Origin of the sequence: Methylopila sp. Yamaguchi (genome assembly GCF_002897035.1) — a bacterium.
Lineage (GTDB): Bacteria > Pseudomonadota > Alphaproteobacteria > Rhizobiales > Methylopilaceae > Methylopila.
This window is the reverse complement of sequence record NZ_BAUX01000008.1, coordinates 1-113,353: the sequence shown is the minus strand read 5'-3', so window position 1 is coordinate 113,353 and position 113,353 is coordinate 1. Positions and strand designations below refer to the sequence as shown.

Below are 113,353 nucleotides of genomic sequence, written 5' to 3'. Positions count from 1 at the left end.
GCCAGGACGACGGCGAGCACGTCCTCGTTGTCCTTCACGTAGTCGCGCGAGCTCAGGAAAAACTGGTGATTCTCGACGATGCCCTCGCCGGTGGTCAGCACGCGCGCCCCGGCGACCTCGGCCGCGGCGAAGAAGGGATCCCACACCGACCAGGCGTCGACCTTGCCGCTCTCGAACGCCGATCGGGCGTCGGCCGGGGTGAGGAAGGAGAGCTTGACGTCGCTGTAGGACACGCCGGCCTTCTCCAGCGCCTTGACCAGCAGGTAGTGGCTGTTCGAACCCTTGGCGACGGCGATGTTCTTGCCCTTCAGATCCGCGAGCGTCTGCAGCGTGCTGCCCTTCGGCACGAGGACCGCCTCGGCCCTCGGAGACGGCGGGTCGTAGGCGACGTAGGTCAGCTTGGCGCTGGCCGCCTGGGCGAAGATCGGCGGCGCTTCGCCGGTGGTGCCGAAATCGATCGCGCCGGCGTTGACGGCCTCCAGCAGCGGCGGGCCGAACTGGAACTCCGACCACTTCACGGTGACGCCGAGCGGCTTGAGCTTCTCTTCGAGCGATCCCTTGCCCTTGAGCAGGATCAGGGTGCCGTACTTCTGGAACCCGATGCGCAGCGTGCGCTCGGCGGCGTCGGCGGCGGTGGCCGCGCCGAGCGAGGCGAGGAGCAGGGCGGCGGCGAGCGTTCTGCCTGCGCGAAGACCGATGGAGGACATTTCGAGGGTTCCTGAGGCTTAAGAGGCCGAGACGTTGGTGCGGGGATCAGGCGGCGATCGCGGCGGGGCGCGCGAGAGCACCCGCGGCTTCGGCGACCAGATTGTCGAGGCGTCGGGCGACGCCCTCGTTGACGACCCGGCCGTCGACGATGTCACGGTCGACGACGAAGACGGCGGTCGGCAGGGTGTGGGCGTCGAACGAGCCGAACAGCGGCCGGAGTTGGTGCTCCACCGCCAGCGCATGGCGGTCCGAGCCGCCGGTCGCGAGCAGGGCCACGGGCACGCCGGCCAGCGCCTTGTAGTCGACGAGGTCGATCAGGTGCTTGAAGAAGCCGGTGTAGGAGCCTTTGTAGACAGGAGAACCGGCGACGATGAGGTCCGCGCTCTCGATGGCGGCGAGGGCGGCTTCAAGCGCCGGCGAAGCCGCCGCGCGGCTGAAGGCCTGGCCGAGGTCGGGGCCGATTTCGGCGACGTCGATCAGCGTGACGGCGCCGCCGGAGCGGGACTGGATGCGGCCCGCGACGTCTTCCACGAGGCGGCGCGTGCGGGACGGCTGCGACAGGCTGCCGGTGATCGCGACGATGGACTTGCGGGTCGTCATGCGTAGGCCTCCTGGAGAGCGTCTGCAGGCGCTTCCGCGGCGACGCGGTCGCCGGTCCTGAACAACTGATCGAGGATGATCCCCTCGAGCCGCGCGAGTTCGGGCGAGCCGCGGCGGCGGGGGCGGGGAAGGTCGACGGCGAGGTCGAGCGCGATGGCGCCGTCCTCGACGAGCACGACGCGGTCGGCGAGCGCGAGCGCTTCGGAGACGTCATGGGTCACGAGCACGGCGGTGAAACCCTGTTCGCGCCAGATGCGCTCGACGAGGCCCTGCATCTCGATCCGGGTCAGCGCGTCGAGCGCGCCCAGCGGCTCGTCGAGCGCGAGCAGGCGCGGATGACTGACGAGGGCGCGGGCCAGCGCCACGCGCTGCTTCTGGCCGCCGGACAGCGCGGACGGCCAGTCGCCGCCCCGGTCGCCAAGACCGACCTCATCCAGTGCGTTCTGGGCGGCATCCAGTGCGTTCTGGGCGGCGGCGCGGGCGGCGGATTTGTCGGACTTGTTGCGGACGCCGACCACGACGTTGTCGATCACGCGCGCCCAGGGCAGCAGCCGGGGTTCCTGGAACATGATGCGCGCCGCCTGCACGTTGGGCGCCGCGTCCGCCACGCGCACGTCGCCCGCGGTCGGGGCTTCCAGGCCCAGGATGGTGCGGAGCAGAGTGCTCTTGCCGCAGCCGCTCTTGCCGACGACGGCGACGAACTGGCCCGCCGGAATGTGCAGGTCGACGTTCTTGAGCACGGGCTTCACGCCGAAGGACTTCGACAGGCCGCGCAGGGTAACGGTGGCCCCCTTGCCGCCGGCGCCGAGACGCGTGGTTCCGCTGGTCTGCCGTTGGGCGATTGGCGAAAAGGCCGCGGGGCCGCGGGCCGTAAGCGAGCGTGCGGTCATCGACGACGTCCTTCAGTGCGCGAGGTAGGCCGGGTGCCAGGAGAGCGTCGCGCGCTCGAGCCAGCGGGCGATGGTGTCGGCGAGTTTGCCGAGCAGCGCGTAGATCAGGATCGACAGCACCACGACGTCGACCAGCATGAACTCGCGGGCGTTCATGGCCATGTAGCCGAGGCCCGAGGAGGCCGAGATCGTCTCGGCGACGATCAGCGTCAGCCACATGATGCCGAGGGCGTAGCGCAGGCCGACGAAGATCGACGGCAGGGCGCCCGGCAGCACCACCCGGAAGAACAGCTCGCGGTTCGTCATGCCGTAGGCCCGGCCCATCTCCACGAGCTGGGCGTCGACGGTGCGCACGCCGTGCAGCGTGTTGAGGTAGATCGGGAACGACACCCCGAGCGCGACCAGGAAGACCTTGGCGGTCTCGTCGATGCCGAACCACAGGATGACCAGCGGGATCATGGCGAGGTGCGGGATGGTGCGCACCATCTGGATGGTGGGATCGGTGAGGCGCTCCGAAAGCTTCGACAGGCCGTTCGCGAGACCGAGCGCGAAGCCGATGCCGCCGCCGATCACGAAGCCGACGCCGGCCCGCCACGCGCTGATGCCGATGTTGGTCCAGAGTTCGCCCGAGAGCGCGAGGCGCCAGCCGGCGGCCACCACCGCTGTCGGCGCCGGCAGCACCTCCGGCGCCAGCTGGCCAAGGGACGAAAGGGCCTGCCACACGAGGATCAACCCGACGGGGATGACGAAGGCGAGGAGGTTCTTGGAGTCGAAACGCATGGGTCAGGCTCCCGCGGTCCAGACCGCGTCCGCGACCACCACCGGCGTCGGGATCAGTCCCAGGCGGTGGAAGCGGTCGGCGTTGGCCTGCTGGGTCGCGACCACGTCCGGCGTCACGGCCCGCACCGCGTAGCCGGTGCGCGTCTGCGCGCGGCGCTGCGCCTCGATCGGGGTCTTGGTGGCTCCGGCGAAGAGATCGGCCACCTCGTCCTTGTGGGCGTCGGCCCAAACGCCGACGCGGGCGAACTCGTCGATCACGGCCTTCAGCAGCGCGGGGTTCTCGGTCGCGAAGCCGCGGTTGGCGAGGGTGAAGCCGTTCTGCGGGCCGGCCTCGGCGCTCGAGGCGAGCACCCGGGCGCCGAGCGTCTGCTCCGCGATGGCGAAGAACGGGTCCCACACCGCCCAGGCGTCGACGGCGCCGCGGGAGAAGGCGGCCTGTCCGTCCGCGGGCGGCAGGTAGGCGGCCGTCACGTCGTCGAACGAAATGCCGGACTTTTCAATCAGCTGGACGGCGACGTTGTGGGCGCTGGAGCCCTTCGGGATCGCGATCCGCTTGCCCTTGAGTTCGGCGACCGACTGAAGCGGCGAGTCCTTCGGGACGAGGATCGCGGCGCCGGAGGCGGGGTAGGTCGCGGCGTAAACGAAGCGGGCGCGGGCGGCCTGGGCGAAGATCGGGGGCGCGTCGCCGGCGGTGCCGATGTCGATCGAGCCGACGTTCAGCGCCTCGAGCAGAGGCGGGCCGAAGGTGAACTCCAGCCACTCGATCGTCACGCCGTCGGCGGCGAACCGCTCTTCCAAAGCGTGGCGGGTCTTGGCGATCAGGAAGACGCCGTTCTTCTGCAGGCCGATCCGGATCTTCTTCGCGTCGGCGCGGACGGTGCCGGCGAAGGGCAGGGCGGAAGCGGCGGCGAGCGCTCCAAGCGCGGTGCGGCGGGTGAACATGAGGTTAATCTCGGGTTTCGTGTCCGGAGCGGCGGCGCGCTCGATACGGACGGGAGCGGGTCAGGCGGAACGTCGGTCAGCGCGAAGGTCGACAGCGCATCGGATCGGGCCCTCGGCGGGGTTCGGTCGGCCGCGATCGTCGCTGCCACGTGGCTATAACCATCTAATTCCATAGAACGTGTCAACATTAAAAGCGACAACGCCCCTCAGCGGGGTGTGAACCGCGCGCGACGGAAGGCGGGCGCGCGGCGCCGCTCGGATGGGCTAGGAAGGAGCCGATGCGCCCGCGGACGCGAATCGCCGCCCCCGGCGCGCCAACGCCATCGCTCGGCCAGGGAGGTCGTCCGTGCCCAATCCGCCGTCCGCCGTCCCGGCGCCGTCCCGGTCCGCCGGCTTCGGCCTGAAGCGCGTTTCCTCGGGCGTGCTCGGTTACGCCTCGGGCCTGCCCTTGCTGCTGGTTGGAAGCACCTTCGCGTTCTGGCTCCGAGAGTCGGGCGTCAGCGTGCAGGTCATCGGCCTCCTGTCCTGGGCGAGCATCGCGTACAGCCTGAAGTTCCTGATCGCGCCGGCGATGGACGCCTACAGCCTCGGGCCGCTCGGGCGAGCGCTCGGGCGTCGGCGGGCGTGGATCTTCGCCGCTCAGGTCTGCGTCGCGGTCGGCCTCGCGGCCATGGCCTTTGGCGATCCGGCGGCCAATCTCACGCTGGCCGCCATCGGCTGCTTCGCGACCGCCGCCGCCTCCGCCACCCAGGACGCGGCGGTCGACGGCTGGCGCGTCGAGGCGGCCGGGCCGGACGAGCAGGGCCTGCTGGTCGCGGCCTACCAGCTCGGCTACCGGCTGGCGATGCTGACCGCCGGCGCCGGCGCGCTCTACCTCGCCACCGGGTTCGGCTGGATCGGCGCCTATGGCGGCATGGCGGCGATCATGGCGCTGGTCGCGGTGCTCACGCTCACCGTCATCCCCTCGACCGACCGCGACGCCGACCGCGCCGAGCCCACAAGCGCCGCGTCCGCGCTCGCGGCGCCGCTGCGCGACCTGGTCGCGCTGGTGGCCGCCACGCCGATCGCCACGCTCGCCCTGATCGGGCTCTACCGGGTGCCGGACCAACTCGCGAACGTGATGTCGTCGCCGCTCTACAAGGACCTCGGCTTCACCAACGTCGAGATCGCCAACGTCACCAAGATCTTCGGCGTCGCGCTCGGGATCGCCGGAGCGTTCCTCGGCGGCTTCCTGCTGAAGAGCTTCAGCGTCCGGACCGTGCTGATCATCGGCATCGTGGCCTCGTCCGCGACCAATCTGTTCTACACGGCGCTCGCGGCGTCCGGCCACAGCGTGGCGATGCTCACCGCCACCATCAGCTTCGACAACGTCGCCTCGGCGGTCGCCGGCACGGCGCTGATCGCCTTCATGTCGAAGCTTGCGGCGTCGGAGTTTTCCGCCACCCGCTACGCCGTGCTGAGCTCGATCTACGCGCTGCCCGGCCATCTGCTCGCAGGCGGCTCCGGCTTCGGCGTGGCCGCGGTCGGCTACGGCCCCTATTTCGTCATCACCTTCCTCACCGGCCTGCCGGCGCTCTTGCTTTGCCTGTGGCTTCCGCGCGAGAGCAGGGCGTCGACGAAGGCCGCGGCCGACGCCGCGTCCTGACGCCGTTCGAAACGCCTACGAGGAGATCTCCATGTCCAACCGCATCGTCCTGCGCGCCGGCGAGGCGCTCGTCGCCGGCGGCCCTCCCGGCACCGCGGCCGAGCCTGAAGTCGTCATCGGCGAACTCGACGGTCCGGTGGGCACGGCGCTCGCGACGTTGACGGGCGACCAGGTCGCCGGCCACACCCGCGTCTTCGCCCTGCTGAACACCGACATCATGGTGCGGCCCGTGACGCTCTGCGTCTCCAAGGTCACCGTCGACAACCCGCGCTACACCAACATCCTGATGGGCACGGTGCAGTTCGCGATCGCCAACGGCGTGCTCGACGCGGTCCGCGAAGGGCTGATCCCGAAGGAGAAGGCCAACGACCTCGGCATCATCTGCTCGGTCTGGCTCGCGCCCACCATCGTCGACGTCGAGAATCTCGACCACAAGGTCCTGTTCGACATCCACCGCAAGGGCATGACCCAGGCGATCCGCAAGGCCATGTCGAACGAGCCGACGATCGACTGGCTGCTGGAGAACCAGGAGCGGATCACCCACAAGTACTACCAGATGGGCCTCGACGGTAAGGTCTGAGCCCGGGGGCGGGGGCGGCCGCCGCGCGCCGCCTCCGCCACCCGCGCCGTCATCCCCAACCCGGGCCGTCATGGTCCGGCTTGACCGGACCATCCATCTCGGGCGTGGCGTTCGACGTCTGGGGTGGGTCCTCCGGTCAAGCCGGAGGACGACGGGGAGGGTGGCCCCGGCGGGGCGTGGACGTCGCTGCTTGCGGGCGACCGCCGTCTTGCGCCGCCGCGGCGGACGCCGTTCGGATCAGGCGAACGCGCCGTTGATGCCGGAGGGGAAGAAGCCGCCCTTCGCGCCGGTGGGCGACAGGTAGACGATGTTCTTCACCTGAGGGACCGAGCGGCTGTAGGCCACCGAGAAGGCGTCGGTCGGGACGAGGTTCGCCTTGTCAGCGGTGCCGATGCCCTGGTCGAGGTCGGTCGTCCCGTCGAGCGAGTCGCGGGCGTTCGAGATCGCCTGGGCGGCGTCGAACAGGCCGAGGCCGAACAGGATCGTGCGGATGACGCCGGCGTGGTAGGCCTCGACCGCGAGGATGCCGGCGGCGGTTTCAAGCAGCGCCTTGTTGGCGAGCAGTGGCGCCGCGCCCTTGTAGGCGGTCACGCCCACGTCCTCGAAGATGTAGGCCGCGAGCAGGAAGTTGGTCTCGTTCGCGAAGGCGTCGAAGGTCTGGCCCTCGCCGATCAGGCCCGCGGCCTGGGCGGCGGCGGTGAAGCTGTCGCGCAGGTTGATCGCCGGCCGCGCCACGCGCTGGGAGCCGAGGGCGCCGCGCAGCAGCTTGACGTGCTTCTCCTCGTCGTCCGCGATCTCTTCGGCGTAGAGGCGGATGTTCTTGGTGGCGAAGGTCACCTTGCGGCCGCCGATCACGCCGCCGAGGCGCCCCGTACCGGAGACGTCGCCGCTCGCCAGTCCGCGGCCGAAAGCGGCGCGGACATAGAACTCGGCTTCGAGGTACTCGAGGTTCAGCGCGAAATTGAGCACGTCGAGGTCGGTTGTCGCGGCGGCGGCGGGCGCGGCGCCGGTCGCGGCGAACACGGCGGCGCCGGCTGCGCCGAGACCGCAGGCGCGGATGAAGGCGCGGCGTCCGGCCTCGAGGTCGAGGACGGCGGGGCGGGTCGTCTTGTCGGTCGTGTGCGTCATGGTCGGTCGGGCTCCCTTGAGAGTTTTGATCTGGCCGCGGATCGGCGTGCGGCGTCCCGCACGGGACGCGGCGCTTTACGCAAACGAAGGCTCACGCCGCCGCGCGGGATCGCGCGGAGGCCGATGGGCGAAGCCGTTCGGCTCGCCTGAGAAAAGGTCAGAACTTGTAGGCGACGCCGGCGCGGACGAAGTGCGCGTCCTGTTCGATCTCGACCGGCTGGGTTCCGCCGACCGCGCTCCGGGACGTGAACTTCTCCTTGCCGAAATCGACGTACTGGTACTCGGCGCGGACGATCACGTTGTCGGTGACCGCATAGTCGACGCCGCCGCCCACGGCGTAGCCGTAGCGGGTCCCGGAGGACTTCTTGCGGAAGTCGAACGGGGCGCCGAACGGGCTGTCGCGCTTGAAGTCGACGTCGCCGCCGATCGCAAGGCCGCCCGTGCCGAACACCAGGATGCGATCGAAGGCGTAGCCGATCCGGCCGCGGACCGTTCCGAACAGATCGTCGGCGTTTGCCTTGCAGGTGAAGTTGAACGGCGCGCCGTTGCCGCAGCTCTTCGACTTGCCGCCGAAGTCGCCGATCGTGACGTCGGCCTCGGCGCCGACCACGATCGCGTCGAACTGGTAGTTCACGCCGACGAACGCCGTGCCGGTCAGACCGTCGACCGAATTCTTGTAGCTGAACCGGTCGCCGAGCCCGCGGTTCTTCACGTCGAGGTCGCTGAAGGCGTAGCCGATCGCGCCGCCGACGTAGACGCCGCTCCAGGTGAAGCCGGACACGGCGATCGCCTCGGCGGGGGCTTCAAAGGGCAGGTCGGCCGCGCGCGCCGGGACGGTCGAAGCCGCCAGGGCCGTCGCCAGAGCGAGGCATGAGGTCGTGAACAGGCGCATGCGAAGACCCTCCAGTCAGGGCCGGTAGAATGGGCCCGTCTTCGCTGCTGACAATCGCTACTTCAGTATCCTTGGAGTTGCGAACTCGAGTCCGTGTCTAAATTTCAACACGACTTTGTAGCGTGGAATTTATGCACTGTGAAATTCGAAGAACTACGTGGAGTCGGCCTAAGTAAAACTTCGCTCGCGCGGCGCGACCCCGGCCTCGCGACAGCGAAATCCGGCGCTCATTGCAGACGCGCGCCAGTGAATGCAGCTTCAAGTTGCGGCAGGAGGCGTCTTGTTACCTCGCGTGATCGGCGCGGCGCGCGGAAGGTTGCATCGCGCATGGCGCGGCCTCGGGCGGTCTGCTCGATCTCGTGTGGGTTGTGCTGGCGAAGGCGCTCGCGTCCAAAAACGCTTGAAAACGCCCTGAAAAAAATCGTTCGAGCGACACAACCAGCGGGGCGCGCCCCGCGTACGCGGCGGTCGCGAACGCAACGGGGCGGGTTATGAGCCCGCCCCGTTGTGGCGCTTCAGCAGCAGCGCATCACGCCGGTCCGCCCGCCGCCGCCGTAGCGGCGGTCGGTGGCGTCCCGGAAGAAGGCGGAGCGGGTCATCGGCTCCGTCTCCGGATGGGTCGCCCGGACGTGGGCGACGTAGCGATCGTAGTCCGGCACCCCGACCATCAGATGCGCGGTCTCCCGCGCCGCCCGACAGGCGCAGACCAGCGGGTCGAGCTTGAGGCGGACGGACTGGAGCGCCTGTCGCATCGGGTCACTCCGCCGGCGCGACGTGCGCGTCGTTGGCGGTGACGTCGTCGGACTTCAGGGCGATGAAGATCCACTTCAGCCCGAAGAACACCATGGCGATCACCACCGACATGAAGGCGATGGTGAGGCCGGCGTTGACGTAGTCGTTGAACACGATGCGGCCCATCTGCTCCACGGTCTTCGCCGGGGCCAGAACCTGGCCTGCGGCCGCCGCGTCGCCGAACTTCCGGGCGTGCGCCAGGAAGCCGATGGCGGGCGAGGGGTGGAACAGCTTCTCGGCGCCGGCGGTCAGCGTGCAGATCAGCAGCCACACCGTCGGGACGATCGTGACCCAGGCGTAGCGCTGCCGCTTCATCTTGAACAGCGCGACCGTGCACAGCATCAGGGCGATCGCCGCCAGCATCTGGTTGGAGATGCCGAACAGCGGCCACAGCGTGTTGATGCCGCCCAGCGGATCGATGACGCCCTGGTAGAGGAAGTAGCCCCAGGCGGTCACCGCGATCGCCGTGGCGATCACGTTCGCCGTCCACGACTTGGTGTCGCGGAACGACGGCACGGCGTTGCCGACGAGGTCCTGGATCATGAAGCGGCAGACGCGCGTGCCGGCGTCGACCGTCGTCAGGATGAACAGGGCCTCGAACAGGATGGCGAAGTGGTACCAGAACGCCATCAGCGCCTCGCCGCCGATGAGCTGCGAGAGGATGTGCGACATGCCGACGGCGAGCGTCGGCGCGCCGCCGGCGCGGGACAGGATGGTGCTCTCGCCCACCTGCTGGGCGATCAGCGTCAGATCGGCGGGCGTCACGACGAAGCCCCAGGCCGAAACGGCGGCCGCGGCGGTCTCCGGCGTCGTGCCGATCAGCGCGGCCGGGCTGTTCATGGCGAAGTAGATGCCTGGGTCGAGCACCGAGGCCGCGATCAGCGCCATGATGGCGACGAAGCTCTCGGTGAGCATCGCGCCGTAGCCGATGAAGCGGGCCTGGGTCTCGTTCTCGATCAGCTTCGGCGTGGTGCCGGAGGCGATCAGCGAGTGGAAGCCCGAGACCGCGCCGCAGGCGATGGTGATGAAGAGGAAGGGGAACAGCGAGCCGGCGAACACCGGGCCGGTGCCGTCGACGAACTTGGTGACCGCCGGCATCTTCACGTCCGGCATCACCACGAGGATGCCGACGGCGAGGCCGACGACGGCGCCGATCTTCAGGAAGGTCGAGAGGTAGTCGCGCGGCGCGAGCAGCAGCCACACCGGGATCACCGAGGCCACGAAGCCGTAGCCGATGATCATCAGCGCGATGGCCTCGCCCTTGAAGGTGAACAGCGGCGCGAGCGTCGGGCTCTCCGCCACGTGCTGGCCGTAGACGATCGAGGCCATCAGCAGCACGACGCCGATAACGGAGATCTCGCCGACATGGCCGGGGCGCAGGTAGCGGCCGTAGAGCCCCATGAAGAGCGCGATCGGGATCGTCGCCGCGACGGTGAACATGCCCCAGGGCGAGCCCACCAGCGCCTTGACGACGACGAGGGCGAGCACCGCCAGCAGGATCACCATGATCAGCAGGATGCCGATCTGGGCGATCATGCCCGCGGTCTGGCCCATCTCCTGACGGATGATGTCGCCGAGCGAGCGGCCGTCACGGCGGGTCGAAAGGAACAGGACGATGAAGTCCTGCACCGCACCGGCGAACACGACGCCGACGATGATCCAGAGCGTGCCGGGCAGGTAGCCCATCTGCGCCGCGAGCACGGGGCCGACCAGCGGGCCGGCGCCGGCGATGGCCGCGAAGTGGTGGCCGAACAGCACGTATTTGTTGGTCGGAACGTAATCGAGGCCGTCGTTCAGGCGGGTCGCCGGCGTCGCGTAGCGGGGATCGAGCCGGAGCACCTTGTTCGCGATGAACAGGCCATAATAGCGGTAGGCGACGAGGTAGCTGCAGACCGCCGCGACGACGATCCAGAGCGCGCCGATCGATTCGCCGCGGTGGAGCGCGACGGTGCCGAGCGCGAAGGCGCCGATCAGCGCGAGCGCAATCCAGGGTGCATGGGAACGTATGGCTGTCATCGGGCCCTCCCGGCCAAGCCGCGGGCGCCGTCTTTTCAATTGTTCCGCCCGCTAACGTTCTTTCCTTAATCCTATCCGCAGCGGTACGTAAACGCCGCGCGGCGCACGTCCCCCGAAATAACCTGACACGTTGAAGACGGATGCGCGCCTGTGCTCGTAAGGCTATGTTCGCGCTCGCGGACACCGCACGTCCGCGCACCTGGACAGACGATGCTCGACAAGCTGGACTTCCTTCTCGCCCTCGCACAGGAGCGGCATTTCGGGCGCGCCGCCGAGACCTGCGGGGTCACGCAGCCCACGCTGTCCGCCGGGGTGAAACAGCTCGAGGACGCGCTCGGCGTGCGGCTCGTCGAGCGCGGCTCGCGGTTTCACGGCTTCACGCCCGAAGGCCAGAGGGCGCTGGAATGGGCGCGCCGGATCGTCGGCGACGCCCGCGCCATGCGCCAGGACATCGACGCGCTGAAGCGCGGCGTGGTGGGGCATCTGCGGATCGCGGTGATCCCGACGGCGCTGCCGATGGTGGCGCAGCTCACCACGCCCTACCGCGCGCAGCATCCCGACGTCCGCTTCACGATCCTGAGCAGCACGTCCCTCGACATCGGCGCCGCGCTCGACAATCTCGAGATCGACGCCGGCATCACCTATCTCGACAACGAGCCGCTGGGACGGGTGTCCGTGACGCCGATCTGGCGGGAGGGCTACCGCCTGATCACCGCCGCCGACGGCGAGTTCGGCGCGCGGGAGACGGTCACCTGGCGCGACGTCGGCCGATTGCCGCTCTGCCTGCTGACGCCGGACATGCAGAACCGCCGGATCGTCGAGACGCTGCTGCGCGAGGCCGGAGCGTCCCCCTCGCCGACGCTCGAATCGAACGACACCGTCGTGCTGCTGAGCCACGTCCGCACCGGCGCATGGTCGAGCATCCTTCAGCAGAGCTTCACCGACGTCATGGGCCTGCCGCCCAACATCCGGTCGATACCAATCGTCGACCCGGAGGTGGTGCACACGGTGGGGCTGGTGGTGCCGCATCGTGATCCGACGACGCCCGCTACGACTGCTCTGGTCGCAACGGCCAAGACGCTCGCCTCCCGGCTTGCGTCAGTGTAGCTGGATACCGCCTGTCGGACGTGCGGCGGCGTGCCCGCGATAGGAATGTTCTATCGCGTAACGGAACACGCCCATTGATGCGCGGGGGAGAACGACACACTCTTTAGAACAACAAGAATTCAATATGGAGGATGCGCGGACCATGACGACGGGTCATATCGTCTCAGGATCGCGCCATGCGCACGAAGCGTGGTCGCCGACCCGAGGACGCGAGATCATCGCGGACCACCTGCCGCTCGAGGGAGCGACGCTGCCGATCCTGCACGCCCTGCAGGAGACCTTCGGCTATGTGCCGCAGGACGCGATCCCCCTGATCGCCGACGCGATGAACCTGTCGCGCGCCGAGGTGCACGGCACCTTCACCTTCTACCATGATTTCCGGCACGAGCCGGCCGGCAAGCACGTCGTCAAGATCTGCGTCGCCGAAGCCTGCCAGGCCGCCGGCGGCCACGTCACGTCCGCGAAGGTCGGCGAGGCGCTCGATTGCGCCTACGGCGAGACCCGCGCCGACGGCCAGGTCACGCTCGAGCCCATCTACTGCCTTGGCCTGTGCGCCTGCGCGCCGGCGGCCATGGTGAACGGCCGCTTGATCGGCCGGCTGGACGACGAGGCGATCGACGAGATCGCCGCGGAGGTGCGTTCATGACCGCCCGCATCTACGTTCCCGGCGACGCCGCAGCCGTCGCGCTCGGCGCCGACAAGGTCGCCAAGGCGTTCGCCGACGCCTTCGCGGCGCGCGGCCTCGACGTCCAGATCGTCCGCAACGGCTCGCGCGGCATGTTCTGGCTCGAGCCGCTGGTCGAGGTCGTCACCCCCTTCGGCCGCCGCGTCGGCTACGGCCCCGTCAAGCCGCGCGACGTGGACGCGCTGATCGACGGCGGGCTGCTCGAAGGCCGGAGCGGTCCCCTCTATCTCGACAACGTCGAGAAGATCCCGTTCTTCGCCAAGCAGGAGCGCTTCACCTTCAAGCGCGTCGGGATCACCGACCCGGTCTCGCTCGACGACTACCTCGCCCACGGCGGCTACAAGGGCCTCGAGCGCGCCATCGCGATCGGCCCGTCCGAGACCGTGGAGCAGGTGTTCGAGAGCGGCCTGCGGGGCCGCGGCGGCGCGGGCTTCCCGACCGGCATCAAGTGGCGCACCGTCGCCGCCTGCGCGCCGGGCAAAAAATACATCGTCTGCAACGCCGACGAGGGCGACAGCGGCACCTTCGCCGACCGCATGATCATGGAGGGCGACCCCTTCCAGCTGATCGAGGGCATGACGATCGCCGGCGTCGCGGTGGGCGCGGACAAGGGCTACGTCTACTGCCGCTCGGAGTATCCGCACGCCGTCGCCGCCATGAACAAGGCGGTCGCGGCCGCGCGCAAGGCCGGATACCTCGGCTCCCGCATCGCGGGCTCCGAGTACGACTTCGACATGGAGATCCGCGTCGGGGCCGGGGCCTACGTCTGCGGCGAGGAGACCTCGCTGCTCGAGAGCCTTGAGGGCCGTCGCGGCCTCGTCCGCGCCAAGCCGCCGCTGCCGGCTCACAAGGGCCTGTTCGGCAAGCCGACGGTGATCAACAACGTCATCTCGCTCGCCTCGGTGCCCTTCATCATGGCCGAGGGCGCCAAGGCCTACGCCGACGTCGGCTTCGGCCGCTCGCGCGGCACCATGCCGATCCAGCTCGCCGGCAACGTCAAGTATGGCGGCCTCTACGAGATCGCCTTCGGCGTCACGCTCGGCGAACTGGTCGAGGAGATCGGCGGCGGCACGTTCACCGGGCGTCCGGTGCGCGCGGTGCAGGTCGGCGGCCCGCTCGGCGCCTACTTCCCTCGCGAGCTGTTCGACACCCCGTTCGACTACGAGGCCTTCGCCAAGAAGGATGGCCTGATCGGCCACGGCGGCATCGTGGTCTTCGACGACAGCGTCGACATGGCCAAGCAGGCCCGCTTCGCGATGGAGTTCTGCTCTGTCGAGAGCTGCGGCAAGTGCACGCCCTGCCGCATCGGCTCCACCCGCGGCGTCGAGGTGATGGACAAGATCATCGCCGGCGTCGAGCGCGAGAAGAACCTCGCGATCCTGGAAGACCTGTCCCACACGATGAAACTGGGCTCGCTGTGCGCTCTCGGCGGCTTCACTCCGTATCCCGTGATGAGCGCGCTCACCCACTTCCCCGAAGATTTCGGCCGCGGCTCGGTGCCGCTGGCCGCCGAGTGAGGAGGAACTGATGTCCCTCGTCCATGAGACCGACTACGGCACCCCGCTCTCCAAGTCCGAGAAGATGGTGACGCTCACCATCGACGGCGAAAAGATCACGGTGCCCGAAGGCACGTCGATCATGCGCGCCGCGATGGAGGCCGGAAACGCCATTCCGAAGCTCTGCGCCACCGACAGCGTCGAGGCCTACGGCTCCTGCCGTCTTTGCCTCATCGAGATCGAGGGCCGCGCCGGCACGCCGGCCTCCTGCACCACCCCGGCCATGGACGGCCTCGTGGTGAAGACTCAGACCCCGCGGCTGAAGCAGCTCCGCAAGGGCGTGATGGAGCTCTACATCTCCGATCACCCGCTCGATTGCCTTACCTGCGCCGCGAACGGCGACTGCGAGCTGCAGGAGCAGGCGGGCGTCGTCGGCCTGCGCGAAGTCCGTTACGGCTATGAGGGCGAGAACCACCTCGTCTCCAAGAAGGACGAGTCGAACCCGTACTTCACCTACGACCCGTCAAAGTGCATCGTCTGCTCGCGCTGCGTCCGCGCCTGCGAGGAGGTGCAGGGCACCTTCGCGCTGACGATCTCGGGCCGCGGCTTCGAGAGCCGCGTGTCCGCCGGCATGAACGAGCCGTTCCTGCAGTCTGAATGCGTGTCCTGCGGCGCCTGCGTGCAGGCCTGTCCGACCGCGACCCTGCAGGAGAAGTCGGTCATCGCGATCGGCACGCCGGAGCACTCCGTCGTCACGACCTGCGCCTATTGCGGCGTCGGCTGCACCTTCAAGGCCGAAATGCGCGGCGACGAGCTCGTCCGCATGGTGCCGTGGAAGGACGGCAAGGCGAACCACGGCCATTCCTGCGTCAAGGGCCGCTTCGCCTATGGTTACGCCAGCCACAAGGAGCGCATCCTCAAGCCGATGATCCGCGCCAAGATCACCGATCCGTGGCGTGAGGTGTCGTGGGAGGAGGCGATCGAATACACCGCCTCCGAGTTCAAGCGCATCCAGGGCAAATACGGCCGTTCGTCGATCGGCGGCATCACCTCCTCGCGCTGCACCAACGAGGAGACCTACCTCGTCCAGAAGCTGGTGCGCGCCGGCTTCGGCAACAACAACGTCGACACCTGCGCCCGCGTCTGCCACTCGCCGACCGGCTACGGCCTGAAGACCACCTACGGCACCTCGGCCGGCACCCAGGACTTCGACTCGGTCGAAGAGTCGGACGTGATCTTCGTCATCGGCGCCAACCCGACCGACGGCCATCCGGTGTTCGCGAGCCGCATGAAGAAGCGGCTGCGCGAGGGCGCCCGGTTGATCGTGGCGGACCCCCGCCGCATCGACCTCGTGAAGAGCCCGCACATCCGCGCGGACTACCACCTGCCGCTGAAGCCCGGCACCAACGTCGCGCTGGTCACGGCGATGGCCCACGTCATCGTCACCGAAGGCCTGATCGACGAGGCCTTCGTGCGCGAGCGCGGCGATCTGGAGACCTTCCAGGACTGGGCGGCTTTCGTGTCCGAGGAGCGGCATTCGCCCGAGGCCACCGAGAGCATCACCGGCGTGCCGGCGAACCTGGTGCGCGGCGCGGCCCGGCTTTACGCCACCGGCGGCGACGCGGCGATCTACTACGGCCTCGGCGTCACCGAGCACAGCCAGGGCTCGACCACCGTCATGGCGATCGCGAACCTCGCGATGGCCACCGGCAACATCGGTCGGCGCGGCGTCGGCGTGAACCCGCTGCGTGGCCAGAACAACGTGCAGGGCTCCTGCGACATGGGCTCGTTCCCGCACGAGTACCCGGGCTATCGCCACGTCTCCGAGGACGGCGTGCGCGAGATGTTCGAGACCCTGTGGGGCGTGCCGCTGGACCCGGAACCCGGCCTGCGCATCCCGAACATGCTGGACGCGGCCGTCGACGGGACGTTCAAGGGCCTCTACGTGCAGGGCGAGGACATCGCCCAGTCCGACCCGGACACCTATCACGTCACCTCCGGCCTCGCGGCCATGGAGTGCGTGGTGGTGCAGGACCTGTTCCTGAACGAGACCGCGAACTACGCCCACATCTTCCTGCCGGGCTCGTCGTTCCTCGAGAAGGACGGCACCTTCACCAACGCCGAACGCCGCATCCAGCGCGTGCGCAAAGTGATGGCGCCGAAGGCGGTCTACGCCGACTGGGAGGTGACGCTGCTCATCGCCAAGGCGATGGGCTACGAGATGGACTACAGCCACCCGTCCGAGATCATGGACGAGATCGCGGCCTCCACCCCGAGCTTCGCGGGCGTCTCCTTCGCGGCGCTCGAGGACAAGGGCTCGATCCAGTGGCCGTGCAACGAAGAGGCGCCGGACGGCACGCCGATCATGCACATCGGCGGCTTCGTGCGCGGCAAGGGCAACTTCGTCATCACCGAATACGTCGGCACCGACGAGAAGGTGGGGCCGCGGTTCCCGCTGCTGCTCACCACCGGCCGCATCCTCAGCCAGTACAACGTCGGCGCGCAGACCCGCCGCACGGAGAACTCGCGCTGGCACGAGGAGGACCGGCTGGAGATCCACCCGGTGGACGCCGAGGACCGCGGCGTGCGCGACGGCGACTGGGTGTCTCTCCGCAGCCGCGCCGGCGAGACGAGCCTCCGGGCTCTGATCACCGACCGTGTGGCGCCGGGCGTGGTCTACACCACGTTCCACCACCCGAACACGCAGGCCAACGTCATCACCACCGACTTCTCGGACTGGGCGACCAACTGTCCCGAGTACAAGGTGACGGCGGTGCAGGTGTCGCCCTCCAACGGCCCGAGCGCCTGGCAGGAGGGCTACGAAGAGCACTCCGACCTCAGCCGCCGAATTCTGCCGGTCGCGGCGGAGTAGGCTGTTCGTCATCCCGGACGACGCCGGAAGGCGTCGATCCGGGATCGTCTTCCGGACGAAGCGCGCTTATCTGCGGACGATCCCGGCTCTGCGCTTCGCTCCGGCCGGGATGACGCGAGACCACATGACCACCCCTCCGCCCCCCATCGTTCGCATCTCCCGCGCCGTCTGGCGCGACGGGACCCTGCGCGAGACCTCGGAGCGAGCGACGCCGGCGGAGACGCCGATCGCGCTGGTCTACGACGGCGGCACGCAGGCGGTCATGATGGCGTCGCCGGCCGACGTCGAGGACTTCGCCGTCGGCTTCAGCCTGACCGAGGGCATCGTCGGCGACGCCTCCGAGATCGAGAGCCTCGAGATCGTGGACCAGGGCGTCGGGCTGGAAGCCCGGATGTGGCTCGCGAAGGACCTTGGCCGCTCGCTCAGCGCCCGCCGTCGCAGCCTCGCCGGCCCGACGGGCTGCGGCCTTTGCGGCATCGACAGCCTGGAGCAGGCGGTGAAGCCCGCCCGCCGGGTGACCGCCGACGCGGTCTTCACGGCGACGGACGTGCATGAAGCGCTCGAGGCGCTGTCGCGGGCGCAGGCGCTGAACTTCGCCACGCGCGCCGTGCATGGCGCCGGCTTCTACCGTCCGGGGCAGGGGCTCGTCGCCGCGCGCGAGGACGTCGGCCGCCACAACGCGCTGGACAAGCTCGCCGGCCATCTCGCCCGCTCCGGCGAAAACGCCGCGACCGGTTTCGTCGCGCTGACCAGCCGCGTCTCGGTCGAGATGATCCAAAAGGCTTCCGTAATCGGCGTCGGTCTCGTGGTGGCGGTCTCCGCCCCGACGGCGCTCGGCGTCGCCATGGCGGAGGAGGCCGGGATCACGCTGGCCGCCATCGCCCGCGGCGACGGTTTCGAAGTCTTTACCCACCCCCATCGCATCGTCGCGGACAGGGCGCCGGAGAGCGCCGTCCGCCTGAGCTGAGGAAACCGCCATGGCCCACGCCCACCAAGCCCGCCCGGGCGTCCCCGAGATCGAGGGCCGCGAGCACAAGACCACGCTCGACCGCCTGATCTACATGGCGAACCAGATCGGCTGGTTCTTCAACAGCCAGCCCGAAGCCAAGCGCGTGCCGGGCCTGGTCGACCACATCCAGCATTTCTGGGACCCGCGGATGAAGGCGGAGATCTTCGAGCACGTGGCCAAGGGCGGGGCGGGGCTCGAGCCGGCGCCGCTCGAGGCGCTCAAGGTGCTGAAGGCGGCCCATGACGGGAAGCAGGCCACCCGCGGCGAGGCCGAACGCGTCCCGACGCCCGAACCTCGCACGGGCGAGGCGCCGCTCGAGGTGACCGAGAACGGCCGCGGCTGATCCTGAAAGTCCCGAAGCCCCGCCCCGTGTCCCGCACGTAATGCGGGCTCCGGGCGCGCGGCGCGTCTGAAGTAAAAGCGCAATGCCTTCGCGCTTTACTTCAGAGAGCCCTAGCGCGGGGTTCCAAGCCAAGCTCTCCATGACGCGTCTGGTTATCTTACGCGCCATAAAAAAGTGACCATTTGGCCACAATCTTTACCTCACGTTGGGGTCTAAGCAGTTCCACGTAGTCCTTTCGGGGCCAGAGTCCGCAATAAGCGGGGACTTGGTCCCGGAGACTCACGATGCGATTCATGCCGCCTCTCGCCGCCGTCGTCCTCGCGAGCGGTCTCGCCGCGTGCGTGAACCATCCGCCGCTCGTCGAGCGCGCATCCTATGTCGACAAGGTCGACGTCACGGTTCGTCCGACGGTCAACTCGACGACGCTCGCGGAGGTGGTGCGCCAGCGCATGCGCGGGCAAGCGGGTCGCTTCGGCCGCACGGGCGCGCCGAAGGACATCCAGGTCGCCGTGACCAGTCTGCACTACAAGGATCCGGCGCTGTCGCTGTTGATCGGCGACGCCAATCATATCGCCGCGCACGTCAACGTTCGTGATGCGCAGAGCGGCAAGTCGCACGGCGAGTTCGACGTCACGGCGATGGACAACGCGGCCATCAACGGCGTGATCGGCGCGGCGATGGCGGCCACCCAGAACAAGGCCGAGGTTGATCGCGCCCTCGCCAACGGCCTCGCGCGCAACGTGCTCGAGCGGGTCTACGGCACCGACGTCTCGAAGCAGGTGTTCGCGCAGCCCTACGCCGAGCCGCTCGAGACCTCTCCGGCCGTCGCTCCCGCGGCGGCTCCCGATGCTCCGAAGGCTGCGCCGAAGGCGGCTCCCGCCAAGCCCAAGGAGCCCAAGACGGCGATGGCGGAGCCCGTCGCCGCCCGCTGAAGGCCCGCGACGCCTCGATCCATTGTCGACGTTGCGGCGCAACAGGCCGCGGGGTACGCCGTCCTGACGATCCTCAAGACGGCGGAGCCTCGGGCGGACATGAAGGACATCGTAGCGGAGCTCGAGCAGCGCCGGGCGACCGCCCGGCTCGGCGGCGGCCAGAAGCGGATCGACGCCCAGCACGCCCGCGGCAAGCTCACGGCGCGCGAACGGCTCGAGATCCTGCTCGATCCGGGCTCGTTCGAAGAATACGACATGTTCGTCCAGCATCGCTCCCATGACTTCGGCATGGAGAAGCAGACCATCCCGGGCGACGGCGTCGTCACCGGCTGGGGCACGGTCAACGGCCGCAAGGTCTTCGTGTTCGCGAAGGACTTCACGGTGTTCGGCGGCTCGCTCAGCGAGACCCACGCCCAGAAGATCATCAAGATCCAGGACATGGCGATCCGCAACCGGGCGCCGATCATCGGCCTGTTCGACGCCGGCGGCGCGCGCATCCAGGAGGGCGTCGCGGCGCTCGGCGGCTACGGCGAGGTGTTCCAGCGCAACGTCCTGGCCTCCGGCGTCATCCCGCAGATCTCGCTGATCATGGGTCCCTGCGCCGGCGGCGACGTCTACTCCCCCGCGATGACCGACTTCATCTTCATGGTGCGCGATCGCTCCTACATGTTCGTCACCGGACCGGACGTGGTGAAGACCGTCACCAACGAGACGGTGACCTCGGAGGAGTTGGGCGGCGCCAAGGTCCACACCACCAAGTCCTCGATCGCCGACGGCGCCTACGACAACGACGTCGACGCGCTGATCGAGATGCGTCGGCTGATGGACTTCCTGCCGGGCAACAACCGCGACGGCGCGCCGGAGTGGCCGTCCTTCGACGATCCCGAGCGCTACGACCCCTCGCTCGACACGCTGATCCCGGACAACCCGAACAAGCCCTACGACATAAAGGAGCTGATCCTGAAGACGGTCGACGAGGGCGACTTCTTCGAGATCCAGGCTGAGTTCGCGAAGAACATCGTCACCGGCTTCGGCCGGATGGACGGCCGCACCGTGGGCTTCGTGGCGAACCAGCCGATGGTTCTGGCGGGCGTGCTGGACAGCGACGCCTCCCGCAAGGCCGCGCGGTTCGTGCGCTTCTGCGATTGCTTTGAGATCCCGATCGTGACCTTCGTCGACGTTCCGGGCTTCCTGCCGGGCACTGCGCAGGAGTACGGCGGCCTGATCAAGCACGGCGCCAAGCTGCTGTTCGCCTACGCCGAGGCCACCGTGCCGAAGGTCACCGTCATCACCCGCAAAGCCTTCGGCGGCGCCTACGACGTCATGGCGTCCAAGCATCTGCGCGGCGACGTGAACTACGCCTGGCCCTCGGCCCAGATCGCGGTGATGGGCGCCAAGGGCGCGGTCGAGATCATCTTCCGCGGGGCCGACGCCGAAGGGATCGCCGCCAAGACGAAGGAATATGAGGACCATTTCCTCACACCCTTCATCGCGGCCGAGCGCGGCTACATCGACGAGGTCATCAAGCCGCGCTCGACCCGGCGGCGCGTCGCCCGGGCGCTCGCCATGCTGCGCGGCAAGCGGCTCGAGAACCCCTGGAAGAAGCACGACAACATCCCGCTCTGAGCGCAGTTCAAGCGGCTCGATGACGTCAAAAGCCCGCGGCCGGGTTCGGTTGCGGGCTTTTTCGCGTTTCCCCGATCCCGCGACAGGCTTCCTTGTCCCGCTTTGACACGGGGGAGGGGGGACGTCGTTAACGCAATCTCGCCAATTTTAACGTTTCGTTAACTTTCGACTCGATTCGCGCGCGCGTTAACGGCTCATTAGTCATGAGCGAGCGGGTGGACCTGTCACGTCCGAGCCTTGCGCCCCTACGAAGGGCGCGCGGGCCCGTCTCTCGCTCGTGTGGCGGTGGAGACGAGGTACGGTCATGGTCGCATTGGACGCAGCGTCCGGCGGTGGCGCACGCGAAAGCGCGCTGTCCCATCCGAAGGCGGGGATCAAGGTCGGGGGTCCCGACGCGCTCTGGAAGCGCTTGGAGTACGGCACGCTGATCGGCGGCATGGGCGTCGGCGCCATGCTCGGCGTGTGGTGGATGTTCACGCACCCGATGACCTGGATCGAGTGGACCTCGCTCGGCGTCGGCTACGTGATCATCAATGTCGGCGTCGGGATGGGCTACCATCGCTACTTCACCCACCGCAGCTTCGAGACCTCGGTCCCGATGCGCTACGCGATCGGCATTCTGGCTCAGCTCTGCTGCCAGGGCTCGGTGCTGCGCTGGGTCGCCGACCACCGCCGCCATCACGCCCACGCCGACCAGTGCGGGGACGTCCACAGCCCCGTCGTCGACGGCCTCTGCAACAACGAGGGCACGCTGAAGGGCCTGTTCCACAGCCACATCGGCTGGCTGGCGGACTCCACCACGACCGACCTCGACGTGTTCGCCCGCGACCTGCAGCAGGACCCCGTGATCATGTGGTGCCATCGCACCCGCTGGTTCTGGGCCTTCGTCTCCATGGCCGGCGCGCCGTTCCTGTTCGGCTACGCCTTCGGCGGGCTCGAGCACGGGATCGGCTCCATGCTGGTGGGCGGATTCCTGCGCACCTTCCTGTTCCTCAACATCGTGCTCGCGGTGAACTCGATCGGCCACACCTTCGGCTCCGAGCGGTTCGACAACCACAGCCACGCCAAGAACAACTGGATCCTGGCGCTGCTGACCTTCGGCGACGGCTGGCACAACAACCACCACAAGCACCCGCGCAACGCCTACGCCGGCCTCGCTTGGTACGAGATCGACGTCAACGGTTACATCATCTCGGGTCTCGAGAAGCTCGGGCTGGTGTGGAACGTGGTGCGCGTGCCGAACGCCAAGGCGGACTGAGCGCCGCACGTTCCGCGGCGCGCGGGCCGCTTCCCCGCGCGCGCCGCTTTCGCATCCCTTCGCAGTTGCGGTAGTGTGACGCCGTCACGACCGTCGGGTCGGCTGGGGCGTCACGCGTATGCTTGTTCTGATCGTCGCCATCGGCACCTATGGCGACGTGCTGCCCTTCATCGCCGCCGGCGCGGAACTTGTCCGCCGTGGCCACGAGGTCGCGCTGTGCGCGCCGGCGCCGTTTGGCGACGCGGCGGGGCGGGCGGGCCTCGATTTCGCGCCCGCTATGAGCGCCGAAGAGTATGAGAAGCGCTTCGGCCACCCGACGTTCTGGACGCCGTGGCGTGGCGCGCGACGGCTGTTCCGGCAGGCCGCGCGGTCGCTGCCCGAGACATACCGCTTCGTCGCCGAACGCCGCCGGCCTGGCGAGACCGTCGTGGTCGGCTCGACCCTCGCCATCGGAGCCCGGGTGGCCTTCGACGCGTTCGGCGATCCGCTCATTTCCGTGCACCTTTCGCCGTTGACGATCCAGACCCGGCACGACGCGCCCCGCACGCCCGGCCTCCCCATGCCGCGCTGGCTCAACGCCGGGCTGAAGTGGGAGCTGCAGCTCGGCTCCGACGCCTACTTCGTCAATCCCGTAGTGCTGCCGCGCCTCAACGCGTTTCGCGCGGCGCTCGGCCTGCGGCCGGTGCAGCGGCTGCGCTACTGGTGGAACTCGCCGGCGCGGGTCGCGGCCATGTTTCCAGCCTGGTTCCACGCCGCCCAGCCCGACTGGCCGGCGCAGACCGTGCAGATCGGCTTCCCCGAGGCCGGCCGCGAAGGCGGGGCGGCCCAGGGGCTCGATCCCGCGTTGGAGGCCTTTCTGGCCGAAGGCGAGCCGCCGGTGCTCGTGACCTTCGGCTCGACGCGGCGCGACACCGAGCGGCTTTACCGCGTGGCGATCGCCGCCTGCGCGCGCCTCGGCCGCCGTTGCCTCGCGCTCTCGCAGACGCCGATCGAGGACGGCGGGGAGAGGCGCGCGGACGTCCATATCGCCCGCTATGCGCCCCTGCCGGAGGTGCTGCCGCGCTGCGCCGCAATCGTCCACCATGGCGGCGTCGGCACGATGGCGCAGGCTTTCGCGGCGGGCGTGCCCCAGCTTGTCGCCCCGCTCGCCTTCGACCAGGCCGACCACGCGATCCGCGTGGCGAAGCTTGGCTGCGGAGCGGCGTTCCGTACCGGCTGGTTCGATGAGCGCCGGGCGGCGCGGCTTCTCGGCGCGTTGCTGCGTTCCGAGCGGGTGCGCGCCCGCTGCGCGGAGGTCGCCGCCGCCTGCGACGGGCCCGGGGCGCTGGCGCGGCTGTGCGACGAGATCGAGAGCCTGGCCCCCGCGCGCGCCGCTTGAGAGCGGCCGGACCTTCGCCCTTAGTGTGTGTGGACGCTCGATGCTGCGGCGCCTAAGAACGTGACGAGTTCTCGCCCGCCGGTCCTTCGGGAGTCCCCATCTCGATGTTCAAGAAAATCCTCATCGCCAACCGCGGCGAGATCGTCTGCCGCGTGATCAAGACGGCGCGCCGCATGGGGATCGCGACCGTCGCGGTCTATTCCGATGCGGACCGGGACGCGCTCCACGTCGAGATGGCGGATGAGGCGGTGCACATCGGGCCGGCCCCGGCGTCGCAGTCCTACCTCGTGATCGAGAAGATCATCGCGGCCTGCAAAGAGACCGGGGCCGAGGCGGTGCATCCGGGCTACGGCTTCCTGTCCGAGCGCGCCGCCTTCGCCGAGGCGCTCGCGGCGGAGGGCATCGTGTTCATCGGGCCGAATCCGCGCGCGATCGAAGCCATGGGCGACAAGATCGAGTCGAAGAAGGCGGCGGCTGCGGCCAACGTCTCGACCGTGCCCGGCAACCTCGGCGTGATCGAGAGCGCCGAGGAGGCGGTCCGGATCGCCGACGAGATCGGCTACCCCGTGATGATCAAGGCCTCCGCCGGCGGCGGCGGCAAGGGCATGCGCATCGCCTATTCCGCGGACGACGTGGCGGAGGGCTTTCGCGCGTCAAAGTCGGAGGCGAAGTCCTCCTTCGGCGACGACCGCGTCTTCATCGAGAAGTTCATCGTCAATCCGCGTCACATCGAAATCCAGGTGCTGGGCGACAAGCACGGCAACGTCGTCTACCTCGGCGAGCGCGAGTGCTCGATCCAGCGCCGCAACCAGAAGGTTGTCGAGGAGGCGCCGTCGCCGCTGCTCGACGAGGCCACCCGCCGGGCCATGGGCGAGCAGTCGGTCGCGCTGGCGAAGGCCGTCGGCTACGACTCGGCCGGAACGGTGGAGTTCGTCGCAGGGCAGGACAAGTCGTTCTACTTCCTCGAGATGAACACCCGCCTGCAGGTGGAGCACCCCGTGACGGAGCTCGTTACGGGCGTCGATCTCGTCGAGCAGATGATCCGCGTCGCCTATGGCGAGAAGCTTGCGATCACGCAAGGTGACGTGAAGCTCACCGGCTGGGCGGTGGAGAGCCGCATCTACGCCGAGGACCCCTACCGCAACTTTCTGCCGTCGATCGGCCGGCTCAAGACCTACCGGCCGCCGGTCGAGGAGAGCGCGGGCGGGATCACGGTGCGCAACGACACCGGCGTCACCGAGGGCGGCGAGATCTCGATCCACTACGATCCGATGATCGCGAAGCTCATCACCCATGGCCCGGACCGCCTGACCGCCATAAAGGCGCAGGCCGGCGCGCTCGACGCCTTCGCGATCGACGGCATCCAGCACAACATCCCCTTCCTCACCGCGCTCATGGAGCATCCGCGCTGGCAGGAGGGGCGGCTCTCCACCGGCTTCATCGCCGAGGAGTTCCCGGACGGCTTCGCGCCGGCGAAGCCCGACGGCGAAATCGCCGCGACGCTGGTCGCGGTCGCCGCCCAGATCGACTGGCTGACCATGGAGCGCCGGCGCGCGATCTCGCACCAGTTGCGCCGCGGCGCGGCCACCAAGGAGATGCTCCGCACCATCCTGCTCGACGGCGCCCCGACGCGCGTCGAGACGCGGCCCGACGGCGACGCGGTGGCGGTGCGCCTCGTCGACGAGGAGGACGGCGGCGAGGGCCGCGTCTACCGCGTCGCGACGGACTGGAAGCCGGGGGAGCCGGTGTGGCGCGGCGAGGTCGACGGCAAACCGGTTTCGGTGCAGGTGCGCAAGCACCCGCCGGCGGGCTGGGACCTCGCCCACCGTGGCGTCTCGGTCCTCGCCCGCATCCACGGCGCCCGCATCGCCGAGCTGCTGGCGATGATGCCGGAACGCCAGGTCGCCGACACCTCCAAGCTGCTGCTCTGCCCGATGCCGGGCCTCGTGGTCTCGATCGCGGTGCAGGAGGGCCAGGAGGTCAAGGCCGGCGAGATCCTCGCCGTCGTCGAGGCCATGAAGATGGAGAACGTCCTCCGCGCCGAACGCGACGGCAAGATCGCCAAGATCAACGCTCAGCCCGGCGACAGCCTGGCGGTGGACGCGGTGATCCTCGAGCTGGAGTGAGGGCTGCGCGGGGCGGGACGAGGCCGCCTCAGCGCTCGGCCCTCATCTCTTCGGCGGCGCCATCGGGCCGCCGATCTCCAGAGCCCGCACGAGCGCGGGACGCCGCTTGAGGCGGTCGAGGTAGGCGGAGATCGCCGGCCGGTCCGCGAGAAGGCCGGCGTGCCTCGCCATCTCCAGCACATAGACGAACTGGATGTCGGCGAGCCTCAGGTCCTCGCCCATGATGAAGCCCTCGCCTTCCACGGCGCTTGCGATCAGCTCCAGCACGCGGGCGAGGGGCGAGGCGACGAAGGCCGCCATCCCATCGGACATCCCGACGCGCGCCCCGACGGCGGAGATCATGATGGGGAAAGCGGCGGTGCTTTCGACGTACTGCAGCCATTCCTCGTGACGCAGGCGCTCCGCCTCCTCCGAGGGCGTGAAGCGCCCGCCGCCGTAGACCCGGTCGATGTGGCTCAGGATGACCGCCGATTCCCCGATCACGAGGCCGCCGTCCTCGATCACCGGCGACTTGCCGAGCGGGTGGACGGCTTTCAACTCCGGCGGGGCGCGGAATTCCGCGTCTCGTTCGTAGCGCACGAGCCTGTAAGGCGCGCCGATCTCCTCGAGCAACCAGAGCACGCGGGTCGAGCGGGAGTAGGCGAGGTGGTGGACGGTGAGCATCGCGGACCGGCGGTAGGGAAGAACGCTCCGAGCCTATGCCTTTTCGCGACGCCGGTCATCGGCGGCCTAGGGTTCGACATCGCCGGATTTATCCCTAAGCTCTCCCCATGCCTCACTATTTCGCTTACGGCGCGAACATGTGCCGACGGTCGATGGCCCGCCGCTGCCCGATGGCGGAGCCTGTCGGTCCCGCGGTGCTCGACGGCTGGCGGTTCGCGATCTCCCGCGACGGCTACGCCACGGTCCTGCGCGACCCTGCGGCCGCCGCGCATGGCGTGCTGTGGCGCCTGACGGAGAAGGACCTGTGGGCGCTCGACGCCTTCGAGCGGGTCGCCATGGGGCTTTATCGCAAGGAACGGCTGCGGGTGCGGTCGGCGGAGGGCGCGCGCAGCGCCATCGTCTACGTCTCGCGGCACGTCCAGCCCGGGATCGCCGTCTCCGGCTACATGAGCGAGATGGTGATCCCGGCGGCGGTCGAATGGGGGCTGCCCGAGCCCTATCTGGCCGAGCTCAGGCGGTTTTCATCGGGCGCGCGCGGCGGGCCCGCGGCGCAGGGCGGGTACCGATGACGGAGGTCGCGGCGGAGATCGTGGTCACGGGGCGCGTCCAGGGCGTCGGCTACCGCGCCTGGGCGCAAAGCAACGCCAACGGGCTTGGGTTGCGCGGCTTGGTCCGCAACCGGGCGGACGGCTCGGTGCAGGCGCTGGTCGCGGGTCCCGAGGAGCGAATCGCGGCCTTCGTCGAAGCCTGCCGGGCCGGCCCGCCCGAGGCCAAGGTCGCGCGCGTGGAGCGCCGCGCGGCGGAGCTCCACGCCGTTCCCGAGGGCGACCGCGTCGAGATCGCGCGCGACGCCTGAGCCCGAGCGGGTGAGAGTTCGAAGCTCAGGCGCCAGACAGCGCGATCGTCTCCACCCGTCGGGTGGGGCCGAAAACCTTCTCGAAGGTCTCCTGCAGCGCCATGTCGACCTCCGTCATGCTCACCACTCGGCCGAGATCGGCGAGGCTCGTCACGCCGTGATCGCGCACGCCGCAGGGCACGATGCCGGCGTAATGACCGAGGTCGGGCTCCACGTTCAGGCTGATCCCGTGAAAGGTCGTCCAGCGCCGAACCCGCACGCCGATCGCGGCGATCTTGTCTTCCGACTGCGCCCCGCGGTCGGGCCGGCGCACCCAGACGCCGACCCGATCCTCGCGACGCTCGCCGCGCACGCCGAATCGGTCGAGCGCCGCGATCAGCCAAGCCTCGAGCGCGGCGACGTAGCGGCGCACGTCGGGGCCGCGGCGGTGAAGGTCGAGCATCACATAGGCGATGCGCTGGCCGGGCCCGTGGTAAGTGTACTGGCCGCCGCGCCCTGTCGCGAACACCGGCAGGCGGTCGGGCTGCACCAGGTCGGCCGCGTCCGCTCCCGTGCCGGCGGTGTAGAGCGGCGGGTGCTCCAGCAGCCAGACGAGCTCGTTCGCGCTCCCCTCCGCGATCGCGGCTGCGCGCGCCTCCATGGCGGCGACGGCGGCGGGGTAGTCCACCAGCGAGTCGCTCACGAGCCAGTCCACCGGAGGAGCGCCGTCCGGCGCGGGCAGCCGCGCGGCGAGGCCGTCGCGTAGGCCGGAGGGGAGACGCTCAACCATGCGTTAACCACGACTGTGTTGCACTTCAGGGGGCCGGCGTATCGGCCGCAGCCGCCCCCGGAGACGTTTCGTGCCGCGCATCGACGAGGTCAACCTCGAGCTCACCATCGTGCTCGGCGCGGCGAGGATGCCGATCCATCAGCTGCTGCGCATGGGCCGCGGCGCGGTGATCGAGCTGACGACCGAGGACGACGACGCGGTGACGATCCTCGCCAACGACCATCCGATCGCGCGGGGCTCTGTGTTCGTCAACGGCGACCGCATTGGCGTGGAGATCACTTCCATGATCACGCGCGACCAGAAGGGCCGGACCGATCGCCTTACGCCTGCGCCCGAGCCCGTCGCCACGGCGGCGTGACGAGGCTCCGGCGGCGCAGGTTGTCCACAGCCGCTCGTCGGAGGCGAAACCCGGCCGATCGCCCTTGTGGAGCCGACATCGATTTGTTATCAGCACCGCCGTCGCGGTCGTGGCGGAACTGGTAGACGCGCAGCGTTGAGGTCGCTGTGGGGCAACCCGTGGAAGTTCGAGTCTTCTCGACCGCACCAGACATACTGGTCGCACAATCTACCTCATGCGATCGCAAAAGACCCCGGAAGCCCAGCTTCCGGGGTCTTTTGATTCGTGCGGCGGTATTTCGCGCCGGAAGGCGAGATCAGAGGCGCGTCACGGTCAGCCGGACGCTGCCGCTGTTGTTGTCGTAGGTTTGCCAGGTGTCGTTGGCGAAGCAGTAGAGATAGCCGGAGGCGCGCGGCGTGAAGGTCGCCTTGGCGCCGATCAGGAAGGTCTCGTGTTGCAGGATCATCGGCTTCGCCTCCCGCCGCAGGGGCCGCCCGATCTCCACGCCCGCTTCGTCGATCCACGCGCCGCTCGCGACGACGCCGACGAGCGCGAACCAGCCCAAGGCCTCCTCCCGCTTCGTCAGCCAGAAGTCGGCGTGCTGGTTGCCGGTCAGCCTCTTGTAGACCTGCTCGGCCTTGCCCCAGCCGGCGAGCAGGGCGTGCACCGCCTCGCCGAGGTGAAATTCGCCGTCGTCCGAACCCGTAGGGCCTGAAGGGATCGACTTGTCCAGCCACTGGCCGGTCGCGGCGAAGGCGTAAGGCGCGCCGGCCTCCAGGAACAGTCCCGTGGCGTTCCAGGGATCGCGGGCGAAGACGTCCACGGTCGCCGAGGACCGCGCCTTGGCGGCAGGCTTCGGGAGAGTGGCGGTCGGCCAATAAGAGAGCTGGCTTAGCGGCGGATTCCCGTGTCGGTCCCGCGCGGAGTCGTGCAGCGGCGCGGCGGGGTCGGCGAAGCTCGGGACCTCGCGCGGCCGCGACTTCAGCGTCCTGAACACGCCGGTGCGCGAATCGTGCAGCAGGCCGCGCGGGTCCGGCTTGAGCTGCGACTCGGCTCCGGCCCGGAAGGCGAGGCCCTCGGCCTTCGCCTCCTCCATCATCCAGGCAAGGGCGCCGTCCGACAGCCCGGTCTGGCCGTAGCCGCCGCCGACGTCGGCGTGGACGCCCGGAAACCAGCGTTGCTTCAGGTTCTGTTTCGGGGGCGTGTCGGACCACAGCGTCGGCGTGAAGCTCTGGCGGCGCTCGTCGATTGCGATCGCATGGCGGGCGTGAACGACGTTCGGGCTGAGGTCGGTGTCGTGGAACTCGTAGCGCGACGGGTCGTCGATCAGGTTGAGCAGCGCCATGTCGTCGGGAATGCCGAGCGCGCCGACCGTGTCCCACACGCCGATGAAGTGGATGGGCGTCTTTCCCTTGACGGGCTGTCCCAGAGCGACGCCCTTCGCAGGGCGCGTCTTGGTGGAGATCACGTCGTCCTTGCGCGCGCGGTAGTCGAAGGCGCCGTCCACCGCGGCCCAGATCGCGTCGTCCGACAGCCCGCCGAGGTCGGGCAGGCCGCAGCGCGAGATCATCCCGCTGAGCGACCGCACGGTGAAGGCGCCGCGGCTGAAGCCGAACAGCCAGATCCGATCGCCGGGTTCATAGGCGTCGGCGAGCCACCGGTAGGCGCTCTTCACGTTTTTGGTCAGGCCGACGCCCGCGGCTCCGCCGGCGACCCGGGTCCACCAGCCGCCGCCCGTTCCGACGCCCGGATGGTAGTAGCTCTTGCGGGGATCGCGATCGGCCAGGGCGCTGTAGATCTTGTGGACGTTGGTGGCCGCCGGCAGACCGTCGTCGACGTCGTCCGGCGTGTTCCAGGTGCCGTCGCAGCACACCACCCGATCGGTCATTTCGCGTCTCCCCCGAGAGTCGAATGATTGAGTTTCTCAGGATGTGCACGCTTTGCGTGTAAAGCAAGTCGGTCGGATCTTCCGTTTCGTCTTGCGGTTGCCGCGTCGCGGCATAAGACCTAAACCCCGCGAGGATCTTCAAAATCCTGCAACCGGGTTCGAGGGCGCATGACCGCTGACGTCGAAACGCGCGACCCCGAAGAGATCACGGCCGAAACCGCGTTTCGCGACGAGGAGGGGCGGCTCTCCCACGCCTTCGTCGAAACGGTCGCCGCGGCGATCGCGGCCGGGGACGAGGCGCGGCTTAAGGAACTCGTCGGCGATCTCCACGAATCCGACGTCGGCGACCTGATCGAGGCGCTGGAGCACGACGACCGGCCGAAGCTGATCGGGCTGCTCGGCAAGGACTTCGACTTCACCGCGCTGACCGAGATCGACGAGACGGTCCGCGTCCAGCTGCTTGAGGAGCTGCCTCCCGAGACCGTCGCCGAAGGCGTCCGCGACCTGGATTCGGACGACGCGGTCTACATCCTCGAGGACCTGGACGAGGCCGACCGCGCTCTCATCCTCGACCGGCTGCCTGGGCCGGACCGTGTGGCGCTCACCCGCAGCCTCGACTTCCCCGAGGAGAGCGCCGGCCGGCGCATGCAGACGGAGTTCGTCGCGGCGCCGCCCTTCTGGACCGTCGGCCACGTCATCGACTACCTCGCCGACACGCCGGGCCTGCCGGACACCTTCTACGAGATCTTCGTGGTCGACCCGGCGTACAAGCTGCTGGGCGCGGCGCCGCTCGACAAGCTGCTCAGGGCGCGGCGCACCTCGCTGCTCGCCGACATCCTCGACGACGATCCGCGCACGGTGCGCGCCACCGCCGACCAGGAGGAGGCGGCGCGCCTGTTCGAGCGCTACAACCTCGTCTCCGCGGCCGTGCTCGACGACGCCGACCGCCTCGTCGGCGTGCTGATGGTCGACGACATCCTCGACGTGATCGAGGAGGAGGCCGACGAGGACCTGCGCGCGCTCGGCGGCGTGACCGGCGACGAGGAAATTTCGGACACGGTGCTCTACACCGCCCGTAGCCGCATCCCGTGGCTGGTGGTCAATCTCTGCACGGCGTTCCTCTCCGCGAGCGTGATCGGCCTGTTCGAGGCCACCATCGAGCACATGGTGGCGCTCGCGGTGCTGATGCCGATCGTAGCCTCCATGGGCGGCAACGCCGGCACCCAGGCGATGACGGTCGCGGTGCGCGCGCTCGCGACCCGCGAGATCGGCGGCCACAACGCCCGGCGGCTGGTGCGACGCGAGGCGCTGGTGGGCCTCGCCAACGGGTCGGCGCTGGCGGTGCTCCTGGGGCTCGCCGCCGGCGGCTGGTTCCAGAACCACCAGCTCGGCGTCATCATCGCCACCGCCATGGTGGTCAATATGCTGTGCGCCGGCCTGTTCGGCATCCTCATCCCGCTCGCGCTCGATCGCCTGAAGGCCGACCCGGCGGTCGCCTCCGGCGTCTTCCTCACGACCGTCACCGACACCGTGGGCTTCTTCTCGTTTCTTGGTCTCGCGACCTGGTGGTTCGGCCTCGGCTGAGCCTGCCGCGCGACATGGTGAGCGGAGGATTAACCCTTTCGCCACGTTCTTGGCCTTTGCTGGCGAGGAATGATTCACCAAAGCGAGGGAGGACGGGATGAGCGAGAGCCCACGGGGGCGCCTGACGGGCGCGGCGGTGTTCGCGACGCTTGTCCTCGTCCTGATGCTCGAGATCGACCGGGCGCCGGCCGTCTCCCCGGAGGTCGCGGACGTCGTCGCGGCGGCCGCACTGCAGGAGCACGCCGACCGTTTGGCGGCGCTTCGTCCCTGATCGACGGATCACCGTTTTCATCCTAGAGTTTGCAACGCGTTCGGGACGAGGATGAGAGCCGCATGGGCCGCATCGGGGGATCGCTGGCGGGCCGCGCCTTGCGCGCGGGTCTCGCCATCGCCGTGGCGTCGGCGTTGAGCGCCTGCTCGACCGTCGGACCGGAGATCGAGCGCACGGCGCTCCACACCGACGTCGGTCCGACCGTCGGCCTCGGCTCGCCGCTCACCGGCGCCGTCACCACGCCGGACGACCACCCCATTCACGGCATCGACGTCGCGAAGTACCAGGGCTCGATCGACTGGTCGGGGGTCGCTGCCGCGGGCGCGAGCTTCGCCTACATCAAGGCCACCGAAGGCGGCGACCGGGTGGACGACCGCTTCGCCGAAAACTGGGCGGGGGCCAGGGCCGCCGGCGTGCCGCGCGGCGCCTATCACTTCTATTATTTCTGCCGCACCGGCGCCGAGCAGGCGGCGTGGTTCAAGGCCAACGTGCCGGTGGACCCGAATGCGCTCCCCATGGTGCTCGACATGGAGTGGAACCCGGATTCGCCGAGCTGCAAGCGCCGGCCGCCGCGGGAGGAGATCCTCCGCGAGATGTCGGTGTTCCTCCGCACGATCGAGCGGCACTACGGCAAGCGCCCCGCGATCTACACCAGCGTCGACTTCCACCGCGACGTGCTGGTCGGGGCGTTCCCGAACTATCACTTCTGGCTGCGGAGCGTCGCCGGACACCCGAGCATCCGCTACCATCTCTCGCGCAACTTCACGCTCTGGCAGCACACGGCGACCGGCCGCATCGGCGGCGTGACCGGCAACGTCGACCGCAACGTCTTCGTCGGCAACACAGCCGCTTGGCGCCGCTTCGCCGCGACGGGGCTCTGAGCGCCCCTCTGGGCTCAGGAAGCGTCGCCGCTGGCCTTCTGCAACTCCCGGCCCTGATATCGGTCGGGGCCGCCCTAACTGTCGTCCGACACCGATCCTCGGCCGGGCCTCGCGCTGACGTCGCCGCGCGACGGGCTTGAGACGTCCGGCCTGAACGGAAGGACGAGCCCATGGTCGCCACGACCCACAAAACGCCCCTCGTTTCCGCGAACGGCGCCGGGATCCCCGCCCTGGGCTTCGGGACCTGGCAGCTGAAGGACGACGTCGCGCGTCAGATGGTCGCCGAGGCGCTCAAGCTCGGCTACCGCCACGTCGACACCGCGCAGGCCTATGGCAACGAGGCGGAGGTTGGGCAGGGTCTCAAGGCCGGCGGGGTCCCACGCGACGAGTACTTCCTGACGACCAAGGTCTGGACCGATCGCTTCCGGTCGGGCGATCTCGAACGCTCGGCCGAGGAGAGCCTGAAGCGGCTGCATGTCGACCACCTCGACCTGCTGCTGCTGCATTGGCCGAACCCGGCTGTCCCGCTCAGGGAGACGATCGGGGCGCTGAACGCGGTGCGCGCCTCCGGGATGACCAAGCACATCGGACTGTCGAACTTCACGGTGGCTCAGGTGCGCGAGGCTGTCGCGCTCTCGGACGCGCCGCTCGTCACCAACCAGGTCGAGTTCCACCCGTTGATCGATCAGTCGAAGCTCAAGGCCGAGCTCGACGCGCAGGGCATGGCGCTGACCGCCTACAGCCCGATTGCGCAGGGGAGAGTGAACGAGACGCCGGCCATCAAGGCGATCGCCAAGGCGCACGCCAAGTCGCCGACGCAGGTGGCGCTGCGCTGGGCGCTGCAGCTCGACCGCGTCATCGCCATCCCACGCTCCTCGAAGATCGAGCGTGTGAGGGATAATTTTGACGTGTTCGACTTCACCCTCAGCGAGGCGGAGATGGCGACGATCTCGGGCCTCGGCACGCCCGAGGGACGGATCACTTCGCCCTCGTGGGCTCCGGTTTGGGACTGATCTTCGGATTGATCCAGCCGTCGCCGGGCGTCGCCCGAGGCGCGGCGTCCGCCGCCCGCCGGTCCGGCGCGACGCCGGGGATCAGCCGGCGGAGGACGGCGGTGATCGGCGCGGTCCATCCCAGCGTGGGCCGTTCGATGAACCGCCAGGACAGCCAGCCGGCGGCGAGCGCGAGGGGGAGGGTGGTCAGGAACACGGGCCAGCCCCCGAGCTGGGGCGCCGCGTAGGCCAGCGTCTGCTCGATCAGATAGCCCCAGACATAGAAGCCGTAGGACCATGCGCCGAGGGCAGCGAGCGGCCGGGCGAGCGGGAACGACGTGAACCCGACGCAGAGGATCGCGTAAGCGATCAGGATCATGCCCGCGAGGGCCGCGAGCGGCGTGAAGGCGAGAGGGACGCAGACGGCCGCGATCCCGGCGAGGATGCGGTTCGAAACCGGGATCCGGTCAGCGAAGACCGCCATGGCGACCCCCAGGCCGAAGGTCGAGCCGAAGCGGACGAGGTGATGCGGCGAGCCGAGCGCGAGATGTGCGGCCTCGCCGTTCCAGAACCAGACGACGTTGATCGCGAGGATCAGGCCGAGGCCAGCCAGCACCAGCGGCTTCCGCTTCAGCAGGCCGAGAGCGCCGGCGACGCCCAGCGCGACGGCGAACACGAACTCGTAGTGCACGGTCCAGAGCGGGATGTAGAGCAGGCTCGGCTTGACGTTGCCGTCGAACACGCCGGGCAGCGTCGCGTTGACGTTCAGCAGTGTTGCGACCTTCAGCACGAACAGGACCGGGGCGGCCGAACCGAAATAGTCGGCGAGGCTCAGCCGCGTCACGAGCGGGCCGAGCACGAACGCCGCGACGAGCGCGGAAACCAGGATCGCCGGCACGTAGCGCACGATGCGCGCGACGACGAAGCGCAGGAGATCGGGCCGCGTGAGATAGCTGCGGGCGAGCAGCAGGCCGGAGAGCGCGAAGAAGGCGTGCACCCCATGGAAATCCAGCGAGAACGCGAACACGTGGGCGTAGTCGCGCGTCGCGATCCCCGGCGTCGTCACGACCCAGGCGTGCGCCCACAGCACCGCCGAAGCGCCCAACATGCGGACCGCCGCCAGCGTGTTGTCGCGGCGTGCGAGACAATCGGCGAGGGTGGGCATCGGGGCGAGCGGATCCTTGGCCGTCAGTCACGATCTCGGCGGGCGCAATGGCGCGCGCCTCCGCGCACTCTAGACTTCCGCTCGTGAAGAAAGAGTCGCCCGCGGTCCGTCGATCGCGCGGCAGTCCCGCGAGGCCCTGAATGTTCTTCGTTGCGTCCAAGATCCTGGGCTTCGTCGCCGCGCCGTCGAACGCGCTCGCTCTGCTCGGCTTGCTCGGCGCCGCGCTCGCGGCCTTCGGCTTTCGGGGGGTGGGAGCGGCGTTCATGGCCGTCTCGGTGATAGGCGTCGCGATCGCGGGCCTGTCGCCGCTTGGCAATCTTCTGCTGCTGCCGCTCGAGGAGCGGTTCCCCCGGGTCGAAGAGGGGCCGGCGCCGGCGGGGATCGTCGTGCTCGGCGGATCGTTCGACACCATCGTCGCGGGCTCGCGTCAGGACGTCGCGCTGACCGAGGCCGCCGAGCGCATGACGGTTGTCGCGGAGCTCGCGCGGCGGTGGCCTGACGCGCGCATCGCCTTCACCGGCGGCTCCGGCTCGATGCTGTTCGACGGCGCGACGGAGGCCGACCTCGCCGAGCGCATGTTCGTGAGCTTCGGGATCGCGCGTGAGCGCATTACGCTCGAGGGCGCGTCGCGCAACACGGTGGAGAACGCGCGCTTCACCCTCGACCTGGTGACGCCGAAGCCGGGCGAGCGTTGGCTGCTCGTCACCTCCGCCTACCATATGCCGCGGGCGATCGGCTGTTTCCGCGCGGCCGACTTTCCCGTGGAGGCTTGGCCGGTGGACTACCGCACCCGCGGCCCGGAGGACGCGTGGCGTCCGTTCTCCTCGGTCGGCGCCGGCCTGCGTCGGGTCGACATCGCGGTGCGGGAGTGGGTCGGACTTGTGAGCTACTGGCTGCTGGGATATGTGAGCGCCCCGTTGCCCCGCCCTTAAAAGACCACACATACTGCGACGCAGCGTTTCGCCGTCCATAGGTCGCCCGCACCCCCGCAACGCGGCTCAAGGTTCTCCATGACTGACAGTTCCAGCGCTGGCGCGGCCGGCCCGTCCGGGTCGCCCGAGGGGCAGGCCGGCTCTCTGACGCCCGGGGCGACGGGCACGCATGGCGCGAGCGTGGCGGAGGGGCTGGTCGTCCACGACAAGCGCCACGGCTTTTGGTCGCTGACGATCGGCAGCGTCGGCGTCGTCTACGGCGACATCGGCACCAGTCCGCTCTACGCCATGCGCGAGTCCCTGCTCCACCTCGGCCACGCGCCGAGCACGGAGGAGGTGATCGGCATCGTCTCGCTGCTCACCTGGGCGCTCGTCGTCGTCGTCACCTTCAAGTACGTCTTCATTCTGCTGCGGGCGGACAACCACGGCGAGGGCGGCACGCTTTCGCTGATGGCGCTCGCGCAGCAGGCGCTGGGGCGCTCCAGCACGCCGCTGCTCGCGCTCGGCGTCATCGGCGCCGCGCTGTTCTACGGCGACGCCATTCTGACGCCCGCGATCTCGGTGCTGTCGGCGGTCGAAGGCCTCAAGGTCGCGACCCCGGTGTTCGACCCCTACGTGCTGCCGATCACCATCGGCATCATCGTGGCGCTCTACGCCGTGCAGTCCTCGGGCACGGGCAAGGTCGCGGCTTGGTTCGGGCCGATCACGGTGGTCTGGTTCATCACGCTGGCGGTGCTCGGCGCGATCCACATCTTCGACGCGCCGGTCGTTCTCCACGCCTTGAACCCCTACCACGCGGTGCTGTTCCTGGTTGACCACGGCTGGCTCGCCTTCATCGTGCTCGGCGCGACCTTCCTCGCCGTGACCGGCGCCGAGGCGCTCTACGCCGACATGGGCCATTTCGGCCGCGGGCCGATCCGGCTGGCGTGGCTCGGGCTCGTGCTGCCCTCGCTCGTGATCAACTATCTGGGCCAGGGCGCGCTCGCGATCTCGGATCCGTCCGCGATCAAGGAGCTGTTCTTCCTCACGGCCCCGGAGTGGTTCCGCCTGCCGCTCGTGATCCTCGCCTGCGTCGCGACCGTCGTCGCGAGCCAGGCCGTGATCTCCGGCGCCTACTCCCTGACGCGGCAGGCGATGCAGCTTGGCCTGCTGCCCCATCTCGAAGTGCAGCACACCTCCGAGACCCAGGCCGGCCAGATCTACATGCCGAAGGTCAACTGGCTGATGCTGATCGGCGTGCTGGTGCTGGTCATCGTGTTCCAGACCTCAAGCGCGCTCGCCGCCGCCTACGGCATCGCGGTCACCGGCACGATGGTGGTGACCAGCATCCTCGCGGTCGTCGTCATCGCCAAGACCTGGGGCTACGGCTGGGCCACCGCCGCGGCGGTGATGACGCCGTTCCTGATCGTGGACTTCACCTTCCTCAGCGCCAACCTGCTGAAGCTCAAGGACGGCGGCTACATCCCGCTGATCCTCGGCGCCTTCGTCGTCATGCTGATGTGGACCTGGATCCGCGGCGTGCGCTTCGTCGAGGGCCGCATCAAGCGCGAGAGCATCCCGCTCGCCGAGTTCGCGAAGTCCATGAGCACGAGCTCGGCGACACGCGTGAAGGGCACCGCGATGTACCTGACGTCCTCGCCCGACGTCGCGCCGCCCGCGCTCCTGCACAACCTCAAGCACAACAAGGTGCTGCACGAGCGGAACGTCATCCTGACGGTGCGCACCGAGCCGCTGCCGATCGTGCCGGACAACGAGCGGATCGAGCTGCACCGGGTGTCGGAGGAGTTCGCGACCCTCCACATCCGCTACGGTTTCATGGAGGATCCGAACCTGCCGCGGGCTCTCGCCCAGGCGAAGGAGTACGGCCTGCCCTTCGACATGATGAAGACGTCGTTCTTCGTCGGGCGCCGCTCGTTCCGCGCCTCCGCCAGCGTCGGCATGCCGCTGTGGCAGGACCACGTGTTCATCAGCCTGGTGCGCCAGTCCTACGACGCCACCGAGTATTTCCGCATCCCCGCCGGCCGCGTGATCGAGCTCGGCAACCAGATGGTGGTGTGAGATCGGATCGCCGAAGCCGCCGCCTGGTGAGCGAGGCCGTCCCTAGATCAGGGGCACCGGTTCACGTTCGCCGAACCGAGGAGCTTGTTGTCCCTGGACACGTAGAAGGTCTCGATCTGCAGTCCGGCGTTCACGACCGAGGTCATGGAGGCGATGCTGCAGACTTGGTTCCGAGCCTGCGCGGATAGGCTTTCGGCCGTCTCAGGCGTCGATTGAAACCCGTGCGTGGCGAGCCCTCGGACCTGACTGCCTGCAACGTTGAACGTGTAGGTCAGCGTGAGCGCCTTGCCCTTGGCTTGCGCGCCCGTCAGCGACGACTGCGCATTGATTCTGATTGGAAGGCTTGTCGAGAGGCGAGCGGCCGTCGCGCGCGCGAGTTCGCATATATCGGCTTTGGCCGGACCGCCGCGGCAGTAAGCTTGCATCGACTTCTTGTTCGACCCCGCCCGATGCGTCTCGAGGATATTCTTGCACACAGGATCTTCCGGGCGGCCTCGGCGCTTGAGAGCGTCCGCTATCGACTGGCAAAGCGAAACTTGGAGGTCGTCGATCGAGGCGCGATTGTCCTTCGCCGGTTGCGCCGGACCCGACTTGAGCTCGGCTCCTAAGGCTAATCCAGACGTCAGCGGTGCAAGCGCCAACGTGAACGCGACGACGGAAAAGCCTGAGATTGAAACAAAATCGCCCATTCGGTCTTCGTCGGTTTCGAATTCGAGCCTGCGCGTAGCCTAAATCGTAGAGCGCCCAAAATGCTCGCACAAGGCGAGATCGGGCGCCGCGATGCGTCCGACTGCGTCCCCCTCGCGCTGTTGCATGACCTCCAGCGCAACAAGGTGCTGCACGAGCGCGACGTCGGAAGGGCCCCCTGCGGCCTTGCGTGCTTCGAGACGCCCGCCGGATGGCGGGCTCCTGAGCATCAGGAGGGGGCAGGTTCCAGAGACGCAAACCGCCTCATGCTGAGCAGTCGACCAGGGACCGGCGTCTCGAAGCCCGCGCTTCGGTCCCGCGCGACGCCGGGTCCCGGCTCAAGGCAGGGACACAATCTCAGCGCTTTCCAATCATCGCCGTCCGCGATCAGAGCTCCCGCTCTCAGTCGTCGCCGCCGTCGGACCGTTCGGCGTCGGTAATCACCGCCTCGGCCTCCGGCTCGGTCTCGTCGGCCGCGTCCGGGGCGGGCAGCCCGATGCGGTAGATGCCCTTGAAGTTGTTGGGATCGACCGGCTTGCCCTTGCGGTAGACGGCGAGCTTGCCGCGTCGGGCGAGGCGGACGGCGGCGGCGCGGACGTCGGACAGGCGGCCGTGCCAGTCCTCCTCCCCGCGCTGCTCGGCGGCGGCCTTGGCGGCCTCGGTCGGGCAGATCGTCTTGCCGAGCCCGCGCTCGCTGGCGAGCCGGAACACCAGATCCTCGATCGTCTCGCTCATTCCGCAGCCTCCGCCGGCAGCTGTGATCCGCCGAGCCACGCGGCAAGGTCGGCGCGCGCGCGGTCGGTCAGCATGCGCTTCTTCACCGCCGCCTTCTGAGCGCCGCGCGGGCGCGATCCGTCGGGCATGCGCAGCGCGCCCTCGACCGGCGGGAACAGGCCGAAGTTGACGTTCATCGGCTGGTAGCTCCGCGGGCCTTCGCCCTCGACGCTGAGGTGGCCGCCGGTGATGTGGCCGAGGAGCGCGCCGAGCGCGGTGGTGACGGGCGGCGGGGCGAAGGCTCGGCCGAGCCGCTCGCCGGCGGCGAAACGTCCGGCCATCAGGCCGACCGCGGCGCTCTCCACATAGCCCTCGCAACCAGTGATCTGGCCGGCGAAGCGCAGGCGCGGCTGGGCTTTCAGGCGCAGCGTCGGGTCGAGCAGCTTCGGGCTGTGCAGGTAGGTGTTGCGGTGAAGGCCGCCGAGCCGGGCGAACTCGGCGTTCTCGAGCCCCGGAATGGTGCGGAACAGCCGGACCTGTTCGGCGTGGCGCAGCTTCGTCTGGAAACCGACCATGTTGTAGAGCGTGCCCAGCGCGTTGTCCTGGCGGAGCTGGACGACGGCGTAGGCCTTGACGTCGGGCTGGTGAGCGTTCGTCAGGCCCATCGGCTTCATCGGGCCGTGCCGCAGCGTCTCCGGCCCGCGCTCCGCCATCACCTCGACCGGCAGACAGCCGTCGAAGTACGGCGTCGTCGCCTCCCACTCCTTGAACGAGACCTTGTCGCCGGCGACCAGCCCCGCGACGAAGGCTTCGTACTGCTCGCGCGTCATCGGGCAGTTGACGTAGTCGGCGCCGGTGCCGCCAGGCCCGACCTTGTCGTAGCGAGACTGCCGCCAGGCGATGGACATGTCGATCGAGTCGGCGTGCACGATCGGCGCGATGGCGTCGAAGAAGGCAAGTTCGCCCTCGCCGGTGACGGCGCGCACGGCCTCCGCCAGCGCCGGCGAGGTAAGCGGGCCGGTCGCCACGATGACGCTGTCCCAAGCCTCGGGCGGCAGGCCGGCGATTTCCGAGCGGACGATCGTGACCAGCGGGTGCGATTCCAGAGCCGCCGTCACGGCGGCCGAGAAGGCCTCGCGGTCCACGGCGAGGGCGCCGCCGGCCGGCACCTGGGCGCCGTCCGCCGCCCGCATCACCAGCGAGTTGAGCCGCCGCATCTCCTGATGCAGCAGGCCCACCGCGTTCTGCTCGGCGTCGTCGGAACGGAACGAGTTCGAGCACACCAGCTCGGCGAGGCCGTCGGTCTGATGCGCGTCGGTCGATCGCTCGGGCCGCATCTCGTGCAGCGTCACGGGCACGCCGGCGTTGGCGATCTGCCAGGCCGCCTCGGAGCCGGCGAGGCCGCCGCCGACGACGTGGATGGGGGAGAGGGGGGCGTCTGTCATCGCGGGAACCTAGTCGCCGCGGCGGGGCGGAGCAATGGACGCCCGGACTGGCTCAGTTCGCGATCACCGCCTTCACGCCGTCGATCGCGAACTGGACGGCGAGCGCCGCGAGGATGACGCCGAGCAGGCGCGTGAGCACCAGGTTGCCGGTCCGTCCCAGCAGCCGATCGATCGGCTCCGCGAAACGGAAGGCGAGGTAGCAGGCGGCGGTGACCAGCGCGACCGTCCCGATCAGCACGCCGAAGCGGATCGGATCGCCGCCGGCGCGGCCGGAAAACAGCAGCACGGCGGCGATCGCGCCGGGGCCGGCCATCAGCGGGATGGCGAGCGGAAAGGCGGCGAGGTCGTTGTAATGCTCCTGCAGCGCCTGCTCCGCCGTCGAGGCCTTCCGCTCCATCCGCAGCTGGAAGATCATCTCGAAGGCGATCCAGAACAGCAGGATGCCGCCGGCGATGCGGAAGGCCGGCAGGGTGATGCCGAGCTGGCGCAGCAGCCAGTCGCCGACCAGAGCGAAGCCCGCCAGGACGCAGAACGCGATGATCACGGCGCGGAGAGCGATCCGCCGGCGCGCGCTGCCGCTCGCCCCCGGCGTGAGCGCCAGGAACACCGGCGCGAGGCCGACCGGGTCCATCGTCACAAGCAACGTGACGAAGGCGGACGAGACGAAATCGAGGAGCACGCGGGGATCCCGAGACGGCGCGGCGGGAGAGCCTCAAGAGCCTATCCACAGTCGCTGCGGGGCGAAAGAGCGGTGGGTCCCAGACGTGTTTCCGGCATGCGCTCTGCACTGCGGCCGTAAGCCCCTGATCGCATTGCGCTTTTAGTGTGCTCGAATCGGGGGGCGAAGTTGGCGTCGGGGCGCGGAATCGTCTAGTTTGCGGGCCGCAAGCAACGATCGAAAGCATTTCAATCTTGGCCGATCCTACCGATCCGACGTCCGGCGGCCCGTCCGACATCAAGCCCGTCTCCATCGCCGACGAGATGCGTCGCTCGTATCTCGACTATGCGATGAGCGTCATCGTGGCGCGCGCGCTTCCCGACGTGCGCGACGGCCTGAAACCGGTGCACCGGCGCATCCTGTTCTCGATGAACGAGAACGGCTACTTCCCCGATCGGCCCTACCGCAAGTCGGCCCGCGTGGTCGGCGACGTCATCGGTAAGTATCACCCGCACGGCGACCAATCGATTTACTTCGCGCTCGTCCGCATGGCGCAGGACTTCTCGATGCGGCTGATGCTGGCGGACGGCCAGGGCAACTTCGGCTCGATCGACGGCGATATGCCGGCCGCCATGCGGTACACCGAGGTGCGGCTGGCGAAGCCGGCCATGGCGCTGCTGGCCGACATCGACGAGGACACGGTCGACTTCCAGGACAACTACGACGGCTCCGAGAAGGAGCCTTCGGTCCTGCCGGCGCAGTTCCCGAACCTGCTGGTCAACGGGGCGGGCGGCATCGCCGTCGGCATGGCGACCAACATCCCACCGCACAATCTCGGCGAAGTGGTCGACGCCTGCGTGGCGCTGATCGAGAAGCCTGAGATGGAGGTCGAGGAACTGCTCGAGATCGTGCCCGGGCCGGACTTCCCGACGTCGGGCCTGATCCTCGGCCGCGGCGGCATCCGCTCGGCCTACACCACCGGCCGCGGTTCGGTGATCATGCGCGGCCGGGTCGAGGTCGAGACGGTTCGCAAGGAGCGCGAGGCCCTCATCGTCTCTGAGCTGCCTTATCAGGTGAACAAGGCCGCGCTGGTCGAGAAAATCGCGGAGCTCGTGCGCGACAAGCGGGTCGAGGGCGTCTCGGACCTGCGCGACGAAAGCGACCGCCAGGGCATGCGGATCGTCGTCGAGCTCAAGCGCGACGCGGTCGCCGACGTGGTGCTGAACCAGCTCTACCGGTTCTCCCAGCTGCAGGCGACCTTCGGCGTCAACATGGTGGCGCTCAACGGCGGCAAGCCGGAGTTGTTGAACCTCCGCGACGTGCTCGTCGCCTTCCTCGCCTTCCGCGAGGAGGTGATCAGCCGCCGCACCAAGTTCCGCCTCAACAAGGCCCGCGACCGGGCGCATGTCTTGGTCGGGCTCGCCATCGCCGTCGCGAACATCGACGAGGTGATCCACACCATCCGCACCGCGCCGGACCCGGCGACGGCGCGCGACCGCCTGATGGACCGCGACTGGCCTGCGCTGGACGTCGCGCCGCTGATCGAGCTGATCGACGACCCACGCCACAAGCTGGCGGCGGACGGCACCTATCGGCTGTCGTTCGAGCAGGCCCGCGCCATCCTCGAGCTGCGGCTCGCGCGCCTCACCGCGCTCGGGCGCGACGAAATCGCTGAAGAGCTCGACAAGATCGCGGTCGAGATTGCCGACTACCTCGAGATCCTGCGCTCGCGCGAGCGGGTGCAGGCGATCGTGCGCGACGAGCTGCTGGCCGCGAAGGCGCAGTTCGCCACGCCACGGCGCACCGAGATCCTGGAGTCCGACGCGGACTTCGAGGACGAGGACCTGATCCAGCGCGAGGACATGGTCGTGACCGTGTCCCACGCGGGCTACGTCAAGCGCGTGCCGCTCGCGACCTATCGGGCCCAGCGTCGCGGCGGCAAGGGCCGCTCCGGCATGTCGTTCCGCGAGGAGGACTTCGTGGCCCGGCTGTTCGTGGCCAACACCCACACCCCGGTGCTCTTCTTCTCGTCGCGCGGCCAGGTCTACAAGGAGAAGGTGTGGCGTCTGCCCCTCGCGGCGCCCCAGGCGCGCGGCAAGGCGCTGGTCAACATGCTGCCGCTCGAGCCGAACGAGCGCATCACCACCATCATGCCGCTCGTCGAGAACGAGTCAGAGTGGGCGAAGTACGACGTGATGTTCGCGACCTCGGGCGGCACCGTCCGGCGCAACAAGCTGTCCGACTTCGTCAACGTCAACCGCTCCGGCAAGATCGCCATGAAGCTCGACGAGGGCGAGGCGATCGTCGACGTGCAGATCTGCACCGAGGACGACGACGTGCTGCTGACGACGGCTGGCGGCCAGTGCATCCGCTTCCGGGTCGACGACGTCCGCGTGTTCAAGGGCCGCGATTCGGTCGGCGTCCGCGGCGTCACGCTGGCGAAGGGCGACAAGGTCATCTCGCTCTCGATCCTGCGCCACTTCGAGGCCGAGCCGGCGGAACGGCTGGCCTATCTCAAGCTCGCGAACGCGGTGCGCCGCGGCCAGGGCGAGAGCACGGCCGAGGAGACCGCGGCCGAGGCGGACGAGGACGGCGCGACCGACGAGGTCGCGGTCACGCCGGAGCGCTACGCCGCGATGAGCGCGGCCGAGCAGATGATCCTCACGCTCTCGGAGAACGGCTACGGCAAGCGCTCGTCGTCGTTCGAGTACCGTGTCACCGGCCGCGGCGGCAAAGGCATCGTCGCCATGGTCACCAACGAGCGCAACGGGCCGCTGGTCGCCTCGTTCCCGGTCGAGGACGGAGATCAGATCATGCTGGTGACTAACGCCGGCCAGCTGATCCGCTGCCCGGTCGAGGGCATCCGCCTCGCGGGCCGCTCGACGCAAGGGGTGATCGTGTTCAACACCGCCGACGGCGAGCGCGTGGTCTCCGTCGAGCACATCGGCGAGGAGGAGACCGCCGAAGCCGGCGACGAGGGCGACGCCGGCGCGTGAGCGGCGGGGAAAGAAAGGCTTAAGCTTAACTTCCGGTCCTCGTTGTCGGGCGCATTCGACCATGACATCGTCCGGACGTCGGCCCGGTGGGGGAATGGCTACTCTAGGAAGCGGGAACGCTTCTACATCCTGGTTCAAGTCCAGGCTGGGCCTCCAAATACAAAACGGCGCGTCGCAGGGTCTGCGACGCGCCGTTTTGCGTTCGGGAGCAAAGAGCCGCCCGGCCGCTCCCCAGGGGCCGGGCGTCCTCGCGCGCGTTCGGGACGAAGAGGGGCGGGATTTCGTCCAGACGCCGTTTCGCGGCGGGGGTCACCGCGCGAGGGGTCTGCTTTCGAGGGTGGTCGCGGCGCCCAAGCTTGCGTCGCGCTTAGGCGCCGACGCCGTCGCCAGCACCGCCAACGAAAGGATCGCGTACAACAGGGCGACGCCCGCGAGCGCCGTACGGAGCCTTTGCGAACGCATCGTCGGTTCGGCGTTCATCACGACCTCCTCGATGTTTCGAGGGGGAGAATGGCGATGGTCGACTGAACGTTTTCTGGGCCGGCCGTTCATGTCGCGTTCACCGCTTCGAACCCCGCCGGGCTTGCCGTCCGGACCGCCAGCGGGGTAAGCACGGCGCGCAATCCGCCCTCGGGTTCACGTCGCCGGTCGCTCATGCCTCGCACCGCCTTCTACGCCGGCTCCTTCGACCCGGTGACCAACGGACACCTCGACGTGGTCGCGCGCGCGCTGACCCTCGCGGATCGGCTCGTGGTCGGGGTGGGGGTCCATGCCGGCAAGCAGCCGATCTTCTCGGCCGAGGAGCGCCGCGAGCTGATCGCCGCGACCTGCGGGCCGCTGGCCGAGACCGCAGGCGTCGCGTTGGAGATCGTCGCGTTCTCGGGCCTGGTCGTCGAGGCCGCGCGCGCGGCCGGCGCGACGCTGCTCGTTCGCGGGCTGCGGGACGCGACCGACTTCGACTACGAGATGCAGATGGCGGGCATGAACGGCGAACTCGCGCCCGACGTGCAGACCGTCTTTTTGCCGGCCGGCCCGGCGTCCCGCTTCATCACCGCCACGCTCGTCCGCCAGATCGCGGCCATGGGCGGCGACGTCTCGGCCTTCGCGCCGCCTGAGGTCGCCCGCCGGCTGGCCGATCGGTTCCGTTCATGAGCGCGCCGTCGCGCGGCTCGATCCTTCCGAGGACGCTGTCCATGAAGCTGCTGCTCGCACTCGCCTTCGCGTTCGGCCTCGCCGCCGTCGTCCCCGCCGCGGCGCAGACCGCGCCCGCCAAGGCCGGGCCGTCGATCGTGCTCGAGACCACCAAGGGGGCGGTGACCATCCGTCTGCGGCCGGACCTCGCGCCGAAGCACGTCGAGCGAATCGTCAGGCTCGTGAACGAGAAGTTCTACGACGGCGTGCCCTTTCACCGCGTGATCGCGGGGTTCATGGCGCAGACCGGCGATCCGACCGGCACCGGCACCGGCGGCTCCAAATATCCCGACGTCCCGGCGGAGTTCTCCAAGGAGAGCTTCAAGCGCGGCGTGGTTGGCATGGCGCGCGCTGGTTCGCCCAACAGCGCCAACAGCCAGTTCTTCATCTGCTTCGCCGCGTCCCCCTGGCTGGACGGGCAGTACACGATCGTGGGCGAGGTCACCCAGGGCATGGACGTCGTCGACAAGCTCAACAAGGGCTCGGGCGCAGGCGGCATGGTCACGAACCCCGACAAGGTGACCTCCGCCCGCCTCGTCGGCGCGGCGGGCTGATCCCGCGCTCCGACCTCAACGACAACGAGAGGAACTGACATGAGCGATCCCGAGAACACGCTGGTTCTGGAGACGACCAAGGGCCGCGTGGTGGTGGCGCTGCGCCCCGATCTCGCGCCGGGCCATGTCGCCCGCGTGAAGGAGCTCGTCCGCCAGAAATTCTACGACGGCGTGGTGTTTCACCGCGTGATCGACGGCTTCATGGCGCAGACCGGCGATCCGGAAGGCACCGGCCGCGGCGGGTCGGGCGTGAAGCTCAAGGCGGAGTTCTCCAAGGAGAAGCACGTCCGCGGCACGGTGTCCGCGGCGCGCTCCATGGACCCGAATTCGGCGGACAGCCAGTTCTTCTTCTGCTTCGAGGACGCGCCGTGGCTCGACGGCCAGTACTCGATCTGGGGCCAGGTCACCGAGGGCATGGAGAACATCGACAAGATCAAGCGCGGCGAGCCGGTGATCGATCCCGACAAGATCGTGTCGATCAAGGTCGCCGCGGACGCCTGAGGAGGCTTCCGACGATGCTCTCGAAACTCCTGCTCGGGCTGCCGGTCCTCGCGGTCGGCGCCGGCGTGGCGCTCCAGAGCATCGTCAACTCCGGCCTCGCGCAGCGCCTGGGGTCGCCGGTGGCGGCGAGCGCGGTGTCGTTTTGGGTGGGGACGATCGCCCTCACCACGGCGGCCGCCGCCATGGGCGTCGTGGGGCCGGCCTTCGCGAGCGCCCGCGACGTCGCGCTCGGCTGGTGGATCGGCGGCGGCCTGCTGGGCGCGGCCTTCATTGTCGTCGTCACCCTGTCGGTGCCGAAGCTCGGCGTCGCCGCGACGATCGCCTTCGTGATCGCGGGGCAGCTTCTTTGCGCCGCGCTGCTCGACCATTTCGGCGTGCTCGGCGTGCCGGTCCAGCCGCTCAGTCTGCTGCGCCTTCTGGGCATCGCGACGCTGTTCGTCGGCGCGCTGCTCGTGCGCCTGTACTGAGAGCGGGCGCCGGACCGCGATGGACGTCTCCCTGTTCGACTTCGATCTGCCGGAGGAGCTGATCGCGCTGCGGCCGGCGAGCCCCCGCGACAGCGCGCGCCTGCTCGTGGTGCGTCCCGGCGGAACGCCGGAGCTCGAGGACCGGCTGATCTCCGACCTGCCCGATCTGCTCGCGCCCGGCGACGCGCTGGTCGTCAACGCCACGCGGGTGATCCCGGCGCGCCTCCGGGCCGTGCGGCTGCGGGGCGAGAGCGCGGCCCGGGTCGAGCTGCTGCTGCACCAGCGCGTCGACGGCGCGCGGTGGAAGGCTTTTGCGCGCCCCGCCAAGAAGCTGCTCCCGGGCGAGCGGGTGGTGGTCGGGTCGGAGGGCGGCGCCTGCCTTCTCCGCGAACTCGCCGCGACCGTGGAAGCCCGCGGGGAGGGTGGCGAGGTCACGCTCGCCTTCGACCTGTCCGGGCCCGACCTTGATCTTGCGATCGCCCGCGCCGGCGAGATGCCGCTGCCGCCCTACATCGAGGGCAAGCGCGCGACCGACGCCCGCGATGGCGAGGATTACCAGACGCTGTTCGCCCGCGAGCCCGGCGCCGTCGCGGCCCCGACGGCCGGCCTGCACTTCACGCCGCGCCTTGTCGAGGCGCTCGACCGCCGCGGGGTCTCCCGCCACGAGACCGTGCTGCACGTCGGCGCCGGCACCTTCCTCCCCGTGAAGGTCGAGGACACCGACGACCACCGCATGCATTTCGAGAACGGCGTGCTGGAGGCGGAAACCGCCGCGGCGCTGAACGCCGCACGGGCCGCGGGCGGCCGGCTGGTCGCGGTCGGCACCACCTCGACGCGGCTCCTAGAGAGCGCAGTCGGCCTCGACGGTCGGCTTTCGGCCTTCGACGGCGCGACCGACATCTTCATCACGCCGGGCGTCCCGTTCCGGGCGGTGGACGCGCTGCTGACCAACTTCCACCTGCCGCGGTCGACGCTGATGATGCTGATCGCGGCCTTCGCCGGCCTCGACGTCGTCAAGCGCGCCTACGCCCACGCCATCGCCGAGCGCTACCGGTTCTACTCCTACGGCGACGCGTGCCTGTTTTTCAACAGCAGCCCTGCAGCGATAAACTCAGGTGGCGAGCTATGAAAAAATTTAGGTATTGGCAGAGTATAAAGCTTGGCCGATCTGGTGGAATGATCATATCAATTTTGGGGATATTGATACATCTGAATTTTCTATATCGGAGAAATTAAAAGAAAAACTAAACAATTGGGCGAAACGGTACAATGATACAATGGATTGGGATAATCCATATAATGCAGGCTTCAGAAGTGAATGCGATGTGATTAATTTTTACGAGGATGGTAGAATTCTATCGCAAGAACTTCAAATCGAACTTGGTAATGAATATGAAATAACTTATGCAACTAAATTGGAGTACCTGGGTGTTAAAGACGATGGATGAATTGACTTAGCTGATGAATCTAATTCCCTTCACCGTCTCCGCGACCGACGGCGCCGCCCGGACCGGCGCGCTCGTCTTTCCGCGCGGGACGATCCGCACGCCGGCCTTCATGCCCGTCGGCACCGCCGCGACCGTCAAGGCGATGTACGCCGACCAGGTGCGCGACACGGGCGCGGACGTGGTGCTCGGCAACGTCTACCATCTGATGCTGCGGCCGGGCGCGGAACGCGTCGCGGCGCTCGGCGGGCTGCACAAGTTCATGGGCTGGTCCGGCCCCATCCTCACCGACAGCGGCGGCTTCCAGGTGATGTCGCTCTCCGCGCTCCGGAAGCTCGATCCGGACGGCGTGACGTTCCGCTCTCACATCGACGGCTCGCAGCACCGGCTGACGCCCGAGCGCTCGATCGAGATCCAGCGGCTTCTGGGCGCCGACGTCTCCATGCAGTTCGACGAATGCGTTCGGCTTCCGGCCACCCCGGAGGAGGTCGAGCGCGCCATGCGGCTGTCGATCGCCTGGGGCGAGCGCTCAAAAGCGGCCTTCGGCGCGCCGGAGGGCAGGGCGCTGTTCGGCATCGTGCAGGGCGGGGACGTGGCGGAGCTGCGGAGGCAATCTGCGCGCGCGCTGGTCGGCATCGGGTTCGACGGCTACGCGATCGGCGGCCTTGCAGTCGGCGAGCCGCAGGCGACCATGCTCGCCATGCTGGAGGAGACCACGCCCGAGCTGCCGGCGGACCGCCCGCGATATCTGATGGGCGTGGGCTCGCCGGACGACCTGCTGAAGTCGGTCGCGCGCGGCGTCGACATGTTCGACTGCGTGATGCCGACGCGTGCGGGACGCCACGGCCTGGCCTACACCCGCTTCGGCCGCATCAACCTCAAGAACGCCCGCCACGCCGACGATCCCAGGCCGCTCGACCCTGAAAGCGACTGCCCCGCTGCGCGGGACTACTCGCGGGCCTACCTCCACCACCTCGTGAAGGCCGGCGAAATCCTCGGAATGATGCTGCTGACCTGGGCGAACGTCGCCTATTACCAACGCCTGATGGCGGGCGCCCGCGCAGCGATCGCCGAAGGGCGTTTCGCCGACTACGCGTTGGAAACGTCCAAGGGCTGGGCGGACGGCGACAGGGGTTCGTAAAATCGCGCCGGGTTCGTTATTCCACTAATATCCAGTTCGTTATCTTCTCCGGCTAGGTTCATGGATCGTAAGGCGCCGGGATCCTACTAACTTGTCCCGAGGTGATCGTTTGGCCACAACTCGCCGTCGCGTCGGTTTGAGGGGACTTTGATGAAGCGGATCGAAGGCAAGGGATCGGGCGCGGTCGCTCTGACGCGCGTGAGGACGGAGATCCGCGCCGCGCTCGGGCTGCTCGCCTTCTTCAGCGTCGCCATCAACCTGCTGCTGCTCGTCCCCTCGCTCTACATGATGCAGGTTTACGACCGCGTCCTGCGCAGCGGCGTGGTGGAGACGCTGATCTACATCACGCTGATCGCGGCGGCGTCGATCGCGGTCTACGCGGCGCTGGAGTCGCTGCGTCTGCGGACGCTCGCCCGCATCGGCGAGTGGATCGAGGACACGCTGTTCGAGCCGGTGTTCGCCGCGGCCATGGGCGCCGAGCGGGGGCTCGTGAAGTCCTCCTCCGGCGCCTACGAGGGCACCCCGTTCAACGACCTGCGGGCGGTGCGCTCGTTCCTGTCGGGGCCGACGCTGCCTTCGCTCTGCGACACGCCGTGGATGCCGCTGTTCCTGCTCGGCTGCACCATCATCCATCCCTACCTCGGCCTTCTGGGCCTCGTGTTCTCGGTCCTGATCGTCGCGCTCGCGCTCGTCAACGACCGGGTGACCAAGCCGGCGACCGAGAAGGTCGCGCAGGGGCATCAGGAAGCGCAGCGCGTGCTGGCGGAAGCCGCGCGCAACGTCGACACCGTCTCCGCCATGGGCCTCGGCCGGCCGCTCGCCGAGCGCGCCAGCCGCGCGAACAGCGCCTCGACGGCGCTGCTGGCGGAAGCGACCGACACCGGCACGGTGATGATCGGCGCGGGCAAGTTCCTGCGCGTCGTCGCCCAGATCGCGACGCTCGCGCTTGGCGCCTGGCTCTCCCTCGGCGGCCACATCACCCCCGGCGGCATGATCGCGAGCTCGATCCTGCTGTCGCGCGCCCTTGCCCCGCTCGACCAGTCGATCGCCGCATGGCGCGGCCTCCAGCAGGCGAGCGCGGCGTGGAAGCGCATCTCGGAGCTGCTGAACGCCTCCGAGGCCATCGTCGAGGAGCCGATCGCGCTGCCTCAGCCCGAGGGCCGGCTGACGCTCGCCGGCGTCACTGTGATGGCACCGGGCGCTGAGCGCGCGATCATCGCGGGCGTTTCGCTCAACGTGGCGCCGGGCGAGACGCTCGCTTTCATCGGCCCGTCCGGCTCCGGCAAGAGCACGCTGTGCCGCGCGATGGTGGGGTCGCGGGCGGCCCACCGCGGCTCGGTGCGGCTCGACGGCGGCGACATCATGCATTGGCGCGACGATCAGCGCCGCCGCTACGTGGGCTATCTCGCGCAGGGCACCGAGCTGTTCTCGGGCCGGGTCCGCGACATCATCGCCCGCTTCGACGAGCCCGACGACGCCAAGGTGGTGGACGCGGCGAAGCTCGCCGGCTGCCACGCCCTGATCCAGGCGCTGCCGCAGGGCTACGACACCGTGCTCGTGAACGGCGGCGCGCCGCTCTCCGGGGGCCAGCGCCAGCGCGTCGCGCTCGCCCGCGCGGTCTATGGCGACGTCCGCATCGTCGTGCTCGACGAACCCAACGCCAGCCTCGACGGGGAGGGCGAACGCGCGCTCGTCACCTGCATGGCGGCGCTGAAGCAGCGCGGCGTCACCGTGGTGCTCGTCACCCACAAGCCGGCGCTCGCCCAGCTCGCGGACCGCGTCGCGGTCATGCAGAACGGCCAGATCTCGCGGCTCGGTCCGCCGACCGAAGTGCTGCGCGAACTGATGGCGCCGGTGCCGAACGAGCCGCGGCCGGCCGTGGCGGGAGCGGGACGATGAGCGAGGCGCGTTCGCCGAAACTCTCCGCCCGGCTTCGCGGCGTCACCTTCGCGGGCTGCGTCGTGGTGTTCGGCTTCATGGGCGGCTTCGCGGTGTGGGCGACGACCGCGCCGCTCGCGGCCGGCGCCGTGGTGCGCGGCGTCGTGGGTCCCGAGGCCAGCCGAAAGGTCGTGCAGCATCTTGAGGGCGGCATCGTCGCCGAGATCCTCGTGAAGGAAGGCGACCTCGTGAAGCGGGGCCAGCCCCTGCTGACGCTGGAGCGCGCGCAGGCGCAGGCCGCCTACGGGCAGTTCCGCAACACGCTGTCGCGCCGCCAGGCGGAGGCGGCAAGGCTCGCGGCCCAGCTGACCAACGCCGAGAGCATCGATTTTTCCGCCGCCTTCCAGGCCGACCCCAGCGATCCGACGCTGCCGGCCTTCATCGAAGGCCAGCGCGCGCTGTTCGAGACCACCCGGCGCGACCAGGCGGAGCGGCTGGAGCTGCTGAAGGCGCAGATCGGGAAGCTGCAGGCGCAGATCGACGGCAACAAGGACCGCATTGGCGGCACGCTCGCCCAACGCGACCTGATCGACGTCGAGATCGCCGATACGCAAGGCCTGTTCGACAAGGGCCTCGCCCGGAAGCCGCAGATGTTGGCTCTCCAGCGCCGGCGTTCCGAGCTCGACACCGACGTCGCGGCCTTCAACGCCGACATCCGCCGGGCCGAGGCCGAGATCATCGAGAAGCAGGTGACGCTCCGCAACGTCGTCACGCAGCACCTTAACGAGACCTCGACCGACCTTGCGAAGGCGCGCTCGGAGATCGCGAGCCTCGAGGCCCGCGTGTCGGCGACGAGCGACATCCTCACGCGCACCTCGGTGTCCGCGCCCGAGACCGGCTTCGTGCTCAACCTGCAGGCCAAGACGGTCGGTGGCGTGGTGCGGCCGGGCACGGAGATCCTCGAGATCGTCCCGACCGAGGGCGATCTGGTGATCGAAGGCAAGGTCACGCCGCAGGAAATCCGCAACATCGAGGCCGGCATGCCGGCGCGGGTGTCGTTCCTTACCTTCGCCCAGCGTGACATGCCGATGATCCCAGGCCAGGTGCTTCAGGTCGCCGCCGACATCATGACCGACCCCCAGACGCGCGAGACCTATTACACCGCCAAGGTCACCGTCGACCGCAGCGCTTTCCTCGCCTATGCGCGCCCCGAGGACCTCAAGCCCGGCACGCCGGTCGAGGCCTATGTCGAGGCGAAGAAGCGGGTTGCGGCGGAGTATTTCCTCGACCCTATCGTGCATTCGTTCCGCCGCAGCTTCCGCGAGCAGTGATCATGCGCGGACGCGCGCATGTCGCCGCGAGCAGATAGTCGCTCAGGTCCGCGTAGTTTGCGCGTCCGCCGGGGGCGCGTCGGCCGTGAGGTCTTTCCTCCGGCGCCTCCACGGGCGCGTTAGCTCGCCCCCGCGTCGATTTCGTCGCCGCCTCCGTCTCCGAGATCTTGGTTTCCCTTCGCGTTCGCGGAACCTCCGACAGCCCTTGGCGGTTTGCCCTGTCTGGGGCAATGAGCCTGTCTTCGGGCAGGCGGAAGGTGACAACCGTTGGCCATCTCCGACGAGGTTTCGCAGCCGCTCACGGTTACGGCCGGCAGCGAGAGGCTGACGCTCGCGCAGCGGCGCGGCGCGTCCATCGGCCGTCTGCTCGACTCCGGCGCCAAGGTCAGCATGATCGGCCTGTTTGTCGTCGTGCTGTCGACCGCGCTCAAATTCGCCGCTGAAATCCTGATGCCGATGACACTGGCGGTCATTCTCGGGCTGCTGCTCGGGCCGGGCATCGGCCGCATCGAGAGGAAGGGCGTCCCGGCGACGCTCGCCGCCCTCGTGGTGGTGCTGCTGCTGATCGCGCTCGTCTATCTCTCGGCCTACGCCTTCTCGCTGCCGCTGCAATCCTGGATCGACCGCGCGCCGGAGCTGTGGCGCGCGTTGCAGCTCAAGGTCATCGAGTTCCGCGCGACCTTCCTCCAGATCCAGCAGGTCTCGGAGTCGCTGGAGAAGGTCGCCAACATGGGCGACAAGCAGACGCCCAAGGTCGTGCTGGAACACGCCGGGTTGCTGTCCAGCGCCGCGCTGTCCGCCCCGGCCCTGATCGGCCAGGCCGCCCTGTTCCTGTGCACGCTGTTCTTCTACCTCGCGACGCGCACCCAGATCCGCCAGGGGCTGCTGGGCCTCTGCCTCGGCCGCAAGGCGCGGCTGACGGCGGGCCGCGTGATGCGGGACGTCGAAGCCCGGGTCTCGGACTATCTCGTCACCATCACCGTCATCAACTTCGCGCTCGGGATCGCCACCACCCTGCTGATGTGGGCGCTAAGCCTGCCGAGCCCCTCGCTCTGGGGCGCCCTCGCCTTCGTGCTGAACTACGCGCCCTTCCTCGGCCCCGCGCTGCTGACGCTGATCCTCGCGGGCGTCAGCCTGGTGACCTTCGACACGACGCTCGCCGCCGCGGCGCCGCCTCTCGCCTTCGTGCTGCTGACCTTCATCGAAGGCAACATCCTGACCCCGATGGTTCTCGGCCACCGCTTCACCATCAACCCGCTGCTGGTCCTGCTGGCGCTGGCCTTCTGGCTGTGGCTGTGGGGCCCCGTCGGCGCCTTCCTCGCCGTGCCGCTGCTGGTGATCGCGCTGGTCCTGATGAAGCACCTGCTGCTGCCGCAGGTGGCGCTGAAGGAGGAGGCCGACCGCCGCGCGGTGCGCAGATACCGCATTGTGCGCCGCCGTTCGAGGCGCGGCCGCGGCGTCGTCGGACGCCCGGCGCCGGCCGAGTGATCGGAACGAAGCCGGTCGCGGCGGGTTGTCCGGAGGTACCGTTTACAGGAGGACATCATGCCCGCAGGCCCGAACGTCCCGAACCCGCCCATGCCCGGCGAGCCGGTGCGCCCGCCGATCCCCGACGAGGTCCCGGTCCAGGATCCGGACATCGTGCCGAACCCCGACCCCTCGATCGACCCCTCGATCGACGATGAGCCGATCTCGCCGCCCGAGCCGCCGATGGTCGAGCCGCCGATGTAATATACATCATGTCGCCGGTCTTGCCTCGGCTCGAAACTTCGAGGAGGATTCCACCGTCTCGGAGTGACTTGCATGGCTGACGTTCTGGTTCCCGCCGGATCGACACGGACGTCGTCGGTGGCTTTGGCTGGAGATACCCTGGAGGTCGAGGGCCGGCTCGTCGTTCTTTCAAGGACGGCGGCGGTGGCGGCCGACGGCGGCGGGTCGGTGCTCAACAGCGGCGTCATCCGGGGCCAGGCCGCGGCCATCGACACGTTCGGCGCCGAAGCGGGTTCGCTGAGCGTCAACAACCTCGCATCAGGTTCGCTGTCGTCGGTCGAGGGAAACGCGATCGACGTCGATGGTTCGCCGCAGCTGCGCGTTTCGATCGCAAACGCAGGGGCGATTTGGTCGGCGGAAACCGACGCGATTTATTTGCGCGCCCAGTTCGAGCTTTCAAACTCCGGGACCATCATCGGCGGTCAGAGCGCGACTGCGAGCTTCGCGGCGGGGGTCGAAGTCGACGCTGACAGTTTCGGTTTGATCATCAACCGCGGCCCCGGCGCGCGGATCGCAGGTGACGGCTACGGCATTTTGCGGTCGAGCCTACCGAACGGAGCGACGCCGGCCGGCTTGGTGATCAACAACGAGGACGGCGCTAGGATCGTTGGCCTCGGCGGGGCCGGCGTCGCCGGCGAAGAAGTGCTCGGACGGATTGAGAACAGCGGCGAGATCGTGGGACTGGCGGACCGGTTCGGCGTAAGCCGGGGCGTCGTCGTCTACCAAAGCGCGTCGTCGGAGTTCGGCGTGACCATCGTCAACGACGGTGACATCCGTGCCGGCGCCGGCTCAGATTCAGTCGGCGTCGACACCGGCGCGGGATCGATCGAAAACCATTCCGAAGGTCGGATCGTAGGCGGCGACGTTGGCGTCCGGAGTTCCGGCGACGCGGGTCTGGGCCTTCGCCTGGTGAACGACGGAGTAATTTGGGGCCGGTCGAGCTTCGGTCTCGAACTGACCTCCGGCTCGGACGACACGGTGACGAACGGCGGGCATATCCACGGGGGCGCCGGCGTCGCCATCGCCTTCGGCGCCGGCGACGACGTCTTCAACATCCGCGACGGCTCCCGCACGACCGGCCTCGTAGACGGCGGCGACGACATCGACGTGTTGAGCTATGCCGCGTTCTCCCGCGGGGTCAGCGTGGATCTCGCCGCTGGGAAGGCCCAGGGGACGGGTGGCGTTCGCGGCTTCGAGAACGTGGTTGGGTCAGCTTATTCGGATCACTTGAGCGGCGATGCAGCGGGCAATCGGCTGGTCGGTGGCGCGGGCGACGATGTTCTCCGAGGGGCCGGCGGCAGGGACGTGCTGATCGGAGGCGCCGGCGCGGATACGTTCGTGTTTACGCGCGCAGGCGACGGCGCTGACGTGATTTCAGATTTTGAATCCGGCGAAGACGCCATCTCCCTTTGGAGAGGAAGCGCGTCCTCGGTCGAGATCAACACGACGGGGAGGGCGACAGAGGCCGGCACGTTGTTTGTCTATGATCTCGACACCGGAAAACTCTTCTTCGATTCTGACGGCTCAGGCTCGGCGAACGCGGTCCTCCTCGCCACGCTGCGCGGCGCGCCCGCGGTAGAGGCCGGAGACTTCCTTTTCGGCGGCTCCCAGGCGTAGCCGCCCGCGGCGCGTCGTAAGGACGCGCAAGGGTTCACGGCGGCGAGAGCCCGCGCGATGTCCTGACGAACAATGGGCGGGAGAGGGGTCCCGGCGACGCCGAGGTCCGATGCCCGAGTGGTGGTGAGCGCGCTGGGACTCGAACCCAGGACCTACAGATTAAAAGTCCGTTGCTCTACCAACTGAGCTACGCGCTCGCGACCGGCATGCGGCGCGGCGCGGACACTAGTTGGGGGGCGCTTCGCTTTCAAGCGGGTTTCGCAGTTCGGGCTGAGGGTGGGACCGCGAAGAGGGCGGGCGGGAGCGCGGCGCTCCGCCGGCCGGTGAACCCGGGGCCGGAGGCCCGGTCCGGCGGGGCGACCGGCTCGATCAGGTCAAAAAACGCCGGCACGACGAACGAGCAGACCCTCAGCAGACCCTCAGCGGCGTCGGCCGCCGAGGCCCGTTGAGGAAATGCAGGCGCAGGGAGTCGGTCAGGCGCATGCGAACCGATGTCGTCAGCCGGTTGTCTCCGGTCCGGGTCCGCGCCGGACGACGAACCGCCGGCCGCCGGCGTCGGGATCGTTCGAGAGCAGTTCGTCGCCGTTTTCCCGGAGAAAGTTGGGCACGTCGAGAGCGGCCAGCGGGTCATCGGTCAGGACCACGATCGTCGTCCCCGCGGTGCTGCCGAGCAGCGCCTTCCGCAATCGCAGCACGGGAAGCGGACAGCGGAGCCCCCTGAGATCGAGCGTCGTGGGTTCGGTCACGGCTGAGGGTCTTCGTAGGGGTGGTTGCCTGGTGCATTGCAGCGTGGGGCGAAATTCCTGTCACAGCTTCGCGCACGTCGGCAACCGCCGATATAACCAACTACAAACAAAGGGCTTTTCCTCGCGCTTCCCGTTGGGCGGCGTTTGACATTCGACCTATTCAAATCCTAAATAGCCGGCATAGCCGGCGGAACGTCCGGCTTTGATTTCGCCGGCGGCTGGAGGGCGGTCGGCTCAGGAGGGAGGACGCTTCCCAGATGATCGGCGAACTTTCGCGGCGCCAGTTCCTACGGACGGCGGGCGCGGGCGTTGCCGGGACCACTCTCGGGGCTATGGGGTTCGGCGGCGCCGAACAGGCCATGGCGCAAGCGGTGCGGCCGTTCAAGCTGGCCCGCACCACCGAGACCCGCAACATCTGCCCCTACTGCTCCGTGGCCTGCGGCGTCATCCTGTACAGCCTCGGCGACAGGTCCAAGAACACACACGCCTCGCTTCTGCACGTCGAGGGCGATCCGGATCATCCGACGAACCGTGGCACGCTCTGCCCCAAGGGCGCGGCGCTTCTGGACTTCGTGCATGCGGACACGCGGCTGAAGTACCCGATGCACCGGAAGCCCGGCTCCGACAAGTTCGAGCGGGTGACCTGGGACTTCGCGCTCGACCGCATCGCGCGCCTGATGAAGGACGACCGCGACAAGAACTTCCAGACCACCAGCAAGGACGGCGTCACCGTCAACCGCTGGACCTCGGTCGGGTTCCTGGCGGCCTCGGCCACGACCAATGAGACGGGAACGCTGACCTACAAGGTCATCCGCTCCCTCGGCGTCCTGCCCTTCGACAACCAGGCGCGCGTCTGACACGGACCGACGGTGGCGAGTCTCGCCCCAACATTCGGTCGCGGCGCCATGACGAACGCATGGGGCGACATCAAGCACACGGACCTCGTGGTCGTCATGGGCGGCAACGCGGCGGAAGCGCATCCGTGCGGCTTCAAATGGGTCACTGAGGCCAAGGCCAACCGCGGCGCCAAGCTGATCGTCGTCGATCCGCGCTTCACGCGGACCGCCTCGGTCGCCGACTTCTATTGCCCGATCCGGCCCGGCACCGACATCGCCTTCCTCGGCGGCGTCATCAATTACCTGCTTCAGAACGACAAGATCCAGCACGAGTACGTCAAGGCCTTCACCAACGCCTCCTTCCTGGTGAAGCCGGAGTTCGCGTGGTCGGACGGCCTGTTCACGGGCTACAACGAAGAGAAGCGCGACTACGACCGCTCGTCCTGGGACTACCAGATGGACGAGCAGGGCTACGCTAAGGTCGACCCGACCCTGCAGGACCCGCGCTGCGTCTTCCAGCTGATGAAGCAGCATTTCGCGGTCTACACGCCTGAGATGGTGGAGAAGATCTGCGGCTCCCCGAAGGACAAGTTCCTGAAGGTGGCCGAGATGATGTCCGAGTGCTCGACGCCGACGAAGACCATGACGTCGATGTACGCGCTCGGCTGGACCCAGCACTCCAAGGGCGCGCAGAACATCCGCGGCATGGCGATGATCCAGCTGCTGATGGGCAACATCGGCGTGCGCGGCGGCGGCATGAACGCCCTTCGCGGCCACTCCAACATCCAGGGTCTCACCGACCTCGGCCTGCTGTCGAACTCGCTCCCCGGCTACATGAACCTGCCGACGGAGAAGGAGCCCGACTTCAACGCCTACATGTCGACGCGCGGCTTCAAGCCGCTGCGCCCTGGCCAGACCAGCTTCTGGCAGAACTACAAGAAGTTCTTCGTCTCGTTCCAGAAATCCATGTGGGGCGACAAGGCGACGGCGGAGAACAACTGGGCCTTCGACTGGTTGCCCAAGCTCGACGTGACCTACGACGTGCTGCGCACGTTCGAGCTCATGAACCAGGGCAAGATCACCGGCTACTTCTGCCAGGGGTTCAACCCGCTGATGACCTTCCCCAACCGGGCGAAGATCACCTCGGGCCTCGCCAAGCTGAAGTTCCTGGTGACGATGGACCCGCTCGACACCGAGACCTCGCGGTTCTGGGAGAACCACGGCGAGTTCAACGACGTGAAAACGGCGGACATCCAGACCGAGGTGTTCCAGCTGCCGACCAGCTGCTTCGCCGAGGACGAGGGTTCGATCGTGAACTCCGGCCGCTGGCTGCAGTGGCACAACGCGGCGGTGTCGCCTCCCGGCGAGGCCAAGGCCGACACCTGGATCATGGCCGGCTTGCACCTGCGGCTGAAGGAGCTCTATCTCAACGAGGGCGGCGCCTTCCCGGACCCGATCGTCAACCTGCGCTGGCCTTACGGCCAACCGGAGGAGCCGGCGGCCGAGGAGCTCGCGCGCGAGATGAACGGCACGGCGCTCGCCGACGTGACCGATCCGAACGACCCCACCAAGGTGCTGGTGGCGAAGGGCAAGCTGCTCGACAGCTTCGCGCAGATGAAGGACGACGGCTCCACCGCCTCGTTCTGCTGGATCTACTCGGGCTGCTACACCGAGGCCGGCAACCAGATGTCCCGGCGGGACACCTCCGACCCCGGCGACACGGGCCTCGCGCCCAAATGGGCCTGGGCCTGGCCGCTCAACCGGCGGATCCTCTACAACCGCGCCTCGTCGGACGTCTCCGGCAAGCCTTGGGATCCGTCGCGCAAGCTGGTCTGGTGGACCGGCGAGCGCTGGGGCGGCTACGACGTGCCGGACTACGGCCCGACCGTGAAGCCGGAGCAGTCGGTCGGACCCTTCATCATGAACCCCGAGGGCGTGGCGCGGCTGTTCTCCCGCGGCATGATGCGCGACGGGCCGTTCCCGTCGCACTACGAGCCCTTCGAGGCGCCGGTGGCGAACGCCATCGCGCCGAAGATCCGTGGCAATCCCGCCGCGCGCATCTTCAAGGCCGACCTCGAGGCGCTGGGGAACGCCGACAAGTTCCCCTACGTCGCGACCAGCTATCGCCTGACCGAGCACTTCCATCAGTGGACCAAGCACGTCTGGGTCAACGCGGTGCTGCAGCCCGAGTTCTTCGTCGAGATCTCGGAGCAGCTCGCCAAGGAGAAGGGCATCGAGAAGGGCGGCTGGGTGCGGGTGTGGTCGAACCGCGGGTCGATCAAGGCCAAGGCGGTCGTCACCAAGCGCATCAAGCCGCTGATGGTCGACGGGCGGCCGGTCCACGTGGTGGGCATCCCTCAGCACTGGGGCTTCATGGGCAAGACCAAGAAGGGCTACAACCCGAACTCGCTTACCCCCTTCGTCGGCGACGCCAACATCGAGACGCCCGAGTACAAGGCGTTCCTGGTCAACATCGAGCCGACCTCGGCTCCGGCGTCGGCGTAAGGGAGGGCTGACACCATGGCTTCGTATCAGTCCCTCGACATCAAGCGGCGCTCCGCCTCCACCTCGACCCCGCCGGCCGTAAGGTCGACGGGGCTCGAGGTCGCGAAGCTGATCGACGTGTCGAAATGCATCGGCTGCAAGGCCTGCCAGTCCGCCTGCCTCGAGTGGAACAACCTGCGCGAGGAGGTGGGCGTCAACACGGGGGTCTACGACAACCCGCACGACCTGACGGCGAACAGCTGGACGCTGATGCGCTTCAGCGAATGGGACAACCCGGACACCGGCAACTTCGAGTGGCTGATCCGCAAGGATGGCTGCATGCACTGCGCCGATCCCGGGTGCCTCAAGGCCTGCCCCTCGCCGGGGGCGATCGTCCAGTACACGAACGGCATCGTCGATTTCGTGTCGGAAAACTGCATCGGCTGCGCCTATTGCGTGAAGGGCTGCCCCTTCAACATCCCGCGCATCAGCCAGGTCGACCGCAAGGCCTATAAGTGCACGCTGTGCTCCGACCGCGTCGCGGTCGGTCAGGGGCCGGCCTGCGCCAAGGCCTGTCCGACAGCGGCCATCATGTTCGGCACCAAGGACGACATGAAGGAGCAGGCGGACCGCCGCATCACGGACCTCAAGTCCCGCGGCTTCGCCAACGCGGGGCTCTACGATCCGGCCGGCGTCGGCGGCACGCACGTGATGTACGTGCTGCACCACCTCGACAAGCCGGAGATCTACGCCGGCCTGCCGAAGGATCCGCAGATCAGCCCGCTGGTCTCGGCCTGGAAGGGCACGGGCAAGATCCTCGCTCTCGGCGCGTTGGCCTTCGCGGCCGTCGGCGCGTTCTTCCACCACACGGTGGTGGGGCCGAACCGGGTGTCGGAAACGGACGAGGAGAACGCCGCGGATCTTGCGGAGGAGGGCGCTCGGTCCGACCCGACGCCTGAGACGAGGACGCTCTGATGGCCGTCGAGATCGAACGTCGTCCCATCATGGTGGAGCGGACGGAGGTCCGGCGCTACGGGGCCTCCGCCCGCGTCAACCACTGGATCACCGCCGCCACCTTCACTTTGCTCGCCCTGAGCGGGTTGGCGCTGTTCCACCCCAGCCTGTTCTTCCTCACCGAGCTGTTTGGAGGCGGAGCGAACACACGGGCGTTCCACCCCTGGCTGGGCGTGGTGCTGATCGCGAGCTTCGCCATCCTGTTCGTGCGGTTCTGGAGCCATAACCTCTGGAACCGCGACGACACCCAGTGGGTGTCGCAGATCGGCGACGTGGTGAAGGGCGACGAGGAGCGCCTTCCGGAGCTCGGCAAGTACAACGCCGGCCAGAAGATGGTGTTCTGGGGCACGGCGTTGCTGATCGTCGTGCTGTTCGCCACCGGCCTCGTGATCTGGGACGAGTACTTCCACGGGGTCGTCAGCATCGGCACGAACCGCCTCGCGGCGCTGGTGCACTCGCTTGCGGCGATCGCGGCGATCCTGCTGATCATCGTCCACGTCTACGCCGGCATTTGGGTCAAGGGCTCGATCCGCGGCATGACCGAAGGCCGCGTCACCGGCGGCTGGGCTTGGCGTCACCACCGCAAGTGGTTGCGTCAGGAGGCCAAGGGCCAAAGCCACGACTGAGCCGGGCGCTCGGTGGACGAAACGCGAAGCGGCCGGATCTCGCTGAGATCCGGCCGCTCAAGCCTTCAAGCCGCTCGACAGCGAGCGGCGTTCGGAACGTTCGGCTCAGAGACCGAACGGATAGTCGCGATGAGCGTGATAAAGCGCGCGGCCCTGCTCTTCGAAGAAGGCCTCGAACTCGCTGAGGAAGCGGGAGAAGAAGCCGCCGAAGGCGGAGCCGGAGAACGTATCGACGAGAATGGCGGTCATGGTCTGCACCTCGGGTTGGGACGTTTGCCGCGTCCTTGAAACTCGATGGCTGGTATTTGGCATACCAACCCGCGGCATTAAACCTTCGTCTAAGCATGGCTGACCCGTGCGCGGCGCACGCTTCCGGTGATCCAGCGTCCCGGCTCTGGCCTGCTTTCAAGCGCCGGTCGCGAGATCGGCCGCGGAAGACGCCTCCCGGCCCGGTCGCCGCGTCCGCGCCGCCGCCGCGTGCTAGCATCCTCTCTCGCCTGCGTTTCGGAGTGTCCCATGGCCGGTCCCGCCTCTATCGAACCGACGCCGATCGACGTTGGCGCGGTCGCCAAGCCCGACTTCGCGGTCGCTCCTGATCCGGCGCGGCTGTTCGCAGACCGCGCCGCGCGTTTCCAGGCCTTGGCCTCCGGCCATCCGCTCGAGGCCTACCTGCGCTTTCTCAGCGGGCTCGCGCGCGCGCAGCATCACATCTTGAGCGATCTGCCGGAGCCGAAGCTGCCCCAGAAAGACGCGCTCGACCGGGCCTTCGAATTCGGCATGCCGCCGATCGACCGCGCACGTTTCGACCTGGACGAGGCGGCGCATGCGACGCTGGAGCGGCTGGTCGCTGCGGTCGCCGACCTGCCCATGCCGGAGCAGGCGTCGGATGCCCGCCGGCGCATCGCCGAAGGCGACCGGGCGTTCCGTGAGCGCCTGTTGGTGGACGTCATCGAGACCGCGACGTCGCTCGAGACGCTGGCCGAACACGTCTTCGCGGCCGCCGCGCTGCAGGTGCATTTCGCGCGGCTCGCCTCCCAGCTGGAGGTCGCTCGGCTGCAGCCGGTCGGCGTCGGCGCCTGTCCGGCCTGTGGCGGCCCGCCGGTCGCGAGCCTCGTGGTGGGCTGGTCGAGCGCCCACGGCGCGCGCTACGTCGCCTGCAGCCTCTGCGGCACGCTCTGGAACCACGTCCGCATCAAATGCGTGGCCTGCGACGCCACCGACAAGATCTCGTACCACGCGCTGTCCGAGGACGGCGAGACGCTGGCTGACTCGCCGAGCGAGGCCCCGGCCGGACGGGCGCGCAAGGACGAGGCGACCGCCAAGGCCGAATGCTGCGACACCTGCGGCCTCTATCTAAAGATCTTCCATCACCATCTCGATCCCGCCATGGATCCGGTGGCGGACGACGTCGCCACGCTGGGCCTGGACCTCAAGGTCCGGGAAGCGGGCTGGGCGCGGGCGGCGTTCAACCCCTATCTTCTGGGGTACTGATCGATTCCGTCAGGACGCGCCGACCGCATGGACGACAGCCCCGCCGCCCGCCCGCCGTTCCCCGCCGTCGACCGCGTTCTCGCGGCGCCGCAGGCGGCCGTCGCGATCGAGCGCTACGGTCGGGTGGCGACGGTGGCCGCAGTCCGCGCGAGCCTCGCCGCGGCGCGGTCCGCCTGGCTCGCGGGCGCGGCGGTGGACGTGTCCGTGGAGCGGATCGCGATCGTCGCGACGGCGCGGCTGGAGGCGGACGACGCGCCCAGCCAGCGGCGCGTGCTGAACCTCACCGGCACGGTGCTGCACACCAATCTCGGGCGTGCGCTGCTGAGCGAAGAGGCGATCGCCGCCGTCACCGCCGCCATGCGCTCGCCGACCGCGCTCGAGTTCGACGTCGCCACAGGCCGGCGCGGCGAGCGCGACGACCATGTGCGGGGCCTGCTGCGCGAGCTGACCGGGGCGGAGGACGCCGTCGCCGTCAACAACAACGCCGCCGCCGTGCTGCTGACCCTGAACTCGCTGAGCGAGGGCCGCGAGACGATCGTGTCTCGCGGGGAACTGATCGAAATCGGCGGCTCCTTCCGCATGCCCTCCATCATGGCGCGCGCGGGCTGCCGGCTGGTGGAGGTCGGAACCACCAACCGCACCCATCTCGCCGACTACGCGGAGGCGATCGGTCCCGAGACCGCCCTTCTGATGAAGGTCCATCCCTCGAACTACCGGGTGGAGGGCTTCACCAAGGAGGTCGCCGCGAAGGAACTCGCGCCTCTGGCGCGCGAGCGCGGTCTGCCGCTTGTCGACGACCTCGGCTCCGGCGTGCTGGTCGATCTCTCGGCCTATGGCCTGCAGCGCGAGCGCACCGTTCAAGAGGCGGTGGCGGACGGCGCCGACCTCGTCACCTTCTCCGGCGACAAGCTGCTCGGCGGCCCGCAGGCGGGCCTCGTCGTCGGACGGGCGGATCTCGTGAAGCGGCTCGCGAAGAATCACCTGAAGCGCGCGCTGAGGCTGGACAAGCTTCGGCTCGCTGCGCTCGAGGCCACGCTGAAGCTCTACCGCGATCCCGACCGCCTCGCGCAGCGCCTGCCCACGCTCGCCTTGCTCGCGCGGCCGGCCGATGCGCTGAAGGCCCTCGCGGCGCGGTTCGCGCCCGCGCTGGGGGAGGCCGCAGGCCCCGCGTTCGCTGTCGGCGTCGTCGACGCCGAGAGCCAGATCGGCTCGGGCGCGCTGCCGCTGGCGGCGATCCCGAGCGGCGGTCTCGCGGTGTCCGCGATCGAGGGCAAGCGGGCCGGCTCCGCGCTGGCCGAGCTCGCGGCGGCGTTTCGCGGGCTTTCGGTCCCCGTGATCGGCCGCATCGCGGAGGATCGCCTGATCTTCGACCTGCGCGGGCTCGACGACGAGGTCGTTTTCGACGCCATGCTGGCGGAGCTCGCCTCGGCGCGGGTTGGAGCCGCCGCATGAGCTGGATCGATCGCCTGAAGGCCCGCTTTACCCCGCCGGCGCCGCGGAAGTCCGTCGAGGAGCGCCTGTCGCAGGCGTTCGAGGCCGCGCAGGCCGACGATCACGGCGCGGCCGTCGCCCTGTGGCGCGTGCTGGCGGACGAGGGCGTGGCGCGGGCGCAGAGCAATCTCGGCGCCTGCTACGCGGAAGGGCTGGGCGTGGCGCGCGATCCGGCGACGGCGGCGGAGTGGTTCGCAAAGGCCGCGCGCGCGGGCGACGCCGTCGGTCGGCGCAATCTGGCGGCCCTTCATTTCAAGGGCGAGGGCGTCCCTCAGGACGACGCCGCGGCGCTCGCCCTCTACCGTCAGGCTGCGGAGCAGGACGATCCCGCAGCCCAGGACATGCTGAGCTGGATGCTGCTAGAGGGCCAGGGCGCCGCGCAGGATCTGGCCGGGGCGCGCCACTGGGCGCTGGCCGCCGCCGAGAACGGCGTCGCGAGCGCCATGACGCGGCTCGGCCTGATGGCGAACAACGCGCTCGGGATGGAGCGCAACAAGACGGAGGCCGCCAGCTGGTGGGCTGAGGCCGCCCGGCGGGGCGACGCCGACGGGCAGGCGATGCTGGGGGCCGCGCTGCACCTGGGGCAGGGCGTGGCGAAGGACGATGCGGCGGCGCTCGGGTGGCTGCTCAGGGCCGAAGCCGGCGGCAGCGCGCTGGCGGCGCCCTTCCTTGGTGCGGTCCGCGGCGCCCTGACCGACGACGAGGCCCGCCAGGCCGAGGCTTCCGCCCGCGCGCCCATGGACGCGCCTTCGCGGTGATCGTCGGAGCGGCTGGGCACATCGACCACGGCAAGTCGGCGCTGGTGCGGGCGCTGACCGGCGTCGACACCGACCGGCTGAAGGAGGAGAAGGCCCGCGGCATCTCCATCGACCTCGGCTTCGCCTATCTGCCGCGGCCGGACGGCGCGACGCTTGGCTTCGTGGACGTTCCCGGCCATGAGCGCTTCGTCCGCAACATGCTGGCCGGCGCCAGCGGGATCGACTTCGTGCTGCTGGTGGTGGCGGCGGACGACGGACCGATGCCGCAGACCCGCGAGCACCTCGCCATCGTCGACATGCTCGGGGTGTCCAGGGGCGCCGTCGCACTGACCAAGGTCGATCTCGTCGACGACGACCGGCGGCTCGAGGCCGAGATCGAGGTCGCCGCGCTCCTGTCGGGCACCAGGCTCGACGGCGCGCCCGTCGTCCCGGTCTCCACCGTGACGGGCGAGGGGATCGCGCCGCTCCTCGCATTGCTGGACGCGGCGCGCGTGGAGACGCCCAAGCGGCCCGCCGCGGGCCGATTCCGCATGTCGGTCGACCGCAGCTTCACGTTGTCGGGCGCCGGCACGGTGGTGACCGGCGCCGTGCGCGACGGAGTCGTGCGGGTGGGCGACGCGGTGATCGTCTCGCCCCAGGGGCTGGAGGCGCGGGTGCGCGCGATCCACGCGCAGAACCAGCCGGCGGACGAAGGGCGGCCCGGCGAGCGCTGCGCGCTCAATCTCGCCGGCCCTGGCGTGACCAAGGACGCGATCTCCCGCGGCGACGTCGTCCAGGCGGCGGAGCTGCACGCGCCGACCGATCGTCTCGACGTGGAGCTGACCCTGCTTGCGACCGAGCCGCGGCCGCTCGCGGCCTGGAGCCCGGCGCGACTGCATCACGGCGCCGCCGAGATCGCCGCCCGCGTGGTGCCGATCGACGGCGACGCCATTCCGCCGGGCGCGACGGCGCGCGCGCAGCTGGTCCTGGACCGCCCGCTCGCCGCGGTCGCTCGCGATCGCTTCGTGCTGCGCGACGTCGGCGGCGCCCGCACCATCGCCGGCGGGCGCATCCTGGACCTGCGTGGGCCGTCGCGGCGGCGACGCTCCCCTGAGCGGGCCGCGCAACTGGAGGCGCTCGCCCACGACGACCATGGCCGCGCGCTCGCCGCCCTGCTCGCCGCGCCGCCGCACGCGGTCGACCTCGACGCCTTCATGCGCGACCGCAACGCGCCCGACGCGGAGATGGCGGCCGTCGTCGCGCGGCTTGGCCTCATGCGCCTCCCTGCGGGCAAGGGGCGCGTGGTCGCCGTCGGAGGCGAGACCTGGCGCGCCTTCGCGGCTTCAGTCGCCGAGACGCTCGGCGCCTACCATGCTGACAATCCCGATCTGCAGGGCATGGGGGCGGAGCGGCTGCGCCTCGCCGCCGAGCCGCGGCTGCCGGCGCCGGCGTTCCTCGCCGCGCTCGCCGCGCTTCAGCGCGCGGGCGAGGTGGCGGTGGAGGGCGCCTGGACGCGGCTGCCGGGCCACGTCGTCCGGCTCGCGCCCGTGGACGAGGAGCTGTGGGAGGCGATCGCCCCGCGGCTCGCCGGCGACCTGCGGTTTCGCCCGCCGCGGGTGCGCGACCTTGGCGCGGAGCTTGGAGAGGACGAGGCGGACGTGCGCCGGGTGCTCAAGCTCGTCGGCCGGCTCGGCCGCGTGGACGAGATCGCGCATGACCACTTCTTCCTGCGCGAGACGACCGCCGAGTTGGTCGACGTGGCGGAGACGGCGGCGGCCGAGGACCCGGCGGGCGTCGTCACCGCCGCACGTCTTCGCGACAGGCTCGACAACGGGCGCAAGGTCGCCATACAGATTCTCGAGTTCTTCGACCGTCACGGCGTCACCATCCGCCGCGGCGACGAGCGGCGCATAAACCGCCGCCGCCGCGACCTGTTCCGCCGCAAGGACGTGACGGAGCAGAGCGAAGCGTGAACGCGTCACGGAGGAGAAGCGTCCCCGGTGGGGCGGCCGGCCTTCAAAGCCGGAGGGGGCCGTCAGCCGGTCTCCGGTGGGTTCGACTCCCACTCTCTTCCACCAATCCGCATGAGAGGCCTCGTCGATGACCGGTGTGGATCGGCCTTACGCCCTCGTCGCGCTCGAGCGAACGGCGCTTGCGGCTGACGCCGAGGAGAAGCGGTTCCGCGCGAGCGTGGCGGAGGAGATCGAGCGTCGCGAGGTCGCCCGGCGCCGCGCGTTTCGCCGCTACGGCTTTCTCCGGGCGCTCGTCGAGGCCGACGCCGCGGCGCCGGACCGCGAGGCGTCGCACGTCGCGCAGCGCGCGGCCGCGGCGGCCGAGCTCGAGTGGGAGGAGATCGACGAGGCCCGCAAGCCGGTGCTGGACGCCCTGACGGCGCTGGCGGACGCGATCCACGACGCCCGCACGGGCGCGCTGCCGGCGGAGGAGGCGGGGGCTGCGACGCTGCAGGCGCTTGAAGCCTTCGAAGCCTGGTACGAACGTGCGCGGGGTCTGGCCTTCGCCGAGCTGTTCGACCGCTACATGCCGGAGACGCCGCTTGTCGATTTCTGAGTCGCACTTGCGGCTTCCGGCGCGATCGGCGACCGCAGGGTCATCGGATCGAGGCGCTGCGGTCGGAGTTGCCCATGGCCTTTAAGGGCCTCGACTTCGACGCCTGGGTGAAGGCCGCCTTCGCCGAGACCGGCGCCTTCACCGCGCTGATCGTGCTGGTGGAGATCACCGACGCCGACGCAAAGCCCGTCGCCTCGACCTTTCTGCATGTCATCGGCGACGACGTGGCGTGGCGGCAGCTTCGCAAGCTGTTCGCCTCCGCGCCGGGCGCCTGGGACGGGGCCGTGTTCTTTACGGCGACGTCGTCCGACGGCGGCCCCATCGAGGATCCGCTCGCACGGATCGAACTGCGGCGCGTGGAGCAGATGATCGACGACGACCGGCTGGCGCTGAACGAGGGCGCCTTCTTCGACAGGCGGGGGCGGCGCATGCGGATCGACGAAGAAGGGGCGGGGGCATGAAGAGGGCGGCGCCCGGGCCGATCACGACCGACATCGTGCTGGTCGGGGGCGGCCACGCGCACGTCCACGTGCTGCGCGCCTTCGCCATGCGGCCGGAAAAAGGCGTGCGGCTGACGCTCGTCGCCAAGGAGCTCACCACGCCCTATTCCGGCATGCTGCCCGGCCTGATCGCCGGGGTCTACCAGCCCGACGACATCATGATCGATCTGGTGCGGCTCGCCCGCGCCACCGGCGCGCGGCTGATCGGCGCCGCGGCGACGGGACTCGACCGGGCGGAGCGCCGATTGCTGCTCGAAAGGCGGCCCCCGATCGCCTACGACTTCGTGTCGTTTGACGTCGGCATCGCCCCCCGGCTCGAAGGCGTCGCGGGCGCCGAGCGGGCGATCGCGGTGAAGCCGATCGCGACCTTCCTCGCGCGGTTCGAGGCGTTCCGGCTGGCCGCGCTGCGGCCAGACGGCCCAAGGTCCGTGGTGGTGGCGGGCGGCGGCGCGGCGGGGACGGAACTCGCGCTGGCGCTCGCCCGCCGGCTTCGGCGCGACGCGGAGGCGGCGGGGCTCGACCCGCACGCCTTCAATGTCACGCTCCTCGCCGGCGGCGCGCTGCTGCCGGGCTATCCCGGCAAGGTCGCGGCGTTGTTGCGCGAGGCGTTGACGCAGGCCCAGGTGACGCTCGACGAGACCGCGCGGCTCGCCGCGATCGAGGAGCGCGAGGTCGCGCTGGACGACGGCCGGCGTCTCCCGGCCGACGCCGTGTTCATGGCGACCGCCGCCGCGCCGCACCCGATCACCGCCGCGCTTGGACTGCCGGAGGATGCGAGCGGCTTCATCGCGGTGACGCCGGCGTTGACGAGCCCGGCGGACGACCGCGTGTTCGCGGTCGGCGACTGCGCGGGCGTTCTCGGCCAGCCGAGGCCGAAGGCCGGCGTCTACGCCGTGCGCCAGGGGCCGGCGCTCGCCGCGAACCTCCGACGCGCCGCGCGAGGAAAGCGGCTCAAGCCGCTGGCGGCGCAGGCCGATCACCTCTCGCTCATCGGCCGCGGGGACGGCACGGCGGTCGCGACCCGCAACGGCTACGCCGCCGCCGGCCGCTGGGCCTGGACTCTCAAGGACTGGATCGACCGTCGCTGGATCGCGATGTACCGCGACCCGCCGGCGATGGACGGCGTGCGGGGGCCGGCGCCCGTCTCCGACGATCCGGCGATGCGGTGCGGGGGCTGCGCCGCGAAGCTCGGCCCCGCTCCGCTGGCAGCGGCGCTGCGGCGGCTGGGACCGGGCGTCGCGTCTGAAGAGGTAATCCTCGGCGTCGGCGACGACGCGGCGGTGATCCGGCGGAGCGACGGCGCGCTGGAGCTCCAGACCGTCGACCTCTTCAAGGCGCCCGTCGACGATCCCTTCCTGTTCGGGAAGATCGCGGCGGTCCACGCGATCGGCGACGTGTTCGCCATGGGAGGGCGGCCGTCCTACGCGCTCGCCATCGCCGCCCTTCCGCCGGACGCGCCCGCCCAGCAGGCCGAGGCGCTCTACCAGATGATGGCGGGAGCGCGCGCGGCGCTCGACCCGCTCGGCGTCTCCATCATTGGCGGACACACCGGCGAAGCCGCGGATCCGGCGTTCGGTCTCGCGGTGACCGGCGGGCTGGCGGAGGGCGACGGCCGCCGCAAGGGCGGTCTGACGCCGGGCGTGCGGCTCGTGCTCACCAAGCCGCTCGGCGTCGGCGTGCTGATCGCGGCCGACATGAGGGCCCAGGCGCCCGCGGCGGCGATGGCGGCGGCCTGGGCCGAGATGGCCCGCCCCCTGGCCGCGGACGTCGAGGTGCTGCGGACCCACCGTGGCCGCGCCATGACCGACGTGACGGGCTTCGGCCTCGTCGGTCACCTCGCGGAGATGCTCGACGCGAGCCGCGGGGTCGCGGCCGAGATCGACCCCGCGGCGCTGCCTCTGCTGCCGGAGGCGGCGGAGCTGGCGGCGCGGGGCTTCGCCTCGACCGCGCTGCCGCAGACTCTCGCGAACCTGCCGCGCATCGGCGGCGGGGAGGGCGTTCCCGCCTGGCTGAAGGCGCTGCTGTTCGATCCCCAGACCTCGGGCGGGCTGCTGGCCGCCGTGGCCGAAGATCAGGCGGGGCCTTGCGTCGCCGCGCTCCACGCCGCGGGCGCGACCGGAGCCGCCGTCATCGGCCGGATCGTCGCGCGCGACGGCGGGCCGGACATCCGCCTCGTGACGGGCTCGGCGGCGTGACGGTCACAACGCTCGATCTCTGCGCCGACCCCGGCCTGCTCTCGGTCGAGGCGGCGCGGGCGACCGTCGCGGCGCTGGTCGCGGGGCCGGTCGGCGTCGAGACGCTGCCCTTCGCGGAGCTGCGCGGACGGGTGACCGCCGAGCCGACGATGAGCCCGACGCCGCTGCCGCCGTTCGATCACTCCGCCATGGACGGGTACGCGCTGGCCGACCTCGGGCTGCGGCACGTTCTCCGCGGCCGGCTTGCGGCCGGCTCCGCGGGCGCCCGCGAGACGCTCAAGCCCGGCGAGGCGGTCCGCATCTTCACCGGCGCGCCGATGCCGCCGGGAGCGATCGCCGTGGTGATGCAGGAGCGCGTGACCCGCGACGGCGACGTCGTGGCGCTCCGGACCGCGGTCGAGCGTGGCGCCAACATCCGCCGCCGCGGCGAAGACGTCAGCGTGGGCGATCTGCTGGTTCCCGCCGGCGCGCTGATCGACGCGCGCCACCTCGCCATCCTGGCCGCCTCCGGTGTGGAGCGGGTCGCCGTGCGGCGCAAGGTGGTGATCGGTCTGCTCTCCACCGGCGACGAGCTGGTCGAGCACGGCCGCTCGCTCACGCCCGGCCGAATCCACGACGCCAACCGCCCGATGCTTCTCGGCATCCTGTCGACGCCGGCGCACGAGGTGATCGACTACGGCATCGCGCCGGACGATCCGGCGGAGCTCACGCGTCTGCTGATCGAGGCGGGCCGACGCTGCGACGCGCTGGTCACCAGCGGCGCGACCTCGGTCGGGGAGGAGGACCACCTCGCCGCCGCCGTCGCCGCCGCGGGCGGTCAGCTCGGGCTGGCGAAAGTCGCGCTGAAGCCGGGCAAGCCGATCGTCGCCGGCCGCGTCGGCGGCGCGGCGCTCGTGGGCCTTCCCGGAAATCCGTTCGCGGCTCTGGTCGGACAGATGCTGATCGGACGCGTGGTGCTGGAGCGGCTCGCAGGCCTGGAGCCCCGTCCTCTGGCGCCGCTGTCCGCGGTCGCGGCCTTTGGCCAGAAGGGCCCCGGCGGCCGCACCGAGTTCGCCCCGGCCGCGTTGGTCGGGACCGATCCGTCGGGCCTGCCGCGGGTCGAGAAACTTGGCCGCGGAGGTTCCGCACGCCTCGCCCCGCTGATCGCCGCCGACGGGCTCGCCGTCATCCCAGCCGGCCACGACGAGGTGAAGCCCGGCGACGCGATCGGATTTTTGCCGTTTCGCGCCGCGCTGGAGGTGTGACGGACGCGTCCTGCCGCTAACGAACGTCGACTGCGTAGGTCCCGACAGCCGGCGTCTCCTTGATCATGCCCTTGGCCTTGAGGAACTCCGCGAAACGCTCGTAGCGGCGGGCGTCCAGCAGGCCGGGGTTCTTGGCGAAGCGCGGCCGCGTATCGGCCCAGGCGCGCGTGTTCAACTCGTCGTTGAGGTCGGGATGGCCCTTCAGGTAGAGCGCGAAGGCCTCCGCGTCGTGGTTCAGCAGGAAGGTCGTGGCCTCCTCGATCGCCGCCACGAAGCGCTTCAGGCGGTCGTCGCCGATCGCGTCCTTGTGGGCGACGAACACCAGCTCGTCGTACGTCGGCACGCCGTTCTCCTCGGGGAAGAACACTCGCGCCTCGCCGCCGGCCAGCCGGATCTGCGTGGCCTCGAAGTTGCGGTAGCCGCCGACGACGGCGTCGACCCGCTTCGCCATCAGGGATTGGGTGAGCGCGAAGTTGACGTTGATCAGTTCCACGTCGTCGCGCGTCAGGCCCGCGGTCTCCATCATGGCGAGCAGCAGCGTGTCCTCGAAGCCGGTGACGGAGTAGCCGATCTTCTTGCCCTTCAGGTCCTTGAGCTCCTTCACCGGCCCGTCCTTCAGCGCGATGAGGGTGTTGAGCGGGGTGTCGATGAGCGTCGCGAATCGGACGAGCGGCAGGCCCGCGGCCACCTGCTGGTGCAGCTCCGGCTGGTAGGTCACCGCCACGTCGCCCTGCTTGGCGGCGACGAGCCGCGGCGGCTGGCTGGGGTCGGCGGGCGCGATCAGCTCAACGTCAAGGCCGTGGCGGGCGAAGAAGCCGCCCTCCTTGGCGACGACCAGCGGCGCGTGATCTGGATTCACGTACCAGTCGAGCAGCACCACCAGCTTCTCGGCGGCGGTCGACGGGCTCGCCGCGATCAGGAGGGCGGCGAAGGCGAGGGCGAAGCGGATCATCGTGGATGGGCTCGGTGTCGGAGGTCAGGAGTCGCGGCGGCCATGCTCCGGCGACCAATGGATGAGGCGCGCGAGCGCCCAGTCGACCGCGAACCAGAGGCCGGCGGCGACCACGGCGAGAATGATGAGGGCGGCGAACAGCAGGTCGGTCTGCATCCGCGCATTGGCGTGGATCATTACGAAGCCGAGGCCGGACGACGCGCCGACCCATTCGCCCACCACGGCCCCGATGGGGGCGGCCGCGGCGGCGAGCTTCAGCCCCGTGCCGAAGGCCGGCAGCGCCGAGGGTAGGCGGATCAGCAGCAGGACCTTCAGCGGCGAGGCGCCGTAGAGACGGGCGATGTCGATGAGGTTGGGGTCGGCCCGGCGCAGGCCGTCGTAGAAGGCGGAAGTGACGGGAAAGAACACGATCAGCGCCGCCATCGCGAGCTTCGATCCCAGACCAAATCCCAGCCACAGCACCAGCAGCGGAGCGATCGCGAACACCGGCACGGCCTGCGCCACAATCAACGGCGGCAGCAGCCAACGGCGAAGCGCGGGGAGCGCCGCGATGGCGAGCGCCGTGACGGCCCCGACGGCCACCCCGATCGCGAGGCCGCCGACAATCTCGGTCAGCGTGGTCAGCGTCTGGCGTGCGAGGAAACCCGACTGCGCAATCAGCGCGGCGCCGACGCGGGCCGGCGGCGGCAGCAGGAACGGCGGCGCGCCCGACAGCGTGACGAAGGCCTGCCAGGCGGCGATCAGGACGCCGAGCGTCGCAGCGAGCCGCCCAAACGCCATGAGGGCGCGTCTGGGCTTCGCGGTCGTGTCGGACAAGGGGGCGACGAGCCGATCTGCGGCGTCCGCCATCTCGCAATCCCTCCGCCGGTATGAGCCGGATCAGGTTCGATGGGTCCGGCGTCGCCGCCGTCTCAGCCCGGTCTGGGCGCCCCATGGAGATGAGATGACAGCGTTAGCCGAGCCCTCCGGGCCGCGCAACGGGAGCGAGGGTCAAAAAAACGCCGCCCGGGGCGCGGGCGGCGTTTCATGCGTTCAGCCGGGTTGGAAGCTCGGCCGCAGTAGAGGGTTCACAGCCCGAAAACGCCCTTGAGCGGGGATGGTTCCCCGGACGTCGGGGAAATCTCACGAGACGGCGAGATGGGATCAAGCGGAGAGAGCGTGACGCGCCTAAGCCGTCGACCGCCATGCGCCGCGTCTTGCCTCCGGACCGCGCCGCGGCCTAGGGTCCGCCCCGTCATTTTCGCCTGCAGACGGAGCCTTCCCGATGGCCTTCCTCGCCGACACGCTTTCGCGCGTAAAGCCTTCCGCCACCATCGCGGTGTCGCAGAAGGCGCGAGACCTGAAAGCCCAGGGGCGCGACGTGATCGGCCTCGGCGCCGGCGAGCCGGACTTCGACACGCCGCAGAACATCAAGGACGCCGCGATCGACGCCATCCGGCGCGGCGAGACCAAGTATCCTCCGGTCGCCGGCATCGCTCCCCTGCGCGAGGCGATCGCGCAGAAGTTCAAGCGTGAGAACGGCCTGGACTACAAGCCCACCCAGACGCTGGTCGCGACCGGCGGCAAGCAGATCCTCTACAACGCCTTCGTCGCCACGCTGAACCCGGGCGACGAGGTGATCATCCCCACGCCCTACTGGGTCAGCTACCCCGAGATGGTGGCGATCAACGGTGGGACGCCAGTGTTTCTGCCGACGACGCTGGAGCAGGACTTCAAGGTCCGCCCGGAGGCGCTGGAAGCGGCGATCACTCCCAAAACCAAATGGGTGCTGTTCAACTCGCCGTCGAACCCGTCGGGCGCGGCCTACACCCGCGCGGAGCTGAAGGCGATCACCGACGTGCTGCTGCGGCATGAGCATGTCTGGATTCTGACCGACGACATGTACGAGCACCTCGTGTTCGGCGGCTTTGAGTTCACCACGCCGGCGCAGGTCGAGCCTGCGCTCTACGAGCGCACGCTGACCATGAACGGCGTGTCCAAGGCCTATTGCATGACAGGCTGGCGCATCGGCTACGCGGCGGGGCCGGACAAGCTGATCAAGGCCATGGAGATGGTGCAGGGCCAGCAGACCTCGGGCGCCTGCACCATCGCCCAGTGGGCGGCGCTGGAGGCGCTGTCCGGCCCGCAGGATTTCCTGCCAGGCTTCCGCACCGCCTTCGAGCGGCGGCGCGATCTCGTCGTCTCCATGCTGAACCAGGCGAAGGGCCTCAACTGCCCGACGCCGGAAGGCGCGTTCTACGTCTATCCCTCCTGCGCCGGGACGATCGGCCGGACGGCGCCCTCGGGTAAGGTCATCGGGACGGACGAGGACTTCGTGTCCGAACTTCTGGACGCTGAGGGCGTCGCCGTGGTGCACGGCTCGGCCTTCGGCCTCGGCCCGAACTTCCGGATTTCCTACGCGACGGCCGACGAAACGCTGGAGGAGGCCTGCAGCCGCATCCAGCGGTTCTGCGCCTCTCTGCGCTGAGGCCGGGGTCTCGCGCAGGGCGGCGTCGGGCCCTGCGTAAAAGGCCGTGTCGCGGACAGAAACCATAGCCTGGGCTGCGGCGTTAGGCGGTGGGGACCGCTCGTTCTGGAGAAACGTCATGTCGATCCGGCTCAAAGCCACTCTCGCAGCCGCCGCGCTCGTCGCCACTGGCGCTGCGGCGTCCGCCGCCGACCTCGGTCATCCGTCCGTCGTCGTCAGCAAGCGTCCCGTTGAGTCCGGCGTGCAGGTGGGCACGCTGAGCTGCCGCTCGCCCGGCGGCATCGGCTGGATCCTCGGATCCGACACTGAACTCGCCTGCGACTACAAGCCGATCGGGGCCCGCCACCCCGTCGACGCCTACCTCGGCCACATCTCGACGGTGGGCGTGGATGTGGGCGCCACCGGCCCGAGCGTCCTGAAGTGGGCAGTGATTTCTCACTCCAACGACATCGGACCGGGCGATCTCGCGGGCAAGTACCGCGGCGCGACCGCGAGCGCGGCGGCGCTGATCGGCGGCGGCGCTAATCTGCTCGTCGGCGGTTCGGGAACGACGGTGTCGCTGCAGCCGCTGAGCCTCGAAGGCCAGACCGGCCTCGCGGTGTCGGCGGGCTACGCCGCTCTCACCCTCGATCCGGTGTGATTCCTCTCGCGACCTTGTGAGACCATACTGACGGTCGGGCGGTAACGCCCGGCCGTTTTCGTTCGTAGCCTGACGGACGCCACTGACGAAGCCGAGGCCGCCATGTTGATCAAGCGCACGCCGAGCTGGACCCTTCGCGAGAGCGAGCTGACGCCTGAGCGTCTGGTCCTGAGCCGCAGAGCGTTGGTGGCGGGAGCTGTCGGCGGCGCGGCCGCGGCGTTCGGCGCAGGGTCGGCGAAGGCCGGATGGCTGTTCGGATCGGACGAGAAGCCGGCTCCGCCGGAGGTCGACCCCAGCGCCGGGCTCTATCCGTTCAAGCGCAACGACGGCTATGCGCTCGATCGCGCGGTGACGCCGGAGGACGTCAATCTGAACTACAACAACTTCTACGAGTTCGGGACGAGCAAATACATCGCCGACGAGGCGCAGAAGCTGCCGTTGCGGCCCTGGACGCTCAAGATCGGCGGGCTGGTCGAGCGGCCGCGCGAGATCGGGATCGACGACCTGCTGAAGGCGCTTCCGCTCGAGGAGCGGTTCTACCGGCATCGCTGCGTCGAAGCCTGGGGCATGGCGCTGCCGTGGAGCGGGATCCCGATGAAGGACTTCGTCGCCTGGGCGAAGCCGCTCGGCTCCGCGAAATACGTGAAGATGACGACCTTCCTGAACCCGAAGGTCGCGAGCGGGCAGCGCTCGCCGCTGTACGAATGGCCCTATGTCGAGGGCCTGACGATGGCGGAGGCGACGAACGAGCTCGCCTTCCTCGCAACCGGCGCCTACGGCAAGCCGCTCGCGAAGCAGATGGGCGCGCCGATCCGGCTGGCCGTCCCGTGGAAGTATGGCTTCAAGTCGGTGAAGTCGATCGTCAGCGTGGAGTTCACCGAGACCCGCCCGAAGACGCTGTGGGCGGCGGCGGGACCGAGCGAGTACGGCTTCTGGGCCAACGTGAACCCGCAGGTCTCGCATCCCCGCTGGAGCCAGGCCCGCGAGCGGGTGCTGGGCGGTGACGAAACCCGCCCGACGCTGCTCTACAACGGCTACGCGGAGCAGGTCGCGGGGCTGTACAAGGGTCTCGAGGGCGAAAAACTGTTCATGTGAGGCCCGCTGCGGCGCCGCGGTCGCTTGCGTCTCCGCGCGTCACGCCGCACAGTCATGCTATGCGCGCATGGGTCCTGACCGACGGTAAGGCGGGCGACGAGCAGCCCTGCCTCGGCGTGGCGGAGGCGGTCGCCGACCGTATCGAACGCCGGCGTATCGCGCCGCGACGCCCGTGGGTCTGGCTTGCTCCCTGGGGACCGATCGACCCGCGCGACGCGCCCGACCGGATGGGAAGCCCGATCGCTCCCAAGCCGGGCGAGGGCTGGCCTGACGTGGTGATCGCGGCGGGCCGGCGCGCCGCTCCCTACCTCAGGCGGATCAAGACAGCCTCAGGCGGCAAGGTGCTCACCGTCTTTCTGCGTGACGCGCGCGCTGGAGCAGGCGTCGCGGACGTTGTCTGGGTCCCCGAGCATGACCGGCTGCGGGGGCCGAACGTGGTGGTCTCGACCACAAGCCCGCACCGGGTAAACGCGGTGCGGCTCGCCGCCGCCCGCGGCGCGCCGCCGCTGGTGGGCCCCGACGTCCCCGGCCGGCGCGTCGCCGTGCTGCTCGGCGGCGACACCCGCCACCACCGATTTTCGGCCGAGGACATCGACCGTCTGGTCGCGGGGCTGACCCGCCTGAAGAACGACGGCGCGGTGCTGATGGCGACGGCCTCTCGGCGCACGCCGCAGCCGCTCGCTCTGGCGGTTGAACGGCTTGCCCACTACTTCTGGGATGGAACAGGGGATAACCCCTACATTTCGTTGCTTGCGCAGGCCGAAGCGCTCGTGGTGACCGCGGATTCCACCAATATGGTGGGAGAGGCGGCGGCGACGGGCCGCCCGGTGCTGGTGTTCGAGCCCTCGGGCGGACGACGGAAGACGCGCGCGTTCCTGGATCGGTTGACGGCGCTCGGCGTGATCCGGCCGTTCTCCGGCCGGCTGGAGCGCTACTCCTATCCGCCGCTGGACTCGACGCCCCAGATCGCCCGGGCGATCCAGGCGCTGGCCGCGACGCGCGACATCCTGCGGCGTGACGTCGACCGGAAGGCCCCGGTCGCCGCGCGCGAAACGAACGGACGACCGAAATGAGCTCAGCTCCCGCCCGCCACCATCGCCTCGTCATCCTCGGGTCCGGCCCGGCCGGCTGGACCGCCGCGGTCTATGCGGCCCGCGCGATGCTGGAGCCCCTGGTCATCTCCGGCCTTCAGCCGGGGGGGCAGCTCACCATCACGACCGACGTCGAGAACTACCCGGGCTTCGCCGAGCCCATCCAGGGTCCCTGGCTGATGGAGCAGATGCAGATCCAGGCTGAGCGGATGGGGACCAAGACCCTGTTCGACCATGTCGCGAAGGTCGACCTGTCGCGCCGGCCCTTCGTGCTGGAGACCGAGTCCGCCGGGACCATCACCTGCGACGCGCTTGTGATCGCGACGGGCGCACAGGCCAAGTGGCTCGGCCTCGACAGCGAAGAGCATTTCAAGGGCTACGGGGTCTCCGCCTGCGCGACTTGCGACGGCTTCTTCTTCCGCAACAAGGAGGTCGTGGTGGTCGGCGGCGGCAACACGGCCGTCGAGGAGGCGCTGTTCCTGACCAACTTCGCCTCCAAGGTCACGGTCGTCCACCGCCGCGAAGGCTTCCGCGCGGAACGGATCCTCCAGGACCGGCTGTTCGCGCATCCGAAGGTCGAGGTGGTGTGGAACGCCGCCATCGCCGAGATCCTCGGGGGCGGGACGCCTCCGAAGGTGCACGGGGTGAAGCTTGTCGACACGCGGACGGGCCAGCACAGCGAACTCGCCTGCGACGGCGTGTTCGTGGCGATCGGCCACGCGCCGGCGACCGAGCTGTTCCGGGGACAGGTCGACACCCGGCCCTCCGGCTATCTCGCGGTCAAGCCAGGCACGTCCTTCACCAACATTCCTGGCGTGTTCGCCGCGGGCGACGTCGCCGACGAGACCTACCGACAGGCCGTGACCGCGGCCGGCATGGGCTGCATGGCCGCGCTCGACGCCGAGCGCTTCCTCGCGGCCGAAGACGCGGCGCGGCAGGCCGCGTGAGACGACGATTGGGCTGACGCGGCGGACGCCGCGCGCCGACAGGGCAAGGGGAGGGCGGCCGCCATGGTCGGTCCGGCCTATGAGGGGGAACGGATGGACTGGGACAAGCTGCGGATCTTCCACGCGGCCGCCGACGCAGGCAGCTTCACGCGCGCCGGCGAGGTCATGGGCCTCAGTCAGTCCGCCGTCAGTCGCCAAGTCTCCGCGCTAGAGCACGAGCTGAAGGTCCCGCTGTTCCATCGACACGCGCGCGGCCTGATCCTGACGGAGCAGGGCGAGATGCTGTTCCGCACCACCCAGGACGTCTTCTCGAAGCTCGAAGCCGCGCGCTCCATCCTGACCGACAGCCGTGAGCGGCCGAACGGCGTCCTTCGCGTCACCACCACGCTGGGCCTGGGCACCGGCTGGTTGAGCTCGAAGCTCGGGGAGTTCATGGAGCTCTATCCCGACATCCAGCTCCATCTCATCCTGACGGACGACGAGCTCGACCTGTCGATGCGCGAGGCGGACGTCGCGATCCGGCTGCGTCAGCCGACGCAGCCCGACCTGATCCAGCGGCGCCTGTTCACGGTGCACTACCACGTCTGCGCTTCGACCGAATATCTCAAGCGCCACGGCCGGCCGACGAGCGTCGCGGACCTCGACAGCCACCGGCTGATCGAGTTCGGAGGCCCGGTGCCGCCGTTCCTGCAGAGCATCAACTGGCTGCTCACCGCCAACCGCAGCCCCAAGAGCCCGCGGCCTGCCAGCCTCGTCATCAACAGCGTCGCGGCGATCAAGCAGGCGTGCGAACGCGGCATCGGCCTCGCGGTGCTGCCCGACTATTTCGTCGAACCCGAATCGCAGCTGGTCCGCGTCTTGGGCGACGCCGAGATGCCGACGCTCGACGCCTACTTCGTCTATCCGGAGGAGCTGAAGAACGTCGCGCGCATCAACGTGTTCCGCGACTTCCTGCTCGCGAAGGCGCAGCGCTGGTCTTATTGACGCAGCTCTCGGCCCCAGGCGGCCGGCGGTGCGGAGATCAGAAATAGGGGCAATCGCGGTGGACGAGGCTGCATGTCATTGAATGGCTTGACGAAAAAAGGCGATAGATCGCACCTATCGATCGACGTGCACAGTTATTGACCTTTTTGCACATGCTTGGCGCCTAGTTTATCAGCAAATGCATAGCGGTTATGCCGTTCCATGCGTTGTTCCGCAGGGCTGCGCCCCGCATTTTCCTCGCATGCTGACTGCGATCTGGTCGCGCGACCTCCTCCTGCGCGGCCGCAATTGGCTGTTCCCCTCAGGATTCGGCGCGCGTCCCCTCGCGGCCGGTCCCAAACTTTCCGCCGGATCTCATCGAGGTCCGGCTTTTTTTATCCCGCGCCACGTACCTCCGCCGCGGTGTTCGCTCTTGCGCCGGCTGCGCTCTTGAGTTCAGAAGGGCGCCCGACTACACCGGTGCATTGTTGCATCGCACCATTCGGATGCCCGCTGCATGCGTGGACGTTTCGACGCCATCGATCTCAAGATCATGAGCGAATTGCAGGCGGACGGCCGGATGACCAACGTGGAGTTGGCCCGGCGCGTTGGCATCTCCGCGCCGCCCTGCCTGAGGCGTGTGCGCGCGCTTGAGGAGGCCGACGCCATCCGCGGCTACCGCGCGCTGCTCGACGAGCGCAAGCTCGGTTTTGAGGTGACGGCGTTCGCGATGGTCCAACTCGCCGGCAACTCTGAAGCGGACCGTGCCGAATTTGAGGCGCGGGTGCGCGACTGGTCGACGGTCCGCGAGTGCCACATGCTTTCGGGCGAGGTCGACTTCATGTTGAAGTGCGTCGCCCGGGACCTCACCAGCTTCCAGAACTTCGTGATCGAGTTGACCGCGGCGAAGAACGTAAAGTCGGTGAAGACGGCTCTGGCGCTCGGTCAAGTCAAGAACGAGGCGACCGCGCCGTTCGACGGCGGCGTCTGACGCAGAGCCGTCGCCTCTCCTCCGCCAATCTCGCGCTCGCGATCTTTTTAGGGATCGGTTCGGCGTTTCAGCCGTTGTGATTGGGAAGGCTCGGCTTGCGGGCCGCAATCCTTACGGAGACGCCGCGACATGACCACCGCTCAGACCCACACCCCGCCGCCCGGCGCCGTCACGGAAAAGGTGACGCCCGTCGAAGCAAAGCAGGGAACGGACGCGCCGAAGGGCATGCCCGTCGTCGTCGTCGTCGGCACGCTCGGGGCCTTAGTCGCGATGGCGATCGCCTGGTTCGTTATTTTCTGAGAGCCGCGACGTCGACCGCGCCGAGAGGCGCCGCGCAAAAACACAACGGCCCGCTCAAGAGCGGGCCGTTTCCGTTTGCTCGGACCTACGCCGCGCCTGGAGTCGTCAGGCGAAACGGACCTTCAGAACTTCGTAGCTCTTGCCGCCGCCGGGCGTCACGACCTCGACCGTGTCGCCGACCTTCTTGCCGACGAGCGCGCGGGCGATCGGGGACCCGATCGAGACCCGGCCGTTCTTCACGTCCGACTCCGGCTCGCCGACGATCTGGTAGACCTTCTCCTCGTCGGTGTCCTCGTCGATGAGCGTCACCGTCGCGCCGAACGTGATGGTGTCGCCCTTGAGCTTCGTCGGGTCGATGATCTCGGCGCGCGCGATCATGCTCTCCAGTTCCGCAATACGGCCCTCGTTGAGGCTCTGCTGCTCCTTGGCGGCATGATATTCGGCGTTCTCGGACAGGTCGCCGTGCGAGCGCGCCTCCGCGATCGCCGCGATGATCCGCGGGCGCTCGCTGGACGCTCGGTGTTTGAGCTCCGCCTCAAGCGCAACGTGGCCTGCGGCGGTCATCGGGATCTTGTCCATTTCCGTCTCTCTCAAAACAAAGCGACGCCCCGCCCCGTGGAGAGCTCCAGGGGACGAGGCTTCGGACTTCGGGAGCGTCGCCGGCCGGCGCGACGTTCCGAGCGGAGGGCTTAACCGCCCTCTTCGCTCTTTCCGAAGTAGGATTGCAGGGCGCGCACCTCAAGGTCTCCGCCGAGATAGGCTTTGATGCCTTGAGCCGCAGCCACGGCGCCAGCGAGCGTCGTATAGTACGGCACTTTGTGCAAGAGGGCTGCGCGGCGGAGCGAGCGGCTGTCGGCGAGCGCCTGGGCGCCGTCCGTGGTGTTGAACACCAGCTGCACGCCGCCGTTCTTGATGGCGTCCACCACGTGCGGACGGCCCTCCAGCACCTTGTTGATCTTGCGCGCGTCGACGCCGTGGGCGGCGAGGTGGCGCTGGGTGCCCGAAGTCGCGATCACTTTGAAGCCGACGTCGGCCAGCATCCGGACCGCCGGCAGCACGCGGTCCTTGTCGGCTTCCTTGACCGAAACGAACAGCGTGCCGGACTGCGGCACGCGGGTGCCGCCGCCGAGCTGGCTCTTGGCGAAGGCGACGCCGTAGTCGTAGTCGAGCCCCATCACCTCGCCGGTTGACCGCATCTCCGGTCCGAGCACCGTGTCAACGCCGGGGAACCGCGCGAAGGGGAACACCGCCTCCTTCACCGCGATATGGCCGAGCGGCTCCGCCTTCAGCCCGAACGAAGCGAGGCTCTCGCCCGCCATCACCCGCGCCGCGATCTTCGCGAACGGCTGGCCGACGACCTTCGCCACGAAGGGCACGGTGCGCGACGCCCGCGGGTTGACCTCGAGCACATGGATCACGCCGTCCTTGATGGCGTACTGCACGTTCATCAGGCCGCCGACCTCAAGCGCGAGAGCGAGCGCCCGGGTCTGGTCCTCAAGCCGCCTGATCATCTCGGGCTCGAGCGAATGCGGCGGGAGCGAACAGGCCGAGTCGCCGGAGTGGATACCCGCCTCCTCGATGTGCTCCATGATTCCGCAGATGAAGACGTCCTTGCGATCGCACAGCGCGTCGACGTCGACCTCGATCGCGTCGGAGAGGTAGCGGTCGAACAGCAGCGGGTTCTTCGACAGCACGGTGTTGATCTGGCCGGTCTTGTCGTTGGGATAGCGCTGCTTGATGTCCTCCGGCACGAGGTCCGGCAGCGTGCCGAGCAGGTAGTCCGAGAAAGCGCGGTCGTCGTGGAGGATCGCCATGGCGCGGCCGCCGAGCACGTAGGACGGGCGAACCACCAGCGGGAACCCGAGGCCCTCCGCCACGACGCGGGACTGCTCCACCGAGTAGGCGATGCCGTTCTTCGGCTGCACGAGCTTGAGCTTGTCGAGCAGGCGCTTGAAGCGGTCGCGGTCCTCGGCGAGATCGATCGCGTCCGGCGTCGTGCCGAGGATCGGCACGCCCGCGGCCTCAAGCGCGTTGGCGAGCTTCAGCGGGGTCTGGCCGCCGAACTGCACGATGACGCCGTGGAGGGTCCCGTTCGAGGTCTCCGTTGCGATGATCTCGAGCACGTCCTCTTCCGTCAGCGGCTCGAAGTAGAGCCGATCGGAGGTGTCGTAGTCCGTCGAGACGGTCTCGGGGTTGCAGTTGACCATGATGGTCTCGTAGCCGGCCTCCGACAGCGCGAAGCAGGCGTGGCAGCAGCAGTAGTCGAACTCGATGCCCTGGCCGATGCGGTTTGGTCCGCCGCCGAGGATGATGACCTTCTTCCGGTCCGAAGGCGCCGCCTCGTCGACCGCGACGCCGGCGAACACGGGCGCGTAGGTGGAGTACATGTAGGCGGTGGGGGAGGCGAACTCCGCCGCGCAGGTGTCGATGCGCTTGTAGACCGGCCGCACGCCGAGCGACCGGCGCCGCGCCGAGACCTGCTCCGCTTCGAGGCCTGCGAGCGTGGCGAGCCGCTTGTCGGCGAAGCCCTGCGCCTTGAGCTTGCGGAACGCGCGCTCGGTCGTCGGCAGCCCGAAGCGCCGGACCTTCTCCTCGGTCGCCACGATGTCGGCAAGCTGCTCCAGGAACCACGGGTCGATCTTGCAGGCCTCATGGATCTCCTCGACCGTGAAGCCGAGGCGCAGCGCCTGCGCGCATTTCACGAAACGGTCCGGCGTCGGCTTGCCCAGCGCCGCGCGGATCGCGTTGCGGTCGTCGCCCTGGCCGAGGCCGTCGATCTCGATCTCGTCGAGGCCGCCGAGACCGGTCTCCAGCGAGCGCAGCGCCTTCTGCAGGCTTTCCTGGAAGGTCCGGCCGATCGCCATCGCCTCGCCGACCGACTTCATCGAGGTGGTGAGCGTCGGCTCGGCGCCCGGAAACTTCTCGAAGGCGAAGCGCGGGATCTTGGTGACGACGTAGTCGATCGTCGGCTCGAACGAGGCCGGGGTGGCGCCGCCGGTGATGTCGTTGTCGATCTCGTCGAGCGTGTAGCCGACCGCGAGCTTGGCCGCGACCTTGGCGATGGGGAAGCCGGTGGCCTTGGAGGCGAGCGCCGAGGAGCGCGACACCCGCGGGTTCATCTCGATCACGATCATGCGGCCCGTGGCAGGGTCGATCGCGAACTGGACGTTGGAGCCGCCGGTCTCGACGCCGATCTCGCGCAGCGTCGCGAGCGAGGCGTCGCGCATGCGCTGGTACTCTTTGTCGGTCAGCGTCAGCGCCGGGGCCACCGTGATCGAATCGCCGGTGTGGATGCCCATGGGATCGATGTTCTCGATCGAGCAGACGATGATGCAGTTGTCCGCCTTGTCGCGGACGACCTCCATCTCGTACTCCTTCCAGCCGAGCACGCTCTCCTCGATGAGAACCTCGTCCGTGGGCGAAGCGTCGACGCCGCGCTCCACGATCTCGAGGAACTCTTCGCGGTTGTAGGCGATGCCGCCGCCGGTGCCGCCCATGGTGAAGCTCGGGCGGATGATCGCCGGCAGGCCGATGTCCTCAAGCGCGGCGAGCGCCTCGGAGAGGTTGTGGGCGAGGCGCGAGCGCGGCGTCTCCAGCCCGATCTTGGTCATGGCCTCGCGGAACAGCTCGCGGTCCTCGGCCTTGTCGATCGCCTCAGCCGTCGCGCCGATCATCTCGACGTCGTGCTTCTCGAGCGCGCCCATCTTCTTCAGCGACAGCGCGCAGTTGAGCGCCGTCTGGCCGCCCATGGTCGGCAGCAGGGCGAAGCCGCCGGGGAGGACGTGGCGCTCCTTCGCGATGATCTTCTCGACGATCTCGGGCGTGATCGGCTCGATGTAGGTCGCGTCCGCCATGTCCGGGTCGGTCATGATGGTCGCGGGGTTCGAGTTGACGAGGACGATCCGGTAGCCTTCCTCGCGCAGCGCCTTGCAGGCCTGGGTGCCTGAGTAGTCGAACTCGCACGCCTGACCGATGACGATCGGACCGGCGCCGATGATCAGGATCGTGGCGATGTCTGTGCGTTTGGGCATGGGGCAGGCTTTCCGGGTCCGCGGCGTGCGCGCGTGGGACGGGGGTCCCCGCGTTTTAGGGCGCGTGGCTCGTGGGGGCGATTGCGTGGCTGAGCGCGTCCAATACACAGTCCCGGCGGGGCAGGGAAGGCGTCATGTCGCTTGATCGCCCCTCGCGCGCCGCATCATCCCGGAGAAACGGCCCAATGACCACGCCTTCGACCGCCCGCCGTACCGTTCTCGTCACCGGCGCCTCGTCAGGGATAGGCGTGGAGCTGGCGCGGCTGTTCGGCGCCAACGGCGACGATCTGGTGCTGGTCGCCCGGCGTGAAGACAGGCTCAAGGCGCTGGGGGACGAACTGTCCGCCCGCCATGGGATCAGCGCGCACGCGGTCGCGGCCGACCTCGCGGCCCCCGATGGCGCGAAGGAGCTCGCGCTCGCCGTCGGCCGCGCCGGCCACGTGGTGGACGTGCTGGTGAACAACGCGGGATTCGGGTTGCGGGGGACCTTCGCCAAGCTTCCGCTCGACCGTCAGCTCGAGATGATCGCGGTCAACGTCACCGCCCCCACGGCTTTGGCGGGCCTATTCCTCCGCGGGATGCTGGCGAGGGGGCGCGGCGGGATCCTCAACGTCGCCTCGCTCGCAGCCTTCCAGGCCGGGCCCAACATGGCGGTCTACTACGCCACCAAGGCCTATCTGCTGTCGCTGTCGGAAGCTCTCCACGAGGAGGCGCGTGCGAAGGGAGTCACGGTGACGGCGCTGTGCCCCGGCCCGGTGCCGACGGAATTCTCCTCCGTCGCCGATCTCGGCGGCACGCGGCTGTTCAAGGTCGGCGTCGTCTCGGCCGAGGCGGTGGCCAAGGCGGGCTTCGACGGCTTCCAGAAGCGTCAGGCGATCGTGATCCCCGGCGGGATGTCGAAGGTGAGCGCCCTGATGACGCGCCTTGTCCCCCGCGGCGTCACCCGCCGCATCGCCGAGGCGCTGCAAGACGTGGAGGAGTGAGGGCGGCACGGTTTTGCGCTCATGACCCGACGCGGGTTGTTCTCCTGAAAGGGGGAGGGAGATCAGGTCGCGTAGGTCCCCAGCCAAATAAAAAGGGCGGCCGAAGCCGCCCTTTTCACTGTCTCGGCCTAAGCGCTCAGAAGCCTGCGCCGCGGCCACGCATGAAGCGGTCGAACTCCTCACGCTGGCGCACGTCGTCGACGCCGCCGCGCTCAGCCCGCAGATGCGCCTCGAAGGCCGCAGTGGTCTCGTCAAGCTTGCGACGCTCGTCCTCGATGCGCTTCAGCTCGGCGGCGCGCCAGGCGTCGAAGGCGGCGTTGCCGGTCTCCCGCGATTTCCGGCCGAAGCCGAATTCGCTGCGCATGTTGCGGGTGAAGTCCTCCGCCGCGCGCGAAAACGTGTCGTTCGCGCCGGAGAAGCCGTTGTTGGAGCGGAACGGGTTCTTCGGCCCCCGCGCGAAGGCCGCGATCTTCTCGCCCCAGATCACGTAGACCACCATGGCGAGGCCGAGCGGCCAGAACACGATGAAGCCGATCGCGGTAAGCGCGATCGTCAGGGCGTTCCAGCGGTGCGGCACGCCGGGAATGGCGGCGGCGCTGGCGTCGTCCGCATAGGGGTTCGAGGTCATGCTTCGGTCTCCGGCAGGCCGCACGTGGAACGAGTGTCGCGGCGGTATCAGGCTGAGGATCTACGTGGCGACGGGCGCGGCCCGCTTCAAGATCATGGGGCGACCGACCCCGCCATTCTGGCCGGCCTGCGGGAGCGCCCCATCTACGGAGGCGGATCGACGTCGTTGTAACGCCCACGCGCGCGTGATCGCGTCATATGCGTGAGACGAATCGTGACTAGAACGAGGATTAGGCAACGGCTCGGAGGGCCGCTCAGTGTCGGAATCGGAAGAAGGTCGGCGCTTCAGGGCGTTGTTTATCTCCGACGTCCACCTCGGGACCAAAGGATGCCAGGCGGAGCTTTTGCTCGACTTCCTGCGGGACCACGACGCCGACGTGATCTACCTTGTCGGCGACATCGTCGACGGCTGGCGTCTCAAACAGAGCTGGTACTGGCCGCAGTCCCACAACGACGTCGTACAGAAGCTGCTGCGCAAGGGCCGCAAGGGCGCGCGCATCATCTACCTGCCCGGCAACCACGACGAATTCCTACGGACCTACTACGGCTCGCATTTCGGCGGCATCGAGGTGATGGAGACCGCGATCCACGAGACCGCCACGGGCAAGCGCTACCTCGTCATCCACGGCGATTTCTTCGACGTGGTGGTGCGGCACGCGAAGTGGCTCGCCTTCCTCGGCGACTGGGCCTACGAGACCGCCCTGACCGTCAACACCTACCTCAACATGGTCCGGCGCAAGCTCGGCTTCCCCTACTGGTCGCTGTCGGCCTGGGCGAAGCTGAAGGTGAAGAACGCGGTCAACTTCATCGGCCAGTTCGAGGAGACCTTGTCGGCCGAGGCGCACAAGCAGGAGGTGGACGGCGTCATCTGCGGGCACATCCACCACGCCGCCATGCGCGACATCAACGGCGTCGCCTACGTCAACACCGGCGATTGGGTTGAAAGCTGCACCGCTGTGGCTGAGAATTACGATGGCAGCTTCGAGCTGATCCGGTGGACCGAGAACCGCCCCGCGGTTCAGGCTCCGGTCGTCGAAACCGCCGCGCGCGGCATCCGCGCCGCCGCTTAGCACTCGGTCCGCGCGTAGGAGCGCTGCTTCGTTCATGCGCGTTCTTGTCGTCACCGACGCATGGCGGCCCCAGGTCAACGGGGTCGTGCGGACCATTGAGCACCTGATCGAGCAGGCGCCGGCCTTTGGCGTCGAGATCGAGTTGTTGACGCCTGAGCGCTTCCGCACGCTGCCGATGCCGACCTATCCGGAAATCCGGCTGGCGCTCGCCCGCGCAGGGGCCGTCGCGAAGATGATCGCCGCGGCGAACGTCGATCACGTCCACATTTCGACCGAGGGGCCGCTTGGCATCGCCGCCCGGCGGGCCTGCCTCAAGGTCGGCCGCCCCTTCACCACGAGCTATCACACCCGCTTCCCGGAGTACGTCCGCAGCCGCGCGCCGATCCCGGAGCGCTGGACCTACGCCTGGCTCCGCCGCTTCCACAACGCCGGCGCGGGGGTCATGGTGGCCACCGCCTCGCTCCGGAGGGAGCTCGCCGCCCGCGGGTTCGAGCGTCTGATGCACTGGACGCGCGGCGTCGACGCCGACCGCTTCCGCCCGAACCCCGAGGCCCGCGCCTTCGACCTGCCCAGGCCGATCTTTCTCTATGTCGGGCGCGTCGCGACGGAGAAGAACATCGAGGGCTTTCTGTCGCTCCACCTGCCTGGCTCGAAGGTGGTGGTCGGCGACGGCCCGTCCCGCGCCGAGCTCGAAGCAAAGTTTCCGGACGCGCATTTCACCGGCACGCTGGAGGGCGGCGCGCTCGCCGAGGCCTACGCGTCGTCCGACGTGTTCGTGTTCCCGAGCCTGACCGACACCTTCGGCATCGTAGTGCTGGAAGCGCTCGCCTCCGGGGTGCCGGTCGCGGCCTTCCCCGTCACCGGCCCGCTCGACATCCTCGAAGGCTCCGGCGCGGGGGCGCTGGACGAAGACCTGCGGGCCGCGGCGCTGGCGGCGCTCGAGATCCCGCCCGAGCGGGCCCGCGCCTTCGCGCTGACGCAGGGCTGGAAGGAGGCGACGGCGCTGTTCGTCGCCAACGTCCGCGAGGTCATCGCGCGGACGACGCCGGATCGGGCGGCCTAGGCCACGGGAAGCGCCCCCGCTTGCCGCGGTCCGGCGCCCTTGACGCCCTCAGGCGAACAGCAGCGCCTTCTCGACGTCCGACAGGCTTTCCAGCAGCGCGCGGGACAGCGGGCCGGGTGCGAGCGGGCGGGGCGGGCTTACGCGCTCCTCGGCGGCGCGCGACCACGCCGGCGGAATCGCAGGTTGAGGGGCGCGGGGTGGGAGCAGGGGGGCGGCGCGCTGCGCCCGGGCCTGCATGCGGGCCTGTGCGGCGCGGATGCGCGCCTCGCGCTTCGCCTCCCGCGTTGCGGCGACGTCGTCGGCGGGCGTCGTGCGGACGGGCTCGGGAGAAGAAACCGGCTCGGGCTTCGGGACGTCGAGTGATTTCGGCGCCGGAGAGAAGGTCGGTCCCGGAAGCGGCGTGTGGACAGGCTCGGGAGCGACCTCCAGGGCGGCCAGGGCCGGCGTCTCCGGCGAAGGCTCGGGCGCCTGGACGACGCCGGCCGCGACATTTCGCACGGCGGCGATGGCGCGCTCGAGCGTCGCGATGCGGCTGACCGCCAACTCCACGCGCTCCTCCGCCTCGGCCGGCGCATCGAGAGCCGACCGCAGCCGCGAGGCCGCGTCCGCGAGCTTCGCGAGGGTCGGCGCGATGCGCTCGATCGGCGGTTCAGGCTCCGGCGGCGGCGGGGGCAGGACGCGCGTCTCGGCGAGCCGACCCTCGAGCCGGCCGAGCGCCTCGAGGATGACTCCGGTGTCTGCGGCTCGGTTGCGCCGGGCGAACTCCGCCAGGAACCAGCGGCCGCGCTCCGTCTCCATGACCGCCTGCTCGATCGACTCGTAGTCGTCGAGGGTGAGCGGGGAGGGAGGGTTCATCGCACTGGGCTCCGCTGCGCCGGGCGGGAGGGGTCCCGAACGCCGCGCAACGTTTGAGCCTTACAGGGATTCGCCCGATTTGTGAGCCGCCTCCGATCGTTCCGGGCGCGTCATCCCCAGAGCGCGGGCGAGGGAGGCCGCAACAGGCTGCCCTCGTAGATCAGGCCGTGCTCGCGGTCGCGGGCGAGCAGCAGCGGACCGTCGAGATCGACGACCGCCGCGCCCTGCGCGACCAGCACCGCCGGCGCCATGGCGAGCGAGGACGCCAGCATGCAGCCGACCATGAGCGTGAGCCCCGCGTCCCGCGCGTCCGACGCCAGCGCCAGCGCCTCGGTGAGGCCGCCGGTCTTGTCGAGCTTGACGTTGATCGCGTCGTAGCGGCCGATGAGATGCGCCAGGCTCGCGCGGTCGTGGGCGCTCTCGTCGGCGCAGACCGGGATGGGCCGCTCGATGTTCGCCAGCAGGGCGTCGTCCGCCGCCGGAAGCGGCTGCTCCACCAGCGTCACGCGGGCCTCTGCGCAGGCGGCGAGGTTGCGGGAGAGCGCGGCGCCGGTCCAACCTTCGTTGGCGTCCACGATCAGCTCAGCGTTCGGCGCGCCAGCGCGCACGGCGGCGATGCGGGCGGGATCAAGATCGTCGGCGCCGCCGAGCTTCACCTTCAGCAGCGGACGGGCCGCCGCCGTCTCGGCCGCGGCGCGCATGCTCTCGGGCGTCCCAAGGCTCAGCGTGTAGGCGGTGATCAGCGGCGCGGGCTCCGGCAGCCCCGCGAGCGCAGCCACCGTCGCGCCGGCGCGCTTCGCCTCGAGGTCCCAAAAGGCGCAGTCAAGCGCGTTGCGCGCGGCGCCGGCGGGGAGCCGCGCCTGCAGTGCGGCCCGGTCGAGACCCGCCGCAATCTCCGGGCCGAGGCCCTCGATCTCGATCTTCACGCCGTCGGCGGTCTCCCCGTAGCGGGAGTAGGGGCGGCACTCGCCGCGGCCGCGATTTCGGCCGTCGGTCAACTCGACGACGACGGTGACCACCTCGGTAACGGCGCCGCGCGCGATCGCGAAGGAGCCGGCGATCGGCCAGCGTTCGATGCGGGCCTCGAGCGTCACGGGCATCAGGCGAACCTTTGGGCGGGGCGGGGCGGGGCGGGGGAGGCGAACGTGGCCCAGCCGCCGCCCGAGCTCAAGCCCGGGGAGGAACCGCCGACGTCACTCCGCCGCCGCGCGCGCCGCTTCGATTTCGAGCGACGCCTGCACGCGCTTGTCCTGAGCGGTCGTCAGCCGCTCCATCTTGCGCAGGTCGGAGTCCGACAGGTTGAGCGCGGTCTCGACCCAGAGCTCCGTCACGTCGCGCAGCTCCTCGTAGGGCACGGGGGTCACGCGGCGGCCGGCGCGGTAGATCGCCGAGAGCCCGTTGTGGCGGCGCAGATTGCGCGTGAGCAGCCTGTGGGTTTCCGCGACGCCGTCGCCCGGCTCCGCCAAGACCTGAACGACGCCGAGCGCGTGAAGCTCTTCGGCGGTGTAGAGCTTTCCGCTCATGATCATGCGCTCGGCCTGGGCCGCGCCGATGCGGCGCGCGAGCAGGCTGTAGGCGCCCATGCCCGGAAACAGGTTGAACAGGATTTCCGGCAGGCCGAACTTCACGCCGCGCTCGGCGACGATCACGTCGCAGGACAGCGCGGCCTCGAAGCCGCCGCCGAGCGCGTCGCCCTGCACCAGCGCGACCGTCACGACCGGCTTGTCGAAGGCGACGGCGTTTTCGTGCAGCACGTCGATGCAGGCGTGGGCGTAGGCGGTCAGCGCCTCGTGGTCGCGGGCGCGGATCCAGCCGGCGAAGCGTTCGAGATCGCCACCGAGGTTGAAGATGCCGGACAGGCGGGACGCGAGCACCCACTGCTTCAGCGGGGCCGGGGCGTCCGGCCGACGCGTCGTGAAGGCCTCGCGGATCGCGCGCTGGTGGGCGGAAATGTCTCGCAGCAGGCCGGGAGTGAAGCTGGGCGCCTCGGCTGGATTCATCCAGCACCAGCAGGTCGACAGGGAGGCGTCGTACTCGACCTCGATTTCGTCGTAGCTGTCGGAGCCGAACCCCGCGCTCGTCGGAGCGGCCTGCGGGCCCTTCACGGCGGAGGTCATGGCGTTAAGCCGAGCCCGCGCCAACTCAAGGCCGAAGAACGGCCGATAACCGGGAACGCCGATCGATGTCGCCATCGTCAAACTCCACGCTGCGCAACCCAAAGATGTACTGCCGCGCCTGCTACCGATATTAACGGTCTGTTTACCTATTTGAAGAGGGCGATTGCCGCAGGACCTGCGCAAGCCTCCGCGTTAACCACGACGTCTTGGCTCCACTGTGCGCGCTATTTGGCCATAACGTGTGCCGTTGCGGGACGACGGCGTCGTCTCACAATGAAGCGCGGCGCGGATCCACTAAAGGCCGCCGTTCCACCGGCGACGCACTTCGCTGAGAGGTTGTGTGACCGGCGATCATCAAGGACTGAGAGGCTCGGCCGCAGTGATTCGACTTTGCCGAGTCTTGGGTGCGCTCGCGCGCCTCCATGAAATACGGCGAACTTTGGGCGTCGAGGGCGCCGGACGATTGCGGCTCCGCAATTGATGATCCTGGGTGTGCGTCATAATGACGCATACCGCTAATTGTGGGCTCGCAGATTGCCTCGCCCCGCGAATGACGCTTTGGTCCACGCGAGATCCGCGACGAAGGTGAAGGCGATGGCTGTGACAGGCGTTCGGTGGCTTTTGGCGCCGATGTGGGCGGCGCAGATTTTCACGTCCGCCAAGTCTTTCTGCGACAACGGCATTCTGGGGAGCGAACGGCTGAACCGAAAGGGTCTGCACGCTTGGCGCTGCGCGCTCGCCCAGCGCATGGCGGACCGCCGCCGGCTGCACCTGCAGGACCGCGTCGCGCCGGAGGACCGAGCCGCCTTCGCCCGCGACGGCTTCGTCCTGAAACGGGATTTCCTGCCGCCGTCGCTGTTCCGACGGGTGCGCGCGGAGGTGGAGGCCTATGTCGCGCCGGCCCGAGAGATGAAGCAGGGCGACGCCGTCACGCGCCGGATCGCGCTCGATCCGGACGCTCTGGCCGCCATGCCCGCCTGCGCCGAGATGGTCCGCCTGCCCGAGTTTCAGGGCCTGATCCGCTACGTCGCCAGCTTCGACGTGGAGCCGATCGTCTATGTTCAGACGGTGTTCGCCCAGGTCGACGACGCCGCCACCGATCCGCAGACGGCGCTGCACGCCGACTGCTTCCACCCGAGCCTCAAGGCCTGGCTGTTCCTTCAGGACGTGGCGGAGGACGCCGGGCCCTTCGTCTACGTGCCAGGCTCGCACCGCCACACCCCCCGACGCCTCGCCTGGGAGAAGCGCATGAGCGTGGAGGCCTCGCGGCTCGACCGTCTCTCGGCGCGCGGCTCGTTCCGCCTCAAGGCCGGCGATCTCAAGCGCATGCGGCTGCCGGAGCCGCAGAAGTTCGCGGTCCCCGCCAACACGCTGGTCGCGGCCGACACCAGCGGTTTCCACGCCCGCGGCGCGAGCGCGCGTCCCTCCGTTCGCATCGAGATCTGGGCCTACGCCCGCCGCAACCCGTTCCTGCCGTTCGTCGGCGTCGACCCCTGGGCGCTCGCGCCGCTGAAGCACCGCCAGGCGCCGCTGTTCTGGGGGGCGCTCGACGTGCTCGAGCGTTTCGGCCTCGGCCGCAGTCCCTGGCGCAAAGCCGGCCGGATCACCGCCGCGACGCCGGTCGCGACGGGCGAGGGCTGACGAGGCCGGTCGCGCGGCCCCGGCTTGCGCCGGGACCGCGATCGCTCACCACTTGCCGGTGTTCGGCATCGAGGCCCACGGCTCGGCCGGCTCAAGCGCGCCGCCCTTCTGCAGAAGCTCGATCGAGATGTTGTCCGGCGAGCGGACGAAGGCCATGCGGCCGTCGCGGGGCGGGCGGTTGATGGTGACGCCGGCCGCCTGCAGCTTGGCGCAGAGCGCGTAGATGTCGTCGACCTCGTAGGCGAGGTGGCCGAAGTTGCGGCCTTCCCCATAGGCCTCCGGATCCCAGTTGTAGGTGAGCTCGACCTGGGCCTCCGGCTGGCCGGGAGGCGCGAGGAAGATCAGCGTGTAGCGGCCCTTTTCGTCGTCCTTGCGCCGGATTTCCTCCAGTCCGAGCTTGGCGCAATAGAAGTCCAGCGAAGCGTCTATGTCGGTCACGCGGACCATGGTGTGCAGGTATTTCATGCAGCGTCTCCTCGATCCGGCCGTGAGCGGCCGCGCCGGCGCGTAAGCTATGGGGCGCGACGACGTCCGCAAGGCCGATCGGCTGAGGGAGCTCATCGATGGCGCGCGGGCGGCGGTCGCCTTCACCGGCGCCGGCGTCTCCACCGCCTCCGGCATTCCTGATTTCCGCAGCCCCGGCGGGCTGTGGTCGCAGAACCGGCCGATCGACTTCGGCGCCTTCGTGGCGTCGCCCGAGATGCGGCGCGAGGCGTGGCGGCGGAAGTTCGTGATGGACGACGCGACCCGCGGCGCGGCTCCGAACCCCGTCCACCATGCCATCGCCCGGCTCGTGGCGCAGGGAACGATCGCCTGCGTGGTGACGCAGAACATCGACGACCTTCACCGCGTATCCGGGGTGCCCGACGACAAGCTGATCGAGCTGCACGGCAACGGAACCTACGCCACGTGCCTCGACTGCGGACTACGACGCGAGCTGGCCGACATCCGTCCGGCCTTTGAGGCCACGGGCCGGGCGCCGCGCTGCCCGGCCTGCGACGGCTTGGTGAAATCGGCGACGATCTCCTTCGGCCAAGCCATGCCGCAGGAGGCGATGCGCGCCGCCGAACGCGCCACTGCCGACTGCGATCTGTTTCTGGCGCTCGGCTCGTCGCTGGTGGTCTATCCCGCCGCGCTGCTTCCCCGCATGGCCAAGCGCGCCGGAGCGCCGCTGGTGATCGCCAACCGAGAGCCGACCGATCTCGACGGCTTCGCCGACCTCGTGCTGAGGGACGACCTGGTGGAGATCTTTGCGCCCTATGCGGAGGCGCAATCTGTTAGGCACGGTCACGCTCCGGCGACACCCGCGCCTTGATTGGGCCATTTTTCGCTTTGCCCCGCGGATCGCGGTGCTATCGTGCGAGGGGATACGACTCGGCAGCGGGTCGCAGAGTGTCGCGTTGGGTTCCTAGCGGGCGGGTCGTATGAGTGCTGACAGGCCGCGGGGCGAAGCTCCGGACGATCAGGAAGTCTCGGGCGCTGTCGAGCAGGCGCCGGTCGACCTGTACGAAGTGTCCGGCGTCATCAAGTGGTTCGACGTCGGCAAGGGCTACGGCTTCATCGTGCCGGACGACGGCGGCCCAGACGTTTTGCTCCACGTCACCTGCATGCGCCGCGACGGGTTCCAGACCGCGAACGAAGGCGCGCGCGTGGTGTGCGAGGCGCACCGCCGCGCCAAGGGCGTCCAGGCGTTCCGCGTGCTGTCGATCGACGACAGCACCGCGCTCCACCCCGGCGAACTGCCGGCCGCCCGCACGCACGTGAACGTGACGCCGACCAGCGGGCTCGAGCTGGTCGAGGTGAAGTGGTTCAACCGCCTGCGGGGTTTCGGCTTCCTCACCCGCAACGACGGCTCCCCGGACATCTTCGTCCACATGGAGACGCTCCGCCGCTACGGCCTGATGGAGCTTCGTCCGGGTCAAAAGGTCTATGTCCGCTTCGGCCCCGGCCCAAAGGGCATGATGGCCGCCGAAGTTCGTCCGGAAGGGCCGCACGGGCCCGGCGGCGGTCCCGCCTCGCACTGAGCGCGGCCTGACGATCCCTTTACGCTTTCATCGCCGGCGTCGCTCGGCGCCTCCAATGCGTCCCATTGACGGCGGACGGGCGCGGCACGACAACCGGGCCATGACGCTCGCCCGCACGTTTCTCGCCGCCTTTGGTCTTCTCGTCGCGCTCGTCGCCGCGCCGCCGGTGCATGCGGCGGCGAAGCTCGAGCCGCTCACGATCGAGACGGCGACCGGCGTCCACAGCTTCCAGGTCGAGGTCGCGCGCTCGGAGCAGGAGCGCGAGGTCGGGCTGATGTACCGGCGCTCGCTCGCGCCCGACCGCGGCATGATCTTCGACTTCGGCCGCCCGCAAAGCGTCAGCATGTGGATGCAGAACACCTACGTGTCGCTCGACATGGTGTTCGTGCGATCCGATGGCGCGGTCCTGCGCGTAGAAGCCGACACGGAGCCGCTTTCGACCCGCATCATCGAGTCGGGCGGCGACGTGCGCTACGTCGTGGAGCTTCTCGCAGGCTCTGCGGCGCGGATCGGGCTCAAGCCCGGGGACAAGGTGTCGAGCGCGTCCATGGCGCGGTGACGCCGCGCCAGGGAGCGGACCGCTGACCTTTTCCGCCGCCACCTATGCCGCCGCCTATGTGGGCGCGGCTCTTCTGTTCTTCGCCGCCGACTTCCTCTGGCTCGGCTATGTCGCGAGCGGGTTCTACCGCTCGCAGATCGGCGCGATGCTGGCGCCGGAGCCGAACATGGTCGCAGCCGTCGGCTTCTACGCGATCTATGTCGTCGGTATCGTGCTGTTTGCGGTGACGCCGGGCTTGGTCGCGGGGTCCTGGACCACCGCGCTGCTCTGGGGCGCGCTGTTCGGCTTCTTCTGCTACGCGACCTATGACTTCACCAACCTCGCGACGCTGAAGGACTGGCCGGCGACCGTGACGTTCGTGGACCTGTCCTGGGGCACCGCGCTGACGGCCGCGGCCTCGGTGGCTGGCTTCTTCGCCGCCCGCCTGGTCGGCGGCGAGGGCTGAGCGGCTCGGTCGGCCGCTGAGCGGTTGACGCCGATCACGTTAAACGGTTTGGCCGACTCGGCGCGCCTTGGCATGGTGCCGCCATGTCCCGAACCGAACCTGACACCCTCGTCTTCCATAGCGCCGTCGACGGCTTTGAGCCCTGGCGGCAGGCTCTCGCGGCGGTTCTGCCCGACCTCGACGTGCGGCGCGCCGACGACGTCTCGGATCTCGCGAGCGTCCGCTATGCGCTGGTCTGGAACCCGCCGCGCGGCTTCTTCGCGCGCTTCCCCAATCTCGCGCTGGTGATCAACCTCGGCGCCGGCGTCGACGCGCTGACGGCGCGCGACGACCTCCCGGACGCGCCGATCACCCGTCTGTCGGATCCGCTGATGGCCCGGATGATGGCGGGGTACGTGCTGTTCGCGGTGCTGCGGCACGCTCGCGACATTCCGGTGTTCGAGCGCGCGCAACGCCAGGGCCGCTGGGTCTATGTGCATCCGCGCCCTGCGGAGGAGATCCGGGTCGGCGTGATGGGGCTGGGAGAACTGGGCGCCGCCGCGGCGACGGAGATCGCCCGCCAGGGCTTCAACGTGCGCGGTTGGTCGCGCTCGCCGAAGACCATCGAGGGCGTCGCCTGCACGGCCGGCATGGAGGCGCTTCCCGCGTTTCTCGGCGGCTGCGAGATCCTCGTCGTGATGCTGCCGCTGACCCCCGAGACCCGCGGCTTGCTGAATGCGGAGGGCTTGGCGCTGCTGCCGGAGGGCGCAAAATTCGTCAACGTCTCGCGCGGTCCAGTGGTGGACGAGGCGGCGCTGGTCGACGCGCTGACGCGGCGCGTCATCTCCGACGCCACGCTCGACGTGTTCGCGACCGAGCCGCTGCCCGAGGCGAGCCCGCTCTGGCGCCTCGACAACGTGCTGATCACCCCGCACCTCGCCTCGATCGCGCTGCCGGCCTCGGCCGCGACGCAGATCGCGGAGAACATCCGACGGGTCCGTTCCGGCCAACCGCCGCTCAATGCGGTCGACCGGCGGCGGGGGTACTGAGGCCGGGCCGTGTCGTAGATGATGCCGCCGTCGGCCTTGGATGGCGGCGGAACCCCAGCCGACCGGGGCTTCGGCCGGCGCTCGCGGCTGCTCGGTCATGCGCATGCCCGAGCCCGCGCGTTCACGCGGTTGCGTGTCTTCCGTTGAACGGGGGATGCGCTACGTAAGCCCCCTGGGCGATTCATGGGGACATATTCAATTGACGCTGACACGCCGAGACGCCGTCGTTCTGCTGGGCGCGGGGGCCGCACTCGTGCCGGCCGGGCTCGCCGCGCAACCGGCTGACGCGCCGCCCCCGCCGGCGCCCGGCCCCGTCGCCTTCGACCACGGCGTCGTCATCGATCGGGCGCGCAAGCTCGCGTCCGCGCCGTTCGAGGCGCGCACGGCGGAGCTGCCGAAGGCCCTCGCCGAAATGAGCTTCGACGCTTATCGCGACATCCGGTTCCGGCGGGAGAAGGCGTTCTTCGGCAAGTCGCCGAGCGGCTTCCGGATGGAGCTGTTCCACCTCGGGTTCCTCTACAAAGACCCCGTGACCGTGAACCTGGTGCGCGAAGGCGTGCCGGCGCCGATTCCCTACGACGCCTCGCTGTTCGATTTCGGCCAGACCAAGCTGTCCCAGAGGCTGTCGATCGACACAGGCTTTGCCGGGCTCCGGCTGCTCTATCCGCTGAACCGCCCGACCGTGATGGACGAGCTCGGCGTGTTCCTGGGCGCGAGCTACTTCCGCGTGCTGGGCGCCGGCCAGCATTACGGCATCTCGGCCCGGGGACTCGCGCTTTCCACCGGCGAGCCCGAGCCGGAGGAGTTCCCGACGTTCCGCGAGTTCTGGGTCGAAGAGCCGAGGCCGGACGCGACCGCGCTCGTCGTGCACGCGCTGCTCGACAGCCCCTCGATCACCGGGGCCTACCGCATGGTGCTGACGCCGGGCGACGAAACCACCGTCGACGTCGGCTCTACGCTGTTTCCACGGACGGACGTCAAGAAGCTCGGCGTCGCGCCGCTGACCTCAATGTACTTCTACGGCGAGAACGATCGGCGGCACTACCGCGGCTACCGCCCGGAGGTGCACGATTCCGACGGCCTGCTGGTGAAGACCGGGTCGGGGCAGGCGATCTGGCGGCCGCTGATGAACCCCGAGCGGCTGCAGAAGACGGGCTTCGGCGATGGCAACCTGCGCGGATTCGGCTTGCTCCAGCGCGACCGGCTGTTCGAGCACTACCAGGACCTCGAGGTGCGCTACGACCTGCGCCCGAGCTACATGATCGAGCCGAACGGGGACTGGGGGCCCGGGCGGGCGGAGCTGTTGGAGCTGCCGACCGACAACGAGACCGCCGACAACATCGTCGCCTATTGGGTCCCGGACGCGCCGGCGACGGCGGGCTCGACGCTGCGCTACTCCTACCGCATCCGCGCGCTGAAGCTCGCCGAGCGCGTGTCGCCCCAGGCGCGCGCGATCCACACCTTCGTCGCCGAGGCGCGGGCCTCGGGCGATCCCTCTCCGGGGCCCGACCACGTCCGCCGCTTCATCGTCGATTTCTCGGGGGGCGACCTCGATTATTGGCTGGACGATCCGACCAAGGTCGTCACCGAGACCGGCGCAAGCCTCGGCAAGATCAACGCCGCCTTCGTGATGCCGAACCGAGAGATCGGCGGTTTCCGGCTGTTCCTCGACCATGAGATACCGGAGCCGGGCGCGAGCGCCGAAATCCGCGGCGTGCTCAAGGCCGGCGGCAAGACGCTGACCGAGACCTGGGTGTTCCAGTGGACCCGGCCGGCCTGAGCGGTTCTAGTCCGAAGACCGCGGTCGCCCGATCGCGATCGAGCATGCGGGGAGGGGCGTTGGACGTCCTGTTCATTCACAACAACTTCCCCGGCCAGTTCGTGCATATGGCGCAAGCCTTCGCGCAGCGGCCGGGCGTTCGCGTCTTCGCGGTCGGCAGCCCCACGGCGCGTCCGCGCCCGGGCGTGACGCTCGCGCGCTACGCCCTGCCTAAGGACCCGCCGAAGCCCGGCCACCCGCTGGTCGAGCGCTTCACCTCCGACGTGGTGCGGGGCGAACTCGCGGGGGCCGCGATGCAGCGGCTCCGCCAGGAGGCGGGCTGCGATCCCGCGCTGATCGTGGGCCACTCCGGCTGGGGCGAAACGCTGTTCGCCCGCGACATCTTTCCGGCGGCCAAACAGGTCGTTTACAGCGAGTTCTTCTACAACTACCGCAACGCCGACGTGGGGTTCGATCCGGAGTTTCCAGACGGCGGGCTGCGGACCGCGGCTCGCATCCGCACCAAGAACGCTGGCATGCTGACGGCGCTCGCCGCCGCCGATATGGGCCTGTCGCCGACCGAGTGGCAGAAGCGGCAGCATCCCGACTTCTTGTGGGATCGCATCCAGGTCGCCCACGATGGAGTGGATGTCGACGCCGCTGCGCCGAATTCAGAGGCGCATCTTCGTCCGGCCGGCCTCGACCGGACGTTCACCGCGAAGGACGAGGTGATCACCTTCGTCAACCGGCAGCTCGAGCCCTACCGCGGCTATCACGTCTTCATGCGGGCGCTTCCCGAGATCATGGCGAGGCGTCCGAACGCCCAGGTGCTGATCGTGGGCGGCGACGGCGTCGCCTACGGCCGCCCCGCGCCGGCAGGGACGACGTGGAAGGAGACCTATCTTGAGGAGGTGCGCGGCCGGATCGACATGAGCCGGGTGCATTTCCTCGGGCAGATCCCGAAGCCGGACTTCCTCGCGCTGTTGCAGATCTCGTCCTGCCACGTCTACCTGACCTATCCCTTCGTGCTCTCGTGGTCGCTTCTCGAGGCGATGGCCGCGGGATGCCTTATCGTCGGCTCCGACACCGCGCCGGTGCGCGAGGCCATCACCGACGGCGTGAACGGCCGCCTCGTCGACTTCTTCGACGTCGTCGGCCTGGCCGAAACGGTGGCGCGGACGCTGGCCGAACGAGACACCCTCGGCGCCATGCGCCGGGCCGCGCGCCAGACGGCGCTTGCGACCTACGATCTTCGCGTCTGCCTGACGCGCCAGATGGCTCTGCTCGACGGCGTGCTGGGCGTGGAGCCCACGCTCGCCGCGGCGGGGTCGACGCTCGCCCCTGTCTCCTGAAAGACACGCCGGCCGTCCGGACGCTCGAACCGGGCGGCGTGGCGCCTTCTTCGCCGCCATTTAGCCGCAAATCGCCGCCACCCATTGGCTTAACCTGCTGATCAGATTGCAGTCTTTAGAGTAGAGCCGATCGGGGGATCGGGACGTTCCGTCAGCGGGCCGCGTGTGTTCGGGTGTCGTTTAGCATCGGTTGTTTCCCGATGCGGCATGGTCGGATCCGCTTTCCTCGGAACGTCGATGCGCGCGCCATATTCAGGACGCGCGGCCGGGGCATAAGCGGGACCTATGGACGCCAAAGTCTTCGACAAGTCGAGATTGCCGAGCCGGCATGTCACGGAAGGTCCGTCGCGGGCCCCACACCGCTCGTATCTCTATGCGATGGGACTGACCAAGGGGCAGATCCACCAGCCGCTGGTCGGCGTGGCCTCGTGCTGGAACGAGGCGGCGCCCTGCAACATTTCGCTGATGCGGCAGGCGCAGGCGGTGAAGAAGGGCGTGGCCGCCGCCAACGGCACCCCGCGCGAGTTCTGCACGATCACCGTCACTGACGGCATCGCCATGGGCCACGAGGGCATGAAGTCCTCGCTCGCCTCGCGAGAGGTCATCGCGGACTCCGTCGAGCTCACCATGCGCGGCCACTGCTACGACGCCCTCGTAGGCCTCGCCGGCTGCGACAAGTCTCTGCCCGGCATGATGATGGCGATGGTCCGCCTCAACGTGCCGTCCATCTTCATCTACGGCGGCTCGATCCTTCCGGGCTCTTTCCGCGGCCAGCCGATCACCATCCAGGACGTGTTCGAGGCGGTCGGCAAGCACTCGGTCAACGCGATGTCCGACGAGGACCTCGACGAGATCGAGCAGGCCGCGTGTCCCTCCGCCGGCGCCTGCGGCGCGCAGTTCACCGCCAACACCATGGCGACGGTGTCCGAGGCCATCGGCCTCGCGCTGCCCTACTCGGCCGGCGCACCCGCTCCTTACGAGATCCGCGACCGGTTCTGCATGACGGCCGGCGAGATGGTCATGGAGCTCATCGCCCGTAACATCCGCCCGCGCGACATCGTCACCCGCAAGGCGCTTGAGAACGCCGCGACCGTGGTCGCAGCCTCGGGCGGCTCCACCAACGCGGCCCTGCACCTTCCGGCGATCGCCCACGAGGCGGGGATCGAATTCGATCTGTTCGACGTCGCGGAGATCTTCAAGCGCACGCCTTACGTCGCGGACCTCAAGCCCGGCGGCCGCTACGTCGCCAAGGACCTGTTCGAGGTCGGCGGCGTGCCGCTGCTGATGAAGACGCTGCTCGACCACGGCTTCCTGCATGGCGACTGCCTCACCGTCACCGGCCGCACGATCGCCGAGAACATGGCGTCCGTGCGCTGGAACCCGGATCAGGACGTGATCCTGCCGGCCGACAAGCCGCTGACGAAGACCGGCGGCGTGGTGGGCCTCAAGGGCAACCTCGCTCCGGACGGCGCGATCGTGAAGGTCGCGGGCATGGCCAACCAGACCTTCTCTGGACCCGCGCGCTGCTTCGACAGCGAGGAGGAGTGCTACGAGGCGGTCACGAAGAGGAGCTACCGCGAAGGCGAGGTCCTCGTCATCCGCTATGAGGGTCCGCGCGGCGGCCCGGGCATGCGCGAAATGCTGTCGACCACCGCGGCCCTCTATGGCCAGGGCATGGGCGACAAGGTCGCGCTGATCACCGACGGCCGCTTCTCCGGCGCCACCCGCGGCTTCTGCATCGGCCATGTCGGCCCAGAAGCCGCCGTGGGCGGGCCGATCGGCCTGCTGCGAGACGGCGACGTCATTACGATCGACGCCGTCGCGGGCACGCTCGACGTGGCGCTGACCGACGAGGAGCTGGACGCGCGTCGCCAGGCGTGGACGCCGCGCGACCACGGCTTTGGGTCAGGCGCGCTTTGGAAGTACGCGCAGGGCGTCGGCCCCGCGCGCGAGGGAGCGGTGACCCATCCGGGCGCCAAGTTCGAGCGGCGCGCCTATGCGGACGTGTAAGCGCCTTCCCTGCCTGGCCTTCGCGGCGCTGGCGCTGTTCGGCGGCTCGACCGCCGCGCGCGCCTTCGAAGGCACGAGCTCCAAGAAGCAGCCGTCGCCGTTCGAGCAGTTCCAGACCGGCGCGCGCGCCTACATCGCCGGCGACAAGGCCGGCGCCGTCGCGTCGCTGATCGACGCGGCGAACCGCGGCCACGCCATGGCGCAGTGGAAGCTCGGCCGCATGTACGCCGAGGGCGACGGCGTCGAGCGGGACGACGTCAAGGCGTTCGACTACTTCAGCCAGATCGCGAACGCCCACGCCGACGACGCGCCGGACACGGTGCAAGCCCGGTTCGTGGCGAACTCCTTCGTGGCGCTTGGGAACTACTATCTCGACGGCATCGCGAACAGCCCGATCACGGCGGACCCGGAGCGGGCTCGGGAGATGTTCTCCTACGCCGCCTCGTACTTCGGCGACCCCGACGCGCAGTACAATCTGGCGCGCATGTACCTTGACGGGCAGAGCGTGAAGAAGGACGTGCGCCAGGCGGCCCGCTGGCTCGGCCTCGCCGCGAACAAGGGCCAACGCGACGCGCAGGCCGTGCTCGGCCACCTGCTGTTCAACGGCGGGGAGGTGCCCCGCCAGGCGGCGCGCGGGCTGATGTGGCTGACGCTCGCCAAGGAGGCGGCGGGCGATCAGGACCAGTGGATCGTCGAGCTCTACGACAAGGCGATGAGCGCCGCGAGCGAGGACGAGCGCGCCTCCTCCGCCAGCTACGTCAACGCCTGGCTGAAAGACCGCGGCTGACGGTCAGCCCCGCGGCGGATCGCTCTCGCGTCATTCGCCGCCGCGGACCACTGGTCCGGGCACGAGCGGTCCCTCCGGCCGTTGGCCTGATCCGGGAGCGCCGCCGGATGGGGGCGGCGGCGGTCCCCGACGCCGGGGGGCGGCGACCGCGGCGCGGTCTGCGGCGATCGTCAGCGTGCCAACGTACCGATCGATCTCCTCCCTCAGGTTCAGAAACGTCTTGCGGCCGTTTTCGGTCGAGTTCAGTACGCCGTCCGTGGCGTTGACGGTGTCGCGCTCGGCGCCGCGACCGCGGTAGGCGGGGACGTGCTCGAACACGTACTCGCTGAGCGCGTCCGGGAAGTAGAGCTGCGTGGTCAGCACCTCGCGGGCGCTCAGCAACAGCTTCACATGGATGTGGGGCGTCCGACCGCGGTACCAGCCGGGATAGACCGTGCGGAAGCTCGCGAGGCCGCCGGCGCCGGTGACCTGCGAGCCGCGCATGAAGGTCTGGCCTTCCGTAGAGACCCCGACGGCGCCCCCCTGGCTCGGATATCCCGAGTACAGGCCGGCGGCGTCGGCGTGCCAGATATCCACGCGCGCGCCGGGAAGCGGCGTGCAGGTCGCGGCGTCGATCACCGTCAACGTGAGTTCGAGCGGCACGCCGGGGCGCCCCTCGGTGATGTCGCTCCGGTCGAGCTGGGGGTCGAAGTAGAACGGCCCCTCGACCGCCTCTACGGGCAGGACGCACATGCCGCCCGCCGGCGCGACCGGCGCCGCGGCGCCTTGCGCGCGGACGGGTCGTGCGGCGAGGGCTGCGGGGGCGCCGGCAAACGCGCCAAGGGTCGCGCGTCGCGTCAGGCGAGAGGCCGGGCGGTCGGTCTGTGTCACTGCGAGAAAGCTCCGAAGGGCGCGTGGGTCGGCGGACCGCGGCCTTCGGATATGACGCGCCGCCGCGGCGGTGCGGAGGCGCCGGCGCGTCGTTTTGTGTCTCTACGCGGCCCGCACGTTGCTGAGGAACTGCCGCACCTCGCGGCTGAGGCTGTCCGACTGACGCGACAGGTCGTCGGCGGCCTGCGCCACGTCGCCGGCCGCCGCCCCGGCCTCGCCCGCCGTTCGCGCGACCTGGGCGATGTCGGAGGTCATCGCCTGCGACCCGGCCGAGGCCTGGTCCATGCTGCGGACGATCTCCTGCGTCGTGACGTTCTGCTCCTCGACCGCCGAGGCGATCGTGGTCGACACCTCGTTCATCGCCTGGATCTGGCGGGCGATCTCCTGGATCGCGCGCGACGCGTCGCCGGTCGTCTGGCGGATGAGGGCGACGTGCTGGCCGATCTCGGCGGTGGCGCGCGTGGTCTGACTGGCGAGCTCCTTGACCTCGGAGGCCACGACCGCGAAGCCGCGGCCCGCTTCGCCCGCGCGCGCCGCCTCGATGGTGGCGTTCAGCGCCAGCAGGTTGGTCTGGCTCGCGATCTGCGACACGAGGTCGACGACGTCGCCGATCCGCATCGCCGCGCTCGAGAGCTCGGAGATCGTGCGCTCGGCCATCGAGGCCCCGTCCACGGCGTGCGAGGACATCGCCGCGGCCTGCTCCACGCGGCCCGCGATCTCATGGATGGTCTTGGCGAGCTCTTCGGCCGCCGCGGCGACCGCGTTGACGTTGCCCGCCGTCTGCTCCGCGGTGGAGGCGACCGAGGCGGAGCGCTGCGAGGTTCCGTCCACGGTCGCGCGCATGGTCTGGGCCGCCGATTGCAGGCCGCCGATCGACAGCGTCACGTCCGAGACGATGCCGCCGACGGACTGCTCGAACCGGTCGGCGAGCTCCCGCAGCATCTTCCGGCGGGCCTCCTCCTCGCGAAGGCGCGCGGCCTCGGTGGTCTTGAGCTGCTGGGCCGCCTCCTCGAGCGACATGTCGCGGATCGTCACGACGGCGCGGGCGATGTCGCCGATCTCGTCGGACCGGCGGCTGCCGGGCACCTCGGCGAGCTCCTGGCGAGCGGCGAGCGCCTTCAGCGCGCTCGTCAGCGCGCCGAGCGGGCCGACGATCGAGCGGGCGAGGATCATGCCGAGCAGGGCGGTGAGGGCCAGCACGGCGACGGCGGTGATCGCCAGCGTCCGGGTCAGCGCGGTCGCCGCCGCGACGGCCTCGTCGGTCGTCTGGTCGGCGACGATCGTCCAGGGCGCGCCGAGCACGTCGATCGGGGTGGCGACCGCCATCCGGGCCACGCCGTCGCGCTCGAAGGTGAAGGGCGCCGCGTCCTTCGCGGCCTCGACGGAGAGACCGATCCGGGCGGCTGGGTCGCCGGCGTGCGCTTCCCCTGCGAGCGGCGGGTTGCTGCGAAGCGCGCCGTCGGGACCGATCGCGAGCGCCTCGCCGGTTTCGCCGAGCCCCGCGCGCTTCGACAGCGTCTGGTCGAACAGAGCCGGCGACAGCCGCATCAGCACGTAGCCGGTGCGCTCCGAGGCCTGGGCCGAGCCCATCGCGACGTTCGCGCGCTTGGTCATTGGGCGGCCGATGAAGGCGGAGGGACCGTCGCCGGCGGGGTAGGCCGCAAAGTCCTGATAGACGACGGCGTCGTCGGCGCCGGCCTTCAGCGTGTCGTAGAGCCGCGCCAGGCCGGTGCCGGCGAGCGAGGCGTCCGTCACGGCCGCGCCGAAGTCGGCGCCCTTGGTGGTGGTGTAGACGACGCGGCCTTCGGGGCTGAGGAAGACCAGGTCGGCGTAGCCGGGCTGGGCGATCAGCTTGCGGGCGACCTCCTGCACCTTGGCGTGGCGGCGGCCGTAGGTCGTGTTGGTTTCGGCGCCGTCGACGGCGACCCGCCCGGCGACGTCCGGCGCGCTCTGGAAGGCGGTCTTCAGCTGCTCGAAGTCCGGCCGGCTCGGGTCCAGATTTTCCGCGATGTCGCCGAAGTTCTGCTGCACGAGCGGATGCGCGGCCACGGCGATGAAATCCGCCTTGGCCCGCTCCGCCAGGAGCTCGACGCTTTCGCTCCGGGCGACGGCGGCAGACCGCAGCCGCTGGTTCGCCTCGTCGACCAGGCCCTGCTTCGCCGAGTGCCAACTGAGCGCGCCCATCAGGCCGGCGCTGAGCAGCGCGAGGCCGATGGTGGTGGCGGGCAGGCGCACTTTCAGCGTCGAGAGGACAGACACGGGACCACCGGGACAGCGTTGGAGGGCAGGCGGCGAATGTGCTCCGCCAGCGCTTAATCAACGCTTATGTTCTGAAACCTAAGCGGGTCCCGCCACGCGTCGCGCCATCAGACGAACGCAAATTCCGCAACGACCGGGACATGATCCGACGGACGTTCCCAAGCCCGCACGTGCTTGTCGATCCGGGTCGAGACCAGCCGGTCGGCGGCCTGCGGAGAAAGCAGCAGATGGTCGATCCGGATGCCGTCGTTCTTCTGCCAGGCGCCGGCCTGATAGTCCCAGAAACTGTAGAGCCCCTCGGCGTCGTCGCAGGCGCGGAAGGCCTCCGTGAGGCCGAGCGAGAGCAGTTTGCGCCAGGAGGCGCGGGTGTCCGGCCGGAACAGCGCGTCCTCCACCCAGGCGTCGGGACGCCGGGCGTCGGCGCGGGCGGGGATGACGTTGTAGTCGCCGGCTATGATCAGCGGCTCCTCCAACAGGAGCCGATCTGCGGCGTAGGCGCGCAGGCGCTCCATCCAGGCGAGCTTGTAGTCGTATTTCGGTCCCGGAGCCGGATTTCCGTTCGGGAGATAGATGCCGGCGACGCGCACGGCGCCCGAGGGGGCCGAGACCACCGCCTCAATGAAGCGGGCGTGGTCGTCGCCGTCGTCGCCGGGAAGCCGGGGCGTGACGTCCTCAAGCGGGGAGCGGGAGAGGATGGCGACGCCGTTGTAAGTCTTCTGGCCGTGCACCGCGACATGGTAGCCGGCGTCCTCGATCGCGGCCCGCGGGAACGCCTCGTCTACGCACTTGATCTCCTGCAGACACACGACGTCGGGCTTCGCCTCGCCGAGCCAGCGCAGCAGCAGGTCGAGCCGGGACTTAACCGAGTTGACGTTCCAGGTGGCGATCTGCACGGGGCGGTCCTCCGGAGCGGGCGGCGCGTGCGTCAGACCTAACGGTCTTGAGCGCGGGCCGCGAGGGCGCAGGCAGAAAAAAAGGCCGCCCGACAAGCGAGCGGCCCAAGTCTAGGGAGGAAACGCCCAAAGGAGGGCTGCATGACGGCTTGCGAAAGCGCTCACCGTCGTACCGATCCTAATTGGCGTGCCACAGCCCAATTGCCAAGACCAAAAGGTGCGCTTTGGGTGCGCTATTGTTTCGCAGCGAAAATGAACGGGTGACCGGTCGTTGGAAACTGAGGCGCGACGCGCTGCGCATCAAGCGCTGCGACGGACCGCCGCGCCCGTTTGCGCGGCGCTGCAGCGAGCCGCCATCGACGGCTCATCGCGGAACTTGAGCCGACCGTCCTGTGGCGCCGTTGCGCGGTTTGGCGTCCGGACCGCCGGGGCCTGACCCCTGCTGCCCAAAAATGAGCCGATCGTTCCGGACGCGCTCAGATCGCGAAGCTGGTTCCGCAACCGCAGGAGGCGGTGGCGTTGGGGTTGCGGATCTGGAACGAGGCGCCGATGAGTTCGTCGACGAAGTCGATCTCGGAGCCCGCCAGATAGGGCAGAGACACGGGATCGATCAGCACGGTCGCTCCGTCCCGGCTTATGACGAGGTCGTCCGCCTGGGCCGTGACGTCGAAGCCGAAGTCGTAGCTGAAGCCCGAGCAGCCGCCGCCGAGCACGCTGACGCGGAGCTTCGAGCCCGGCGCTTCGTCGGCCAGGATCTCGTTGATGCGCCCTGCGGCGCGTTCCGTCAGCGAGACGGGGGCGACGAGCGTGTCTGTGGTCATGGACCGGCTGCCTGCCTTGGTCGCGCGGGCCGCGTCAGGATCAGGCGGAAGCCCGACTGGGCGGCGAACGTCGCGCGACGTGTTGCGCGTGGTTTCATGCAAGAGGTAAGCACGCGCGGCGGGACGGTCAACGCGCAACGCCGCGTGGGAGGCCGCATGAAGGAGCAGGGCATGGATGTCCCCGCGATCGACGTGACGGCGTGGATCCTGCGCCCGCGCGCGTCCTACGCCGCCGATCCCACCCGTGGTCGCGGCCGGCTGACCCACGAGCCCGCGAGCCCGACCCGCACCGATTTCCAGCGCGACCGCGACCGGGTGCTGCATTCGACGTCGTTCCGGCGGCTGAAGCACAAGACGCAGGTCTTCGTCTACCATGAGGGCGACCACTTCCGGACGCGCCTCACCCACACGCTCGAAGTCGCGCAGATCGCGCGGTCGATCGCCCGCGCGCTCGGTCTCGACGAGGACCTCGCGGAGACGATCGCGCTCAGTCACGACATCGGCCACCCCCCGTTCGGCCACGCCGGGGAAAAGGCGCTGGACGCCTGCATGGCGGGGCATGGCGGTTTCGACCACAACGCCCAGTCGCTGCGCGCCTTGACCAAACTCGAGAAGCGGTACGCCGATTACGACGGCCTCAATCTCACCTTCGAGTCGCTGGAAGGCGTGGTGAAGCACAACGGGCCGCTGCTGGACGGGGAGGGGCGAACGGTGGGCGCCTACGCCGGTCGTCCGCTGCCGGCGGCGCTCGTCGAATACGCGGCGGTGCATGATCTCGGCCTTGACACGCACGCGACGGCGGAGGCGCAGGCCGCCGCCATCGCCGACGACATCGCCTACGACGCCCACGACATCGACGACGGCCTGCGGGCGGGCCTGATCACCCTCGACGACCTGTCCGGCTCGAGGCTGCTGGCCGGGATCATGGCGGAGGTGCGCGACCGCCATCCCGGCCTCGATCACGCCCGTATGGTCCACGAGATCGTCCGCCGGGTGATCACCCGGCTGGTGGAGGACGCGATCGGGGAGGGCGCCCGTCGGCTTGCGCCGTTCGTCGGCCGCGACGTCGATGCGGTGCGCGCCGCAGGTCGGCCGCTGATCGCGTTCTCGCCCGCGATGGCGGAGGCCGAGCGCGAACTGAAGCGGCTGATGTTCGCCAAGCTCTACCGCCACCCCTACCTGAACCGCGTGATGGCGGACGCCCGGCAGGTGGTGAGCGATCTCTACGGCGCCTACGCCGCCGACCCGAAGGCCCTGCCGCCGGAGTGGGCGCGGGCCGAAGCCTCCGACGCGCCCGGCCGTCGCCCGCGGCTCGTGGCGGACTTCATCGCCGGCATGACGGACCGTTACGCCCTGTCCGAACACGCCCGGCTGTTTGACGCGACCCCGGAATTGCGTTAGCCGCCGACCTCTCCGACGAGGCCCCGCATCCCCATGAACGTTTTCGCCGACTTCGCCGCGCGCCTGCGCTCGATCCTCGAAGCGCTCGCCGCCGAAGGCGCGATCGGGCGCGTGCCCGACCTCGCCAAGGTGGTGGTGGAGCCGCCGCGCGACCCGAGCCACGGCGATCTCGCCACCAACGCCGCGCTCGCGCTGTCGAAGGAGCTCGGGGTCAAGCCGCGCGATCTCGCGGAGAAGATCGCGGCGAAGCTGGCCGAGGAGCCGGACGTGGCCGCGACCAGCGTCGCGGGCCCGGGCTTCGTCAATCTCACGCTGACGCCCGGCTACCTCCAGGGCGTCCTCGGCGCCGCGCTCGCCGCCGGCCTCGACTACGGCAAGCCGTCCTCCGCGAGCGGGACCAAGGTCAACGTCGAGTACGTCTCGGCGAACCCCACCGGGCCGATGCACGTCGGGCACTGCCGGGGCGCGGTGTTCGGGGATTCCCTTGCGAGCCTACTCGCCTTCGCCGGCGAGGACGTGACCCGCGAGTACTACATCAACGACGCCGGCGCGCAGGTCGACGTGCTGGCCCGCTCCGCCTTCCTGCGCTACCGCGAGGCGTTGGGCGAAGAGATCGGCGCCGTTCCCGAAGGGCTCTACCCCGGCGACTACCTCAAGCCGGTCGGCGAGACGCTGGCGCAGCGGTTCGGGCCGTCGCTGCTCGACAAGCCGGAGGCGGAGTGGCTGCCGACGGTCAAGGACGTCACGATCGACGCCATGATGGCGATGATCCGCGACGACCTCGCGGCGTTGAACATCCGCCACGACGTGTTCTTCTCCGAGCGCACGCTGCACGGGCCGGACGGCCCGATCGTGCGCACGGTCGAGGAGCTGAAAGGGCAGGGGCTGGTCTATGAGGGCGTGCTGGCGCCGCCGAAGGGCGAGCTGCCGGACGACTGGGAGGAGCGCGAGCAGACGCTGTTCCGCGCGACCGCCTTCGGCGACGACGTCGACCGTCCGCTGATGAAGTCGGACCGCTCCTACACCTACTTCGCGGCGGACGTCGCCTACTTCCGCTCGAAGTTCGAGCGCGGTTTCCGCGAGATGGTGTTCGTGCTGGGCGCCGACCACGGCGGCTACGTCAAGCGGCTCGAGGCGGTGGGACGCGCGCTCTCAGGCGGGACGGCGAAGGTCTCGGTCGAGCTCTGCCAGCTCGTGCGGCTGTTCCGCGCCGGCGAGCCAGTCCGCATGTCGAAACGGGCGGGCGATTTCGTCACCCTCCGCGACGTGGTCGACGAGGTCGGCCGCGACGCGGTGCGCTTCATGATGCTGTTCCGCTCGAATGACGCGGTGCTCGACTTCGATTTCGCGAAGGTCACCGAGCAGTCGCGCGACAACCCGGTGTTCTACGTGCAGTACGCTCACGCCCGGGCGCAATCCATCCTGCGCAAGGGCGCCGAGGTCGTCGGCCACGACGGCGCGCCCGACCTCGCGCTTCTGACCGATCCCGGCGAACTCGATCTCGTGAAGCGGATCGCCGCCTGGCCGCGCGTCGTCGAGCAGGCGGCTCAGGCGCGTCAGCCGCATCGGGTCGCGTTCTACCTGCACGATCTCGCGAGCGATCTGCACGGCCATTGGAACCGCGGCAAAGACTCGCCTGATTTACGGTTCATTATGGAAAACAATCCATTATTGACCTGCGCTCGTCTGGCGCTGGTCCGCGCGCTGGCCTTGGTGCTGGCGTCGGGCCTTGGTATTCTCGGCGTGGCGGCCCCCGACGAGATGAGGTGAAGGGTCCGAAGCTTGGGACTCTGAGAAGGGGCCGTCTGGGGCGTCGTTCCTTGCGGCTTGCGGAGACCGACAAATGCAGAAGCAGGCAGTTCGGCGCGGCGTCGATCGTGACGACCGCGGCCAGGCTTACGTCGATGATCGGACGGGCGTCATGAACGAGTACGACGGCCAGCGCCGCGGCGCCTCCGACCTCGGCCTCCGGCCGGGCGATCATTACCCCGCAGCCGACGATCAGCGCGATCTCTACGCCGACGCCGAGCCGCAGGAGTACGATCCGCGCGCCTACGCGCCGAACCCGGACGAGCCCTACGGCTACGACGCCGACGGCAACCCGCTCTATTACGAATCCTACGACGACCGCCGCGTGCGCTCCGGGCGCAGCGGCATGGTGCTCGTCGCGGCCGTGCTCGGCGTCGCGCTGCTTAGCGGCGGCGGGGTCTACGCCTACCGCATGATGAGCCACGGCGGCCTCGGCGGCGAGCCCCCGCTGATCAAGGCCGAGACTGATCCGGTCAAGACCGTGCCCGACGCGCCGGCCCCCCAGGACGCCCATCAGAACAAGCAGATCTACGACCGCGTCGAGGCTACCGCGCCGGCGAAGTCGAAGGTCGTGTCGCGCGAGGAGCAGCCGGTCGAGCTGCCGGCTTCGCCGACCTCGACGCCGCGGGCCGACGGCGCCCGGGTGATCCTGCCCGGCGGGCCCGCCGCGGCCGAGCCGACGCCGCCCTCCACGATGGGCAACGAGCCGCGCCGCGTGAAGACGGTCGAGATCCGTCCCGACGGCGGCTTCGGCGGCGCGCCGACGGCGGCGCTCGATCAGCCGCCGGCCCCGGCGCCTGCGAACGACCCGATCGGCCAAGCGGCTGCGACCGGCCAGGTGCCCGCGGGCGAGTTCGACAACGGCATCATGAACGACGGGTCCGCCCCGGCGCCCGCCCGCGAGCAGACCGCCGCCGTTCCGGTGCCGCGCCCTCGTCCCCCCGCGCCCGCACCGGCCGCCGCGCGGCCCGCCGC

The 113,353-nt window shown here is 69.4% G+C and carries 103 protein-coding genes, 4 tRNA genes and 1 riboswitch (1 of these 108 cut by a window edge); of the genes, 73 read left to right on the top strand and 34 right to left on the bottom strand.

Going from position 1 to position 113,353, the window contains the following annotated elements; translation table 11 throughout:
• The 5 genes in view from METY_RS11095 to METY_RS11075 are tightly spaced (at most 46 nt apart) and all read right to left on the bottom strand, a layout consistent with a single transcriptional unit that may run on beyond the window.
• On the bottom strand, positions 1-707 hold the 5' portion of the coding sequence (locus METY_RS11095) for a sulfonate ABC transporter substrate-binding protein (protein ID WP_103121453.1). The gene continues 262 nt to the left of window position 1, outside the view; only the first 707 of its 969 coding nucleotides appear in the window; it begins with the start codon at positions 705-707; its stop codon lies beyond the left edge, outside the window.
• Between the two features lie 46 nt (positions 708-753).
• Positions 754-1,308 carry an FMN reductase gene (msuE, locus tag METY_RS11090; RefSeq protein ID WP_103121452.1) on the bottom strand — a complete coding sequence of 185 codons (555 nt, stop codon included), beginning with the start codon at positions 1,306-1,308 and terminating at the stop codon, positions 754-756.
• Complete coding sequence (locus tag METY_RS11085; protein ID WP_103121451.1) at positions 1,305-2,198, bottom strand: ATP-binding cassette domain-containing protein; 894 nt, start codon at positions 2,196-2,198, stop codon at positions 1,305-1,307. Before METY_RS11085 ends, msuE begins: the two co-directional genes overlap by 4 nt.
• A gap of 12 nt (positions 2,199-2,210) precedes the next feature.
• Positions 2,211-2,978, bottom strand: a complete 768-nt coding sequence (gene ssuC, locus METY_RS11080) for an aliphatic sulfonate ABC transporter permease SsuC (RefSeq protein WP_103121450.1) — start codon at positions 2,976-2,978, stop codon at positions 2,211-2,213.
• 3 nt (positions 2,979-2,981) lie between these two features.
• On the bottom strand, positions 2,982-3,920 hold the full coding sequence (locus tag METY_RS11075) for an aliphatic sulfonate ABC transporter substrate-binding protein (RefSeq protein WP_103121449.1): 939 nt from the start codon (positions 3,918-3,920) through the stop codon (positions 2,982-2,984).
• Positions 3,921-4,266: 346 nt separating this feature from the next.
• Between METY_RS11075 and METY_RS11070 the strand changes: the two genes are divergently transcribed.
• Both METY_RS11070 and METY_RS11065 read left to right on the top strand, forming a co-directional pair.
• Complete coding sequence (locus tag METY_RS11070; RefSeq protein ID WP_103121448.1) at positions 4,267-5,565, top strand: AmpG family muropeptide MFS transporter; 1,299 nt, start codon at positions 4,267-4,269, stop codon at positions 5,563-5,565.
• A gap of 31 nt (positions 5,566-5,596) precedes the next feature.
• The gene (locus tag METY_RS11065) at positions 5,597-6,145 is read left to right on the top strand and encodes a formaldehyde-activating enzyme (protein ID WP_020184602.1); all 549 of its coding nucleotides are present in this window, start codon (positions 5,597-5,599) and stop codon (positions 6,143-6,145) included.
• 237 nt (positions 6,146-6,382) lie between these two features.
• Here METY_RS11065 and METY_RS11060 read toward each other — a convergent pair whose 3' ends face one another.
• The 4 genes from METY_RS11060 to METY_RS11045 all read right to left on the bottom strand — a co-directional run bounded on the left by METY_RS11060 (position 6,383) and on the right by METY_RS11045 (position 10,973).
• Positions 6,383-7,273: a ferritin-like domain-containing protein gene (locus METY_RS11060; protein WP_103121447.1), complete on the bottom strand. Its 891-nt coding sequence runs from the start codon at positions 7,271-7,273 to the stop codon at positions 6,383-6,385.
• A gap of 157 nt (positions 7,274-7,430) precedes the next feature.
• The gene (locus METY_RS11055; protein WP_103121446.1) at positions 7,431-8,165 is read right to left on the bottom strand and encodes an outer membrane protein; all 735 of its coding nucleotides are present in this window, start codon (positions 8,163-8,165) and stop codon (positions 7,431-7,433) included.
• Positions 8,166-8,680: 515 nt separating this feature from the next.
• Entirely contained in the window at positions 8,681-8,917 is a 237-nt protein-coding gene (locus tag METY_RS11050) for a YbdD/YjiX family protein (RefSeq protein ID WP_103121445.1), read from the bottom strand.
• Positions 8,918-8,921: 4 nt separating this feature from the next.
• The gene (locus tag METY_RS11045; RefSeq protein ID WP_103121444.1) at positions 8,922-10,973 is read right to left on the bottom strand and encodes a carbon starvation CstA family protein; all 2,052 of its coding nucleotides are present in this window, start codon (positions 10,971-10,973) and stop codon (positions 8,922-8,924) included.
• Between the two features lie 210 nt (positions 10,974-11,183).
• On the opposite strand from METY_RS11045, the gene METY_RS11040 reads away from it, so the two are divergent.
• From METY_RS11040 to METY_RS10990, 11 genes are all read left to right on the top strand, one after another.
• The gene (locus tag METY_RS11040; protein ID WP_103121443.1) at positions 11,184-12,080 is read left to right on the top strand and encodes a LysR family transcriptional regulator; all 897 of its coding nucleotides are present in this window, start codon (positions 11,184-11,186) and stop codon (positions 12,078-12,080) included.
• 142 nt (positions 12,081-12,222) lie between these two features.
• Positions 12,223-12,726: a formate dehydrogenase subunit gamma gene (locus METY_RS11035; RefSeq protein WP_024816265.1), complete on the top strand. Its 504-nt coding sequence runs from the start codon at positions 12,223-12,225 to the stop codon at positions 12,724-12,726.
• Entirely contained in the window at positions 12,723-14,282 is a 1,560-nt protein-coding gene (locus tag METY_RS11030) for a formate dehydrogenase beta subunit (protein WP_103121442.1), read from the top strand. Before METY_RS11035 ends, METY_RS11030 begins: the two co-directional genes overlap by 4 nt.
• A 10-nt stretch (positions 14,283-14,292) precedes the next feature.
• Complete coding sequence (fdhF, locus tag METY_RS11025; RefSeq protein ID WP_103121441.1) at positions 14,293-17,133, top strand: formate dehydrogenase subunit alpha; 2,841 nt, start codon at positions 14,293-14,295, stop codon at positions 17,131-17,133.
• 124 nt (positions 17,134-17,257) lie between these two features.
• Positions 17,258-18,100, top strand: a complete 843-nt coding sequence (fdhD, locus tag METY_RS11020) for a formate dehydrogenase accessory sulfurtransferase FdhD (protein ID WP_103121440.1) — start codon at positions 17,258-17,260, stop codon at positions 18,098-18,100.
• Between the two features lie 10 nt (positions 18,101-18,110).
• Positions 18,111-18,485, top strand: a complete 375-nt coding sequence (locus METY_RS11015) for a formate dehydrogenase subunit delta (RefSeq protein WP_103121439.1) — start codon at positions 18,111-18,113, stop codon at positions 18,483-18,485.
• Positions 18,486-18,778: 293 nt separating this feature from the next.
• Positions 18,779-19,417 (top strand): hypothetical protein, encoded by a 639-nt coding sequence (locus METY_RS11010; RefSeq protein WP_146035710.1) that lies wholly within the window; start codon positions 18,779-18,781, stop codon positions 19,415-19,417.
• Between the two features lie 99 nt (positions 19,418-19,516).
• Positions 19,517-21,043, top strand: a complete 1,527-nt coding sequence (locus tag METY_RS11005) for an acyl-CoA carboxylase subunit beta (RefSeq protein WP_103121437.1) — start codon at positions 19,517-19,519, stop codon at positions 21,041-21,043.
• A 304-nt stretch (positions 21,044-21,347) separates the two neighbouring features.
• Entirely contained in the window at positions 21,348-22,301 is a 954-nt protein-coding gene (locus METY_RS11000) for an acyl-CoA desaturase (RefSeq protein ID WP_103121436.1), read from the top strand.
• 118 nt (positions 22,302-22,419) lie between these two features.
• The gene (locus tag METY_RS10995; protein WP_103121435.1) at positions 22,420-23,679 is read left to right on the top strand and encodes a glycosyltransferase; all 1,260 of its coding nucleotides are present in this window, start codon (positions 22,420-22,422) and stop codon (positions 23,677-23,679) included.
• Positions 23,680-23,783: 104 nt separating this feature from the next.
• The gene (locus tag METY_RS10990) at positions 23,784-25,805 is read left to right on the top strand and encodes an acetyl-CoA carboxylase biotin carboxylase subunit (RefSeq protein ID WP_103121434.1); all 2,022 of its coding nucleotides are present in this window, start codon (positions 23,784-23,786) and stop codon (positions 25,803-25,805) included.
• 42 nt (positions 25,806-25,847) lie between these two features.
• Here METY_RS10990 and METY_RS10985 read toward each other — a convergent pair whose 3' ends face one another.
• Entirely contained in the window at positions 25,848-26,468 is a 621-nt protein-coding gene (locus METY_RS10985) for a glutathione S-transferase family protein (RefSeq protein WP_103121433.1), read from the bottom strand.
• Positions 26,469-26,575: 107 nt separating this feature from the next.
• Between METY_RS10985 and METY_RS10980 the strand changes: the two genes are divergently transcribed.
• Positions 26,576-27,037, top strand: coding sequence for a gamma-glutamylcyclotransferase family protein (locus METY_RS10980; protein ID WP_103121432.1), 462 nt, complete (start codon positions 26,576-26,578; stop codon positions 27,035-27,037).
• A complete protein-coding gene (locus METY_RS10975; protein WP_103121431.1) occupies positions 27,034-27,324 on the top strand; it encodes an acylphosphatase in 291 nt (96 codons plus the stop codon). Before METY_RS10980 ends, METY_RS10975 begins: the two co-directional genes overlap by 4 nt.
• A 25-nt stretch (positions 27,325-27,349) precedes the next feature.
• Here METY_RS10975 and lipB read toward each other — a convergent pair whose 3' ends face one another.
• Complete coding sequence (lipB, locus tag METY_RS10970) at positions 27,350-28,093, bottom strand: lipoyl(octanoyl) transferase LipB (protein ID WP_103121430.1); 744 nt, start codon at positions 28,091-28,093, stop codon at positions 27,350-27,352.
• Between the two features lie 70 nt (positions 28,094-28,163).
• Between lipB and METY_RS10965 the strand changes: the two genes are divergently transcribed.
• Positions 28,164-28,451: a FliM/FliN family flagellar motor switch protein gene (locus tag METY_RS10965; RefSeq protein WP_103121429.1), complete on the top strand. Its 288-nt coding sequence runs from the start codon at positions 28,164-28,166 to the stop codon at positions 28,449-28,451.
• A 103-nt stretch (positions 28,452-28,554) separates the two neighbouring features.
• A tRNA-Leu gene (locus METY_RS10960) sits at positions 28,555-28,639 on the top strand.
• Positions 28,640-28,746: 107 nt separating this feature from the next.
• On the opposite strand, the gene METY_RS10955 is transcribed toward METY_RS10960, so the two are convergent.
• Positions 28,747-30,318 (bottom strand): DUF2235 domain-containing protein, encoded by a 1,572-nt coding sequence (locus METY_RS10955; RefSeq protein ID WP_103121428.1) that lies wholly within the window; start codon positions 30,316-30,318, stop codon positions 28,747-28,749.
• A 168-nt stretch (positions 30,319-30,486) separates the two neighbouring features.
• Here METY_RS10955 and mgtE point away from each other — a divergent pair, with 168 nt between their 5' ends.
• The 4 genes from mgtE to METY_RS10940 all read left to right on the top strand — a co-directional run bounded on the left by mgtE (position 30,487) and on the right by METY_RS10940 (position 34,067).
• Entirely contained in the window at positions 30,487-31,902 is a 1,416-nt protein-coding gene (gene mgtE / locus METY_RS10950; RefSeq protein WP_103121427.1) for a magnesium transporter, read from the top strand.
• 97 nt (positions 31,903-31,999) lie between these two features.
• On the top strand, positions 32,000-32,173 hold the full coding sequence (locus METY_RS21080) for a hypothetical protein (protein ID WP_160147345.1): 174 nt from the start codon (positions 32,000-32,002) through the stop codon (positions 32,171-32,173).
• 62 nt (positions 32,174-32,235) lie between these two features.
• Positions 32,236-33,054: a glycoside hydrolase family 25 protein gene (locus METY_RS10945; protein ID WP_103121426.1), complete on the top strand. Its 819-nt coding sequence runs from the start codon at positions 32,236-32,238 to the stop codon at positions 33,052-33,054.
• Positions 33,055-33,224: 170 nt separating this feature from the next.
• The gene (locus METY_RS10940) at positions 33,225-34,067 is read left to right on the top strand and encodes an aldo/keto reductase (protein WP_103121425.1); all 843 of its coding nucleotides are present in this window, start codon (positions 33,225-33,227) and stop codon (positions 34,065-34,067) included.
• Here the strand turns inward: METY_RS10940 and METY_RS10935 are convergent.
• Entirely contained in the window at positions 34,033-35,211 is a 1,179-nt protein-coding gene (locus METY_RS10935; RefSeq protein WP_244593608.1) for an acyltransferase family protein, read from the bottom strand. The two genes, METY_RS10940 and METY_RS10935, sit on opposite strands and share 35 nt — an antisense overlap.
• 140 nt (positions 35,212-35,351) lie before the next feature.
• Here METY_RS10935 and METY_RS10930 point away from each other — a divergent pair, with 140 nt between their 5' ends.
• Positions 35,352-36,143, top strand: coding sequence for a YdcF family protein (locus tag METY_RS10930; protein WP_103121424.1), 792 nt, complete (start codon positions 35,352-35,354; stop codon positions 36,141-36,143).
• Positions 36,144-36,287: 144 nt separating this feature from the next.
• Positions 36,288-38,201 carry a potassium transporter Kup gene (locus tag METY_RS10925; RefSeq protein WP_444849083.1) on the top strand — a complete coding sequence of 638 codons (1,914 nt, stop codon included), beginning with the start codon at positions 36,288-36,290 and terminating at the stop codon, positions 38,199-38,201.
• Between the two features lie 47 nt (positions 38,202-38,248).
• Here the strand turns inward: METY_RS10925 and METY_RS10920 are convergent, their stop codons facing one another.
• The 4 genes from METY_RS10920 to METY_RS10900 form a co-directional block, all read right to left on the bottom strand.
• The gene (locus METY_RS10920; protein WP_146035709.1) at positions 38,249-38,890 is read right to left on the bottom strand and encodes a hypothetical protein; all 642 of its coding nucleotides are present in this window, start codon (positions 38,888-38,890) and stop codon (positions 38,249-38,251) included.
• 400 nt (positions 38,891-39,290) lie between these two features.
• The gene (locus METY_RS10910; protein ID WP_103121420.1) at positions 39,291-39,623 is read right to left on the bottom strand and encodes a DUF3253 domain-containing protein; all 333 of its coding nucleotides are present in this window, start codon (positions 39,621-39,623) and stop codon (positions 39,291-39,293) included.
• Entirely contained in the window at positions 39,620-41,047 is a 1,428-nt protein-coding gene (trmFO, locus tag METY_RS10905; protein ID WP_103121419.1) for a methylenetetrahydrofolate--tRNA-(uracil(54)-C(5))-methyltransferase (FADH(2)-oxidizing) TrmFO, read from the bottom strand. The genes METY_RS10910 and trmFO overlap by 4 nt, the downstream gene beginning before the upstream one ends.
• A gap of 52 nt (positions 41,048-41,099) precedes the next feature.
• On the bottom strand, positions 41,100-41,726 hold the full coding sequence (locus METY_RS10900) for a MarC family protein (protein ID WP_103121418.1): 627 nt from the start codon (positions 41,724-41,726) through the stop codon (positions 41,100-41,102).
• A gap of 233 nt (positions 41,727-41,959) precedes the next feature.
• Between METY_RS10900 and gyrA the strand changes: the two genes are divergently transcribed.
• Both gyrA and METY_RS21075 read left to right on the top strand, forming a co-directional pair.
• Positions 41,960-44,701, top strand: a complete 2,742-nt coding sequence (gyrA, locus tag METY_RS10895) for a DNA gyrase subunit A (RefSeq protein ID WP_103121417.1) — start codon at positions 41,960-41,962, stop codon at positions 44,699-44,701.
• Positions 44,702-44,781: 80 nt separating this feature from the next.
• Positions 44,782-44,857, top strand: a tRNA-OTHER gene (locus METY_RS21075).
• 153 nt (positions 44,858-45,010) lie between these two features.
• On the opposite strand, the gene METY_RS21070 is transcribed toward METY_RS21075, so the two are convergent.
• Positions 45,011-45,181 carry a hypothetical protein gene (locus METY_RS21070; RefSeq protein ID WP_160147344.1) on the bottom strand — a complete coding sequence of 57 codons (171 nt, stop codon included), beginning with the start codon at positions 45,179-45,181 and terminating at the stop codon, positions 45,011-45,013.
• 174 nt (positions 45,182-45,355) lie between these two features.
• On the opposite strand from METY_RS21070, the gene coaD reads away from it, so the two are divergent.
• The 12 genes from coaD (at position 45,356) to METY_RS21065 (ending at position 56,596) form a co-directional block, all read left to right on the top strand.
• Entirely contained in the window at positions 45,356-45,853 is a 498-nt protein-coding gene (gene coaD, locus METY_RS10890; RefSeq protein WP_103121416.1) for a pantetheine-phosphate adenylyltransferase, read from the top strand.
• 41 nt (positions 45,854-45,894) lie between these two features.
• Positions 45,895-46,446 carry a peptidylprolyl isomerase gene (locus METY_RS10885; RefSeq protein WP_103121565.1) on the top strand — a complete coding sequence of 184 codons (552 nt, stop codon included), beginning with the start codon at positions 45,895-45,897 and terminating at the stop codon, positions 46,444-46,446.
• Positions 46,447-46,485: 39 nt separating this feature from the next.
• A complete protein-coding gene (locus tag METY_RS10880) occupies positions 46,486-46,947 on the top strand; it encodes a peptidylprolyl isomerase (protein ID WP_103121415.1) in 462 nt (153 codons plus the stop codon).
• Positions 46,948-46,961: 14 nt separating this feature from the next.
• Positions 46,962-47,414, top strand: coding sequence for a DMT family transporter (locus tag METY_RS10875; RefSeq protein ID WP_103121414.1), 453 nt, complete (start codon positions 46,962-46,964; stop codon positions 47,412-47,414).
• Positions 47,415-47,433: 19 nt separating this feature from the next.
• Positions 47,434-48,543: a tRNA preQ1(34) S-adenosylmethionine ribosyltransferase-isomerase QueA gene (gene queA / locus METY_RS10870; protein WP_103121413.1), complete on the top strand. Its 1,110-nt coding sequence runs from the start codon at positions 47,434-47,436 to the stop codon at positions 48,541-48,543.
• A 13-nt stretch (positions 48,544-48,556) separates the two neighbouring features.
• A complete protein-coding gene (locus tag METY_RS20860) occupies positions 48,557-48,862 on the top strand; it encodes a hypothetical protein (protein ID WP_146035708.1) in 306 nt (101 codons plus the stop codon).
• Between the two features lie 13 nt (positions 48,863-48,875).
• Positions 48,876-50,000, top strand: coding sequence for a tRNA guanosine(34) transglycosylase Tgt (gene tgt / locus METY_RS10865; protein WP_103121412.1), 1,125 nt, complete (start codon positions 48,876-48,878; stop codon positions 49,998-50,000).
• Between the two features lie 150 nt (positions 50,001-50,150).
• On the top strand, positions 50,151-51,899 hold the full coding sequence (locus tag METY_RS10860; protein ID WP_103121411.1) for a type I secretion system permease/ATPase: 1,749 nt from the start codon (positions 50,151-50,153) through the stop codon (positions 51,897-51,899).
• Positions 51,896-53,209, top strand: coding sequence for an HlyD family type I secretion periplasmic adaptor subunit (locus tag METY_RS10855; RefSeq protein ID WP_103121410.1), 1,314 nt, complete (start codon positions 51,896-51,898; stop codon positions 53,207-53,209). The genes METY_RS10860 and METY_RS10855 overlap by 4 nt, the downstream gene beginning before the upstream one ends.
• Positions 53,210-53,476: 267 nt before the next feature.
• Positions 53,477-54,697, top strand: a complete 1,221-nt coding sequence (locus METY_RS10850; protein WP_103121409.1) for an AI-2E family transporter — start codon at positions 53,477-53,479, stop codon at positions 54,695-54,697.
• A gap of 57 nt (positions 54,698-54,754) precedes the next feature.
• Positions 54,755-54,940 (top strand): hypothetical protein, encoded by a 186-nt coding sequence (locus METY_RS10845; protein ID WP_103121408.1) that lies wholly within the window; start codon positions 54,755-54,757, stop codon positions 54,938-54,940.
• A gap of 72 nt (positions 54,941-55,012) precedes the next feature.
• Positions 55,013-56,596, top strand: a complete 1,584-nt coding sequence (locus METY_RS21065; protein WP_160147343.1) for a hypothetical protein — start codon at positions 55,013-55,015, stop codon at positions 56,594-56,596.
• A gap of 121 nt (positions 56,597-56,717) precedes the next feature.
• Here METY_RS21065 and METY_RS10835 read toward each other — a convergent pair.
• Positions 56,718-56,793 (bottom strand) — tRNA-Lys (locus METY_RS10835).
• Positions 56,794-57,093: 300 nt separating this feature from the next.
• Complete coding sequence (locus tag METY_RS10830) at positions 57,094-57,342, bottom strand: sulfurtransferase TusA family protein (protein WP_103121406.1); 249 nt, start codon at positions 57,340-57,342, stop codon at positions 57,094-57,096.
• A gap of 257 nt (positions 57,343-57,599) precedes the next feature.
• Here METY_RS10830 and fdnG point away from each other — a divergent pair, with 257 nt between their 5' ends.
• The 3 genes from fdnG to METY_RS10815 are packed head-to-tail and all read left to right on the top strand — an operon-like array spanning position 57,600 to position 62,302.
• Complete coding sequence (gene fdnG / locus METY_RS10825) at positions 57,600-60,683, top strand: formate dehydrogenase-N subunit alpha (protein WP_103121405.1); 3,084 nt, start codon at positions 57,600-57,602, stop codon at positions 60,681-60,683.
• A gap of 15 nt (positions 60,684-60,698) precedes the next feature.
• A complete protein-coding gene (gene fdxH, locus METY_RS10820; protein ID WP_103121404.1) occupies positions 60,699-61,637 on the top strand; it encodes a formate dehydrogenase subunit beta in 939 nt (312 codons plus the stop codon).
• The gene (locus METY_RS10815) at positions 61,637-62,302 is read left to right on the top strand and encodes a formate dehydrogenase subunit gamma (protein ID WP_103121403.1); all 666 of its coding nucleotides are present in this window, start codon (positions 61,637-61,639) and stop codon (positions 62,300-62,302) included. Before fdxH ends, METY_RS10815 begins: the two co-directional genes overlap by 1 nt.
• Before the next feature lie 105 nt (positions 62,303-62,407).
• Here METY_RS10815 and METY_RS21225 read toward each other — a convergent pair whose 3' ends face one another.
• Positions 62,408-62,551, bottom strand: a complete 144-nt coding sequence (locus METY_RS21225; protein WP_200819657.1) for a hypothetical protein — start codon at positions 62,549-62,551, stop codon at positions 62,408-62,410.
• A gap of 267 nt (positions 62,552-62,818) precedes the next feature.
• Here METY_RS21225 and fdhE point away from each other — a divergent pair, with 267 nt between their 5' ends.
• The 9 genes from fdhE to METY_RS10770 all read left to right on the top strand — a co-directional run bounded on the left by fdhE (position 62,819) and on the right by METY_RS10770 (position 72,528).
• On the top strand, positions 62,819-63,793 hold the full coding sequence (fdhE, locus tag METY_RS10810; protein WP_103121402.1) for a formate dehydrogenase accessory protein FdhE: 975 nt from the start codon (positions 62,819-62,821) through the stop codon (positions 63,791-63,793).
• Positions 63,794-63,820: 27 nt separating this feature from the next.
• Positions 63,821-65,245 (top strand): L-seryl-tRNA(Sec) selenium transferase, encoded by a 1,425-nt coding sequence (gene selA, locus METY_RS10805; RefSeq protein WP_103121401.1) that lies wholly within the window; start codon positions 63,821-63,823, stop codon positions 65,243-65,245.
• Positions 65,242-66,042: a tetratricopeptide repeat protein gene (locus tag METY_RS10800; RefSeq protein WP_103121400.1), complete on the top strand. Its 801-nt coding sequence runs from the start codon at positions 65,242-65,244 to the stop codon at positions 66,040-66,042. The genes selA and METY_RS10800 overlap by 4 nt, the downstream gene beginning before the upstream one ends.
• A complete protein-coding gene (gene selB, locus METY_RS10795; protein ID WP_103121399.1) occupies positions 66,039-67,994 on the top strand; it encodes a selenocysteine-specific translation elongation factor in 1,956 nt (651 codons plus the stop codon). Before METY_RS10800 ends, selB begins: the two co-directional genes overlap by 4 nt.
• Positions 67,995-68,003: 9 nt before the next feature.
• A tRNA-Sec gene (locus METY_RS10790) sits at positions 68,004-68,099 on the top strand.
• Between the two features lie 22 nt (positions 68,100-68,121).
• On the top strand, positions 68,122-68,589 hold the full coding sequence (locus METY_RS10785; protein ID WP_103121398.1) for a hypothetical protein: 468 nt from the start codon (positions 68,122-68,124) through the stop codon (positions 68,587-68,589).
• 74 nt (positions 68,590-68,663) lie between these two features.
• Positions 68,664-69,050 (top strand): hypothetical protein, encoded by a 387-nt coding sequence (locus METY_RS10780; RefSeq protein ID WP_103121397.1) that lies wholly within the window; start codon positions 68,664-68,666, stop codon positions 69,048-69,050.
• On the top strand, positions 69,047-71,284 hold the full coding sequence (gene selD / locus METY_RS10775; protein WP_103121396.1) for a selenide, water dikinase SelD: 2,238 nt from the start codon (positions 69,047-69,049) through the stop codon (positions 71,282-71,284). Before METY_RS10780 ends, selD begins: the two co-directional genes overlap by 4 nt.
• Positions 71,281-72,528, top strand: coding sequence for a molybdopterin molybdotransferase MoeA (locus METY_RS10770; protein WP_103121395.1), 1,248 nt, complete (start codon positions 71,281-71,283; stop codon positions 72,526-72,528). Before selD ends, METY_RS10770 begins: the two co-directional genes overlap by 4 nt.
• Before the next feature lie 16 nt (positions 72,529-72,544).
• On the opposite strand, the gene METY_RS10765 is transcribed toward METY_RS10770, so the two are convergent.
• Both METY_RS10765 and METY_RS10760 read right to left on the bottom strand, forming a co-directional pair.
• Positions 72,545-73,480: an ABC transporter substrate-binding protein gene (locus METY_RS10765; protein ID WP_103121394.1), complete on the bottom strand. Its 936-nt coding sequence runs from the start codon at positions 73,478-73,480 to the stop codon at positions 72,545-72,547.
• Between the two features lie 24 nt (positions 73,481-73,504).
• Positions 73,505-74,329 (bottom strand): ABC transporter permease, encoded by an 825-nt coding sequence (locus METY_RS10760; RefSeq protein WP_103121564.1) that lies wholly within the window; start codon positions 74,327-74,329, stop codon positions 73,505-73,507.
• Positions 74,320-74,423: riboswitch (TPP riboswitch) on the bottom strand. It overlaps the preceding gene by 10 nt.
• Positions 74,424-74,744: 321 nt before the next feature.
• Here METY_RS10760 and METY_RS10755 point away from each other — a divergent pair.
• From METY_RS10755 to METY_RS21220, 8 genes are all read left to right on the top strand, one after another.
• The gene (locus tag METY_RS10755) at positions 74,745-75,947 is read left to right on the top strand and encodes a pyridoxal phosphate-dependent aminotransferase (RefSeq protein WP_103121393.1); all 1,203 of its coding nucleotides are present in this window, start codon (positions 74,745-74,747) and stop codon (positions 75,945-75,947) included.
• A 118-nt stretch (positions 75,948-76,065) separates the two neighbouring features.
• Positions 76,066-76,587: a DUF992 domain-containing protein gene (locus tag METY_RS10750; RefSeq protein WP_103121392.1), complete on the top strand. Its 522-nt coding sequence runs from the start codon at positions 76,066-76,068 to the stop codon at positions 76,585-76,587.
• Between the two features lie 102 nt (positions 76,588-76,689).
• On the top strand, positions 76,690-77,682 hold the full coding sequence (msrP, locus tag METY_RS10745) for a protein-methionine-sulfoxide reductase catalytic subunit MsrP (RefSeq protein ID WP_103121391.1): 993 nt from the start codon (positions 76,690-76,692) through the stop codon (positions 77,680-77,682).
• Between the two features lie 59 nt (positions 77,683-77,741).
• On the top strand, positions 77,742-78,755 hold the full coding sequence (locus tag METY_RS10740; RefSeq protein ID WP_103121390.1) for a mitochondrial fission ELM1 family protein: 1,014 nt from the start codon (positions 77,742-77,744) through the stop codon (positions 78,753-78,755).
• Positions 78,752-79,720, top strand: coding sequence for a thioredoxin-disulfide reductase (gene trxB, locus METY_RS10735; protein ID WP_103121389.1), 969 nt, complete (start codon positions 78,752-78,754; stop codon positions 79,718-79,720). The genes METY_RS10740 and trxB overlap by 4 nt, the downstream gene beginning before the upstream one ends.
• 63 nt (positions 79,721-79,783) lie before the next feature.
• Positions 79,784-80,704 (top strand): LysR family transcriptional regulator, encoded by a 921-nt coding sequence (locus METY_RS10730; protein ID WP_103121388.1) that lies wholly within the window; start codon positions 79,784-79,786, stop codon positions 80,702-80,704.
• A gap of 496 nt (positions 80,705-81,200) precedes the next feature.
• On the top strand, positions 81,201-81,674 hold the full coding sequence (locus tag METY_RS10725) for an Lrp/AsnC family transcriptional regulator (RefSeq protein WP_103121387.1): 474 nt from the start codon (positions 81,201-81,203) through the stop codon (positions 81,672-81,674).
• A gap of 129 nt (positions 81,675-81,803) precedes the next feature.
• Positions 81,804-81,974, top strand: coding sequence for a hypothetical protein (locus METY_RS21220; protein ID WP_200819656.1), 171 nt, complete (start codon positions 81,804-81,806; stop codon positions 81,972-81,974).
• A 105-nt stretch (positions 81,975-82,079) separates the two neighbouring features.
• On the opposite strand, the gene greA is transcribed toward METY_RS21220, so the two are convergent.
• Both greA and carB read right to left on the bottom strand, forming a co-directional pair.
• The gene (gene greA, locus METY_RS10720) at positions 82,080-82,553 is read right to left on the bottom strand and encodes a transcription elongation factor GreA (protein WP_103121386.1); all 474 of its coding nucleotides are present in this window, start codon (positions 82,551-82,553) and stop codon (positions 82,080-82,082) included.
• A 110-nt stretch (positions 82,554-82,663) separates the two neighbouring features.
• Positions 82,664-86,005 carry a carbamoyl-phosphate synthase large subunit gene (gene carB / locus METY_RS10715; RefSeq protein ID WP_103121385.1) on the bottom strand — a complete coding sequence of 1,114 codons (3,342 nt, stop codon included), beginning with the start codon at positions 86,003-86,005 and terminating at the stop codon, positions 82,664-82,666.
• Between the two features lie 185 nt (positions 86,006-86,190).
• On the opposite strand from carB, the gene METY_RS10710 reads away from it, so the two are divergent.
• A complete protein-coding gene (locus METY_RS10710) occupies positions 86,191-86,988 on the top strand; it encodes an SDR family NAD(P)-dependent oxidoreductase (protein ID WP_103121384.1) in 798 nt (265 codons plus the stop codon).
• Positions 86,989-87,124: 136 nt separating this feature from the next.
• Here the strand turns inward: METY_RS10710 and METY_RS10705 are convergent, their stop codons facing one another.
• The gene (locus tag METY_RS10705; RefSeq protein ID WP_103121383.1) at positions 87,125-87,616 is read right to left on the bottom strand and encodes a DUF2852 domain-containing protein; all 492 of its coding nucleotides are present in this window, start codon (positions 87,614-87,616) and stop codon (positions 87,125-87,127) included.
• A 256-nt stretch (positions 87,617-87,872) separates the two neighbouring features.
• Here METY_RS10705 and METY_RS10700 point away from each other — a divergent pair, with 256 nt between their 5' ends.
• On the top strand, positions 87,873-88,685 hold the full coding sequence (locus METY_RS10700) for a UDP-2,3-diacylglucosamine diphosphatase (RefSeq protein ID WP_103121382.1): 813 nt from the start codon (positions 87,873-87,875) through the stop codon (positions 88,683-88,685).
• A 34-nt stretch (positions 88,686-88,719) separates the two neighbouring features.
• A complete protein-coding gene (locus tag METY_RS21685) occupies positions 88,720-89,748 on the top strand; it encodes a glycosyltransferase family 4 protein (protein WP_103121381.1) in 1,029 nt (342 codons plus the stop codon).
• 48 nt (positions 89,749-89,796) lie between these two features.
• On the opposite strand, the gene METY_RS10690 is transcribed toward METY_RS21685, so the two are convergent.
• The 3 genes from METY_RS10690 to METY_RS10680 form a co-directional block, all read right to left on the bottom strand.
• Positions 89,797-90,603 carry a hypothetical protein gene (locus tag METY_RS10690; RefSeq protein WP_103121380.1) on the bottom strand — a complete coding sequence of 269 codons (807 nt, stop codon included), beginning with the start codon at positions 90,601-90,603 and terminating at the stop codon, positions 89,797-89,799.
• 110 nt (positions 90,604-90,713) lie between these two features.
• The gene (gene dgcA, locus METY_RS10685; RefSeq protein ID WP_200819655.1) at positions 90,714-91,703 is read right to left on the bottom strand and encodes an N-acetyl-D-Glu racemase DgcA; all 990 of its coding nucleotides are present in this window, start codon (positions 91,701-91,703) and stop codon (positions 90,714-90,716) included.
• A gap of 93 nt (positions 91,704-91,796) precedes the next feature.
• Positions 91,797-92,795, bottom strand: coding sequence for a crotonase/enoyl-CoA hydratase family protein (locus tag METY_RS10680; protein ID WP_103121378.1), 999 nt, complete (start codon positions 92,793-92,795; stop codon positions 91,797-91,799).
• 519 nt (positions 92,796-93,314) lie between these two features.
• Between METY_RS10680 and METY_RS10675 the strand changes: the two genes are divergently transcribed.
• Complete coding sequence (locus METY_RS10675) at positions 93,315-94,361, top strand: phytanoyl-CoA dioxygenase family protein (protein ID WP_103121563.1); 1,047 nt, start codon at positions 93,315-93,317, stop codon at positions 94,359-94,361.
• Between the two features lie 45 nt (positions 94,362-94,406).
• On the opposite strand, the gene METY_RS10670 is transcribed toward METY_RS10675, so the two are convergent.
• Positions 94,407-94,826, bottom strand: a complete 420-nt coding sequence (locus METY_RS10670) for a VOC family protein (protein WP_103121377.1) — start codon at positions 94,824-94,826, stop codon at positions 94,407-94,409.
• A 49-nt stretch (positions 94,827-94,875) separates the two neighbouring features.
• Between METY_RS10670 and METY_RS10665 the strand changes: the two genes are divergently transcribed.
• The 9 genes from METY_RS10665 to METY_RS10625 all read left to right on the top strand — a co-directional run bounded on the left by METY_RS10665 (position 94,876) and on the right by METY_RS10625 (position 104,325).
• Complete coding sequence (locus METY_RS10665; protein ID WP_103121376.1) at positions 94,876-95,676, top strand: SIR2 family NAD-dependent protein deacylase; 801 nt, start codon at positions 94,876-94,878, stop codon at positions 95,674-95,676.
• Positions 95,677-95,785: 109 nt separating this feature from the next.
• Entirely contained in the window at positions 95,786-96,385 is a 600-nt protein-coding gene (locus tag METY_RS10660) for a cold-shock protein (RefSeq protein ID WP_103121375.1), read from the top strand.
• Positions 96,386-96,485: 100 nt separating this feature from the next.
• On the top strand, positions 96,486-96,944 hold the full coding sequence (locus tag METY_RS10655; RefSeq protein WP_103121562.1) for a DUF192 domain-containing protein: 459 nt from the start codon (positions 96,486-96,488) through the stop codon (positions 96,942-96,944).
• 58 nt (positions 96,945-97,002) lie between these two features.
• On the top strand, positions 97,003-97,389 hold the full coding sequence (locus METY_RS10650) for a DUF2177 family protein (RefSeq protein ID WP_103121374.1): 387 nt from the start codon (positions 97,003-97,005) through the stop codon (positions 97,387-97,389).
• Between the two features lie 83 nt (positions 97,390-97,472).
• Positions 97,473-98,417, top strand: coding sequence for a 2-hydroxyacid dehydrogenase (locus METY_RS10645; protein ID WP_103121373.1), 945 nt, complete (start codon positions 97,473-97,475; stop codon positions 98,415-98,417).
• Positions 98,418-98,616: 199 nt separating this feature from the next.
• Positions 98,617-100,197, top strand: coding sequence for a glucan biosynthesis protein (locus METY_RS10640; protein WP_200819654.1), 1,581 nt, complete (start codon positions 98,617-98,619; stop codon positions 100,195-100,197).
• Between the two features lie 59 nt (positions 100,198-100,256).
• The gene (locus METY_RS10635; RefSeq protein WP_103121561.1) at positions 100,257-101,528 is read left to right on the top strand and encodes a glycosyltransferase; all 1,272 of its coding nucleotides are present in this window, start codon (positions 100,257-100,259) and stop codon (positions 101,526-101,528) included.
• Positions 101,529-101,813: 285 nt separating this feature from the next.
• Complete coding sequence (ilvD, locus tag METY_RS10630) at positions 101,814-103,538, top strand: dihydroxy-acid dehydratase (RefSeq protein ID WP_103121371.1); 1,725 nt, start codon at positions 101,814-101,816, stop codon at positions 103,536-103,538.
• The gene (locus tag METY_RS10625; protein ID WP_103121370.1) at positions 103,525-104,325 is read left to right on the top strand and encodes a tetratricopeptide repeat protein; all 801 of its coding nucleotides are present in this window, start codon (positions 103,525-103,527) and stop codon (positions 104,323-104,325) included. The genes ilvD and METY_RS10625 overlap by 14 nt, the downstream gene beginning before the upstream one ends.
• Positions 104,326-104,355: 30 nt before the next feature.
• Here METY_RS10625 and METY_RS10620 read toward each other — a convergent pair whose 3' ends face one another.
• The 4 genes from METY_RS10620 to erpA form a co-directional block, all read right to left on the bottom strand.
• Positions 104,356-105,057: an intradiol ring-cleavage dioxygenase gene (locus METY_RS10620; RefSeq protein ID WP_244593606.1), complete on the bottom strand. Its 702-nt coding sequence runs from the start codon at positions 105,055-105,057 to the stop codon at positions 104,356-104,358.
• Positions 105,058-105,297: 240 nt separating this feature from the next.
• Complete coding sequence (locus tag METY_RS10615; RefSeq protein WP_244593605.1) at positions 105,298-107,454, bottom strand: methyl-accepting chemotaxis protein; 2,157 nt, start codon at positions 107,452-107,454, stop codon at positions 105,298-105,300.
• A 107-nt stretch (positions 107,455-107,561) separates the two neighbouring features.
• Positions 107,562-108,347 carry an exodeoxyribonuclease III gene (xth, locus tag METY_RS10610; protein ID WP_103121367.1) on the bottom strand — a complete coding sequence of 262 codons (786 nt, stop codon included), beginning with the start codon at positions 108,345-108,347 and terminating at the stop codon, positions 107,562-107,564.
• A 476-nt stretch (positions 108,348-108,823) separates the two neighbouring features.
• Positions 108,824-109,168: an iron-sulfur cluster insertion protein ErpA gene (gene erpA / locus METY_RS10605; RefSeq protein WP_103121366.1), complete on the bottom strand. Its 345-nt coding sequence runs from the start codon at positions 109,166-109,168 to the stop codon at positions 108,824-108,826.
• Between the two features lie 171 nt (positions 109,169-109,339).
• On the opposite strand from erpA, the gene METY_RS10600 reads away from it, so the two are divergent.
• The 3 genes from METY_RS10600 to METY_RS10590 all read left to right on the top strand — a co-directional run.
• On the top strand, positions 109,340-110,569 hold the full coding sequence (locus METY_RS10600) for a deoxyguanosinetriphosphate triphosphohydrolase (protein ID WP_244593604.1): 1,230 nt from the start codon (positions 109,340-109,342) through the stop codon (positions 110,567-110,569).
• A gap of 33 nt (positions 110,570-110,602) precedes the next feature.
• Complete coding sequence (gene argS, locus METY_RS10595) at positions 110,603-112,339, top strand: arginine--tRNA ligase (protein ID WP_103121364.1); 1,737 nt, start codon at positions 110,603-110,605, stop codon at positions 112,337-112,339.
• Between the two features lie 73 nt (positions 112,340-112,412).
• Positions 112,413-113,353, top strand: a 941-nt coding sequence (locus METY_RS10590) for a hypothetical protein (protein ID WP_103121363.1), incomplete at its 3' end; no start/stop codon positions are given.

Coding starts and splice junctions, on each gene's coding strand:
- trmFO (WP_103121419.1), bottom strand. CDS start 41,047: ATGACAGACGCCCCCCTCTCCCCCATCCACGTCGTCGGCGGCGGCCTC.
- argS (WP_103121364.1), top strand. CDS start 110,603: ATGAACGTTTTCGCCGACTTCGCCGCGCGCCTGCGCTCGATCCTCGAA.
- METY_RS10660 (WP_103121375.1), top strand. CDS start 95,786: ATGAGTGCTGACAGGCCGCGGGGCGAAGCTCCGGACGATCAGGAAGTC.
- METY_RS10975 (WP_103121431.1), top strand. CDS start 27,034: ATGACGGAGGTCGCGGCGGAGATCGTGGTCACGGGGCGCGTCCAGGGC.
- METY_RS10780 (WP_103121397.1), top strand. CDS start 68,664: ATGGCCTTTAAGGGCCTCGACTTCGACGCCTGGGTGAAGGCCGCCTTC.
- METY_RS10750 (WP_103121392.1), top strand. CDS start 76,066: ATGTCGATCCGGCTCAAAGCCACTCTCGCAGCCGCCGCGCTCGTCGCC.
- fdhD (WP_103121440.1), top strand. CDS start 17,258: ATGACCACCCCTCCGCCCCCCATCGTTCGCATCTCCCGCGCCGTCTGG.
- METY_RS11075 (WP_103121449.1), bottom strand. CDS start 3,920: ATGTTCACCCGCCGCACCGCGCTTGGAGCGCTCGCCGCCGCTTCCGCC.
- METY_RS10620 (WP_244593606.1), bottom strand. CDS start 105,057: ATGTGCGTCCTGCCCGTAGAGGCGGTCGAGGGGCCGTTCTACTTCGAC.
- METY_RS10680 (WP_103121378.1), bottom strand. CDS start 92,795: ATGGCGACATCGATCGGCGTTCCCGGTTATCGGCCGTTCTTCGGCCTT.
- tgt (WP_103121412.1), top strand. CDS start 48,876: ATGAATCTAATTCCCTTCACCGTCTCCGCGACCGACGGCGCCGCCCGG.
- fdxH (WP_103121404.1), top strand. CDS start 60,699: ATGGCTTCGTATCAGTCCCTCGACATCAAGCGGCGCTCCGCCTCCACC.
- METY_RS11045 (WP_103121444.1), bottom strand. CDS start 10,973: ATGACAGCCATACGTTCCCATGCACCCTGGATTGCGCTCGCGCTGATC.
- METY_RS11085 (WP_103121451.1), bottom strand. CDS start 2,198: ATGACCGCACGCTCGCTTACGGCCCGCGGCCCCGCGGCCTTTTCGCCA.
- METY_RS11050 (WP_103121445.1), bottom strand. CDS start 8,917: ATGCGACAGGCGCTCCAGTCCGTCCGCCTCAAGCTCGACCCGCTGGTC.
- msrP (WP_103121391.1), top strand. CDS start 76,690: ATGTTGATCAAGCGCACGCCGAGCTGGACCCTTCGCGAGAGCGAGCTG.
- METY_RS10875 (WP_103121414.1), top strand. CDS start 46,962: ATGCTCTCGAAACTCCTGCTCGGGCTGCCGGTCCTCGCGGTCGGCGCC.
- METY_RS10985 (WP_103121433.1), bottom strand. CDS start 26,468: ATGCTCACCGTCCACCACCTCGCCTACTCCCGCTCGACCCGCGTGCTC.
- METY_RS10785 (WP_103121398.1), top strand. CDS start 68,122: ATGACCGGTGTGGATCGGCCTTACGCCCTCGTCGCGCTCGAGCGAACG.
- METY_RS10655 (WP_103121562.1), top strand. CDS start 96,486: ATGACGCTCGCCCGCACGTTTCTCGCCGCCTTTGGTCTTCTCGTCGCG.
- METY_RS10885 (WP_103121565.1), top strand. CDS start 45,895: ATGAAGCTGCTGCTCGCACTCGCCTTCGCGTTCGGCCTCGCCGCCGTC.
- METY_RS21685 (WP_103121381.1), top strand. CDS start 88,720: ATGCGCGTTCTTGTCGTCACCGACGCATGGCGGCCCCAGGTCAACGGG.
- METY_RS10600 (WP_244593604.1), top strand. CDS start 109,340: ATGGATGTCCCCGCGATCGACGTGACGGCGTGGATCCTGCGCCCGCGC.
- METY_RS10675 (WP_103121563.1), top strand. CDS start 93,315: ATGGCTGTGACAGGCGTTCGGTGGCTTTTGGCGCCGATGTGGGCGGCG.
- METY_RS10845 (WP_103121408.1), top strand. CDS start 54,755: ATGCCCGCAGGCCCGAACGTCCCGAACCCGCCCATGCCCGGCGAGCCG.
- erpA (WP_103121366.1), bottom strand. CDS start 109,168: ATGACCACAGACACGCTCGTCGCCCCCGTCTCGCTGACGGAACGCGCC.
- selD (WP_103121396.1), top strand. CDS start 69,047: ATGAAGAGGGCGGCGCCCGGGCCGATCACGACCGACATCGTGCTGGTC.
- METY_RS10860 (WP_103121411.1), top strand. CDS start 50,151: ATGAAGCGGATCGAAGGCAAGGGATCGGGCGCGGTCGCTCTGACGCGC.
- METY_RS10725 (WP_103121387.1), top strand. CDS start 81,201: ATGCGTGGACGTTTCGACGCCATCGATCTCAAGATCATGAGCGAATTG.
- METY_RS10880 (WP_103121415.1), top strand. CDS start 46,486: ATGAGCGATCCCGAGAACACGCTGGTTCTGGAGACGACCAAGGGCCGC.
- METY_RS21225 (WP_200819657.1), bottom strand. CDS start 62,551: ATGACCGCCATTCTCGTCGATACGTTCTCCGGCTCCGCCTTCGGCGGC.
- METY_RS10665 (WP_103121376.1), top strand. CDS start 94,876: ATGGGGCGCGACGACGTCCGCAAGGCCGATCGGCTGAGGGAGCTCATC.
- METY_RS10755 (WP_103121393.1), top strand. CDS start 74,745: ATGGCCTTCCTCGCCGACACGCTTTCGCGCGTAAAGCCTTCCGCCACC.
- METY_RS10645 (WP_103121373.1), top strand. CDS start 97,473: ATGTCCCGAACCGAACCTGACACCCTCGTCTTCCATAGCGCCGTCGAC.
- METY_RS10690 (WP_103121380.1), bottom strand. CDS start 90,603: ATGAACCCTCCCTCCCCGCTCACCCTCGACGACTACGAGTCGATCGAG.
- lipB (WP_103121430.1), bottom strand. CDS start 28,093: ATGGTTGAGCGTCTCCCCTCCGGCCTACGCGACGGCCTCGCCGCGCGG.
- METY_RS21080 (WP_160147345.1), top strand. CDS start 32,000: ATGAGCGAGAGCCCACGGGGGCGCCTGACGGGCGCGGCGGTGTTCGCG.
- METY_RS10625 (WP_103121370.1), top strand. CDS start 103,525: ATGCGGACGTGTAAGCGCCTTCCCTGCCTGGCCTTCGCGGCGCTGGCG.
- trxB (WP_103121389.1), top strand. CDS start 78,752: ATGAGCTCAGCTCCCGCCCGCCACCATCGCCTCGTCATCCTCGGGTCC.
- METY_RS10710 (WP_103121384.1), top strand. CDS start 86,191: ATGACCACGCCTTCGACCGCCCGCCGTACCGTTCTCGTCACCGGCGCC.
- METY_RS11055 (WP_103121446.1), bottom strand. CDS start 8,165: ATGCGCCTGTTCACGACCTCATGCCTCGCTCTGGCGACGGCCCTGGCG.
- METY_RS10855 (WP_103121410.1), top strand. CDS start 51,896: ATGAGCGAGGCGCGTTCGCCGAAACTCTCCGCCCGGCTTCGCGGCGTC.
- METY_RS21070 (WP_160147344.1), bottom strand. CDS start 45,181: ATGAACGCCGAACCGACGATGCGTTCGCAAAGGCTCCGTACGGCGCTC.
- METY_RS21220 (WP_200819656.1), top strand. CDS start 81,804: ATGACCACCGCTCAGACCCACACCCCGCCGCCCGGCGCCGTCACGGAA.
- METY_RS11010 (WP_146035710.1), top strand. CDS start 18,779: ATGCCGCCTCTCGCCGCCGTCGTCCTCGCGAGCGGTCTCGCCGCGTGC.
- METY_RS10740 (WP_103121390.1), top strand. CDS start 77,742: ATGCGCGCATGGGTCCTGACCGACGGTAAGGCGGGCGACGAGCAGCCC.
- METY_RS10765 (WP_103121394.1), bottom strand. CDS start 73,480: ATGATCCGCTTCGCCCTCGCCTTCGCCGCCCTCCTGATCGCGGCGAGC.
- msuE (WP_103121452.1), bottom strand. CDS start 1,308: ATGACGACCCGCAAGTCCATCGTCGCGATCACCGGCAGCCTGTCGCAG.
- selA (WP_103121401.1), top strand. CDS start 63,821: ATGGACGACAGCCCCGCCGCCCGCCCGCCGTTCCCCGCCGTCGACCGC.
- fdhF (WP_103121441.1), top strand. CDS start 14,293: ATGTCCCTCGTCCATGAGACCGACTACGGCACCCCGCTCTCCAAGTCC.
- METY_RS10815 (WP_103121403.1), top strand. CDS start 61,637: ATGGCCGTCGAGATCGAACGTCGTCCCATCATGGTGGAGCGGACGGAG.
- METY_RS10800 (WP_103121400.1), top strand. CDS start 65,242: ATGAGCTGGATCGATCGCCTGAAGGCCCGCTTTACCCCGCCGGCGCCG.
- METY_RS10945 (WP_103121426.1), top strand. CDS start 32,236: ATGGGCCGCATCGGGGGATCGCTGGCGGGCCGCGCCTTGCGCGCGGGT.
- greA (WP_103121386.1), bottom strand. CDS start 82,553: ATGGACAAGATCCCGATGACCGCCGCAGGCCACGTTGCGCTTGAGGCG.
- METY_RS21065 (WP_160147343.1), top strand. CDS start 55,013: ATGGCTGACGTTCTGGTTCCCGCCGGATCGACACGGACGTCGTCGGTG.
- queA (WP_103121413.1), top strand. CDS start 47,434: ATGGACGTCTCCCTGTTCGACTTCGATCTGCCGGAGGAGCTGATCGCG.
- METY_RS10990 (WP_103121434.1), top strand. CDS start 23,784: ATGTTCAAGAAAATCCTCATCGCCAACCGCGGCGAGATCGTCTGCCGC.
- METY_RS11000 (WP_103121436.1), top strand. CDS start 21,348: ATGGTCGCATTGGACGCAGCGTCCGGCGGTGGCGCACGCGAAAGCGCG.
- METY_RS10670 (WP_103121377.1), bottom strand. CDS start 94,826: ATGAAATACCTGCACACCATGGTCCGCGTGACCGACATAGACGCTTCG.
- fdhE (WP_103121402.1), top strand. CDS start 62,819: ATGGCCGGTCCCGCCTCTATCGAACCGACGCCGATCGACGTTGGCGCG.
- METY_RS10910 (WP_103121420.1), bottom strand. CDS start 39,623: ATGAGCGAGACGATCGAGGATCTGGTGTTCCGGCTCGCCAGCGAGCGC.
- METY_RS11040 (WP_103121443.1), top strand. CDS start 11,184: ATGCTCGACAAGCTGGACTTCCTTCTCGCCCTCGCACAGGAGCGGCAT.
- ssuC (WP_103121450.1), bottom strand. CDS start 2,978: ATGCGTTTCGACTCCAAGAACCTCCTCGCCTTCGTCATCCCCGTCGGG.
- METY_RS10995 (WP_103121435.1), top strand. CDS start 22,420: ATGCTTGTTCTGATCGTCGCCATCGGCACCTATGGCGACGTGCTGCCC.
- METY_RS10980 (WP_103121432.1), top strand. CDS start 26,576: ATGCCTCACTATTTCGCTTACGGCGCGAACATGTGCCGACGGTCGATG.
- METY_RS11030 (WP_103121442.1), top strand. CDS start 12,723: ATGACCGCCCGCATCTACGTTCCCGGCGACGCCGCAGCCGTCGCGCTC.
- METY_RS10705 (WP_103121383.1), bottom strand. CDS start 87,616: ATGACCTCGAACCCCTATGCGGACGACGCCAGCGCCGCCGCCATTCCC.
- METY_RS11015 (WP_103121439.1), top strand. CDS start 18,111: ATGGCCCACGCCCACCAAGCCCGCCCGGGCGTCCCCGAGATCGAGGGC.
- dgcA (WP_200819655.1), bottom strand. CDS start 91,703: ATGCCCGTGACGCTCGAGGCCCGCATCGAACGCTGGCCGATCGCCGGC.
- METY_RS11035 (WP_024816265.1), top strand. CDS start 12,223: ATGACGACGGGTCATATCGTCTCAGGATCGCGCCATGCGCACGAAGCG.
- METY_RS10935 (WP_244593608.1), bottom strand. CDS start 35,211: ATGCCCACCCTCGCCGATTGTCTCGCACGCCGCGACAACACGCTGGCG.
- METY_RS10760 (WP_103121564.1), bottom strand. CDS start 74,329: ATGGCGGACGCCGCAGATCGGCTCGTCGCCCCCTTGTCCGACACGACC.
- METY_RS10930 (WP_103121424.1), top strand. CDS start 35,352: ATGTTCTTCGTTGCGTCCAAGATCCTGGGCTTCGTCGCCGCGCCGTCG.
- METY_RS10730 (WP_103121388.1), top strand. CDS start 79,784: ATGGTCGGTCCGGCCTATGAGGGGGAACGGATGGACTGGGACAAGCTG.
- mgtE (WP_103121427.1), top strand. CDS start 30,487: ATGACCGCTGACGTCGAAACGCGCGACCCCGAAGAGATCACGGCCGAA.
- METY_RS11065 (WP_020184602.1), top strand. CDS start 5,597: ATGTCCAACCGCATCGTCCTGCGCGCCGGCGAGGCGCTCGTCGCCGGC.
- METY_RS11060 (WP_103121447.1), bottom strand. CDS start 7,273: ATGACGCACACGACCGACAAGACGACCCGCCCCGCCGTCCTCGACCTC.
- METY_RS11005 (WP_103121437.1), top strand. CDS start 19,517: ATGAAGGACATCGTAGCGGAGCTCGAGCAGCGCCGGGCGACCGCCCGG.
- carB (WP_103121385.1), bottom strand. CDS start 86,005: ATGCCCAAACGCACAGACATCGCCACGATCCTGATCATCGGCGCCGGT.
- coaD (WP_103121416.1), top strand. CDS start 45,356: ATGCCTCGCACCGCCTTCTACGCCGGCTCCTTCGACCCGGTGACCAAC.
- METY_RS10955 (WP_103121428.1), bottom strand. CDS start 30,318: ATGACCGATCGGGTGGTGTGCTGCGACGGCACCTGGAACACGCCGGAC.
- METY_RS10940 (WP_103121425.1), top strand. CDS start 33,225: ATGGTCGCCACGACCCACAAAACGCCCCTCGTTTCCGCGAACGGCGCC.
- ilvD (WP_103121371.1), top strand. CDS start 101,814: ATGGACGCCAAAGTCTTCGACAAGTCGAGATTGCCGAGCCGGCATGTC.
- METY_RS10920 (WP_146035709.1), bottom strand. CDS start 38,890: ATGGGCGATTTTGTTTCAATCTCAGGCTTTTCCGTCGTCGCGTTCACG.